Below are 106,739 nucleotides of genomic sequence, written 5' to 3' on the forward strand. Positions count from 1 at the left end.
GCCGGCTGGGTCATTGGCGGAGGAGGGGCGATCGTGCATCAGATGCAATAATCACTGCGTTACACGACATAATCTCCGTTATCGGCGTTGAAACAACGGGAGTAGAAGTAGCTGCGAGAACTACCGTCCCGCGATGTACCCAACGTTTGCGCAGGTCAGAACACGCATTGACGAGGAAGAAAGTGTTCTCGGCTCGGACTTGAATTTGCGCCCGGATCCCTTGCGCCTGTAGGTTTCCTGCATCTAATGCATGTTTCCATGGTTTAGAGGTCGTTGTGAGTGGTGCCGTTCCGGGTTTTGTCCCGCGGATGCTGGTGGATCCGGACATTGGGCTGTTCCGGGCTGATGAACGTGTTTTTACGGCCATGCTGGATGGCTGGCGGGCACAGATGCTTGCCCGTGGCCTCACGGCGGACACCATCAAGCAGCGTTGCCAGCTGCTGGAGCGTTTTCAGCGGTTCATGGGTGAATTTCCGTGGCAATGGCGCCCCGCGGACATCGATGATTTCCTGGCCGATCTTCTGCTTCGAGTGGAACAGGCCACGGCACACCACCGATGATGCCGTCCCGGCGAAGAAGCGGTCCTTCACCAAGGCGGAACTGCAGCGGCTTTTCGACTACATCGATGACCTTGTCGACCGTGAATACGCCGCCGGCAGCAAACGAGGGCCCGGATCTTTGGGCGATGAGGCTCTCAATCAAATCTAGCAAGTCAGTTCAGGCTACGCCCGGAGAATACCCCAGCCAGGTGTGAACATCCTTAGCTACCCATTACTCCCTGTCACATCCTCGCCCGGGCGCAACAGCGCTTCCGGTATGAGGGATACGCGCTTGATGGACGCCCTGAAACGATACTAATCAGGGCGTCCTGGAGCGGGTGACGGGCTAGTGCCGAGGAAGCAGACGACCGGATAGTGCATGCGTGTGCCTACCGTCATCCACTGTAATTATCCCGTTCACGAACACGTATCGGGCCGCCGTTGAGTATGTCGCTGGAAGGGCGAAAGTGTTTGTAGAGCGAAGCATGCCAGGGTCAAACACTGCGATATCAGCGTGCATCCCCTCCCGTATCTCTCCCCTGTCAGTGAGCTGGAAGTGATCGGCGACCATCTTGGTCATCTTGTGGACCGCCTCAGCGAAGGTGAGCACGTTGTTGCGCAGAACGTGATGCGACAAGTAATGCGTATGCCCATAAAAGAACAGTGGATGCCGCGTTCTTGCCTCCAAGGGACCGTCCTTTCGACTGGTGTAGGCATCGACACCGAGAAGGAACAGCGGATTGCTGATGGCTTCAGCTAGGTGATCATCGGTGAACAGTTCGCCGAGCAGTTGAACTTGATGCAGGTTCTCCCCGGCCGCGACAAGAATGTCGAAGTAGCAGTCCCATTCTGTTTTGCCGGTGAGTTCGGCGATCCGGGGAAAGGAAAGACCCTCGAGACGCGACGAACCCGGGCTTGATGCCAAGGTCACTCGCTCCCATTCGCCTGCGTGCACAAAACGCCAATACCTGTCGGAATCCGCCTCTATCTCGCGCCTGGCTTCCGGGTCCCTGAGCAAAGTCACAGTCGCGGCAGGTGACGTTGCCAAAGCCCAGCTTGGAAGCAAGCCGGTGGCCAGGCCGATACCGCTGGGAAACGGGGTCATGTCGGCGAGGACGTCCAGCCCCTTGCTGCGTTCGTCACTGAGTCGTCGGACCGCCTGGCGCCAAGCGCCTGGTGCTGTCCCTGTGCCGTGGCGGACGTTGAGGTGCGAGACCTGTGCCCTGTTACCACCGGCCCGGGCAATAGCGAAGAACTCATCTACCGCTTTGGACAGGTGCTTGTCGCGATTGCGGATGTGGCTTGCATAAATACCGTCATAGCTGCCGCAGACACGGTTGAGGCCCATGAGTTCGTCCGTTTGGGAGAAGCGGCCCGACCCATACTCGAGACCTGTTGAAAAGCCGATAGCCCCGGACTCCATAGCTTCTCGCAACAGTGCCTTCATCACTGTATCTGCGTCCTTGGCAGGGTCATCGGAGACAACATGGAATGCAGCCGTCCTGAGGGCGGTATGCCCGACCAACCAGGCCAGATTCTGCGAGGTCCCTTTACCGTGGACCGTTTCGAGCAGCTCTCCGAAAGACCTCCATGTAACAGTTCCGCGGTACCCGATGTTTGTCAGGTCACTTTCTGTCGCCGGCACGGATTGCTCAGTCAACGGACCATAGGTGACACCGCAGTTGCCTACCACCTCGGTGGTCACGCCTTGGTGCAGCGTGCTGAAGGCATATCGGTTTGCCAGGATGGACCAGTCGCTGTGGCTATGCGGATCGATGAGGCCGGGGGTCACGATGAGGCCACCAGCATCGATTGTTCGTTGGGCCGGTATTTCTATGTTTGGCGCAACCATAGCTATCTTGCCGTTGAGTACCCCAACATCGAAGAATGCACCTTCCGCGCCGGTCCCGTCGTAGAGAAGCCCTCCTTGGATCAGAACATCGAGCATTGCACCCCCCCTCTGCCGCTGATTTTCGAGGGGGGCGTCATCAATTTGTTGGTGGACCGTTCACTCATGCTCATAGAACCTTGCTCAGGAACTCGCGTGTCCGGGTGGCGCGCGGTGCGCCAAAGATTTCCCCCGGGCTGCCTTCTTCAACGATTACGCCCTGATCGACATAAATCACACGGTCAGCTACTTCCCGTGCGAAGCCCATTTCGTGCGTCACGACCACCATTGTCATGCCCTCTGCAGCCAGTTCCTTCATGACTGAAAGAACTTCCCCGACAATCTCGGGGTCAAGAGCTGATGTGGGTTCGTCGAAGAGCAAGACGCGCGGTCCCATGGCCAGGGCGCGCGCGATAGCGACACGTTGTGATTGCCCCCCGGAGAGTGCGCTCGGGTATGTGCCCGCCTTTTCAGCCAGGCCGACCTTTCTGAGTAAATTGCCGGCCTGTTCCTGGGCCTTTGATTTGCTGAGGCCCAGCACCTTTTGAGGGGCGAGGGCGACGTTTTCGAGTGCGGTGAGGTGGGGAAATAGGTTGAAGTGCTGAAATACCATCCCCACTTCTCGTCGGATAAGAGATATTTCCCGGCTTGTTTTAGTAGCGGTGAGGGTATGCCCATTGACTACTACACTTCCACCGGTGGGCTTTTCGAGCCCGTTAAGGCACCGCAGGAGGGTGCTCTTCCCCGAGCCTGAGGCACCTATGATGCAGACAACTTCTTGATCTCGGACTTGGCAGGAAATGCCCTTGAGGACTTCGAGGTGCCCAAAGCTGAGATGTAAATCGGTAACGGTGATCATCTGGTGTCTCCAAGCTTGAGGGTGAGGGCATCTGTTATCTGTACCTTGGGCGATTGAACATTCAATCGCCGTTCCAGGGCTCTACCGAGTGAAGAGAATAGATAGCAGATAACGAAGTAAAATGCCCCAACGATTAGATAGATGAGGATAGGGTCAGCTGTCAGCGAGCTGACGACGTTGCCAGCTCTGGTTAGTTCGACAAGTCCGATGACCGCGACCAGAGAGCTGTCCTTGATGAGGACGACCAGGAAGCCCACCCCCGGCGGCACCATGATTTTTGCAGCTTGGGGAAGCACAATGTGCTGATACCGTCGCCGGGCACTCATTCCCAAGGCATCAGCTGCCTCTGTCTGGCCTCGTGGAACCGCCAGAATGCTGCCACGAACTATCTCACCGATGTATGCGGCGGCGAAGATGGACAGGGCGAGCACCGCTGCCCAGTACTCCGGCAGGTATTGCCCCGGAAACAGCAATGGAATTCCAAAGAAGACAAAGAAGATAATGAGCAGCACGGGAATGCCGCGCACTATGGTTACGAATGTTGCGCTGACCAAACGGGCCCACCACGGTCCTCCTGTGCTCATCAAGCCAAGCGCGAAGCCGAGCGCCGTGCCAATCACAGTGGACAAGAGGCAGATTTGAACCGTGACCAGAAGGCCTTCGAAGATAAGGGGGAAGTGCTGCCAACCGAATGCTTCAAACATGACTATGCAACCCTCCACTTGATTACGCGCGTTTCAATGAACCGCGACCCTTGCGCCATGAAGAACGACACCGCAAGGTAGATTGCGCCGCCGACAACCAATGCCTCAATGGTGCGGAACGTCGTGGACGAAATTCCCATCATGACGTGTGTGAGGTCGGGTACGGCGATGATTGAGGTAATTGACGAAGCAAGAAACAGCAGGATCGTCTGGTTCGTCAAAGAAGGCAGAACGTTGCGGGTGGCGGGTGCCAGCAGGATATGACGAAAGGTGAGCATCCTCGACAGTCCGAGCGCACTGGCAGCTTCCTTCAGACCCTTTGGCACAGATTCGAAGCCCGCCCGATAAATTTCGGCGGTGTACGCGGCGTTGTTGAGACTCAACGCGATAAAGCCCGCCCAGAGCGGATCCAGGTTGACGCCCACATCAGGAAGCGCGAAGTAGATCAGATATAGCTGGAGGAGCAGAGGAGTGTTCCTGATGACCTCGATGTAGCTGCCGGCCACATGCCGTACCACGCCGGATCTGCTCATCTTCCCTGCACACAGGGCAACGCCGAAAGAACCACCAAACACCACGGCTCCGATAGTCAGGTAGACGCTGATCCAAAGCCCGTGGAAGAGATCTGGGGCGTAAGGGAACAAATCCCCGAAGTAGAGCTCCATCAGAGACTCCGTTGGCTGCGTTGGAGGACAGTTTGGGGCGAGGTCACTTGATCAGCTCCGGGATGTCAGTCCCGAGCCACCTGTTGTAAGACTCGTTCGCAGCATCGGTGATGTTGTAGTTGCGGATGAAGTTGTTGAGGTAGTTCAACCATTCCTGATCGCCCATCTTCACGCCGAAAGACACCAGCGAGGGGCTCAGTTGCGGCGCCTGGAGAACTTTGAACTCTTTGGCGCCGTTCCGAACGATCTCCGCAATCACGGAATTGCTTTCCATCAGCGCGTCGACTTTTCCGCTGCGCATGGCCTGAATTGAGTCGGCTACGGACTCGAAGAGGCTTGCTTTGGCTTCAGGGAATTGTTTTTCGAGGATCGTGGCCGGCACACTTCCCCGGGTAGCGGCGACAGAGCGGCCCTTCAAGTCCTCGTAGGAATCAATATCGCTTCCCTTCGGCACCAGAACCAGTTGGCCCTCCGATGCATAAGGACTGCTCATGGCTACTACTTGGGCCCGCTCGTCCAAATTGGTCAGAGCAGCGATGATGACGTCGACCTTGCCAGTTTCCAGCATGGGGATACGGCTGGCATTTGTTGTGCTGACGAACTCGATTTCGGCTCCGAGTGACGAAGCAAGCGCCTTCGCCTTATCAATGTCGAAGCCTTCGTACTGTCCCGAACTGGCCATCACGCCGTAAGGAGGTGCGTCTGAGAAGACTCCAACCTTGATCTTTTTTGATTTCAATACTTCTTGAAGCTTGCTCGGGGAACTGCCCTGGGCCGCTCCCGAGGACGTGCATCCCGAGAGTGCGAGCATCGCTGCCACGAACAGACCTAGAACTTTTACATGCCTAATGCGCATCGAATTCTCCTTGACGAACGGAGCGGCCCTAGTGATGGAGGCCACAAATAGCGAGCATAGATTATTTATAAACTACAATCAAGGCGCTGTTGGGGCTACCCCTTACACGGAAACGGCGCGCGTAGAATCACCAGACGGACCAAAGTGGCTAGGGCCGACCAACCGCGAAAAGAAGACATGAAGGTGATCGTGGAAGGGCATGTACGTGAGAATGGCGGCGCCCGCCGATCTTGCCTAGACTCGACCACGGCCCTGAAAATTTCGAAGTCTCTGCCCAGGCAGGACAACGCCATACGTCATCGCGAGCCGGATCGGGCTTGCCATGGAAACGCGGCTAAGTAAGCTTGGCGCTTCGCCAGAAGCTTGACCCACTTCCCGCAGTGTGGCGTCCTGTCTATGGTCGATTGCGGCAACCAGGCTCTGGCGGAGCCTAGGCTTGTCAGGCAAACGCGCGCTGGCACTCTTCCAGGAGACGCCCGCTGTCGCGATCGAGCATATCGACGCGGAAAACGGTCATCCCGGCGAGCCGCGCGGACTCTTCGCCAATACTGCTGTCTTCGATAGCCAAACAGACACCAGGCGCCGCCCCCAATTTGGCCGCAGTGAGCAAGAGAGGTCCGGCGCAGGCTTGGCGTGGAGCACTTCATCCAATGTGCTACTGAGATGCATCGGCAGCGAAGGTTTTACATGTGACAGCGCGCGATCAAGGCGCTCCCTGAGGCTTGGTGGCGATGCCGATAGGGATCCCCTCTCCCGCCAGCCAGTGCAGTGTCTGGCGGGCGTCGGGAAAGACGTCGACTCCTGTGGCCATCAACCTGTTCAGGAATGCCGTATAGGCGCGGTGAACGGTCTTCTCGGGCAGGAGCTTTCTTCCTTGGGCGAACTTCCGGTAACAGGTCGGAAATGTTCGCCCAGTCCCCCATGCAAGCTCCGAGGATGTTACGGGATATCCGTAAGAATTCAACGTTTTGGCCCAGGTTTCAGCGCATATCGGTTCTGTGTCCAGGATCGTGCCGTCGCAGTCAAATATCGCCACTTTTACCTTCTGCTGGGGCAGAGCAGAAGGCAGTCCGAGCCCACCGGCGCGGTTTCCTGTCGCTGGTCTTTTTCCGATGACGTATCAATCCCGCCTTTTGATGGTGCATTGGGGCCCCACAGTCAGAGCGATGGAGCGCCCACAGCAGCCACCAACTACAGCGCGAGGCCCCCGGCCGCCGCCTTTTCGCCCGCAGCAAGCAGCCTCTCGGCACTGCCGACGATATGGTCATGCACTTTCCTGCGGATTTCTTCTTCACTGCCCAAGCGGAAGGCATCAATAAGGACCTGATGTTCCTGGGGAATGGCCCGCATATCGGAGTGGCGCTCCGAGAGCCTGTAGATCTGCATTCTTATCCGCGGTTGCACATTGTTCCAAAGTTGCAGGGCGTGGCGTGACTTTGACGAACGGATGATGAGTTCGTGAAACTCTACGTCCAGGTCATTCGCCGCCTCCAGGTTGGCTGCCCCTGTAGCTAGGTGCATCTGGTCCACAATTGCCTGCAGTTGTTCCAGTGTCTCCTCTTGACCAGGAATGAGAGAGCTGCGTACGTTTCGATGGCAAGCCTGACAGGCAGAAGAACTCCTAAAGGGTCGGCTTCGGTAACGCTCTCGACGAAGACGCCTCGGTTAGGAATATCAGAGCGCATTGACGAGGAAGAATATGTTGTCGGCTCGGACTTGAATTTGCGCTCTACGGACGCCAGGACGTCTGGCTATTTTAGCTTGTCTCCCTCGGGCTCGTTTGCGAGCTACAGGGCAATCCCGACAACGCTCTTCTGTGAATAATCTATAATAGGGCGTCGCGCGAATTGTGCCAGCAGCCAGTGGGGGTGTAGCAGTCGGGGCCAGTGCGTCATCGTTCGACCCGGGACGCGGGGATCGGGTCCCGAACCGTTGCCAGTAAGTAATTGACAGGCTCACGGCGAGAGCCACGACTGTGAAGGTCGCCAAAGCTGACAAAATGATGACGAGCGCGCCGACAACGAAGACAGCTATGACCGCCAGGTACACCAGCAGCCGGGAATCAAACATCGTTCGTGGTCCTCATAGTTGCACCTTGGTCCTGACGGGAAGAGCAAGGACCAATGCCCTGCCGCGTAGATGACCCACGGCATACCGGTCGGGTTGGGTGGGATCGTTGTCTTCGATGACGTCAAGCTTGAAGCAGTTGCGCCAGACATTCTTGGTACCCGGCCATCACGTCATCGAACGAGAGTAGATGCAATCCTGAGTAGACGGCTACCGCCCCGTGCGGAACGGGCAAGTCATCCTTCACGGAGCACAGCAAAGGTTCGCAGCGATGCCCTTTGCTCTCTAGCGTGGCCAGACCCCATGGATGGGCGGCCGGTGAGGTCGCTATTCCGACGGATTCCAGCTTGTCGGCAAGGAGGTTGGGCGTGATGGCCCTCCAACACGCCAGGAACCGGCTAGCGAGAAGGTCGATCCTTTCCTCATCTTTGTCGTCGTAGGCGCATAACAACTCTTCGGACAGCGCGTCCCACGCGGCGGTGTCCCGGACGAGCAGGTGGGCATCTCGGACCCGGTCAGTAAGTGTCTCCAATGCGGGCATACAAGCTCCTTCGTAGTTGGCATGGTGTGCCCTGAAAAGTTGTTGGCTTGCCGGCCACTCACGGTCTAGCGGACAGCCACCTGGGTGCTCTATAGCGGGTGTAACGCTATAACCCCGCCACCCGGGCAGTTTTGCAGAAGCTGCCGCCGGATCAGGAGACCGTTCCTGACTACGTCCTTTCAAGGCCGTCCAGCCCGGCAACCGTGTTTTCAGAAGTTGCCGCAATGGGTGCGTCCTCAGCGAGGGCCGCGCGGGTCAGGTCCTTCTTCTCAAGGTACTTGTGCCACCAGCGCAGGGCGTGGTCCACCACGATGCCAAGAACCACTGCGAAGGCCACAGCAATTCCGACGCCGAGGAGCGGGTTGTGGTGCACCCATTGACCCGCGAGCAGGCCAATACCGATCGAGTAGCCCACCCACGTGATGCAGGCGAAAGCGTCCAGCCAGAAGAAGGTGCGATGGCCGAATCCGGTTTGTCCTGCCACGTAGTTCACCGCTACCCGACCCCACGGAATGTAGCGCGCCGTGAAAATCAGTACGGCGCCCCGCTTGTCCAACTCGTACTGCGCCCACGCAAACATTTTCTGGACCTTTGGACGCCGCATCCACCTCCACCGCGTCAAGCCGATCTTGCGTCCCAACATGTAAGCCATGTTGTCGCCCGCCATGGCACCTACCAAGGCAGTTGCACCCAGAATCCAAAGATTCGGTTCTCCGCTGTGAAGGGACAGCGCCGAGAGGCCCACGATAGCTGTTTCACTGGGGAGAATAGTGGCAAATCCGTCAATGAAAAAGAAGACAAGAAGTACCGGGTATATCCAGGGCTGCCCGGCTGCATGCTCGAGCATTTGATTCAAAAACTCCACGCGGGGGTAGCTCCTAGACGAAGATGATTCGATGCTGAGGCGGTTGCTTCACGGCCCCTTGGCTCTAGATCACACGGATAACTTGCTTGGGATTATGCGGTAAACGCTACCGGCGGGTGACCGTTTGCTCTTCCCCCGCCGGGCTGATCTTAGGGGGCCTTTGCTGTCATACCGTGGGTGGAGTCGGAGCGTCTTCCTCAGGGGTGTCTTTGCCGTCGAGAGGGTCAGATCCGCGGATTTTGCTGATGATGAGGTCGATGATGATTCCAAGGATCACGGCTACCACGATGGCTATGAGGGCACCCACGAGGTGGTTGTCCTCGAACCAGACACCGAAGAAGTAACCGAGGATCACCGAATACGTGGCCCACAGGATGGCTGACATGGCGGTGAGCGCTACAAATTTGCAGTGGTTGAAGTGCGTGGCGCCAGCCGTAAAGTTTACGGCCACCCTGCCGATGGGGATGAACCGGGCCACCATGATGAGCGAGGCTGAGCGGCGTCGAAGTTCCTTGCCAGCCCAACGGAAGGCGCCCTGCATTCGCTGGGTGCGCATCCACCGCCACCGTTGGATGCCGATGCGGTGGCCAATGATGTAGGCGACGTTGTCCCCGGAGAACGCCCCGATGGCTGCCACCAGGCCCAGCAGCCACACGCTTGGTGAGCCGCTGCTGCCGGAAACGGAGCTCAGGCCCACCACCACGGATTCGCTGGGGATGGGCGGGAAGAAACCATCTGTCACGCAGCAGGTCAGAACCACGAACAACACCCACGGCTGTTCCGCCGCAGTGAGGATGAAATCGTTGATGTCTTGCACAGCTCACTCCCATGGTTTGGTCGGCTATCCAAAGATGTCCGTTCAGAAGCGCTTGGGATCCGAAGGCGTGGCAGGTGCTCCGTAGGCCATGGTCTGTGGAAAAGGCCGTGCTAAATCCAGAGCGCCACCGGACCCGGCAACTGTGACAATCGAAACTGACAACTCTCGGGGATATGTGGAACGCGGTAGGACCTACAACTCGATTTCGATATCGGTCCGGCGAACTCCTAGCCGGATTGGCCGCCCAGATTACAGACAACTCAGTTGCATGACCGCCGCCATCAAATTGCACGTGTTGATACTCTTGATTAGGGCTTGACGCGTCGGGAACTCAGTTATACCTGCTGATTTCGCCCCTAAGTTATTCATCTTGAAAACAAGAATGGCCGGAGTCAGGTTCGCCGGTGGCTAGATGTACTAACCCGGTAGCTTGTTGACGCGGCTGGCTGGTGAGGCGCCTTTGAGCGCGGTGTGTGGCCTGGTGTGATTGTAGTGCTTGATGAAATCGGGGTAACAGGCCTGTCGTTCGGCTTCTGAGGTGTAGGGCCGGGCGTAAGCCCATTCTTCGAGAATGATGCGGTTGAAGCGTTCGACTTTGCCGTTGGTTTGGGGTCGGTAGGGTCTGGTGCGTTTGTGGCTGATGCCGGCGTCGGCCAGGACCTGGGCGAAGGCCTTGGATCGGTAGCAAGCGCCGTTATCGGTGAGCACGCGTTGGATCTTCACGCCGTGGGCGGCGAACGCGGCAATCGCGTTGGCCATGAAGGCCGAGGCGATCTCTTTGGTCTCGTCGGGCAGGATCTCGGAATAGACGTAGCGGGAGTGATCATCCACGGCGTGGTGAATGAACGTGTACCCACGAAGCATTCCCCGGTTCTCACGGGTTCCTTCAGCGAGATTCCGGGCGCGGGCATTGGCTTGCCCGGCCACCCGGCCCAAGCTGCGGTGGCCTCCACCATTGGGGATCCTGCCGAGCTTCTTCACATCGACGTGGATCATCTCCCCTGGCCAGGCGTACTCATAGCGGCGGGCGCGTTCCTGGCGGATCCTAATTCCCGTTGAACGGTCTGTGAAGCGCAGCGGCGGGCAGTGGTAGCGGTGGAGGATGCGGTGGACCGTGGAGATGTTCAGATGCAGGTGGTAGGCAATCCTGGCGGGCCCCCAACGTTTGGATGTCCGTAGACCAACAACTCTGCGCTCTGTCCGCGCCGCACTTCGGTGCGGACAGCTCAGTGGCCGGCTGGAACGGTCCTGCATGCCGGCTTCGCCGAGCTCGACATAGCGCTTGACCCAGCGGGCCGCCGTTGGTACCGAAACGTTGAACCGTTCGGCGGCCCGGCGCAAAGGCCAGTGGCCATCGACCACGCACCGGGCCAGCTTCAGACGACCGGCAGGGGCAAGGATCGCGTTAGAGTGGGACACGAGGACCTCCTGGTATGTGTGATTGCTCTCGACAAGCTCCACACAACACCCGGAGGTCCTCTTTATTGCGTCAATTCCAAACCCGTGTCACCAACCAACCGGGACAGTACAACTAGACCTCGAACGCGGCGACGACTACGGAGTAGCCATTCCCGCCCCTCTCCGATTAGACCTGAGTAAAGGTCCGTTCGGGTTGAGGCGTCGATTCTCGGTCGGCCGGACGTCGGGTCAGCTTGCTTCCTTCGATGTCGACGTCCGGGAGGATCCTAGGCATGGCGTGGTGGCGTTGCTGAATGGACGAGGACATGACGTTACAGCCGCAGTCGGCAACACAGGTGACCAGATGATGCTTTGGCCTTGGATCGCCGGGACGTCATCATTCGGGATAATCGGATGCCGCCCGAATTTAGGGATGAGGGAGTTCGTGCAGGCTTTGACCATCCGCACCCGGATTCCCGGTATGGGCTTGCTGTTGTTCGCCCAGTATGTGGAGACGCGCTACGCCACTTTGTTGCTCGCGGGCGACCCGACAGGAATCGGGTATCTCCTCAAGAACAGCGTTGTTGATATGCCGGCGTTTGTTGCCGCCTTGGAAGAGATTGCTTCGGGAAAGACCGTTCTCGGGCCGGAAGTCGCCACGCAATTGGTACGTGGCGCTTATGCCCACAAGGGCTTGGACCGGCTGAGTTCCCGCGAGGTTCAGGTCTTGGAGCAGATGGCTCAAGGGATGAGCAATGCTGGCATCGCGCAGAAGCTGCACCTGTCCATTGGTGGAGTCGAGAAGAACATCAGCTCCATCTCTTTATGAAGTTGGATCTATCCCAAAGCCAGATCGAGCACCGTCGCGTGCTGGCTGTCCTTCGGTTTCTCCAAAGCTGAGACGTGGAACGGCAGCAGAATAGGACGGCGTGAAATGGAGGACCCTCGCCTTCTGCCCAGGCTTCCTTACAGACGCGGCTTGACTATGTGCTCAAGGCGTTCGCCAGCTCGGGGATACCGTGCTCGGGAAGCTCCCATCGCAGGTCAGCTTCCTCCAGCAGAAAAAATCCGCAGATCGCGGATCTTTTACGGTTCTGAGTGGAGTTCAGCGTCGGGTGGTCCAAATTTTGCCCTTGTGAATGAGACCCGGAGGCCGGCACGTTCGGGAGAGCAGACGTACAGCCCGGCCTTGGTGGTTGGGCCTATTGTCATGGGGGCCACGCGCAGCATGCTCCAGGGGCTTTGGTCCTTTTTTGCCCTGATTGTGATCGCGCCATCCCGCCAGCTCGCGCGGATAGTGACTTCCTGGTCGGCCCAATCAGGGGTTGGGCTCAGAGACCAGTCAGATTGTCCACGGGTCACGACGGCGGCCGCGTGGGGGGCGCCGTCGTTGATTTCGATGCCGGCTTTTATCCACTCTGCCTCATCGTTTCGGATCATCAGTCCTGCTTGGTCGTAGAGGGTGCCAAAGGTTGTCTGGAAAGTTACTTCGAGAGAACCCTGCAGGTCGATGGGTGCAAGAAGGGCATGGCCTGAGTCACGCTTGAATCCATAGTGGGTTTCTTGCCAGAAATCACTTCCTTTGGCAGCTTCAATGTTCAGAAGCCGTCCGTCGAAGTGATTGGTGACGGGAACGGTTGTCCATTCGGCGATCTTTAGAAAATGTTGCATGGGTCCCTTCATTGAGGCAGCGGGTCGGATCTACTAGTCGGGGACGGCTGGACCTCGCTTTAGCTTCTGTCATTAGTAGAACGAAGTCATCCGGGGACTACCTGGTCTTCGATGGTGTGTCCTCTGGCAGGCGGGCGTGCGACGCTAGATGACTTCTTGCAATTCTATTTGGTTTATTTGCATCGCTTCAGGTGCAACTGGTCGTGCCCGATATTGGCATGGACAGGGGAATTGCTTGTCGCGTATCTGGGAACTTCGTATGAGATCGGTTCCTTCATCCTTGTGAACAAGTCTCCGCTCGCCCAGGCTGACAATAACCCAGACCATGTCCCCGTCAGTGGATGCTAGGTCAACTACACCGTGTTGGATTCCAAGTCCCTCTAGGGCTACTTCTACTCGGTCTCCTTTAATCACTTGGTCCCAGCGCCTAGGGGCCCTGGTCAGTCCACGACTTTGCACCAGGATCTCCTAGCTCATGACTTAGAGGGGTGTGGGCAGCTGCTGTGTTGACGATGAACTCTAAGGGGTCCCGGCTACGTCCCTTCAACCCGGCCACCGCGATACCATTTTGCCTGTTCTTTGGCAGTGCCCGCGGTCGGTCTTTCTCGTTCAGTGCTGCCAACGCCGAGTACCTGCGGCAGGAGATTGTCCCAACGATTGCGGAGTCATCTGAACATTTTTCAGATGGGGAATTATTGCGCCGGGCATTTGGATGACTTGTGCTGCAATGCGGTGGCCGGCGGCGGCGGCATGTTGAGGCGGGATGCCTCCCAGTCGTGCATTGATGTATCCGGCGTTGAATGCGTCACCCGCCCCTGTGGTGTCTACAACGTGTTGCACTGGCAGCGCGGGTTCATGAAAAATCTCATTTCCGAGACGGACGACGCAGTCGTCCCTGCCGTCCTTGACTACGATCTCGGGAACTCCCAGCCCATGGATTCGATGGGCTGTGGCCTCGGGGGACGAGTCGCCATATAGCTGGGCTTCGTCGATGTAAGTGGGAAGGGCAATGTCCGTACGCTTGAGCGTCTCTTCTATAGCGAATCGGGCTTCATCGGGGGTGGTCCAACCAGCGGACCTGTAGTTGGAGTCGAAGATAACAGAACCTCCCGCCGATCGGACCCTTTCCATAAGCGTCCATAGCCTCTGGCGTGCTCCCGGGGTCAGGATCTGTAGGGAAATCGCGGAGAGGTAGATTATGTCGTACCCGGCCAAGTGCTCGTCGAGCTCCGGGCCTTGATCTGGTCCGAAGAGACCTCGCGCGACAGAGCTTGAGCGGTAGTAGGTGAAGGTCCGCTCCCCTGCCGTGTCGGTTCGCACGAGATAAAGTCCCGCGTTCCCCGACTGCGTACGCACGATAAGGGAGGTATCTATTCCTTCCCCCTGGATTGCCGCTAGTAGTTCATCGCTGTACCAATCGCGTGCCACGCGGGTGACGTAATCGATCTGATGCAGATTTCCGGCAAGTCGGGAGAGATAGACTGCTGTGTTGAGGGTGTCGCCGGCGAAACCGAGTGTCAGTGTTCTCGGAGACTGGTGGGTTAGTTCGAGCATCGCCTCGCCGATGCTGGCAATTTTTAGGGTCACAATGATTCTCCGAAGGCTAAGAGCCGTTGAAGATTGATTTTCAGTTCGTGGCCGCTGGCCAATTCGCTGCCGATGCCCACAGCGAACGCTCCAGCTGCCAACCAATCTGGGACATCATCAATTGCAATCCCCCCGGTTGGGATGATCTTTGCATCAGGCAGGATGCTGCGGAGGGAACGCAGGTACTTTGGTCCCCCGAGATGTGCGGGGAACAGCTTGGCGACTCCCTGTGTACTAGCACTGGCTAGCTCTGCAGGGGTGAGGCCGCCCTCGATAAAGAGGACGTTGTGAGCTGCGGCCACAGCTGCCACATCCGGTGCGGGGCACGGGCTCACGAGGAAGTGGGCACCGGCCTTGAGGGCACGGAGGGCGTCATTCGCAGTGAACAGGGTGCCGACACCAACCAAGAGGTCCGGGAAGTCCCGGCGCGTACGGGATACAAGGTCGACCCAGGCGGGGGTGGTTGCTGTGAGTTCGGCAATGCCGAGACCGCATTGGGCAATCTCCTGGATTGTTTGGTAGGCCTGTGCTGGGTTGGAAGCGCGTATGACAGGCAGGACTTGAGCCGCGTTGATCAGCTGGAGGGCATGGTCAACCGAGGCCGGCGAGCCGAAGTTACTGGCGGAAGCGTGTTCTTTCGTTGACTTGAAGGTCTGGCTTTTGGACGAGCCGGGAATCATGAGTTACCTCCTGGGATATTTTCAAGATCGGAGGACATATCTTCGAGCGACTTACTGGCCGTTTCAGGCACGAACCTGTGCACAAAGATGAACGACAGGATTGCGAATGCTGTGTAAATGCCGTAGCTCATGGGCAGGGAGACATCCCGTAGGGAGGGAAATGTGAGATTGACGATGATCCCTGCGGCCCAGTTTGCTCCTGCTGCCGCGGAAGCTGCGAGGGCGCGGATGCGGTTCGGAAACATCTCACCGATGAGAACCCAAATGACAGGCCCCCAAGATATGGCAAAGAAGATGACGAACAAGTTGACGGCCACGAGAGTAAGAGGTCCCCATGTGTTCGTAAATTGCGGTGTGCCATCAACGATGGTTGCCTGAGTGAAGCCAATGGTTGTGAGAGCAAGACTCACCGCCATGCCGGCAGAGCCGATCTTCAATAGCCGGCGGCGTCCTACCTTGTCGACGAAGAAGATGGCAACGATTGTTGCGAGCACGTTAACCACCGATGTGAAGGTGGATAGGGCGAAGGCGTCGGATTCCTCGAAGCCGACCGACTGCCAGAGGGAGGTGGAGTAGTAGAAGATGACATCGATGCCGACCAGCGCTTGGAGTGCTGCGAGTCCAATGCCGACCCAGACGATGGGTAGGAAGCCGGTGCGGCGGCTGACGAGCTCACCGAACCGAGCCCGGTCCCCGGAGCCTGTTGTTCGGGCGATGGCCGCGGTCTGGTCGACAGCTTCTGTTGCCGAGATCTTATGAAGTGAGGCAAGAAGCGTAGTTGCCTTGGCCGTTTTTCCTCGACTGACCAGGTAGCGGGGTGATTCCGGGAGAAGGAGGGCCAGCGACCCGTATACGGCTGCCGGGAGTATTCCGGCCAGAAGCATCCAGCGCCATGCCGGTAGGTTGAGCCAGCCCGTTGCGTCGGCACCTCCGAGTGCATTGGCGATGGAGGCATTAGCGAGCAGAGCTGCGAATATGCCGAGAACAATGGACATTTGCTGGAATGATGTGAGGCGTCCTCGTACTGCTGAGGGCGAAATTTCGGCGATGTAGAGGGGGCCGATGACGGAGGCTATGCCTACAGCGATCCCGCCGATGAAGCGCCATATGGCCATCTCAGTGCCGCTGGTCGCCAGCCCGCTGCCCAAGGCGGAGCCAAAGAAGAAGACAGCGGCGATGAGCATTACTCGTGGGCGTCCCCACCAGTCGGCGAGGTAGCCACAGATGCTCGCTCCCACGGCGGCACCAAATAATGCGGCGGCAACGATCATGCCGAGCAGGAAGGTGGAGATCTCGAAGACTTCCTCGATCGCGCCTACGGCTCCGTTAATGACGGCGGTGTCGAAGCCGAAGAGGAATCCGCCGGCCGACGCGGCGATGGAATAGAAAAGAACTTTGCCTGTCATGGATGCTGATGCCGATCCGGTCGACAGGGCTGTAGGGGGGTGGTGCATGATGACCTCGTTGTCCTTGATGCGTAGGGGGAGGAATTTAAAGGGTGAAGATGTCCACGCCGTGGGTGTAGAACTTCACGGCCTCGGGATCGAGCGATGCGCCGAGCCCGGGTGACTCGGGGATAGTTAGGAGTCCGTTGGTGTCCAAGGCCCAGGGGGTGGTGACGATGTCATCCACGTACGGTGACCCGTCGACATACTCAATGAGGTCCGTCTCAGGGAGGGCGGACGCAAGTTGGAGGTCAGCGGCCAGCCCCAGCGCTGTGTTCCAGCCGTGTGGAATTAGCTTGATCCCGTGGTCCTGTGCCGCCCAACCAATCCGTCGCTGTTCGCTGAGCCCTCCAACTTTCGTGACGTCTGGTTGGACGATGTCGAACGCACCGCGGTCCAACCATTGAACGAACGTCTGTCGGCGAGTAAGTACTTCGCCCCCGGAGATCGCTACAGGGGCAGCCCTCCTAAGCGCAACGAAATCTTCGAGGGCGTCTGGCGGCAGCGGCTCTTCGAACCACTCGACGTTGTAGTGTTCGAGCATGTGCGAGGTCTTCAGCGCCCACTTGTACCCGTTACTCCAGGCGCTGTCGCTGGCTCCAGCGTCGACCATCAGCAGCGCGTCAGGTCCAACAGCTTCCCTGGCTGCAGCGACGATAGCCTCGTCAAGCTGAGCGCTGACGCGACCGAAGGGACCCCAGCCGATCTTGAAGGCCGTCCACCCTCTGCTTTTCAAATTGGTAAGGTGCTCGCTCAACTTGATAGGTTCCTGCATGAGCAATGAAGCGTAGGCACGCACCTTTTCCCGGTATCGTCCACCGAGGAGTCGACCGACAGGCTGTCCGGTAGCCTGGCCGAGAATGTCCCACAACGCGGTGTCAATCCCGCTAATGGTGTGGGTGACTGATCCTCCTCGTCCCATCCAGAAGGTTGTGCGGTGCAGTCGCTCGGCGACGCGCTCCGGTTCGAGGGCATTTTCCCCAATAAGGTATGGCGTTAGGAGTTCCAGCGCCGCCTTGACGAGCGCTTCGCTGGTGAAGACGCTGCCAACGCCAATTAGTCCGTCCTCGGTGTGGACGGAAATTAGTGTGTGGACGACGTCGTCGTTGGTAAGTTCTTCCTCCCAACCACCAGCTGGGGTGGCGCCTCGCAGTCCGGCCGCTTTGATTCCGACGATTTTCATAGGTGTTCCTTTGCAGGGGGGCCTGGGGTTAGGCGTTGTTAAGGGGGTAGGCAATAGTCGACATGAGGGCATTTTCGGCTTGTCGCGAGTCCAGACGGGTGTGCTGCACGACAATGGGAGCCGAAGAACGAATGACAAGGGAGTAGTCGGTTCCGCGGGGGATTTCTTCCGGCTCCGAGAGATCGTTCAGCCGCTGGTGATGGATGCGTTCGGCTCCAATTCCCAGCCTGAAGGGACCAGCTGGATCGCGGTCCTGGAAATATGCGTAGACCTCGATGTCCGCGTGCTGCTGGCTGGCGTTGAGGATGCAGATGCTGTCATGGCTGATCATCTCTGGTGCTGGACCCGTGCTTGTGGGCGGAATCCAACCATCGCCTACGGCCCAAACGGTTGAACCGATAGCCGGTACTTCACTAGTCATGTGGTTTCTTCTTTCATGTATCGGGGATCAGGGAGGCAAGAAGCCAGTGCGTGCTAGACACTGATCGAAGCCTTAGCGAGGACCCCGCCGTCACATACGAGATGGGACCCGGTGACGTAAGAGGAATCGCTGCCAAGGAGCCATAGCGCCGCGCGTGCGGGTTCGTCCGGGGATGCCATCCGTCCGAGAGGCACCTCTTGTGCAATTTGATTCCGCATTGCGGCGCGTTGGTCTTCGGGAACAGCGGCCCACATCAGATTCGTTTCCGTGGGACCGGGAACGATGGCATTTACTCGTATGCCGTACTGTGCATAGTCCACTGCGAGGCTGCGCACCATGGCCGAGATGCCGCCCTTTGAAGCGGAATAGGCAGTCGCGCCTCCGGCCGCGAATCCCACTGACGCGGCCGGAGAGGAGCACAGCACGATCGATCCCGGACGTTGTTCCTGTACGAGCCTCCCCAGGAGCTCTCGGCAGAAGAGGTAAGAGCCCGTCAGATTGATGTCCATAACGCGGCGCCAGTCCTCGACGGAAAGTTCGTGCGCCGCCCCGCCGATGTCTATTCCGGCCGCGGTAACCAATCCATCTATGTGGACGCCCTCCTCGTGCAGTCGTCGGAAGACCTCCTTGACCTCAGTCTCGTTGCTGACGTCGCAGGTCATGGGACGGACCTGTCTCCTGCCGGACGAAAGGTCTGCTGCGATCGCCGCAATCGCGTCGGCGTCGCGGTCCACCAGAACAACCGCGCCTCCCGCAGCAACTACTTGACGTGACACCGCCTCTCCAATCCCGTTAGCGGCGCCTGTCACCAAGATGGTCTTGCTGTTCATAAGTTCTCCTCGAAGGAAACGGAATAAAACCATAATTATAGATTATTTATAATCTGTCAACGGGTATCATGGAACAAAAGAGGGAAGCGGGGAGCATGTCTACTGAATCAGCTGAGGCGGAGGTCCGGAGTGGCCGGCCACGCCCGCAGGTGTCATCGCGCCGCCATCAGGTCGTCGACTATTTGCGTCAGGACATCATGAGCGGCCTGCTGGTACCGGGGGCACAGTTGAAGCAAGATCTTATCGGCCAGGAATTTGCTGTGAGCCCAGGGCCTGTGCGCGAAGCGCTTCGTCAACTCGAAAGCGAAGGTCTTGTGGTCCATATCCCGAACCGGGGGGTGTTCGTCGGCGAGGTAACCCCCGTTGACCTTTTGGGTGTTCTTCTTCCGGTACGCCTGGCGATTGAGACCTACGCCGCGGAGCAACTGGAAGGGCGGGAGGAAACACTGACAGTGTTACAGGGCATCGTTGACCAGATGCGCCGCGCTGCGAACGCCGGTGTCCTGCAAGACGTGAACGACCTTGACTTGAAATTTCACGAGACGCTGGTGCGTTCTGCGCAGTCCACCCATGCTCTGCAGATTTGGAACAACGTTCAGCCCAGGATCAGAATGCAGATCTACAAGCTTTCCGCACGCCACAGTGCCATACATGCCATCCCCCAGGAGCACCAGGAGCTCGTTGACGTCTTTCGCTCGAACGACAGGGACCTCATCAGGGATCGGGTGGAGGATCACATCGTCGGAAGCGCCCAGAGGCTTTTGTTGATGGAAGAACAAAACGTCACGGAAGACTAGATCCGGAGCTTCCTAACTGTCGCCGCCATAACCAGCGCAGCCTAGGAAGCCCTGGGAAGGAATCTGCCCGGTAATTGGTGCGTGTGGCCGCCGTTGTCAACGACGAGCTCACCGTTGACGGCCACCCACCGTGCCGCTTGGGCGTATGTTTCCGGCATGGTGAAGGTATCGGTGGCTCGCAGGATTTCGGGATCGAAAACAGCGATATCCGCGTAGAATCCAGGACGTATGAAGCCTCTGCCCTTTATATCGAAGTGTTCAGCTACACTGACGGTCATTTTGTGGATGGCTTCTGCGAAAGTCAGCGCCTTGCGCTCGAACACGTGGTGGGACAGGTAATGCATATGCCCGTGGAAGAAGAGAGGGTGCTGTGTTTTGCCCGCGAGAGGACCGGATTTGGTGCTGGTCTAGGCATCAACGCCTAGCAGGAAGAGCGGGTGGCTGATCGCCTCGGCGAGGTGCTTTTTGGTGAAGAGCTCGCCAGTGAACTGCACTTGGTCCATGGCAGAACCCGCCGCGCAGAGGATATCGAAGAAGACATCCCACTCGTCTATGCCGTCAATTCCGACAACTGTAGGAAGGATAGGCCTTCGAATGGGGCTGAGCCTGGTGCCGTGCCCAGAACAATACGGTGTCGCTGGCCCTTGTTGACGGACCGCCAGTACCGATCGGAGTCCTGCCTCACAATTTTCCGCACGGCTGGCTCCGCGAGTAGCCGAGCGGTCTCCCCCGGCGTGCCGGTGAGTACCCAGTCAGGAAGCAGGCCGGCGGCGAGACCGATGCCCGCGGAAATGGCATTATACCCACCAACGCAACAAAGCGCCGCTTCATATATTATAGATAAATTATAATCTATTTAATAGCGAATGATTAGGATGCACAAGGAGCGTTCCCTTATGAGAAACGGAGGGGTTGTGACAGGCTTCATCTTCGATTTGGACGGAACTCTGATCGATAGCGAACCGCTCTGCGAAGCAGCTTGGGCCAATACCCTTGCGTCCTTCGGTAGCCGTCTGACGACGCCGGAGGCGAGGTGGAGTGTTGGTAAGACTTCTCGAGAGTGCGCGCTTCACTTTGCTGCAACCAGGCCAGCGCTGCCTGAACCACAAGTACTGACGCGATGCTACATGGATGCCCTTTCGGCCGGCATGGCTAAGCATTTGCGAACCTTTCGTGATGCCCGCGTGACTGTCGAGTGGCTCCGCTTGCAAGGCATCCCTGTTGGGATTGCTACAAACAGTTCCAGGGCCAGAGTGAACAATTCTCTGATGTTGACCAATCCGCGCCTCCCGGAGCTACCCAGTACGGCAGCGGACGAGGTTGCTCGTCCTAAGCCGGCGCCGGATGTTTATCTGCGGACTGCCGAAAAGCTAGGAGTTCCGGCTCAATGTTGTATCGCAGTCGAGGATAGCGACGTTGGCCAACAGTCCGCAATCGCAGCAGGTATGCAGGTCATCCGAGTTGACCAATACGACAGAAACAGCGACACGCTGCTTCGACAGTGCCAGCAACTTGCCGTGCAGTGAAGTACTGGCAGACGCGACCTACGTGGACGAAGGGCGCGCGGCCCTAAATAGATCTGCTTCACATTGGTCCGATCTTTAGCTGCGCTATGGGGGCACGATGGCGGCAAGCTTCCTCCGGGACCTCTAGCAAAACCCTCGAAGCACCGAACGCCGATTTTTCTCCGCGTTAGTTCTGCCTGGCGTCAGGCATATCGGGTGAGTGAGTCGGTGAGGCTGCCCCATCGACGATCTAGGGCGCTGGTGCGCGGCGAATCGCCCTCGGGGGGTCTTGACGCCTCCAAGAAACGGTCACATAATGATTTAGGGACTAAATTTTCGTTCAAAATTAATTACAAACTGCATGTCTGTACCTGTGTACGTCTGGGTCGCCACGCCACCCCGCCAACCGCCGGAAAGGTTAGATGACCTTTGGACCCAAGACCAGCCGCCACCGATCCGCCTCCGAACGACCCAGCAGAGGAAGCCAGATGGGACGTGCTATGGGAACCAGCTGCCCGTCGCTTCCTGCCCAGCGAGCATCTCCCCGTCACAGCCTTTACAAAACACACTTCCCTGCTGAACCAAACTGAGGCCCGTTGAGCGAGACCACAATCGACTGAACCTCCGACGCACCTGCCGATAAGCGGCCCGTGTCAGACTTCCACACTGCGTACGCATGATTTCTCATCAAAGAGTGCCCATGGGATGTGCTTTGGCTTCCATCGGACTGAAATCGGGCTCTCCGCTTCAGCCTTGACCACGTCCGGCCGCGCAGAACCGGACCCCAAATGGGCGCGCCAGCATCGTCGGAATGACACTGGCAGCCCCCATCGACGAAGGAAAGACACCTCATGAAACCCGCCCTGCACCCTCAAGATCGCCCGATGGAACTACCACTGACAATCCCCACCGGTGGTGCCTTGCGTCCCTCTGCGCTTCGCTCCTTAATCCTCAAACGGGCATCCGTTGGCTTGAACAGGAAGCGGGAAGCGGAAAGCCCCCTCGTCGTCGCTGTCAATGGACGAAGTGCTAGTGGAAAGTCCACACTCGCCAAAGCGTTAGCTGACGAGCAGGGATGGGCTGCCGTAGCAACAGATGACGTGGCGTGGTGGCATTCGTTCTTTGGGTGGTCGGACCTCCTCATCGATGGCGTTCTGAGGCCAGCCCTGCGAGGAGAAGAAGTGTCCTACCGCCCGCCAGCCTGGGAGGAACGCAGCAGAACGGGAGCGATCCATGTTCCAAAGGGAACTGCCGTCCTTGTGATCGAAGGAGTGGGCGCTTCGCGTTTGGAGCTTATGCCCTTCATCGACTACTCAATCTGGTTGAAAACAGACCTTCCCCTCATAAACCGCCGGGAAGCGGAACGTGCCAAGCAGGGCGAAGTGACCCCTGAACTCCAGCAGGAATGGATGGCCGAAGAATTCCCGTTCCTCGACCACGACAAGCCTTGGGAACGAGCTGATCTCATTCTCACAGCCCATGCCGTCTCGCCAGCCTGCTATCAGGAACTACTGGACGAAGTCAGCCTTTAGGACCGCTGGAATCAGGGGAACTTCCGGTCCAAAGCACTGATGAACCAAAGACTCGTCACGGAATGAGTGTCACATGACTCGAAAACACGTTGTTGCGCTCTGCGGTCCCTCGTCGTGGAACCATCTCATCCTCCTTGACCATCTCCCTGAGCCGGTCGCCCACATGCAGTTCGCGCGCCGATCATGGCAGACCGTGGGCGGAACGTCGGCGGGCAAGGCTCTGCACCTTGCGGACCTTGGCGTCAGCGTGCGCTTGTGCTCCCCTCTGGGAGAGGACGATGAGGCCAGCCGGGTCCGCTACGCACTTGCCACAGCAGGGGTGACCGTCGAGGAGATATGGTCCGAGCACACTGAACGCCATGTCAACCTCATGACCGACGACGGCGAACGGGTATCCCTGTACGTTTCGGTCCCGTCGACGCCGACTCCAAAGGGGCTTCGAACGGCCGAAGCCGCGGTGGCAACGGCCGATGTTGCCGTGATTGACCTCAGCGAACTCGGGGCTCTGCTGTTGGAAAGCGGCGAGGTCCAGCGAACGCCTCTCTGGGTGGACCTCCACGACTACGATGGATCTTCGACATTCCACGAGCCATTCTTACGTGCTGCCCATGCCGTTTTCATGAATGACGACCGCACGGCGGATCCTTGGGAGCTCTTGAGCAGCTGCCTCGAAAGGGGTCCTCGCCTGGCGGTGTGCACCCGCGGCGCCGACGGCGCAATCGCCATGGAGGCGGATGGGACGCGGCATGAGGTCTCCGCAATGCCCGCAGAAGTGGTGGACACCAACGGCGCGGGGGACGCGTTCATGGCAGGCTTCCTGGCATCCACCTTGCACGGCGCTGCCGTTGCTGATGCGCTCACATTGGCGGCCGCCCAGGCCCGAATTGCCATTGAGAGCATGCACATGCACCCAGTACTTGGGGGCACCTATTCACCTTGGAGCTCAATCTCTAGAGTGGTCTCCTCCGCTAATCCATAGCTCTCTCTTTATGTCGCCTGTGCGGAAAATGGAGTCGCCCAATGGAAAGACAAGCAGTCATCAAGGAGCAGCCGTGAAAGCTCGGCTCAACAGCACACCTGCCGAATTTGCCAATCGCGCCGCAGCCGAACGCTAGCTCGGGACTGTAAAGGGTGGCAATTCTCCGATAGCCCGGGACGCTTGTCTGCCAGCCATTAGAGTGTGCCGAGGGCAAAGGCGTCACCCCTGCTGGACGGCCTTAAGGACGCGTTCCGCCTCAAACCCCCGTCTACTCACGGGCCTCATTCTGGCGTTCACGGCAAAGACTGCGTTGGTGGAGTCGCCCCTACTGAATTGCTATCCAGGCGACGCCCTGAGCCTCAAGCACAGCCGGCCCTTCGTTCACGCCCTCAATCGAACCATAGGACTATCCGTGCAACCGGAGAGGCTCCCAAAAATCATCGGGTTGACGGCAGCGTGCCGCCGTCAACCCGATGCGTTCACTAATGTGCCCTCCTCCACTGGGTGTCCCGTATCGGGAGAGGCATCTCTGTACTTTAGATGTCGCGTTTCTGGAGCAGCGCCAGGGCAAGGGCCACTGGGACCACAACCCAGGCACCCAGCACCAGGGCGGCTTGCCACGCCTCAAGTGTGTTCGGAACATGTTCGACGGCGGTTAGCGGGCCAATAGTGCTTGTGGGCAGGTACTTATTGGCTTCTTTGAAGAAACTTCCGGGGATGAGTTGGAAGGCGAGCGGTGCCACGAAGAATAGACCTACCAGGCTCATGATGCCGCCGGCCGAGTTGCGAACAATTGTTCCAAGTGACATGCCGATAGCTGCCACAACTGCTACATAGATGCTGTTGACGATCAAAAGCTTGACGGATTGCGAGCTGCTGAGGTCCAGCTTGAGATCGTAGTTGCCCAGGATGGGGAGTGCCACCAAGCCGGCGAGATAGCTGGAAATCACAGTCAGGAGAAAGGCGCTGACCATGACTACGATGAGCTTGGCCAGAAACGGCACCATGCGCTTGGGCGCGGCAGCAAATGTGGAGCGGGCCATGCCGGTGGTGAACTCGGAGCTCATGAGCAGGACGCCCAGAGAACCAAGGATGAGCTGGGCAAAGGCGATACCGGAGGTGGGAATGCCTACAGTAAGACTCGCGCCCTGGGCAGCTAGGGCTGCTGCGGTTTCAGGGTCGGCGGAAGCCTTCTCGGCGCCTGTTCCCCACGCTGTGAGAGCTGCGAAGCCCACCATGACGAGTGCGGTGGAGGCAAGGAGGATCAGCGTGGACATCAGGGTGCGGAACTTGATGAATTCCGAGTTCAGTACCCGGTGGAATGCCGGTCCAAGGCCGACGGAGTTTCGCTCCACGGTGGCGGTGCTCATGACTACTTCCTTCCGGCTTGGGCGGGAACCGAGGCCCCGGTGGTGACGCGCGAGTGGTATTCGACCTCGTCCTTTGTCAGTTCCATGTAAGCCTCTTCCAGGCTGGCGCGGTGTGGCGTCAACTCGTGGACCAGCACCTTGTTGTCAAGGGCTGTCCGGGCGATGCCGCGCGGATCCAGTCCGGAAACTTTGAGCAGGTCGCGCTCGTGGAATTCCACGGAAACGCCACTTCCGGCGAGCAGCTGCATGAGCCGTCCCGGCTGGTCCGTGCGGACGCTTGTCCGGGTCTCGCCGTTCCCCGAGATGATGTCGGCGATGGGTGCGTCGGCGATGATTCTGCCTCGGCCGATCACAATCAGGTGATCTGCCGTCAGTGCCATCTCGCTCATGAGATGGCTGGAAAGGAAGACCGTCCGGCCTTCGGAAGCCAGATGCTTGACCAGATTACGGACCCAGAGGACACCTTCGGGGTCCAAGCCGTTGACCGGCTCATCCAGGATGATGGTCTGCGGATCACCCAGCAGCGCGGCGGCTATTCCGAGGCGCTGGCCCATTCCGAGCGAGAAGCCTTTGACCTTCTTCTTGGCGACATCACCCAGGCCAGTCATTTCGATGACTTCACGGACCCGGCTCTTGGGGATGCTGTGCGTGGCCGCCATGGCTAGAAGGTGGTTGTACGCGGTGCGGCTCGTGTGGACAGCCTTGGCGTCCAGGAGGGCACCGATCTCGCGGAGCGGTGCCTTGTGCTGGGCGAACGGTTCGCCGTTCACGGTCACAGAGCCCGCTGTGGGAGCGTCCAGTCCCATGATCATGCGCATGGTGGTTGACTTGCCGGCACCGTTCGGGCCAAGGAAGCCCGTCACCCGACCAGCTTGGACGGTGAAACTGACGCCGCCTACGGCGGTCTTCTCGCCGTAGGCCTTTGTCAGGCCTTTTGCTTCGATCATGAATGAGTGTTCCCTTCTTGGAGCACAGGGGTGTGCCAAATGAAATCCTTGACTGCACCAACCACGCTAGCCACGAAAAGAACGTCAACCATCGGGCTTAGGGATGAACCTCATACAGCCCTCTAGTACCCCGGGATGATGCCAAAAGGCCTTGGACCAATCCCACGGGATGGGGTTGACCGAATCTACGCTAATTCTTTGTTAGGCCTGCACATTTCAGATATTTCGGATGAGAAAATGGATGCTGGGAAAGCCCTTCTTTATATCCATCCGATGGAAGGGGAGTACATTGAAGCTCCATTTTTCTCAATTTTTTCTCGGAGTGCTCAGGCGCAGGACTTTCGTGACCACGATGCCGGTTCTCTGCAACAGCCGGCTGCGCGGCTTCCGGCCCGAACCCATTGCCGATCGTCGAAAGGCCTAATACCGCATGAATGCCAGCAAGGACGACCGATTCAGGAACAATCCGGTTGGGGCTTTACTGAGGCGAGCCCCGGTTACGTCAACGCTCAGCGCATTCGTGTTGTTTCTGGCGGTCTCCACCGGTTCGCTGGCTAATGGCCCCTCTCCGGCATTGCTCGCCATGGTAGGCATCGTCGCTACGGATCCTGCCAGTAGTTGGTGGGCGCTGGTCACCAGTGCATTCTTTGCCACCTCGTGGCTGGATTACCTTATTCAAATCGTTGTCGTTGTCGTGGGTGTAGGTATCGCGGAGCACCTCATCGGACCATGGAAGGCCCTTCTCGCCTTCCTGGCCGGATGCGTACTCAGCTCGCTGGCCCTAATTGGTCTGTTTCTAGCGGGAACCTCCAGTGCTGACGAGTGGGTGGGCTACTTCAGTGGGGACTTTGTCGTTGGAGCGTATGGCGGGACGGCAGCGGCGTTGGGCGCCGCTACCGCCTCATTGAACATTTTGTGGCGGCGAAGACTCCGGACATGGTTGTTGGCTCTGGCAGTCATGTTCGCCCTCTACGTTGGGGTTGCCCAATCGCTGCAGTTGCTGGTCGGGGCGTTGGCGGGTGTCTTAGGTGGCAGGATGCTGGGAACAGGAGACCGGCAAACCACGAAAGCCGGGGTGTTCTCGTCTCCCCGGGAGAGCCGGTTTCTCATCGCAACCATTGTCGGCGTCTTCGCTGTAGGGCCACTGCTGACCCAGTTGACCAGTAGCTTCGCGATGGGGCCCCTGTCAACGGTGGGGGCGCTATCGCTACAGAACCCGCCCGATACCGATGAAATGAAGGAGCTGTGCGGCGGTGATTCCAGTTGTGTGGACCTACAGGACACGGTGGGCACCAACAGTGCAGGGGCCGTGATTTTGTCAATAATCCCGCTATTGCTGCTTCTGTTGTGCTCCGAAGGCCTGCGCCGCGGCCGCCGGCTTGCACTGTGGATCGCATTGGTGATCAACGTGATTTTCTCCGCCGTTGTCCTGATGCGACTCGTGGCGTTCCTAATCTCCTCCGGGCTTGAGAAGTCATCCGGGATTTTAATGCTTTACGTCCTGCCTGCGGCGCTGATTCCGGCAGCCATCGGTGCACTCCTGTTAATTACCCGGGGCCGATTCCGTGCCGGCTCTGGCCCGGAAGCCACACGGTCGATGTTCCAGGCAGTGGCTATCCTCACCGCAGCCGTCATCACCGCCTACACAATTTTTTGGTGCGCAGAAGGAAACCTGGAAAGGGGAACCCTCGGTGATCTTCTGCTTCAGCTTACACACGTAGTCATTCCCTTCCCGGTGCCGTTCCATGTCCAACTCCCCCTCGGATTCATGACGACACTGATCTACGGGTTCGGTGGCGCAGTGATCTGGATGGTCTTCGCGATTTTGGCGTTCCGCAACTTCATACTCTTCAACCTCGGTGGTCGGGGCGGTGACGAACAGAGGGGCCAGGTCAGGACCCTACTCAAGCGTGGCGGCGGATCCTTGTCCTGGATGGCCCTGTGGGGCAACAACAGGTATTGGTTCTCCCCGGACGGCCAGGCAGGGGTCGCGTACCAGCTCCACAACGGAGTCGCGCTTACCGTCGCCGGGCCGTTCGGAGCACCCGAGGCACAGATCGAGGCTACGCGCAGTTTCGTCGCCTATAGCCTGGAGCTGGGCCTTACTCCGTGTTTCTACTCCGCTTCATCAGATCTCGGTGTTTCCTTGGAGGGCATGGACTTCCACGCATTGGAGGTCGCCGAAGAAACCCTGCTGAATATCGAGAACATGTCCTTCAACGGTAGGGAATGGCAGAACGTACGCACGGCTCTGAACAGAGCAGACAAGCTCGGCATCAAAGACCAATGGCACCGCTACCCCACCATGCCCCCACGGTTGCGCGCCCAGTTAGCAGAAATCTCTGAGGAATGGATAGCCGATAAATCCCTGCCCGAGATGGGCTTCACCATGGGCGGTCTCGATGAACTCAAGGACGAAGATGTCCTATGTTGCGTCGCCGTCGACAGGGAAGGGCTAGTCCATGGCGTCACCAGCTGGCTGCCTGTCTACACCGAGGGGCACATTACAAGCTGGACATTGGACTTCATGCGCCGCAGAACCACAGGATTCAAGGGCGTCATGGAGTTCCTCATCGCATCGGCTGTCACGCACTTCAAAACCGACGTGCCCACGATTTCCCTTTCAGGGTCCCCGCTGGCCGACTTCGGCGATCCCACCGGGAGCAGCGAAGAAGACGCACCCGCGGTGGTTAAGATACTCGGGATGTTCCGGGACGCGCTGGAACCAATGTACGGTTTTAAGTCGCTCTCCAAGTTCAAGTCCCGCTTCCAGCCCGAGTACCGCACCCTATACATGTATTACCAGGACCCCCTCGCCCTTCCCTTCATCGGTCTGGCGATCACGGCGGCGTACTTGCCCGGCCTGTCGGCCAAGCAGGGCACCACAATTGTGAAGCAAATGATGGCCAAAGAACCTGTTGTCTAGCGTCCACGACTTCATCCCCTCTCATACGCCCTCAGCCTGCCACGGTAATCCCCCTGGGCAATCCCAGAACAAGTATCTGAAGTCGTCGCGCACATCACCGACGAACTAACAGCAGGAACACACCTGGTCGATCAGCTCGCCCCAATCGGAGTGACCTACCCCGGAATCGTCAGGCACGGAATATCCCGATCAGCCGCGAACATGGACAAAGCCTTCATCGACCTCGATATCAACACCCTCTTCACAGAACGCCTCAACCGCCCCGTCTCAGTCATCAACGACGCCGACGCCGCAGGCCTAGCAGAAGCCCGCTGCGGCGCAGGCAAAGGAACCAAAGGCACAGTCCTCGTCATCACCCTCGGCACAGGCATCGGATCCGCCCTCATCTTCGACGGACAACTGGTACCAAACGCCGAACTCGGCCACCTATCCATCAACGGATTCGACGCCGAAATCAAAGCCTCCGCCGTAGCCCGCGAACGCGAAGGACTCACCTGGAAGGAATACAGCGTCCGCCTCCAACGCTACTTCTCCGAACTCGAGTTCATCTTCTCCCCCGAACTGATCATCATCGGCGGCGGCATCTCCCAACGAACCAACGAATACCTTCCCCACCTCAACCTACGAACCCCCATCGTCCCAGCCACCCTAAGGAACGAAGCCGGAATCTACGGAGCCGCCATGCAAGCAGCAACAACCCACCCCCAACTGGCAGTTCCGGTCTAAGTCCCGCAGGCAAGGGCAAGAGGCCCAATCCGATGGCTGTTCCAACTCCCGGAACCGAATAAACGCTACATGGGCATTTGATCCACCTCATCGTCTTCTGTAGATGCAGAAACGAAGCTAACTACGCGACATATGGGCACTTGAATATGGCAGTTGGAGTGGAGACCGGTTAAGCAGTTGGAGTTGAGCCCACCTCAGGCGGTTTCACGGCTCGCCGGTTGATTAATCGCAGTTTCGTTTGAGCCCCCCACTGTTGGTCCATCAGAGTGCTTTTCCCAACAGTGGAAGGCCGTGATGGAGTTGAGAGTGGAGCTGTTCGCGAGCATCCGCCGGGAGGCGAGGGTTCGTGAGATGTCGATCCGGTCCCCGGCAAAAAGGCATGGGTTGCGCGATAAACGGTTCGTCAGGCATTGGCGGCCGCAGAGCCTCCCGAGAGGAAGACGCCGGCGCGTCGGGCACCGAAGCTTGGTCTTTGAATCCGGTCATTGATGCGATGTTGCTTGCTGATCTGGATGCTCCACGGAAACAGCGCCATACCGCACAACGGGTTTTTGACCGTCTGGTTGATGAACACCACGCGATCATTTCGTATTCATCGGTGCGCCAGTACGTCAAAGCCCGACGGGTGTCGATCGCGGGCGAGTCCGGGAGCTCGCCCGTGGAAGCGTTAGTGCCGCAGGAACACGCCCCGGGCGCAGAGGCCGAGGTTGATTTCGGTGATGTGTGGGTGGATTTGGACGGCATACGGACTCGTTGTTACATGTTCGCTTTCCGGCTCAGCCACTCCGGGAAGCCCGTCCATCGGATTTATCCGACCTGCGCTCAGGAAGCTCTCCTGGAAGGCCACATCGAAGCGTTCAACGCTATTGGCGGCGTCCCTGTCCGGCGTATCCGGTATGACAACCTCGGCGTTGACGAAGGTCGTCTGTGGTGCTGGTCGGCAACGCGTGGAGAACGAGCGCTGGGTGCTGTTCAAATCGCACTTTGGGTTCGATGCCCTCTACTGCGAACCAGAAATCGCTGGCGCTCATGAAAGGGCGGAATCGAAGGGGAAGTAGGCGGGTTCCACCGGAACTTCCTCACCCCCGTCCCGGTCGTGAAGACCCTGGCTGAGCTCAACGACAAATTCAGGGTCTGGGACGAGGAAGAAGACGCACGCAGGATCTCCCAACGCCTGAGAACCATCGGGCAGGACTTCGTCGTTGAACAGCCTTAGCTGTCACCCCTGCCGGCGGAAACCTTCGACCCGTAAGGGCATCAAACCAGGCAGCAATCGCTGCGGGCGGCTGGAAGTGACTCATGGCGGGTTCGTTGCACTCACCGGCGCGCTCTGGCTGGAGTTCCGGGCGGCCCCCGTATCCAGACAGATATTGCCTCTTTCATCGGCATTGACAAGGCATCGAGCTGTCCAGGCGGTCCGATCAGCCTGAGGGCTGGCTCCGGGACCCGCAACCGGTACTTGGGTATGACGTGCGTCTGACACAGGAATGGAAGGCTGAATGAATGCTGAATTCGACAACTCCACATCCTCACCATTCCGACGCCGTTCGGAGCCCGCGTCCTCATCGAAAGCTCTGGCGACGAGTACTGCACCGCGCAGGGTGGACGGCAGCGATCCTCTTGGCAATTGTTCTGGGAGTCAAAGTCGCTGACCTTGCGATGACGGCGCAAGAACGCTCGGCGATTCCTGCCCCCGGTGTTCTCGTCGATGTCGGCGACGGCATGATGCATGTCGCCTCATCTGGTAGCGGAGCGCAGACGATCGTTCTCATTCCAGGACTCGGGACGTCCAGCCCCTACTACGACTTCCAACCGCTGGTCGATTCACTGGCGAAGTCAGCCCGAGTGGTCGTCGTCGAGCCCTTCGGCTACGGTTGGAGCGACAGCAACGACCGGCCGATGACCCTAAGCAATGTTGCGCTCGACATTCATGACGCCCTGATCGGTGCCGGAGTGCCCGGACCGTACGTCATCGCAGCCCACTCGATCGGCGGCCTCTACGCGCAGCAGTTCGCCACAGATTTTCCAGCAGACACAGCAGCCGTGATCGGGTTGGACCCGACGCTGCCACGTGCCCAGGATTTCGCGCCGAAGACCAGTGACAGCACGATCGAAGCACCGATCCCGGCCTACCTCGGATGGGCTACAGCAATGGGGTGGGCGCGCCCGATCCAGCTCGCACTCGGTCAAGACCCCCAACTCACCTCCGGCGCTGCCAGCGCCGACGGCTATTCGAGGTCCAATCTCGCGGCACAGCAGATGTTCACGAACTGGACTGGGCTGAGCCGCAATGTGATGGATCAATCTGCCCGAGTCCCAGAATCCGTGCTAGACGCTGCAGAGCTCGAATTCCCCGCCGACACGCCGGTCCTCTTGTTCATTACCGCAGAGCACGGGGAGCCTCCCGCGTGGCTGCAGCGTGCTGCCGCCGACTATGTCGCCGCCTCAACTCTGACGCGCATCGTGCCGGTGAACGCGGGCCATTACCTTCACCACACGAAATCAACCGAGATCGCAGCCGAGATCCAATCCTTCCTCGCGGCTCACGGGCGCTGACGAACCGTTTCTGACCAACGTCCGGCGGGTCGCTGAAACAGCCCTCCAGTCGACCCATGCAGCCGAAGAAGTGACGCTCTCGTTGTGAACCGGGGAGATGCGCGCCAGACCTCATCGACCATTGTCGAAATTGGCACTGATTCTTACCGCCTCGCCAACACCCTCACTCAACAAACCGTCAGCTAGGGTGGGTCCTTTGATCCATCTCATCTGTCTTCTGTGGATGCAGAAACGAAGCTGGCTACGCGACATATGGGCACTTATCGGCGTTATCGGGGTGCAGCACCGGTGACGATGGTGGCTAAGGCCAATTGTCCAAAGTTCTTTGGACAATCTGGTTTGCCACTTGGCCATCAGCTTCTGCCGAACCTGGTTCGTTTTTCGGGTAGTGCCTAGCCGGGCTGCGGCTCTCCTTCGTCAAGTTCTGCCCACTCGAGGGCCGCGACGAGATGTCCTTCGTTGGGCAGGGCCTTTTGCTCTGCTGCCGGGAGTTTGTCGTAGGTGTAGGCCGCGACGGCCATGGGAGAGGTGGAGCGGCCAAGGCTGTACCTGACGCTTCGGTCATTTTTGGTGCCGCAGATCAGGATGCCAATGGTTTCGTTGTGGTGCTCACGGCGAAGCACGTCATCGACGAGGGCGACGTAGAAGTTCAGTTTGCCGGCGTACTCGGGCTGGAATTTTCCGGTTTTCAGTTCGATAACCACGTATCGGTTCTGGTCCATGTGGAAGAACAGCATGTCGACGTAGTAGTCGTCGCCGTCAACATCGAAGTGGACTTGTCGGCCGACGAATGAAAATCCGGGTCCGAGCTCACGCAGGGTTTCAGTGATCCGGCTGGTCAGCGCCAGTTCCAGGTCTCGTTCGGCAACCTCACCTGACAGGCCCAGAAATTCGAAATTATAGGGGTCCTTGGCGACCTGCTGGGCTAGCTCGGAATCTTGTCCAACAAGCCGTTGGACAAAGTTCGACGGCGCCGCGCCGGTCCTTTCCAGGGTCCGGTTCATGATCATGTTCAGCAGGACGTTGCGGGACCATCCGTGCTCAACTGCGGCGCCGGCGTACCAATCCCGGTCACGTCGATTGTCCAGTTTGTCCAGCAGCACCGTGATGTGTCCCCACGGCAATTGTCCAACAGCCTGTTGGACAATTGGCTCCGGCCAAGCTTCGGCGAAGCCCCGCATGTAAAAGAGGTTGGACCGTGACAGGCCTTTCATCTCGGGGAACTCTGCCCGGAGGTCCTCAGCCAGACGCCCAATGACCCCGCTCCCCCATTGCTCGACCTGCTGGCGCTCCAACACCGTTCTGCCGATGGACCAATACAATTCGATCAGCTGAGTATTGACCGTTCGAAGGGCCGTTGCGCGCGCGGACCGGACACGTTCCTTGAGCGAGGCCAAAAGATCGGTGTAGCCCGCGGGCAGGGCCAGGGCGCGTGCGTCAGTCATGCACTCCACCCTAATAGTTGCCACTGACGCTCAAGACTCAATTGTCCAGACAGCGTCTGGACAATTGATTTCGCCGACTATGTCTCTTCCACAGGCCATTTCTCCGTGGGAACAATGATGCGGTGGTGCGCGTTGCAGTGTCGTCTGAACCGAACACCAGAAAAGAGAATCACTTAATTGGCAACTGATTACGACGATCTCCGCTCCGACGTCAAGGAGTCTCAGGACAGCTCGCTGGAGGCGCTGAAGTCAGCCAACGCGCCTGATGCCCGCAGCGTGGTCACCGAATTGGACGAGGCAGATGCCCTCGATGAGGGTCTGACGCCCGGAGGAGAAATTGTCTCCGAAGAGCTCATCGTTCAGGTCATTCCCCAGGCAGAGGACGAGTTCACCTGTTATTCCTGCTTCTTGGTCCGGCACCGGTCCCAGCTGGCCCGTGAATCCAACGGCCACTCGTACTGCATCGAGTGCGAGGGCTAAAGCCGGGTACGACAGCGAGTTGAACGGCGTCGGAGAAATCGGGTCAGTGGTCGCTAGATCTCGGACATCGGGGTTTTCGTCTCGGGGTCCCGGACGGCCATGTAGTCTGTCGACTCAGTTTTCCTGCCCAAGTATTCGCCGTTGTCCCCCGCGGATTGGTGTCCGCCTCATGGTGCCCAGCAATTGGGCACGGCTTCTGTCACCAATCGTGGAGTGTATGTGTCTTGGCGGTTGAAGAAGCGGTGCTCTTCCCGGCACAGCTCGAACGGGCCGGTGGCTGAGAAGAGCGTCCTGGAGTGGGCGTCCCAGTGGTAGACGAACCAGCCGGAGAGGGTGTTTTCGGCTTCGGCCCGGACGTACTCCTCGTACAGGGCGCGGAGCCTGGTGACCGCTTCGGGGTGGTTCCACCACTGCGAGCACCAGTACCGGCTGTTCTCATCATCAGTAACGGCTTCAATGTCATGGATGAAGGCTTCAACCCAGTGCACGAAGTTATCGATGAGTTCCTGTTCGCTCAGTTCAGGGGTTTCTGCAGTTGTGTCGCTCATGCTGTGACCTGCTTTTCAGGAACGGGATCCGTGGCCGGCTGGGGTTCGCCCTTGGCCATGGCGGTCGCGGCCGCCATGCCGGCCTCAATGGTCTTGCTCAGTTCCTTGTTCTTGTGCCAGGGGGTGAGCCGGAGCAAGGTGGCCGGGGCAGCGCTGCTGCTGAGGATCCCGGAGAACTTTGGCAGGTCGGCGAAATCCTGCACACTGACCTTGGGCAGGCGTTCCTTCCGGTCGGAGCCTTGTTCCTTGCGTTGGTAGGTGCCGATCGCCTTGGACAGGCCTTCAGTCCAATCGGTTTCTTCGTTGCTGCCCACGAACCGGGTTCCGGACATTTGCCATAACGTCTGCATGCCTTTGGTGCCCCATTCGCCGCAGCCTTGGGACCAGCCCTGCAGGTAAAGGGTGAAGCAGAGGCCTCGGGAGCCGTAATGGCTGAAGTCCTGGGGCAGGGTAGGCCAGGGAACGATGTTGGCTACTTCGTCCAGCTCGCCGACCAGGGGGATGGTCAGCCGTGCTTCGCCGGGGGTTCCGCGGACGGCGGCGTTACAGATGGCTTTGATCATCGCGGTGAGAACAGCACCGGCACCGCCGGGGCCACGCTCGGACAGCAGGATCATGGTCTGGCGGCCTTCCATGAACTTGGCTGCGTCGAAGTTCCTGATGCCCGGGGTGGGAGTGGTCCACGCCAGGATGGCGTCGTGCACCAGGTCGCGGCACATGCGTTGTGTGGTGGCCACCAAGGATCCGCGTGTACGGTCGGGCCACTTGTCGAAGCCCCTCATCTCCGCAGCGGGGCGGGGGTAGTGGTCGGCGAGGATGTTGCTGACTTTCTCGAACGATCCTTTGGAGATCCATTCATGGACATCTCCCAGGGCCTTCCCGGTCAGGGCTGCAGCCAGCAGAGTCCACGCCAGGCAGGATTCACCGGCGGGGCCGAACTGGGCGTCCTCGGCCGCTTCGCTCTCGGTACGTGGGTTGTTCTTCACAGAAGCTGTGATGATCCACGACGCCAGGCGCATGGCATCCTCGGTGCCTTTCACTTCCGACAGAGGGTTGAAAATGAAGTCCGGTTTGTCGGACTGCCGGTAGATCTTGCCGGTATCCCACAACCAGACCGTTCCCAGCTGGTGGCGGGCGGCGATGACCTGTGCAACGCCGTCAACCTTATTCGAGGTCATCAGTGCAGCGCCGGGAGCTGCTGCCAGACGAGGAACCACGAAGCAGGATGTCTTACCGGAGCCAGGGCCCATGATGCAGACACCCAGATCCCGCCAGCCCTGATAGAGAACGGCAGCTTTCCCGGCAGCAGTCTGGCCCAACACTTGGCCAGGAGGCAGGCCCACGGCTTTCGGGTGCAACTGTGCGGCATCCTTCTTCCGCTCTTTCTCCATCAGAGGGGCGAGCTTGGCGCCGGTTGCGAGTCGGCTGCCCAACTCACGTTGCGCTGCACTGCCCGTACCGCCACGGCCGGCGGACAGGAGCGCTACACCGAAGAGAGCCATGAGCGCCAGGACGATCGCAATCCATGTCGCAGCCCCGGGCCAGGCGAAGGTGCCTTCCTTGAAGCGCGCCACCAACTCCGTGACGTTCGTCCACGGCATCCCCGTCGGGGTCAGGAACTCACCGAGGAAGGCCGCGACCCAAGCAATGGCCACCAGACCGGCAACGACGGCGGCGAGGCCCAGTTTCATCAGGGTGTCTGTTGAGGTTTGCTTGCTCATGCCCGGATGACCTCCATGGCGTCGTCGGTGCTGGATTCTTCGGTGAACGCAATGGTGGAGGTGGACTTCATGGCCCCGTCCGTGTCGGTCAGTTCGACTTCCAAAGGGCTGCGGACGTGGATGGCTTCGAAAGGATCGTATTGGTCGATTTTGAACAGGCACGTGCCCTTGACCAATTTCGTGATGACCTCGGCCGTCCCGACGGGGAGGGTGAACATCTCTTCGCAGGCCAGCGCGTCCGCGCTCTTTTGCTGCTTGTACAAAAGCACTGTGCCGCATTCCTTGAGCATGGAGATCGCAGGACTGTCTGCCGGGATGTCGGAGATGTGGTGGAACGCGAACTGGCACGAGAGGGAAAGTGCGCGGGAGAGCTTGGTGTTGCGGCGGGTCACCGTGGCCACCGAGCCTTGGACGGTGTGCCAAGCCTCTTCAATCAGCAGAATCGTGGGGACTGCTTCTTCCTGACGGTAGAGGGTGTTTGCCAGCCAGGTGTTGATGATCGTCATGACGATCGGCAGCGCCGGACCGTCCTCGGGCAGGAGCGAGACGTCAAAGACCGTCAGGCCGGCGTTGAGCTGAATGTCAGCGCTGGTTTCCCCGTCGATCAGGCCGGCGAGGTCATCTTCGATCATGCGTTCCAGCTCGAAGGCCGGGTCCTGGCCCCAGCCGCGCAGCTCTTCCACGGTCAGGTTCGTAGCCTTCGCGGCGGCCTCATTGGGCGCATAAAGGGCTCTGAGGACGTGCCCGATGTGCGCGACTTCCCCGGCCTTCTTCGCATCCGTCAACGCCTGTCGGTGTGCCATGCGGACTGCTTTGCCTTCCTTGGGCGTCATCGGCCGGCGGAGGGCTTCTTCCATCACGGCACGGACCAGCATCGACTGGCCGGCCGGGGTGCGGAACGCTTCGGCGCTGTCGTTGGTCTCTTCATTCAGTCGGGCAGCAATACGGGGATCCAGGATGTTGATCCGGGATCCTCCCCCACCAATGCTGAACCGGACCGGAGCGACGCCGAGCCTCCGTGCCAGTGGTGTGTACTCGCCGCCGCCGACGTCCTTCTGGTACTTCTTATCGATCACCACGACGCGGCGGCCGAGGATCAGCTGACGGAGCACGCCCCAGGTTTTCATGGCCGAGGACTTCCCCTGCCCGAGGTCACCGATGTAGCAGACGTTCGGGGATTCGAGGGTGTCACCGTAAGCGGTGAACGGGTCGTGGACGACCATCCACCCGGACCCGGCATCGACGCCGAACACCAGCCCGCGGTGCGACGTCGGCGGGGACGCAATCGCCATATGCGAGAACTCCATCTGCCGGGTCGAAGACGCCACACCTGGTGCGGCCGGGTCGTAGAACCCCAGCTTCGACGCGAACGCCCACTTGCGATCGTGATGCCAGCGTGTTGTGGCGTTCGCTTTGGCCTCGGCCAGCTCACGCTCTTTGGCTTCCTTCTTTTCGGCCTTCTGCACAGCCTTCTTTGTCAGCGGCTTCCTGCGGCTCAATCCTTCGGCCGTGGTGTCGGCTGCTGCTGCTTCGAGTTCCAGCTTCCCGGCGCGGGCCTGTGCCCTGATGGTCCGCTTGGATTTGCTGGCGGCAGCCCACGGCAGGCTCAAACGCTTGGTCTCGTTCGTGGTGCTCATCGGATTCCCCTCGTGAACGGCATGGTGGTGATCAGGGCAAGGTCGTTGCGGTGATCCAACCAATCAATGAACTCGATACCGGCATCGGAAGCTGCTGCCTCAACAATGTCGGTGGTGGACAGGATCTCGTTCGCGTCCTCCACCGCGAAAGAGATATACAGCCCGTAGGCCGCGCCGTGGTGGCCGGAGCCAGGCTTCAGATCCAGGAGGCGCTGGGTGGAGGCACCCATCAACACTTCTTCGGTGCCATCGGTGACGACACCGGACTTGGCCACCTCGTTGCTTGTGGCCCGGTCCATCGCTGCATCGGAGCGGGCCTTCGACCGGGCGCTGCGGGCATCTTCAAGCTCCATGACCATTGACACCGAGTGCACCACGGCTGGCTGGATGCCGCTGATGATCGCTTCCAACGCCTCAACCGGGATCGGTGCGGGACTGAACGCCGAGGCCGGGACATAGCCGGTGCGGATGTGCCAGTGGTCATTGACTACCAGGGAGACGGGAGAGGCTGCGCCGTCCAGGTGCTGCCAGCAGTCCATCAGGTTGGCGCCGTCGTAGTCGTCGATATCGAAGTCCGGGTCCTGCAGGTGACGCAGCAGAGCGGCCATGGCCTGGGGGCCAAGGGGCCGGGAGTTCGTGATGGAGCCCATCATGGACGCTTGGGCCATGACGGAGCGGATTTCCTGATAAATCGCCTGACCAATCCCTTCGTCCCCTGACCCGTAGGCTTCCGCACGCCGGTACAGGGCAGCGGAGCCGGGGATCCGGAACGTCTCATAGGTGCGGTGCTGTTCGGAGCGTGAACGGGTCGTCTCGCACAGGTCACCGTAGGACTCCAACAGGATCCGCGGAACGTTCTGCGCGACACGCTTTTTGACCCACAGCAGATGGTCTGCCGAGTCCATCGGCACCGCCCGGGCCAACGTCTGGATATGGGTGATGAGGGATTGGCGGCGAGCCAGCCGGGCGAGGTACTGGCCACGGGCAATATGTCCTGATTCCTTCCGGTATTCCTCCCGGATTCCGGAGGACGAGCCCATGACCTCCATCGTTGCCGTGTAGTAGGACTTCTTGATCTTGCCCTGGTGCCGGAAGATGACCAACGGCCCTTCCGGGGTTTCGATGGTGAAGTGGCGGACAGTGCCAACCATCAGCGGCGCGTTGTCCTTGTGCCGGATGGGCACCTCGATCATGCCGCTCTCGTCGGCGCGGTCACGGTCCTTCTTCCCGGCCTTGATCATCCGCGTCTGCGGGCGGTCCTTGACCGGAACGTAGACCAAGGACTTGTTCTTGGCGCGGACCCTCTTGTGCCGGACCTCGACGAAGAGAGCACCAAGAGAGCGGTGACCGGAGAACTTGTTGGGCGTGGTCAGGATGACCCCGGCCAGAACCAGCACCGAGGCGAGGATCAGTGCCACGACGCTGCTGCCGCCGACCAGGAGGACCAGCAGCGCGGTACCGATGGCGGCGGACAGGCCGATCCATTCCGGTGCCGTGCGGTTTCCCCCGAACAGGCCACGGCTCTGGACCTCACCGCCGACAACAACCATTCTTCCCATGACTACCTACTCCTTGCCGTACTTCTCTTACCGGCCACTGATGTGGTCGGTATCCGGTGCCATCGAACGGGCAGAGCGCTGGCCGCGCATGGAGGCCTGACGTGCAGCTTCCCGGCCCGCGAGCAGGAACGCCGTCGCGCCGCCGGCTGCGACCTTCACCGATCCCCGCCCCACTGCCCCGGCACCGGTCTTCAAAGCCTGTGCTGCTTTGGCGCCGCCGGTTCCGGCGCGATCGGCTTTCTGCAGCTCCCCGATCGTGCGAGTTTCCGGCTGTCCCTGTCCTTGGGCCTGACTGCCTTGGCGGTCCTGTCCGGAGAGAGAATCCTGTTCGTTGGGAACCCTGGAAGCTGCGCTGCGGCGGCCGGAGATACCGGGACCACTCGATCCAAGTCCTGAGCTGCCCTGGCCCTCTGATTGCGCTGTCATCGAAGAGGGGCCGTTCGTGGCAGGAGCACCGCCGTTAGGACGCCCGCTCCGCCCGCCGGTGGTGCCGGACTGAACCTGCGCGGTCCGTTTCTGTCGGATGGCCGAGGAGATTGCCGCGCCCGCCCCGGCGACTATGGCTGGTCCGGCGATGGACTGACGGCCCTCACCAAGGCTGCTTGAGGAGGACGGCAGGATCGGGATGTACTTGTAAAGCATCGGCAGAGCGAAAGCCAGAACACACATCGCGGCCGCGGCCAGGAACACTGACGTCGCGTTCACCATGCCATCGTCTACGCCCTCGCCGACGAACGCCGGACGCGAGGCGATGTAGCTGAACACTGCACCCATGAGCAGGAGCAGCAGCGGTTTCGACAGGGAGATCCCGAGCCACAGCGCGCCGACCTTGCCCACGCGTTCGCGGTACTTCGGGTGGATCAAGAAGCCGACCATGATCGCGATGCCCAGCCCAAGCAGGTACAGGGCGAGCGGCTGCAAGGCGAGCAACCCGAGCATGGCCCAGGCAGCAATGAACAACAACCCAAACAGCAGCACCGCAGCCAGGGGCCCGAACGCGCCGCTGGATTCATAGGAAGCGAACCGGGAAATAGCGACCCCGAAGTCCGTGACCCGGCTGGAAGTCCAGAACGTGATCCCTTCAGTGACACCGCTCATCCAACCGTTGATCACATAACCGATAGGAGGACCGAACAGCACCAAGACCATGGACAACGGCCCGTACCAAAGCAGCGACGTCCGCGCAGAATCCATATCGATCTCTTCGTTCGCGACGTCTTTCCAGAGCTTGAAATACACCAACCCCATGACCAGGATCCCGATCCCCGCGAACACCGCCCACGTGGCACGGAAGCCATCATCAACCTCGAACACTGAGACCTTCAACAGGTTGTTCAGCACCTCGTTGGTGGACTTCACACCCTCGGCCTTGACCGTGTTCGCGAACTTCTCAAACCCGTCCTTCGCGTTAGCGATGAACGCCACGGTATCGACCGTGCCCAGGACGACCTGGCCGCCCGGCATCGCCGAGATGACCGTCCGCATCACAACGCCAGCAACGGGAGCGAATTCATTAAACACGGACCCCTGGGCGCACCACGCCGTGGCTGATGCAGGCGCCCCAGCTCCCGACAGCGCAGCGCAGAACGGAACCGTGTTACTGCCGTCGTAATCCAAGGACTTCTCGGGCGTGGTCAAGAATGTGCCGAACGCATTGGCCGCAACGTTTTCACAGTTACTCCCACCCATGGCTCCGAAAAACAGCATGTCCGCGCAGGCTGACTTGCCCAGTTCCTGATTCAGACGGTCTTTGATCTTCGCTCTCTGATCCTCCGGCAGGCCTGCGAGGCGCTTGAGTTGGTCCGCGTTCAATTTCTCTGACTTGCTCACTTCGTCCGCTGCCTGTGCAGGACCGGCGGCGATTACCCCGAAGCCGAGAAACAACGCTAACAAGACTGCGACCAGGCGGATCGTCCTGCTAGCGCTTAGCGTTTGCATACTCAGCCCACCCCTCACGGCTGATGTCCTTGAAGAAGGCATTGACCAGATCGTCCCGCAGAACCGGTGTGACCTCGTCATCCATTTCGGTGCCCACGCTCATCGGCCCACCGTCTTTGACTCGTCCGCCGAAATCCTGGCCGTTGGCCACAATTGCGGCGTCGGAAATCTTCCAGTCCCCGTCCCACACGAGCTCAAACGTGACAGTCTGGAAGAAGGCTGCAGGGGCTTTGCTGACTCTGGCCGCAATTGCTCCAGTGAACACTTGGACAACGGATCTCTTCTTCTCATCGCAGCTGACAACGCGGTACAAGCCACCAGAGGCTACATCTGAGCGTGTAAACCAACCACCGTCAAAAGGCCCGTTGGGCAGATCCTTGGCGGTGGTTAGCAGATCCCCTTTGTAGCTGACTCTCTCCACCCAAGGGCCCTGCTTGCCTACCTCAGTGAGGGTCTTCTTTTGCTGCGCCCAGGTTGCAACGTTTACGTCCTCGATGAGGTGGGTGTAGTTGGCGGCTGCTTGGGCGGCTGAGTCGCAGCTGCCGTTGTAGCCGGTGATGGTCTTGCCGTCGCTGGCGGTTCTGGTCCCGCCTTCGCCGATCTTGATCCCGGAAACAGGGAACCCGAACTTCCCGGATGCCTGCAGGGAGCTGGGATCATCCGGTTTGGCCGCCGGTACTGGCGGGTTCAGCAGGACGACGGCAACAGCGATAACCAGGATCACTGCCCCCAAAGCTGTGAGGAGTTTCCAGTGTTTCCGCATGGGCTAGGCTCCTGCTGCGGTGGCAAGTGCCAGGATGCCGCCGAGGATCACACTGGCGCCAGCTGCGGCACCGAAGGCCATGCCGGTCTTCTTGGCCCCTGCTGCGCCTTCTTCGATATCGTCCGAGTGGCCGCGGTTGCGGGCGATGCCCCATTTCATGAGGTTCCAGATGAAATATCCTGCCAGGATGAGCAGGGCAAGAGCCCAGAGGCCGCCGAGAATCAGTTGGACAGCTCCTTCGAACTTCACGCCGAAAACGCTGATGCTGGGTGTTACGCCGTCAAGGGGGTTGTCGATGGTGGGCACTGCGGTCCGGATAATGATTCCGTTGCTGATGGTGCTGAACATGATTCTTGATTCCTTATCGGTTGGTGGTTTTGGTGGACGTGGCGCGGTCAACGGCCAGGAGGCCTTCAGCGATTTCCGCTGAGGCCCGTTCGAAGGCGCGGCGGGCCGGGTCACCGACGAGCTGCCAGTCGATGATGGAGCCGGTATCCAGTGCACCGTCATACGGGATGTCGATCAGGACCCGCACCGCGGAGGCAAGGTTCTCGCGTAGCTCAGCCTGCTCGGCTGCGGAGACCTTCGCCCCGCCGCCCTGGGTGACCAGGACGACGGCGTTGCTCACCAGCTCCTTGTAGTGAGGGTTGCCGGTGCGCTCGGACATGGATTCGAGCTGCTCGATCATCCGTAGGGCCGAGACGACGGCGTTGCGTTTCAACGTCGTGGGGATCACCAGCTGGTCGGTGACCTCGATCGAGGCGAGCCAGTTCGCTGAGCGGGTGTTGTTCCCGGTGTCCACGATGATGGTGTCGTAGAAGCGGCTGACCACGGTGTGGATGCGGTTGAACTCATCGGCACCAATGGACTTCATCCGGTCCGCGTCCTCGTCAGCGACCAGGACGGAGAACTGGTTATTGCCTTGGTGGCGGGTGTAGTAGGACAGTTCACCTTTACGGGCGGTGACGGTCTCGAAGGACTCCAAAACGTTCAACAGATCCCAGACGGTCCGGGTGGAGTCGTTCGCGTTGGTCCGGACGCCGGCGGTGCCCATCATCTCGTTGTTGTCCCACACCAGCGTCTGCTGGCCGGAGTGGATCCCGAACGTGGAGCCCAGCCCGACGCTGCACATCGTCTTGCCCACCCCGCCCAGGGGCTGGGCGACCATGATCTGCATCGGACGGGAGTACACCCGCTGGATCGCGGACAGATCCGCCCGGCGTGCCAGCTCGGCTGCGCCTACCTTGGGGCTGATCAGACCGAAGCTGACCGCGCGCAGGAATGCCTGCCAGCCGGTGGCCGGCGGCAGCTGGTCGTTCACGTTCTCCTTACGAAGCACGGCCGCGCTGCGGCGGCCACTGACCAAAGGTGCTTCGCGGTGGTCCACCACCGTCTCAGTTTTCGTCTCGGCCGCTGCCGGTTCGGCATCCGGTACTGCGTGGATGATCGTGGCCGGCTCAGTTGCGGTTTCTTCGGGTTCGGTGTCGGTCAGGCTGATGGGTCCGCGGTTCTTCCGTTCGCTCCCTTGCCAGTTCGTGCTCATCGGACGGTTCCTCTCGCTCGTTTCAGGTTCTGTCTAAAGGTTCATGACGTCGGGTCTTGCGGGGAGATGGCTGTTACCAGCCAGGGCTGCTGCTGTCCGGAACGGTGGAGCAGCATCTTCCAGCGGCCCGCATCGGTGGAGAACATCGCGGTGACCGTCATCGGGTTGCCGACGTCCCTGCTGATCGCAGGTCCGTCCGTGACTTTGCGGATGGGCACCCGTGCCGGGTCGATGTACTTCGCGTCCTCGGCGTATTCCGGTGCAAGATGCGGGGCGAGGTCAGCGAACCAGGTTGTTTCCGGAACGTCGGGACGGGCGAACAGGCCCATGACCTTGGCCGCGGTGTCCTTGACCGAGTTCTCCGATGCCGCGTCCCACGTCACCTCAGGAACGCCATAGTGCTCATCGGCCCCGTGATCGTGGCCGTCTTCGGCATGCTGGCTCTCCTGGCCGGCCTGTCCGGTGTTCACCATGGGGGTGGAATCGGGTGCTGGTTCGGTGCCCGCGTTTCCGGCGCAGGCACTCAAGGAGAGCGCGGCGGCCAGAGCGACTGTGAGTGCGACGTGCTTGTGCATCAGAGAATGCCTTTCTCTTTCAGGATCGGAAGCGGGTCGATGGTGGGATTTATCGGGACCATGGGGTTGGGCAGGGCACCGGCGAAGAACTCCATGTGGAGGTGGCGGCCGGTGACGTTGCCCGTTGCGCCTTCTGTGCCAAGGGGTGTCCCGGCGGCCACGGTGTCGCCTTCTTTGACCTTCACCGACCCGGCTTCCATGTGGTACATGCCGATCGTGAGCTTTCCGTCCACGGTCTGCCCGGTCACGCCGGTGCCGAACAGGCCATCGAGGTTGCGGACCTTAACGATCTTCATGTCCGTGATGGCCACGATCGTTCCCGGTCCTCCGGGGTGAACGAAGTCGATCCCGTAGTGGAAGTTGGCCAGCACTCCGCCGGCAGTGCCGGGAGGTGCAGGACGGGGCCCGTAACCGCTGCTGTTGATCGCCCCGTCCATGGGCTTGACCCACTTGCCGGCCAAGTCCCCCACAACCTGGTTGCCTTCAGCCGGGCACACACCGGACGAGTCCACAGATGCGCCGGACTCTCCACCCAAGGCTTTGAAGACTTCCGTGGCCTGAGCGCGGAACTTCGTGTAGTGGTTAGGGTCCGCGTTCCGCTGCGTCCGGTGGATGGCGATTGTCGGTTCGAGGGTTTCCCAGCCCTCCACTTTCTCGAGTGCCTTGAAGAAGTTCGTCGCCGAAATGGTGGGATCCATCCGGTCCCCATACGATCCCCACGCGCCATTGGCACGCTGCTGGAACAACCCACGCGAATCCGGACCGGCCCCGTCGCCGTAGTCGATGACGCGGAGCGTGGACTCACCGATCGCGGCTTGGATGCCGATCAGCTGCGCGGCGACCGGCAGCTTGAAGGACTTGGCCGCGTTCATAATCGCTTGGGCGTTCTTCATCTGCTCGGCATCAAACCCGGGCACTCCCCCGGCAGGGGCAGGACCTGCAGCTACACCGGCAGGAGCAGCACACGATGATGCTGCCTGCGCCGGATCGCTCTCGTCTAGGACAACAGTCACCAAGCCAAGCGTCAGCAGCGCAACGATCGACCCACTGGTGATGGCTTTCCGGGCGATCATTGCTTTGCCCCAGCACGGTGATTGTGACAGGTAGGCAGTGATGCGTTCACCGGCCGTTGTGTGCCGAACCGCAGCATGTTGTTCAAAACCCGTCCCTCCCCATGGGCTTCTCGGTGGTTTCATGGACCCCAACAGCAAGACCATCGCTAGGATCGCTCCGAGCAATAGGGCTGGAAAAGACTGGCTGCTAGGACAACCTGTGACCGACTCGCGGGTACGAAAGCATCTTTGACGAAGAAATTCCATCAGCCAGTAACCCACTCTATTGATTACTAATAGAGTGGGTTAACGACCAAGCGGCAGTTCGGCGCAAAGTCCGGCAAGATGGACCCATGCCGCGACTGATCCGCCCCAATCTGCCCTCCAGTGTTGAGGCCGCAATAAGTTTCATGGGCAGTCGGGCACAGGCGGACGTTTTGCGTCAGTTGGCCATACTGGGTCCTTCGACAATCGGCCAGTTGCAATATGTGTTGGAGATCAGTCGACCTAGCCTGAACCGACACCTGGAAGCCCTTGCTGCAACAGGATTGATCAAGACTGATCCGCCGCGAGGCATGCGCCAAGGTCGAGATGTCACTTACGAGCTGCAGCCCGCGAGGATTCAAGAACTGTCGCGGGCGTATGTCGATTACATTGAAGGCCGATGACGACGGTATGCGGGCGGCGATCCTGATGGGCATGGCTCAACCCTAACAGGAATGAAACATGTTTCGAACATGAATCAGTCCGCTTCGGTCTCGTTTCTTTCGAACTTTTCTACGTCGTCCAGTAGGGCGTTGATTGCATCGAGCGTCTTGATATCAATATCGCCAAGAGTTCGGGCGGCTATGTTCTTCAACTTGTTTCGCCGCATCGTCTTAAGGAGCTGTAGCTCTTTCTCGATGCGTTCCGGAAGGTCACCAGTTTCTTCAGTGAGGTACACAGGGTCAATTTCAAAGAACTTGGCTAGTGCAATCAATGCTTCCACCGGGACCACCTCGGGCGATTCCCCACTTCTGATACGCCACCAGCGGGTCCTGGACAGCTCGTATCCGTGCTGACGGACGCCGATCTGTATATCAGCGAACTCGTAGGATTTGCCGCCCTCCGCCACTACGACGTCCAACAACAAATTCACCTTGCGTGCAAGGGTCTCCGCCCGTGCAAGCCGATCTCGGGCAGTATCACCGCCAGCCATTATTCAACCCCATCTAAATGTCACCAGCCGTTTTCTCGGCTTTGCCCACAGTTGCGCTTGGCTGGAACAACCTTCCATACCAACGACGAACTGCCAAATCCCACCCTACCGGGTCCGAATTCCACTCCTGAGTGTGGCCCGAGCACTCAAACTCAACGAGTTCCACATGTTGCGCATGGGTTTCAGCAAATCGGGCTGAAGTCTCGAAGGGTACAGACCAATCATTTCTATTATGAAGAATCAGGATAGGTGTCTTGAGCGGACAGCCTAGCCTGGAGGCGTCTGCTTGCCTGATCTTCAGGGGCGTGCTGATCCCGGCCAGCCGGCTAAGCTCTTTAGATCCCAGCAGCGATACGACTTGCGACCCCAAATTAGGAGGCCAACCCTGGTGCCTTGCGTTAGCTCGGAGGACTGCCTCCCAGCTGAGTACAGGCGAGACCATCACAATGCCGCTGATCATGCCTGCGAGTCTGGAACGCTGAAGGGTGTTCATGGCGATGGTGGCACCGAGTGACCACCCGAATACGATGCATTTGGTCCCTCCTCGATCGGAAACGAACTGCAGCGCATCTTCCAAGTCGCGCCATTCCGACTCTCCGAGGTGGGATCGGCGGTCGGCTGATGCTGGAGCGTCACCATCGTTGCGATACGAAACGATTAGGGAGTTCAGGCCCATGGTCGTTGCACTGGCAACGCCACGCAAGGGCTGACGGCGGTCACTCCCCTGGCCATGCACATGGATCGCCCAGACATCGCTGCCTTTGTCCACAACCCATGCTGGGGCCAGCCCTACCGATGTAGGCAGCTGGATTTCACTGAACGGGCGTTCGGGAGTGGCAGCCACTATGCCACTCCACCTGCACCGTGAATCTGTTGATAGTGAGACTGGCCTGCGGATGAGGCTGCGCCTGACAGTATCGTCCGCCTTCGCAATAACGGGTCCGACAGCAGCCGGTTCATCCTCTCCGAAGATGTCGAGTCCGAAAATGCCCGGTAGATCCGTCCTTCTCGTGGCCCAGAGCTCAATCTCCTCATCAGTTACCGATAGAGGAACGATGTCGTATCGTTTCCGGGATGCGGGAGACAATGACTGCCTAGCAGCAGCGGCCGTAATAGCTGCTGCTCCACAACTGGCAACTGCTACAAGTGATGCGGCGACGCTTATTACCTTGAGCGCCACGGTCGGGTCTCCAGATGGCCTGTGGCCCGGGCCAGTTTAGACAGTCCGTCATCACCGATTCGTTCGCGAGCTTTAGGATCTCTAACGAGAGAATCCTGAATCTCGACAATCATGCGATGCAACTCGCGGCGGGGTCTGTGATCCCGGTAAGTCACTACTCGTGTATCCAGAGTTATACCTGAGTTTCCGATGACAGCCCTGCTCCATACGGGCTTTAAATCTGACAGCACGGCGTTCGTCCTATTGGAATCAAGGACTGTCAAGACCCTGCGGCTCGCGCGCGGCAGCGCGAGCCCAGTGCAGAGGAGGATGAAGGTCATAGAATTCAGCACAGCGTAGATGCCGCCGAGCGACGTCATGACTTCCTCATTGCCAAGAACATTCAGAAGATCCAGCAGTAGAACGTTGACCACCAACAGGACCGCGGACGCACATCCCAAGCCCACCAAACCGAATGCCAATGTGAAGACGCCCGTACTCCAGGAACTGCGAAACCGCAAGCATGTCCAACCCGCCGTGGCCATAACAGCACCGATGTACGCGTACTGTACCGCCGAATATAGGGCTGCAGCAGGCTGGTCCCCGTATTCTCGCATGAACATCGTAGATGTGTTTGGCGCGTCAATGAACGCAAATAAGGCGGTGGCTGCTGAGGCGGCGATGATGACGCCGGACTTGCCCAGGACTCGTGGTGACGCCACCCTTTCTGAAGCGGGGCTGGCTGCTCGGTGGATCGCGCGCGCCAGGAAGTAGACGCCAACCAACAACAGGAGATTGGCTCCCAAATCGACGTAGTTTCGTCCAGCTAACAGTCCATCTACGAACGTATATGCAGCGTTGATGTTTAGGGCCAATGAAATGCAAATAAGCACCGCCGCCCAGAGAATACTTGTGTCCTTTCCTGGGCGTCGGGTTGCTAGGACGATCAAAGTCAAGGCGGCCATCAGCGTTGCCGCAAGGATTTCCACTAGCCGAAGACCTCCTCAAATGCACCCGGCTCACCGGGGATCTCCCTGAGGGCCTCAGCCATGAGATCTGCAAGGTACTCGGCTGTTGCTTCCTCGACGCTTCCGAACTCCGTCCGCATGAGCGCTCTCCGCACCAGATCCGGGGGAAGACTCTGCAGCCCGTCATGAAGTAGGGCCCCTGCCCCGGGATGCGCGTCGTGCCCAAGGATCATATGCGCAAGCTCGTGGAGGATGAACTGCTGCCGCTGAAGTTCCCAAGGCGTAGGTGGGTGGAACACCCACTCCTGTCGCTTTCCAGGCAACCAAAGGCCACAAATGGAAGTGCCTATGAGGCGGTCTGTTGAACGGATTCGGATTCGGCGGCCACGGATTTCTTCGACGGCCCCGACAAGCAGTTCAAGGGTGATCCTGGTCGGTAACTTCAGCGCCGAGAAAGCTTCGGACGCGTCCCGGAACGCTCGTTCTGATGTGGTTATCGAAAGAGTAGGCAGACCTTGCGCCACCACTAATCTCCCCTTGCTAGCTATTGGGTTCGGCTAAGCTATGCTGAAACATGTTTCAGACATGTTCAGGCGGCGGATTTCTATCCAGCGCCTTGCCAAGCGACTGGGCCCCACCATACCAAGGGGGGCTCATAGAGCGCTTGTCACAAGTAGGAAAGGATGGCGTAGCGTGGATTCAATTGACAGCTGCCCCAAGCGCGCGAGCACGGCTGTAATGAGCCTTACCGCTTGCCCGGCCCTGCCTCGCCCAGGCTGGCTGACCATCGAGCACTTGGGCGCGAATAGACGATGCAGGCGCCTAGCAGACTCAGCGACGGAGCCGGCCCTACGCTTCACGAACGATGGGAGACGACACGCGGGGCCGTTTTCTGTAAACAAATCCCCTGATCAGACTCTGCGCGGTGCTAGGTTCGATTCAGTCGATAGCTGTAAACGGAACCCCGATCGACCGCATGTGGCACCAACAATGAACCAGCTACAACCCCTGGTTGTGCGAGATTCAAAGGACCTGACAATGAGCGCAGTAATCAATCGTGGAGGCGGGCGGCCCAGCAAGGGCCTCCGCAAATACATTGGCTTCCGCACGCCGGCCAAGACCGCGGAGGACGTTCACATGATCGCCGCCGCAAAAGGCATGACTGTCACCGACTATGTTGCCTCTGCAGTCGACCGGTCGTTGCGCGAAGATTTGGCCTTGCTGGATCAGTTCACTCAGCAGGATGAACTCCCGATTCGTATGGCCTCATAGATACAAGGAAGGCCCGCCATTAGCGGGCCTTCGAAGCTGAAGATTCACGATCCGAATAGCTTGCCGGCAGACAGATCGTAAATCGTATGGAAGTCCTTAACAGGCCTTCATTTGTGTTGCAAAACCGATCTGGCAGGATCGGCCCTTTCTCATTCCCTGAACAGGAACAAAATCATCGTACAACAGCACGCTCTCGTGCTGCCAGCAGCCGACGCTGCTGGCGTGTCTCAAGAGCCATCCCAGACTTCCAACGCCGCTCAGGTGTGGGCTGCCCTTACGCCTCTTCTCGCAGGTCAACCCCGGATCCGCCTCTCCCGGGACGGCGGTAAGACCTATCCCCAGAAGCACGAACGCGCCCTGACTGAGACCCTCCCCACTTATCCGGCGGCCGCCCGGATCTTCGGCAAGGATGGCAGCTGCTCGGCCATCTTCCTTGACTTCGACTCCTCGATTGCAGGCGTCGACTGGGTCGAGGCCGATGTGAAGTCCCTACAAACGTGGCTGCACCGCTGTGGGGCTCGGTGGATTGAAGACCACTCGCCCAATGGCGGACGACATGTCTACGTACCACTGGAAAAACGGATTGGCTTTACTGAAGCACGAGATGTTGTCGAGGCATTAGGCACCCGATACCGCACATTGGACAAGACGCCGCACCAGAACATGCGTCATGGTTGCATGCGTACTCCGGGATCTCCGCACAAGCGTGGCGGCTACCAGGAACTATCCATGAGTCTCAGCATGGCCTACGACGTTGCGAGACGCCCAAACAAGGAACAGATATGGGCAACAATTCGCGCAGATCTGAAAGAGGAAATCGCTGGCGTACGAGCGCTGAGACTGGAGCAGCCACTGTCGGCGGACGACGAAGCCTATGAATCACCGCAAGTGGCTGGGCGAATGTCCAGGTCCATGCAGCAGATGGCGCTATCAGGCCTGTACGACGCGAACCGGTACTCCTCCGATTCAGAAGCCCGTCAGGCGATCCTGACGGCGGCGGCCGCCGCTGGTATGAGTCTCATTGATATAGAACGACGAGTCCTCCAAGGTATTTGGCCTGGACTCGCATCGTTCTATGCCCGCTATGCCTCCCGTCACAGGATTCCCTCCCTGAAGCGGGACTGGAAAAACGCGGTCGCTTACCTGCAAAAACGCCGGGCCGTTGAGGCAGGAAATAACAATGCACGTAAATCCCCCACAAGCCAGCCCAATACACAGCCCCCACTTGGAACTGGACTCATGTCTGATGCGAGCAGCGAGCATCGCTACCTGCGGACCTGGCGGAATGCTCTATCTCTAAGAGAGCCTACGTACGCCAGCTCACGCACGGGTCTGGCGCGACGCATGGTTCTCAGGGCACTCGGAGCAGCGGCCCACATGACCGCGTCTCGTTTCGTCGAATTTGGTGATCGGTCAATTGCCGTGGCGACGGGACTTGACCACACAACTGTGGGCTCTCATTTGAGAGCCCTGCGTTCGGAAAAGGATCCTCTGGTGACTCTGGTTGAGCGTGGACGAGGGACTAAAGGGGATCTGTACATGCTCACTGTTCCTGAAGGCCTCCGTGCAGGGGCCGAGGAATTGTTATGGAAAGCAGGCAAGATTCACGCGCTCAGACCCGTTTTCCGGGAACTGGGCTTGCCGGCAGCGTTTGTTTACGAAGCTCTGGAACAAACTCCGGGTTTGACGACCACGGAGTTGGTCATCCGGACAAAGCTGTCCAGGACTGCTGTGAGCGAAAGTCTTGAGATCTTGGCCGCCTGGAACATGGTGTCGAGGAACCGTGGGCGGTTTTGGATGGTCGTCAGTTCGACCTCCCTCCAAGAACTTGCAGAATACTTTGGAGTGCTGGAGTCTGTAGTCGGCCAAATACAGAGGTACCGCATTGAACGGACTATCTGGCGTGAATGGCTTTCGAGAAACGTGAACACAGTAGCGGAACTCCTATCCCCCACGGACGACTACCCTTGGGAAGCCTATGAGGGGCCACCCGATGAATGGTCGCTCGCTGACATGGCGTTTACCCGGGCGAGGTGATCCATGCGCAGGTCTAGCATCTGCGTCCGTGATCGAATTCGTCGGCAGCAATGGTGTCCTCTGGCATAGGCAGGTAAGTATGCGGTTTGTTTCAAGAAGATCGCTCGCTCCCCAGTGACGGCTATTCTGGCTGGTTCCAACGCTGATGAGCCGCTTGGCGTGTCATTCCTGTCTCTGCACCTATGGCGGTCCAAGTCAGTCCAGAGCCACGTGCTGCGCTAACTGCCTCGTTTAGACGCACAGCGGCCCGCTCGTAACTGCCTGCAGCCATCTGCAGGACCCAAGCCTTTACATGCCTCTGCCATTCGTTCAGGATCGTCTCTTCGACTGCTACGGGAGGTGTAGCTGGGGATCCTATTAGTGCTTTTGCTCGGTACCTGGCCATGTCGGTTTTCCCCGGGCCTTGGACGCGCTGCCACTGTCTACCAGTCCAACCGCAGTCGCAGCTACCTTGCCAGCCAGTTGCCTCACTTTCCGGCACGAGTTCATAGCCAGGCAGCCGCGGGTCTCGTTTCCTTCTACCGGTGATTCCTTCGACGCGGATCACCTCGTTATCTTCATGATGCGAACCCAGCCGGCCATCGTTCATAAGGATCCCAAGTCGTCCGCGGTGGAATCCGTCTCCAAGATCCCATTCCATGAAGTGTCCTATCTGTCAGGTCTTCTTGACGTTTCTCCACTTTACGTGACGCTGCTCGACTGGACTCTCCTGGTCGAGCAGCGGAGCCCCTGAGGCAGTCCTTGACGATGGCGGAAGATGAAGTTAAATAATTATGTCCTGACAGAAATATTGATTGATTACCATTATTGGTCCCATATCTGTTTTGCCCCCTCCCCCACGGAAGTGATGGTGGGGGTGGCCATGCCTCCCAACGCTCAGGAGCCTTGTACGCTCTCCCGGAGCCCCGGATCTCATATAGGACGTGGAACTAACACCGACAAATAAATAATTATGTCATGACAGAAAGATTGATGGTTGGTTTGAAAGATGGCCAGACTGAAAGATAGATGGCAATAATGATTGAAAGATGGCCAGACTGAAAGATAGATGGCAATAATGATTGAAAGATGGCCAGACGTATTGATGGATAGCTAGATTGACTGATAGATTGATGGCTAGATAGAAAGACTGATGTATTGATGGGCATATCCCTATCGGTACCTAGCTAAATCCGGAGGATATCGATGAGAGTCACGGCCATAGGCAATCGCAAAGGTGGTGTGGGCAAGACTTCAGTTACGCTTGGCCTGGCTACCGGTTTGCGTCTAATCGGTAAGCGAGTGTTGATAATCGACCTCGACCCACAAGCCAATGTAACGGAAGCGCTTGAAGGGGCCGGAGAGTTCGACGTCTTCGATGTGTTGTATGGGGGAGAAGCCGGAACCCTCGGCCAAGCCATCACTCAGACGACATGGCCGGGGATCGATCTGATCCCCAGTTCTGAGTCTCTTGCCCGACTCGAGTCGGAAGCCCTACTAACACCCGAAATGCGACTCAAGACCGCAGCATGGGGCGCAGATGAGCTTGAGCAATACGACCACATCCTCATCGATCTTCCGCCGGCACTGGGACGACTGACACTGAACGGACTGATTTGGGCCGATCGGGTACTTGCGGTTACTGAACCAGCGGCCTTTTCAGTAAAGGGCGTAACAGAGTTCCTCGACACAGTGAAGAAGGTTAGATCGCTTCCGCATCTAAACCCTCAGCTGGAATTTTTGGGCATCATCATCAATAAGACGAGCTCACCTCTCACATCCGAACACTCCTTCCAAATCGGAGAGCTGGAGAGCACGTACGGGCCCGAAGTAAGAGAGCCTCATCTTCCGCTGAGGACAGCAATGCAGGACTCCGTCAGCACACGCTCGCCGCTTACCAAGCTCTCCGGCAGGGGAGCCGCAATCATGACTGAAAAATTCGTTGCGCATGCGCGATACCTGGATGAGGTGAACTAGTAATGGCTTTGGAACGCAAGTCGTCAATACGCAAAGCACCAGCTGCCGATGTTGTGGATGCTTTGACTTCCGCGGAGAAGCGAACGGAGGCACCGAAACAAGAGGAGGCTCCTCAGGTCGCCACGGTTCACACGGAGTCTGCGCCACCCGCCGACCTCGAACCCCAGCGTCCTGGGCCGGGAAGGCCGAGAGGAAAGCGCCGGATGGAACCCTTCTCATCCAAGATTGAGATAAGCCTTCGCGACGAGTTGGATGCGTACGCGATGAAGTACGGAATCACTATTACGGATCTTCTGGACGAGGCCTTACGGGAGAGGCTCAGACGCTAATAAATCTATCTGGACATAATTATTCTTTTGAAATCTGAAGTAAAGCTCGCGCCTGCAAACCAGGCGACTGATTTCTGCGGCAGATTATGCCGGGAATCATCGCTTGCGTGAGCCTCGATGCAGAAGACGCGCCATGGGGAGAGGTCCACGGTAGGCCGCAAGAGGCAGATTGATGCCCAGATGACGCCAGGGGCACAGGACCTGCCTCTGATCCCCGATGCGGCGGACGGGACCGTGCGACACAGATGACTCTAGATGCACCATCCGGCGGTCAGATCTTCGACAACAGTCATGATGCTACGGAAGCCCTTCGCGCATAGGCCGCACGGCAGGGGATACCCGTTGCCTTATGTGCTGGGCAGCGTGTCTCTGAATCCTAAAGATTAATGAGACGCGCCCAACCCATAGCACGAGTCACCCTAAGCTCTGGATTTTCATTAGTGAAAGTGTCTCGACAAGTCATCTCACCGAGAAACGTCTCCGTAACCCTGAAAGAGGAGATTATTTAGGCAGAATGACCCCTGTGAGGTTACTGGAGTACAGGGTACGAACGGTGACACACTCACCAGGACAGCAGTCTCGTTCTTCGGCCGTGGAGCAGGGTGTGAGCTGGGCTGCTAACGTGGGGTCGCTCCATGTCGTCAGCGTGTTCGGAAGGTAAGCCCCATGGCAATTGATCTCGTCGAGTGTTCCCATTGCCAGACTGACGAGCACGTCCGGCTGGTAGAGCTGCTGACGGGGACTCAGAAGAAGCTCATGTGTGAAAACTGCGGGCAGGCGTGGCTCCGTGGGGCGCCTGCCAGACAAAAGGTTCAGCTGCCGACTCTGGAGGAAATCAAGAAGAGGTTCCCTAAGCCAGGGGACGTAGACCCCCAAAAGCTCGCACGTGCGAATGTACTCAAGGTTGAGTTTCTCCGACGCGAGCCGGAACCTGTGCCTAACGTTGCCCCGTACTGGACGAGATACCAGCAGGTGTTCAGCGCTGAGGGCCTGCCAAAAGCGGACCCTCAGGATTTCAAGGACTTCGGCAACTCAAATGTCGGCGCGAACCCAGGAAACATGTCCGTTTTTAATGAAGCTTGGAATGAAATTGGTCCGGATGCCGGAGCGGCACGGGTCCGCGAGGTAGTGGAGTATTTGCTTCGGGGCGCATCGCCCGTCGATCTGGAGGACCGCCTCACCATTCTGATCCAAGACACCAAGTCCATCGGGATGAAGGGCTTCAAGGAATCGCTCCTCACTAAGGTTCTGTGCATCGTCTATCCCGACAGGTACCTGACAATCCTGAAGTACACGGGAGAAGCCGGAAAGCGCGAGATTGCACGATCCCTGTGGGGCCTCGAACTGCCTGACCCTGAGAGGGTCGACTGGACTATTGGACGTCTCATCCTGTGGAGCAATGACTTGCTACTGGCACTCCTCGGTGATGGTTTCCGACACCAGCAACATGCATCGGAATTCCTGTGGTGGGCCAAGGACAAGGCTTAGAAGGATATAAGAATTGAGAATATGAACTCTTTCTTGGCGGCATCATGTGATGACTTCGCGTCGCACCTGCGCCCGAAGCCGATCCCATAGATTGTTGGTACCCGGTGGCGTGCGGTATCAAGCCGCAGACTGATCGGCGCCATATGTGTTTCGACTACAAAGGGGTACTTATGACTTCCTACGAATTTGTAGGGGAAGACATCTCGAACTTGTGGAGTGTGGTCGGCGTGGGGGACTCCGATGACGGCACGATTAGCGTCCAGGCCCACTCGTGGGACGGAATTGCGACGGTCGAGCTGACAGCCGAACAGGCCAAGGTACTGGTCAGGATCATCGGGGCTCACTTCCGGGCGGCGAAATGATGAACTCGGATGCATCCTACGTTTGTGTCGGAGTTGACTATTACGAAGTGGGCGTGAGGCTTGGCCGAAATGGCGGAACACGGGTTCTAGTCCGCGAAGGCGCTATCTATGCCAGGGCCGACCTGACCGCAGAGCAGTCTAAGAAACTAATCCAGCTCTTCGAAGCTCACCTTCCAAGCACAGACAAAAACGACCGCATATGAGGTAGGACGGCGGCCTGGTGGCGGCCGCAAAATGGCGTAGAACCACGAGTGCAACGTAGAAGACCTTATGATCAGAAGCGTCGGTTCATGCCGGCTTCACCTGCTTCTCTTCTCGGGGGTTACTCTCTTGGCAACGACGTTCGATGTACTCCTGGATTCGTACCGTGATCTCGCGGACTCGGAGCGGATGAAGGGCAATTACTTCGAGCAGCTAGTCGGCCGGTATCTGGAGAAGGACGGGGTGCAGGCTCCCCAGTACCGGAATGTGTGGTTGTGGAGGGACTGGCCGGACCGCGACGGTAAGAAGGACAACGGCATCGATCTGGTGGCCGAGCGCCAGGACGGCGGTTTCACTGCCATCCAGTGCAAGTTCTACGCCGAGGGCCACCGCATCCAAAAGCAGGACGTCGACTCATTCATATCCGCGTCAGGGAAACCCCCGTTCACACACCGGCTCATCGTGGATACGACGGGCCGGGACTGGTCGGCGAACGCCGAGGAAATGCTGGACGACCAGCACATCCCTATCCAACGCATCGGGCTCACGGACTTCCGTAACTCCAATATCGACTGGGCGACATACGAGCTGACCGACCCCTCAAAGGCGCCCAAGCTGCATGACAAAAAGCAACTACGCACTCACCAGCATGAGGCGGTCAACGCCGCCATGAAGGGTTTCGAAACCCACCACCGCGGCAAGCTCATCATGGCCTGCGGCACCGGTAAGACCTTCACCGCGCTGAAGATTGCAGAGCGGTTCGCGGAGCAGGAAAGCCACGTTCGGGTCCTCTTCCTCGTTCCCTCCTTGGCATTGATGTCCCAGTCATTAAAAGAATGGTCGGATGAGACGACGCAGACGATGCACGCCTACGCCGTCTGTTCCGACACAAAGGTTGGCCGGCAGAAGAATTCCGACATCACTGATGTGGCAATCCATGATCTGCAGATCCCGGCCACCACGGATGGTGCCACGCTGCTTGAGGCAATGGGAACCAGAGAGCCGGATGAGGGAATGACGGTGGTGTTTTCCACCTACCAGTCCATCGATGCTGTAGCCCAAGCCCAGAAAGCCGGGCTGCCGGACTTTGATCTGATCATCTGCGACGAGGCCCACCGCACCACCGGGGCCACCCTTGCCGGCAGTGAGGACTCCCACTTCGTCAAGGTCCACCGCAACGACGTCGTCGCAGGCGCCAAGCGTCTGTACATGACGGCAACCCCGCGGCTATTTAACGACGACACCAAGAACAAGGCACTTGAGCGCGACGCAATTCTGTGCTCCATGGACGACGAGACCATGTACGGCCCGGTGTTCTACCGGATCGGCTTCGGTGAAGCTGTCACGAAGAAACTGCTTACCGACTACAAGGTCCTGGTTCTGGGTGTGGACGAAACGCAGGTGGTCTCCAGCTTCCAGGATCAACTGGCCGATTCAAACATGGAACTGCAGATCGACGATGTCGCTAAACTTATCGGCTGCTGGAACGGCCTGGCCAAACGACGGTCCGGTGCTCACGAGGTGTCCTTCGGTAACGACCTGGCACCAATGAAACGAGCCGTGGCGTTCAACCGCGACATCAAATCTTCAAGACTCGTCGAGTCTGAATTCGAAGAACTAGTCCGGGTGCACCTGACCAACCTGGACAACGACGACCCCACAGACGACTTGAAAGTCGAAGTCAAGCACGTAGACGGCGGCTTCAACGCCATCACCCGCGCAGAACGTCTGGACTGGCTCAAGGAAGACCTTGACACCCCCGAAGACCAGCCAGTCTGCAGGATCCTTACCAACGCCCGCTGCCTCACAGAGGGGGTGGATGTCCCATCCTTGGACGCCGTACTGTTCCTGAACCCACGCAACTCCATGGTCGATGTCATTCAGGCCGTCGGTCGAGTCATGCGCATCTCCAAGGGAAAACAATTCGGCTACATCATCCTGCCCATCGCCATCCCAGAAGGAATGTCGACCTCAGAGGCGCTTCGGGACAACAACCGCTATAAAGTCGTATGGCAGGTCCTTCAGGCGTTGCGTGCGCACGATGAGCGCATGGACGCGGCCATCAACCAGATCGAGCTCAACGCCAAAGCACCCGAATCCATCTTGGTCGACACTGTAGACCTTTCCCCCAAGAAAAAGGCGCGGACGAATGTGGGCCGGAATACCGGAGGGCGAGACCACAATGGCGGAGGAACTGGCGACGACCAAACCACCGGTCCGGAGTATGTTCAGCCTGAACTGCAGTTTCCCGTGGGGGAGTGGAAGGACTCTGTTTACGCCAAGATCGTGGACAAGTGTGGAAACCGCATGTATTGGGGAGACTGGTCCAAGGACATTGCGGATATCGCCAATAAGCACATTGTGCTGATCAACAACCTCCTGGCTGGTGCGAACCCGGAACACCGCAAGGCCTTCGATGACTTCATTGAGGGGCTGCAGGAGAACTTGAATCCGGAGATCGACCAGGCTCAGGCTGTCGAGATGCTCGCCCAGCACCTGGTGACGAAGCCGGTCTTTGATGCCATGTTCTCTGATTCCAACTTCACCGAACATAATCCGGTGTCGCTGGCGATGCAGAATATCCTGAACAAGTTGGATGAGAACTCGGCGTTTGAAAAAGAACGTGTCGGACTTGAGAAATTTTACGAATCGGTCCGCGCCCGGGTGAAGTCCATTGACAACGCCGCAGCGAAGCAGAAAATCATCCTTGAGCTGTACGACAACTTCTTCCGCAACGCCTTCCCTCGCGTGGCGGACCGGCTCGGCATCGTCTTCACCCCCGTCCCCGTGGTGGACTACATCCTGCGCTCAGCTGATGCAGCGCTGCGGCTGGAATTCGGGAAGTCCCTCTCCGATGAGGGCGTATCCATCTTGGAACCTTTCGTTGGCACGGGAACCTTCGTCACGCGACTGCTCCAGTCCGGGCTAATCAAGCCGAAGGATCTTCGTCGCAAATACGCCCAAGAACTCTTCGCCAACGAGATCGTCCTGCTCAGCTACTACATCGCCGCCATCAACATCGAAACCGTCTTCGCCGAAGAATCCACCAAACACGGCCTCGACCATGGCTACGTGCCCTTTGACGGCATCGCCTTGACGGATACTTTCCAGCTCAATGAGTCCGACGGTGCCTTCGACTCCGTCGTGTTCCCCGAGAACTCAGAGCGCGTTCAGCGGCAGAAGAACCAGGACATCCGTGTCATTATCATGAACCCGCCATACTCGGCCGGCCAAAGTAGCGCCAATGACAACAACCAAAACCAGAAGTACCCTGTCTTAGATTCGTCCATTGCAGAGACCTATGCCAAAGAGTCGACTGGGACGCTGAAGAACAAGCTCTACGATTCCTACATTCGCGGGATCCGCTGGGCATCCAACCGGATCAAGGACGACGGTGTTATAGCCTTCGTCTCCAACGGAAGCTTCATCGATAGTAATAACGCTGACGGCATACGCAAGACCTTCGCGAATGAGTTCAGCAGAATCTTTGTCTACAACCTTCGTGGGAATCAACGGACATCCGGGGAAACTTCGCGGAAGGAGGGGGGAAAGATATTCGGAAGTGGCTCTCGCACTCAAGTCGCCATCGCGGTCCTCATCAAGAACTCAACCCATGTTGGCCCAGCAGACATCCGATACCGTGACATCGGCGACTACCTTAGCCGGGATGAAAAGTTCGATCTTCTTGAGATCGAACAATCCCTCGAAGGAACCGAGTGGGAAACCGTCACGCCGAACGAGCAGGGCGACTGGATCAATCATCGTGATGAAGACTTTGAAGCCTTCCAGCCAATTGGGGACAAGGCATCCAAAGGCAAATCAACCACAACGGGAGTTTTCGAGAACTACTCAAATGGACTAACGACGAGTCGTGATGCGTGGGTTTTTAACTACTCGAGATCCAAGGCTGTTTCCAACGTCCAGTCCATGGTTGGAGTGTACGAGATGGACCGGCTCGCCCACTTCTCCATGGACCCGTCAGCTCGTCCCATGGTGATACAAACCAACGATGATCCGAAAGCAATATCTTGGAGCGCCGGGCTTAAGGAAAGTCTTCGACGCAACATCCAAATTGATGTTTCGAACCCAACGACCGTTCTCAGTACCTACCGGCCCTTTAGTGTTCAGCATGTGGTCTTCGAGCGACCGGTCATTGAGCGCGTCAATCAATGGCCAAAAATGATGCCCCCCGGAACGCTGGACAACATGTCCATCATGATGCCGCAGGGCGCCTCGGCTGCTGCATTCTCTGCTCTCGCGGTTCGGCACATACCTGCATTGACACCTAATGGCGGGAACCAAGCCTTCAGCCTCTACTCGTACGAGCAGGTCCTCAGTGAGGAGCAGGACGGCCTCTTCGCGGCTTCCGACGACATCGTCGTCGACGGTTACCGCCGCAAGGACAACATCACAGATGCGACCCTCGCGACGTATAGAGGCTTCTACGAGGATTCGCAGATCGACAAGGAAAGCATCTTCTTCTACGTTTACGGTCTCCTCCACAGCCCGGAATACAAGGAACGGTATAAGCAAGATCTGATGAAGATGCTGCCGCGGATCCCGAAGGTCAAAGACTTTTGGGGCTATAGCCAAGCTGGAGGAGCCCTCGCCAAACTGCACCTCGACTATGAAACAGTGACGCCGTACCCCCTGGAGGAGATCACCAAGGGAGCCCCCGGTGGCGATGAGTACGACTTCTACCGGGTCAACAAGCTGTCGTTCGGGGCCAGGAAGGACCGCTCAAACATCGTCTACAACCAGCGGATCACTCTTGGTGGAATCCCGGACGAAGCCTACGATTACCAGGTCAACGGAAAGTCTGCGCTCGAATGGATCATTGACCGGTATCAGGTCACCACCCACAAGGACTCGCACATCATCAACGATCCCAACGACTACTGCCGTGAGGTAGGCGACCCTCGTTACATTCTGGATCTCATCAAACGCATCGTTACCGTTTCCGTAGAAACGGGGAAGATTGTGGCTCAGCTGCCCGCTTTGGAGGTAGCGGAATGACCCTGAACTAGTGCTCTGCCGCCCGGGGACATCGTTTGAGTGCAGTCCGGTTCAGTTCGCCGCGTTTCAGCCTGGATGTCATAGGGGCTCGTAGTATCGCGTTAGTGTCTTCCGTTGGCGAAGGGCAAGCAACCGTGGGCTAGCTCAAAGAGTCCCAACAGTTTGTCCTCCAGTAGCTTGCCGGGGATGCCAGGGGTTTGTTTCCAAGTGACTGTGAGGTCTTTGACATCCTCCAATTGCCATATGCGGTTCCCGCCTTCATGCGAGACGCCGTTTTGGCCGTGGCCGTAGCGTTGATAGGCGCTAAGTCGGCCTCTTAAAGTTGTCTTATTCTCCGAGGTGAGTCCCGCTGCTCCTATGTACATGATGGGAGTTTCGTTTACCCACCGGTGGTATAGGTGCGAGCTCGGACTAGTCGTCGGATCTTTCCTGTACGTTCCGCCCGTGCTGTGTTCGAGAAACGATGGTGAGCCGCTAGCTGGCCGGAGGATGACATAAACACCGAACTCTTTAGGCGGCTCTTTGCGGTTCATGGTCCAAAAGTTTCTGGGTACCCCGAAGTCCATCGCTTCAAGAACGGTCAGATCAAGCATGGGTTCAGTGTTGCAGGTATAAGAGCCGTGCATCCACTCCGCTGAACATGCGAACGAGGTGCTCGAGGGCGCACCTCAAAAACGACCGTTTATGCCCGCCTGTCGGTTTCCCATCACAGTACACTTGCACTACTCGACTGCGAAAACTCATAACTCAACTGCGTAAAGTTCTATAGTCAAAAGGTCGGGGAGGACGTTTTTGACGTGACTTTGAGGAGAAACCATGACGGCGGATGACTGGGCAAGGATCATCACTGCGATCGCTGGCGTTTTCGGCTTGCTGGTCAGCGTCGTCGCGGCGGTGCGTACAGCTACCAATCGCGAGACGGTCGCGCAGCGTCGCGCGTCCGAGTCGTTGGCCCTGCTGAAATCCTGGGAAGAAACCCAGCTCAATGATGAAAATCAAAGAGACGTTCGGGCAAGGGAAGCCCTGCGTCAAGAATTGTTAGACCGAGCCCTTCATTTCACCCAGATATACGTTGCCTCGACGAGGCCTGTCTACACGAGCTATTGGCAGCCGATTGGGTTCGGGGTGTTCGGGCTCTTGTGGGTCTGGGGAGTAGCCCAAAGTCCACTCGGCCCATCCGCTTCGTCATCCTGGCTGGTTCTGGTTTATCTCATGCTAGGTGTTTTTGTCGGTGGGTTCGCTGTGTTCATGTACGTCCGAGTTTCCCGGCACAAAGAAGAGGTGAGAGCTCGCCGCAAAGCAGGAAGCCGCGCTGCCACTAAGCCTCGGGAGCGGTCAAAGCCTAAGAATCGACCAGCATCCTTTGAGCCAGCTTCAGATGTGGGACCAAACCAAGAACCGGCGCAAACTCCGGTGGCCAAACAAATGGAAGGGCGATGATGTGGTGACCCTGCTGGGGTACTCGCGGGTTAGTACAACCGATCAGAATGTGGATCTGCAGCACGATGCCTTGAAAGAGGCCGGTGTATACCGAATCTGGACGGATTACGCCTCCGGCGCGACAGCCGACCGCCCACAATGGCAAGACTGCTTGGATCATCTGCAACCGGGAAATGTGCTGGTGGTTAATGACTTATCGCGGCTTGGAAGGAATACCGCCGACCTAGCCGGCATCGTGAAGACACTGGCAGAAAGGAACGTTGGCCTGAGGTCGTTGACGGAAACGTGGCTGGACACTACGAATTCCCAAGGGCTGCTGATGTTCCACTTCTTTTCAGCCATTGCAGAGTACGAACGGAACAGACTGAGAGAGCGGACCTTGGCCGGCCTGGCAGCTGCGAAGGCTCGGGGGAGGGTCGGAGGCCGCCCTACGAAAATGACTGCCGACAAATCCTCTATCGCACGCGATATGCGGTCTAAGGGCAGGACCATCAAGGATATCGCTAGAACTATTGATGTCAGCGAGGCAACCGTCGTCAGGGATCTTGCCCGCCAACGAAAGGTCCAACAGCTCTAGACCCGCGGGAGGTTCAGAGAGACTTCCTGCCAGGAATCCCTGGATGGAAGGTGTGGGAGGTGCTTGAGCCCCGGGGAAAAGCGTCGGCGGCCGAAACGTCAGGATGCATCGGAGGCCTCGTCGTCCAGATGATCCCAGGGATCTTCGACAATCCATTCAGCCCATTCGAGCAGTTCTGCGGCCGTTGTTCCGTGCAAGGTCGCAACTTCCACGGCGCAGGCGTATCCGCCGTTCTGTGGGAGGGAAGATCGAAGCTGGCCGTTCAGCCGTTTAACGGCTGCTGTGATCGCTGATTCGTTGAAAGCCGCGGCGTTGTTGTCCCAAAGTCCGCAGGCTTTGGCCGACGCCTCTGTGAGCATGGGGATGTAGACGACTCTCTTGTCGTTTCCGCCCAAATACCAGTTGCGCGCTGCGGCTACGAGCCGGACTTCGGGGTCCGAGGTTTCTCCTTGCATGTATTTCTTGGCCAGCTTCCTTATGACAGTCGCCGCCTTAGGGAGAACATCCTTCTCGAGTTTGTCCGGGTGTGGAACCCGTGCATACCGCGCGCCGGCCCATCGCCCAAAACTCGCCCGCTGCGGGGCTGACAATGGATGCAGTACCTCAACTGTCGGATGCAACAGGGCGGTCTTGTCTACGCTGGTGACGAAACGCAGATCGGCAACCGGAAGTTTTCCATCCATGACCGGAAGTTTGTTTCCGTTCGGAAAAGGAAAGTAACGGGGGGAGCGTGGTCCTGAGGTGAGCTTCTGCCATTCATCTTTGGCGACGTACTTCACCGGACACACAACCAGGCAGGGTTCGGTCGCAGGTTCCCTGACAATGTCACAGTCCTGCGTAACGACGACGTACCAGCCGACGTCACTCTCGATGCTCAGGGACCATACCTCTTCGCCGGGCTCCCGCGAAGGGGAACCCTCATGCTCGGCTTTGGAATGCCACGCAGCGCTTGCACCAACTCCGACGATATTGACCGCTCCCAGGGAGATGACGTCTCCCTGGGAGATGTTCTGGAGGATCGCCTCGACCTTTCGCGGGTCAAGCGATGGTTGTGCGGCGTTCGTGGTCAATCTTCTACTCTCTCGTAACAGGACCGGGCCTTCGTCTAGGCGGACGCTACCAGAACCCGCTTGGCGTGGCCCAGAACCTCATCAAAAGCAGAACCGGGATTACGGGATTCAGATCCCCCGCTCTCCGGAAGCGTTGCCTTCTCGGTGGTTCTCACGCTCCTCAGCTGCTCACGTAGCGCGGACTGTGGGCTGGGGACAATGTCAGGTCCTGCCACGAGGCGGTTCCTCCGCCCCGGAGGCGGGCCTTGAAGCCGGTTCCGGGGAGTCAGTTCCGAAGCCAGTGCGGCTTGGGTTTCATCGATGTTATAGCGACGGTGGCCCTTGGGTGTGGTGTCAAAGGGGATCAGTCCTTCGCGGGCGTATCTACCTACGGTGTCTACGGAGATGCCCAAGGCGCTTGCAACTTCCTTCGGAAGATGGGTGCGGGAAATCGCGGCATTCATGGTGTGTGTCCTTCAGCTGACATGCGCGGTGTCGTAGGGTCGGTGTATCGTTTAGCGCTTTATGCAGGGTTTACAGCTTTTACGGGTTCTGCACGGTTTGCAGGGTTTGCAGGTTTTCATCATGTGCGTGTATGAATTCAATGTCAACCCAATGTCAGGAACGTCATCTTTTCGAGACCTGCTCCCAGCCAACCGACGCTGACCGCGAGACAGACCGCCCCCCGATCCCGGGTGATTCGAAACCGTGTCCGCTTTGACCGTTTGACCCAGAGGGTACCGATCGTGGCCGAACGCCTGGACGAGGGCACCCCTGACCGGCATCTGCTGATAGCCCGTTGGGGTTTGGCGCCGTCCTGGGTAAAAGACACCAAGATGGGCTCCAAACTTCTCTGCACTAACTGATACGTTCGCGCATGTTGACACGCGTACTGTACCGAAGATTGCATCCGCAACAGGCAGTTCTTGCAAGACTTTTGGGACTACATACGGGACGGTTATGTCTCGGGGATTCAGATGGGTGGGGGGATCCCATAGAGGGTGTCCCACTTCTAAGGAAGTGGGGCACTGCTCTTCGTCTGAGCCTGACTGCAGTTGCGTGCTAGTCGTCCTGCAGGTCTTCGACGGCCCAGGTCAGGAGGGTGAGCTCGAAAGGATGCGGCCTGAGGGCTTCGTGCACGTAGGCGTCCAGTTCCAAGGCGTTGGCGTTTCCTCCCTCCGCCCAGTATTTGATCCATAGCTGCTCCAGCGTGAAGCCATCCTGCTCAAGCAGGTTGCGTGCTGTCTGCCTCGGGTCGCTCATTCCTGAATTCCCAGCGCTCTTTACGGGCCTCCTACGCACTGACTAAATCATCAGTCTGCTTACTAATTAACGTACAGGGGCTCGCTTTTCGGAACAACCAGGCCGTGATGCGGGCAGAAGCCATGTCCCCAAAAACCCGTGGATCCTCGAAGGCGGGACACCCAGGGGGGCGCCGCTGCCCACTTCAGCAACCTCCGGCACTTCAGGCGGCGCTGAGCGCCGGATCTTTTGTGGGGGCGTCGGCCGCGAAACACGCATCCTAATACCCGCCCGGGGTATCAAGCATGTGAGACGATGCATTATTGACACCCATACCCCCTATGGGTATACCCTGCATCTAGTCGGTATCTCCGGCAGTTCTCAGGAGGAAGATAAATGTCTACCCATCCACCCCTATCGCCGGCGAAGCGCTGGCTGGGCCTGGTGCTGATCGCTACGGCGCAGTTCGTCGTCATTATGGACACCTCGATCATTGGTGTCGCTCTGCCCGATATTCAAAAGGACCTTGGATTCACGCCGGAATCGCTGTCATGGGTCTTCAATGCCTACGTAGTGGCCTTCGGCGGGCTGCTCTTGTTGGGAGGTCGTCTCTCGGATGTCTTCGGCGCCCGGAAGATCTTTGCGTTGGGTTGGATCATCCTCATCGCGGGCTCGTTGCTGGCCGGGGCGGCCAACAGTGTCGGCTTGGAGATCGCGGGCCGTGCTATCCAAGGTGCCGGGTCTGCGCTGATTGCGCCTGCGGCCCTTACTCTGCTGATGATGCTGTTCGGCGGTACGTCCGACCTTCCGAAAGCATTTGCTGTCTACGGCGCAGCGGCGCCCATTGGAGGCACTGCGGGGGTTTTCCTCGGTGGAGTGCTGACGGAGTACGCCAGCTGGCCTTGGGTGTTCTACGTAACCATCCCGATCGCTGTCTTCGTTCTCGCATTCACGGCAACGTCGCTTCCCCGGACCGTGAAAAAGGCGTCCGGATCCATCGACGTCGCCGGGGCGCTCACCGTCACTGGCGGACTGGCCGCGGTTGTCTACGCCGTTGTTAATGCACCTGAAGTTGGTTGGCTCACCGTGCCCACCCTCAGCATCCTGGCTGGCGGTCTTGTCCTGCTGGTGATCTTCTTCATCATCCAGGCACGAAGCCGTAATCCTTTGATGCGTCTGGGCTTGCTCCGCGCACCCCTGCTGGGGGCTGCCAACGGTGCACAGCTGCTTCTGGGTGCCGCATGGGTGTCCATGTGGTTCTTCCTGAACCTGTACCTGCAGCAGGTCCTGGGCGCGACTGCCTTCGCGGCCGGCGCCGCGCTCCTGCCGATGACCGGTCTTGTGGTTCTCGTCATGATCGCGTGGGCTCCCCGGCTCCAGGGCAGGTTCGGTGCGAAATCGCTGATTGTTAGCGGCTTGCTCTTGTTGGCTGCAGGACTCGTGTGGCTTTCCTTCGTCCGCCCGGACGGTAACTATGCTGTCGACGTTCTTCCCGCATCGCTCCTTGCTGCCCTCGGAATGTCACTGGCGTTCGTCCCCTCCCTGGGCACTGCCATTAACGCGGCCCCGCCTGCTGAAACCGGCGTTGCTTCGGGGCTGGTGAGCACCAGTTACCAGATCGGGTCCGCACTTGGACTCGCAGTTCTCACGGCAATCGTTTACGGCATCTCCGGCACCGAGCCCTCCCGGGTAGAGCTGACCCAAGGGTATTCCGCAGCCTTCGTTGGCGCCGGAATCCTCGCCCTGGTCGGAGCCGTGATCACAGGTTTTGCAATGAAAAAGCCTCGGTCATCCACGCCGGCAGCTGACGAATCGATCTCGGTGTAACGGGCGGGAGAGTTCAGGAACCTGCGCTCCGCCGGCTGCAGGCACGGCTCCACAACAGAGGTCTCTGGGCGCAAGTGGGCTCAGCCATCAATGACTAGAGAGGAAACGCAAATGCTTACTCCAAAACTGCTCATCGCCTACGACGGGTCCCCTAACGCGCAGAGCGCAATGCAGACAGTCGCAAGCCTATTTCCAGGCGCTACAGCGGTGCTGCTCTATGCCCGCCAACCGCTGGAGGGCTTCGCCGCGCATCTGGAAGGCCATCCGGCGCTGGAGGAATTACAGGAACTCGACGCTGCAGCGCTCGATGTTTCAGAACGAATTGCCGCTGAAGGCGCAGAATTGGCCCGCAGCCTCGGCTTGATCGCCGAACCGTTGATCGCTTCGACGATGGCCACGGCGTCCGAAACCATCGTGGAAACCGCCGAGGAGTTGGATGTTGATCTGATCGTTCTTGGTTCCCGGGGGTTGCGTGGATTCAAAGCAACGTTGCTGGGAAGCACCTCGGCCAACGTCCTTCACCACGCCACAAGGCCAACACTGGTGATTCCCTCCGAAGCGGTGGCATCGGCTCGCCGGAGCAGCCGCATGATGGCGGGCACGAACTAGGCCGAACCTAAAGTGGCCGCCCCGCATGTGCAGGGCGGCCACTTCATTTGCGCCCGATCTGGGCTATCACCGTGACAGCCACCAGTGCGATAAGGGCGGCACTTAGCCCGTCGAACCCGATGTATGCGAGGACGGGTCCCGCGGCTGCGCCGCCTGCCGCTCCTGCCAAGTTCATGAGTGAATCAGAAACACCCTGCAGCCGTGGTCGATGAACGGACCCAACCGCTTGGCTGACCATAGCGGAGCCGGCGAGAGTGGAGGCCGACCAGCCCAAGCCCAGCAAGCCCAAGCTCACGGTGACCAGGACGTCATTGTTGGACCCCAGCATGGCCAACACCAGGGCACCAAGAAGTATGGCCTGCCCTGCCAGGACAACTGCCCGGGCGCCAAAGCGGTCCGTAAGGTAACCAAGGGCCGGGGAGAATGCGAACATGCCAACCACATGCAGGCTGATCGTCAGCCCAACCGTGGTGAGCGAGGCGCCATGTCCGGTTAAATGCACGGGGGTCATGGCCATAAGTGCCACCATGACGGCGTGGCTTGAAGCCAGGGTGAGCACCGCACGTTTCGCGCCCGGTGAAGAGCGCAGCAAGCGGAAACCGCCTACTGAAGTTCCGGTCCGGGGCTGGATGCCTCCCACGGCATCTCGGGCTTGAGTTGCGATGAGCAGCGGATCCGGCCGCAGGCCAACGAGATAGACGGCGGCTCCGAGCAGCTGCGCGATGCCGCCAATAATGAACCCTCCGGTAAACGGCGGCATCCCCATGATCTCGCCCAGGCTTTCTCCGGGTCCAAAGAGATTCGGCCCGACGACTGCCCCGATGGTTGTGGACCAAACAACCCGGGATAGATCCCGACCCCGGGTTGCCTCGGCCGCGAGGTCGGTGGCTGCGAAGCGGGCCTGCAGGTTCAGAGCCGAACCCGAGCCCATGAGCACCATGCCAAGCAAGAGCAGCGGCAAACTTCTCACGCCCGCCGCGATGATCACGACCACGCCACCGAGCACAGCGATCCAGGCTCCTGTACTTAGCGAAATGCGTCGGCCCCTGGTCTGGGCCAGGCGGGCGAGGGGAACTGCCAGCAGCGCAGCGCCCAGAGCCCCCATTGTCATGGCCATACCCGACCATGCTGCGGAGCCGGAGACGTCAGTGACCAACATTGCCCCGAGGCTCATGGTGGCGCCGGTGCCGATTCCTCCCAGGATCTGGGCCAGTGCCAGTACGCGGACAATTTTTCGCTGTACGGTGCGGGAGCGATTGGTCTCTGGAAAGGTGTCGGCGGACATGGTCACCTTCGGGTGGGGTTCGCGTGAAGGGTGACGGGCGAGCTTTTGGCTACGATCGTCATTATCTTGAGCCGGGCTCGTGTCATTACATGACCTTTCTGGCTGATCCCGTGGCGCTGGCCATCCTTTGGTCAGTGCGGGAGGCGAGTGGATTTAGGACTGACTCCTGCCGGCTCCTGCACTGCCGGACCGATCGGGAGGGTAGTTAGTGGCCACCCTGGTCTGCGCGTAGCTTCGACATGTCGAGATTCCTGACGCCCGCGATGACTTTTTCCAAGTCCCCGGCGGGTAGGGCTCCGGGTTGGGAGAAAACCAGAACCCCTTCCCTGAAGGCCATCAGTGTGGGGATGGACGTGATCCCAGCCGACGTGGCCAGTGCTTGTTCGGCCTCAGTGTCGACCTTGGCGAAGACGATATCGGCGTGCCTTGCGGAGGCTGCTTCGTAAGTAGGCGCGAACATCCGGCAGGGCCCGCACCAGCTGGCCCAGAAGTCAACGAGGACGATGTTGTTGTCCTCGATGGTGCGGCTGAAATCTTGTTCGGTGAGGTTGACGGTGGACATGGAGTTCTCCTTTGGTGGTTTGATGGCCGGCACGTTTTTGGAGGCCTAAGGGAAGGTGATTTTGCTGCGTGCAGCGAGCAATTCGGTGAAGGCATTCAGCCCTGCCACCGCGGTGATACCGCCCCCGGGATGGTGGAAGCTGGTCAGTATTGCTTTGGGATCCTCCGTTCCCAGGTGACGTTGGTGGCTGCCGGGTACCACTGCGCCGTACGCGGCTGCGGAGTGCCGGTAGACGGTAAGAGTGAATCCGGTGTCCGGGGTGTACGGACCCGGATCGGGTGCCCCGGTCAGATCATGCAGAGCGGCACGGGCCGCGTGGGCGCCTTGGGCAACGGCGGCATCCCAATGGTCGATGCGGTAAAGCTGACCGTCCCTGGTTGGGTGAAGTGCAAGGCTGCCCGCTGCATAGACAGCCTGGTAATCCCGGGCGCGCATACGGGTATCGACGGCAATGCCCTGATCGGCACCGGTGAGCCAGGCAGAGCTTGGCATGGTGCCGTGGGCGATGACCACAAGATCTGACTCCAGGATCTGACCATCGCTCAACGTGATGGTGACAGAGGCGGGACCGGCGGTGAGAGTGGTGACGTCCTGGCCGAAGTAGGCGTGGACGTTGTGTCGGTGAAGTTCGGCGATGTGCTCCGCGATTCGACTGCCCAAGGCAGAGGCCAGTGGTGTGGCAGATCGGGAAAGGAGGTGAACCCGGGCACCGGCATCGGCGAGGAAGCTGGCGGTTTCAGCGCCGATGAACCCCGCACCGAGAACCGCGACAGTCTTGCTTGCCGCGTTCTGCCCCAGTCGGGCGCGCAGCCGCGCGGCGTCGTCTGCTGTGTGGAGGTGGAAGACCCGGTCGGGGGCGCCTGTCATGCGGTCGTTCGGGCGTGGGGAGCTCCCGGCGGCGGCGATCAGCGCGGCGTATGGCATAGTGCGGCCGTCCGCCAAGGTGAGGACTGAACGCTCCGTGTCCACAGCGGCAGCGCGGGCCTGGAGGAGATCGCCCTCAAGTGCGCTGACTCCGGGCTGGGTGATCTGCTCTGCAGTGAGCAGGCCTGGCAGGATTCCCTTGTTGACCAGTGTCCGGTTGTAGGGCTGATGGGGCTCCCCATTTATCAGAGTCAGCGGCCCTTCGAAGCCTTCGGCCCGTACCGTAGCTGCTGCGCTCAAACCCGCAGCCCCCGCACCAACAATGACGATTCCCTGCTGCCGATCCATTCCGGTCTCCTACCCGTTTAGCCCGTTTGACATTGATACCCCCCGTGGGTACCTTAGCAACTATACACATACCCCCTAGGGGTACAATGAAAGGGTAGAGCGACCATGAACACCACTGAATTCCAAGTCACCGGAATGACCTGCGGACACTGCGAAATGTCCATCCGCGAAGAGGTCCTGGAAGTGCCCGGTGTCGAGTCCGTGGACGTCAGCCATCAGAGCGGCAGGCTCGTGGTCACCGGCACCGGGCCGGTCGAGGACGCGGCTGTCCTGGCCGCCGTGCAGGCTGCCGGCTACCAGGGGGTGCGGTCGGCGTGAACGCAGCCGGACGACTGGGTGCTTACGCCGCGGGGCTTGCGGTGATTTTCACCGGTGCCTTCGCGGGCGCGGCGGCCCTTGTGCCGGAACAAGCCGTAGCGGCCTGGACGCACTCGGAAGCTTCCATGGACGGGCACGCCGGGGCGGGACACGCAGAACAACCCGCGCCTGATGCTTCCACCACGGCCGGCTCTCCGGTTCAGGGCGTAACCTCGGAACGAGGCGGTTACCTGCTGGGGAACATTACCGCACCCACGGCCGTGGGCACGGACGGGGAACTGGCGTTTACCATTACCGGCAAGGACGCCTCCCCGGTCACCGGGTTCGAGGCTTCGCATGAGAAACGGGCCCACCTGATCGTGGTGCGTTCGGACGGGACGCAGTACCGTCACGTACACCCTGTCATGGACGACGCCGGGCGTTGGTCCCTGCCGTGGCGGTGGGAGGCCGCTGGTACGTATCGGATTTACGCCGACGTCGTCCCGACCGGCTCGGACGCGAATGTGACGCTGACCCGGACTGTGGATGTAGCCGGTTCACTCGAGCCGGCGGCACCGGAAGTCTCCTCCAGCGATGAGGTCCAAGGGTTCCAGGTCTCTCTTCAGGGCGACCTGCAGGCAGGATCACCGTCGGATCTGACGGTCAGCGTTAACCGCAGCGGGCAGCCGGTCACAAACCTGCAGCCCTACCTGGGGGCTTATGGCCACCTTGTGGCCCTGCGGGCAGGCGACATGGCCTACTTGCATACCCACCCTGAAGGTGCCGGGCCGGGGCAGGGCGGGGTCTCCGGGCCCGAGGTGAAATTTGCGACCACACCCCCGACGCCGGGCCGCTATTACCTCTACTTCGATTTTCAGGTGGACGGAAAGGTTCACACCGCCCAGTTCACCGTCGACACCACCGGCTCACCCCGAGCTGCGACCGCACCTACCCCCGATCAGGCACCCACCGACGCCGGCACAGCCGACGACGGACACGGCGGGCACTGACCCATCCCACTAGCCCCCACGGAGCGTGACCCTGACAGGTCGGGCTCCGTACCGGGAGAAAGTAGTACCCATGTCTGCATCAGCAGCCAGGCAACCTGCGCCAGAACTCGACATTGAGCTCGAGATCGGCGGGATGACCTGCGCCTCGTGCGCCAACCGGATCGAACGCAAACTCAACAAACTCGATGGCGTCATCGCTTCCGTAAACTACGCCACCGAAAAAGCCCGTATCACCGCTCCTGCCGGATACGATCCTCAGGCCTTGGTCGCCGAGGTCGAAAAGACCGGATACTCTGCCGCCCTGCCCAGCGCCCGGAAGGAGCAGCAGAACGACGAGGACGACAACCGTCCCGACACTGAACTGCGGTCGCTGAAACACCGGCTTATCGGCAGTGCCGTGCTCGCGATCCCCGTCATCGCCATGGCGATGATCCCTGCCCTGCAATTCAATTACTGGCAATGGCTTTCCTTGGCGATGGCCGCCCCGGTGATCCTCTGGGCGGGCTGGCCCTTCCACAAAGCCGCGTACACCAACCTGCGCCACGGCGCCGCGACCATGGACACCCTGATCTCCATGGGCACCACTGCTGCGTTCCTGTGGTCCCTTTATGCACTGTTCTTCGGCACCGCCGGGACGCCGGGGATGACGCACCCCTTCGAACTGACCGTAGCTCCCACTGATGGTGCGGGCAACATCTACCTGGAAGTCGGCGCCGGGGTAATCCTGTTTATCCTGGCAGGCCGCTACTTTGAGAAGCGTTCCAAGCGCCAGGCCGGGGCAGCGCTGCGCGCCTTACTGGAGTTGGGCGCCAAGGACGTGGCCGTGCTGCGCGACGGTGACGAGATTCGCATCCCCACCGATCAGCTGTCTGTCGGCGAGGAGTTCATCGTCCGTCCGGGCGAGAAGATTGCTACCGATGGCGTGGTCGTCAGCGGCCGCAGCGCAGTCGATGAGTCAATGCTCACTGGCGAATCAGTCCCTGTGGAAGTAGGCACAGGGGACACGGTGACCGGCGCCACCGTCAATTCCGGTGGCCGGCTGGTCATCCGCGCCACACGCGTAGGTTCGGACACCCAGCTCGCGCAAATGGCGCAACTGGTGGAGAACGCCCAGTCCGGCAAGGCCGAGGTCCAGCGTCTGGCTGACCGGATCTCGGGTGTATTCGTGCCCATCGTAATAGCAATCGCTGTTGGCACACTGGCCGCGTGGCTCGGCGCAGGCTTCCCGGTAACGGCGGCATTCACCGCGGCCGTGGCCGTTCTCATCATCGCCTGCCCGTGCGCCCTGGGATTGGCCACGCCAACGGCACTGTTGGTCGGCACCGGCCGGGGAGCGCAGCTGGGCATCCTGATCAAGGGCCCCGAAGTGCTCGAATCAACCCGCAAGGTCGACACCATCCTGCTCGATAAGACCGGTACTGTCACCACCGGCAAGATGACCTTGCGGGGCGTGCACAGCGCGCCCGGCACCAACCCTGACGAACTGCTCCGCATCGCCGGAGCCTTGGAGGATTCCTCGGAACATCCCATCGCCCAGGCGATAGCACGCGGTGCCACCGAACGCGTCGGGGACCTGCCAACCCCGGAAAACTTCGCGAATGTCGAAGGACGCGGCGTTCAAGGCGTGGTCGATGGGCACCTGGTGATCGTGGGACGTGAATCCATGCTCGCTGACTGGTCGCTGACGATGCCGGCCGAGCTTGCCCGGGCCAAGGCTGAGGCCGAAGCAGCCCGCGAGACGGCAGTAGTCGTAGCCTGGGACGGGCAGGTCCGCGGTGTGATCACCGTTGCCGACGCAATCAAGGACACCAGCGCCGAAGCCATCGCGCAATTCCGGGCCCTTGGTCTGACGCCGGTGCTGCTCACCGGCGACAATCGTGTCGTCGCCGAACAGGTCGCCGCCCAGGTGGGGATCGAACAGGTCATCGCAGAAGTCCTGCCCCAAGACAAAGTCCGCGTTGTCACAGACCTGCAGAAGCAGGGCAAGGTCGTGGCCATGGTCGGCGACGGCGTCAACGACGCCGCGGCACTGGCCCAGGCGGATCTGGGCCTGGCCATGGGAACCGGGACGGACGTGGCCATCGAAGCGGCGGACCTCACCTTGGTCCGAGGAGATCTACGTGCTGCCGCCGACGCGATCCGGCTTGCCCGTAAAACCCTGGGCACGATTAAAACCAACCTGTTCTGGGCCTTCGCCTACAACGTAGCCGCGATACCACTGGCCGCCCTCGGGCTGCTCAACCCCATGCTGGCCGGAGCCGCCATGGCATTCAGCAGCATCTTCGTCGTCACCAACAGCCTCCGCTTGCGCTCCTTCAAAAGCCACGCGGTAAACCAGTCACCGACCGCAGCCCGCTCCCGCGCGCTGCAGCCGGTCGACGCCTAACCCACCCCGAAAGGAAAACCACCATGGGAAGCTGCTGCAGCCCCTCCGCCAAGGACACTTCGACAGAGGACCTGACTCTCACCCAACGTCCCCCACAAGACAATGACGCAATCGCCCACTGCCCGGTCATGGCCGGCACGCCCGTAGTCAAGGCCGCAGCCGAGGCCAGCGGCCTCTACCGTGACTTCGAAGGAACGCGCTACTGGTTCTGCTGCGCAGGCTGCGGACCGGCCTTCGACGCCGACCCGGCCAAATACGCTCACGCCGGCTGACGCTCCCACAGCAAAACGCATTCTGGGCGCGGTGACCTTGAGTCACCGCGCCCAAGGCCTACCACCGGGCATCAGGAGACAGCTATGTACCCGAACGCATCCACGGCCAGACCGGCGGGCCATCTGTGCGGCGGCAGCCCGCAGGACACCGGCAACAAGGCCCGCTACGTTGCCCGCCTCAGACGAATGGAGGGCCAGGCTCAAGGAATCGCCCGGATGTTCAACAGAGAGCAGTATTGCCTCGACATCCTTACCCAGGTCTCCGCCCTGAGCGCAGCATTGCGCAGTCTCGGTCTCGGACTGGTCGATGACCACATGAAATACTGCGTCCTAGGCGCCGTGCGCCAAGACCCCCGGACTGCCGAGACCCTCCTTCGAGAAGTGTCCGAAGCCATTGCCCGCTTACGTTGCGGCTAGACCGAACGGCGCGAATCTTCGTCCCGGCGCCCGACCCCTCCCCGCAGCGGGGAACTCATCTGCCGCCCCGAAACGGCTCCGGCACTGGTAGCTAACCGTTGAGAATCTCAGCAGTGAATGCAGGACGGCGGAACCTCCAACCGCAGGACGCAACGGGAACCGCACTTCAGGTCCAGGCAGTGGCGAGGCGTCTCATGGCAAGAAGCCCCCATCTACGGGACCACAAACTTCCTGAACCCCATTGGAGCACGCGCCCCATGCCCGGTACCCCTTCTGCCTCAGCAGCAGAACAGTGCTGCCGCCAATGTAGCCGACCGGCAACGAATTCCATGCCGTCAGCAAGGGCGCTGAAGGCTCTGTGGACGGTGGTACAGAACCCTCAGCACCTTCGATAGACGAACCGTCATTGTGACGATGCCGGGCACCGGAACCCGCAAGGGTCCCGGTACCCGGCTCTAGTTACGTCGGAAACCGACGTTTTCTTCGTTCAGGAAATACGTACACAAGAGCACTGTCCAGCGGCCAGCGTGCCCTCTGCCACCCCGGTTTCTGCGACCGTCTTTACGTGACTTGTCGCAGCATGGGGGTGGACCGGGGCCGGAATCACGTCGTCGTGGTGTCCATCATGGCGCGGCCACAGGTAGAGGGCAGCTGCTGCTCCTATGACGGTGAGGATTGCCAGCGCAGACCACGTGAGGGTTAGGCCGGCGTTTGTTCCGAGCCAGCCGGCAATGGGATAGGTAATCAGCCAAGCAAGGTGAGAGAGCGAGAATTGGGCTGCGAAGACCTCCGGTATCCGGTTCGGTTCACCCGCAGCACGGAGAACTCTTCCCGTCGGGGTGACGATCATCGCCATCCCGGCTCCGATGACCACCCAGATGATCGCTGTGCCAGCCCAGGTAGGGACCCCGGCCGCACTGAATGTGAGCGCCGCTGCGGTACCGCCCACGAGAACGGCGGCACCGGTCATCATCACAGTGCGCTCGGTGACCCGGTCCAGTACACGGGGGAGTGCCAGCGCGGCCATCAGAGTTCCACCACCAGAGGCTGCCATCATCCAGGCCACGTCGGACTGGGATCCGCCCAGTTCATCGCGGACGTAGTTGACGGTGTTGACGATCACGATCGATCCGGCCGCTGCGACAACAAGGTTAAGCGCCATGATGCCGCGCAACCGCGGTGTCCTGACGAATGTTCTGATTCCTGCCGCAGCCCTGTCCCAGGCCTTGGTGTGGGCGCTGGGTTGGGCGTTGGGGATGCGTGCGGACATCACGAGAAACGCGGAGACGACGAATCCAACCGAGGTGCCCAGGAAAAGCCAATTGAAGCTCATGAAGCTCAGCGCGACTGCGGCAAGCACGGGACTGAGCAGGCTCTCCATGGTGTAGGCGACCTGGGAAGCGGACAGGGCACGAGTGTAGGCGGCTTTGTCGGTCACGATATCGGGAATCACCGCTTGGAACGTCGGCGTGAACGCCGCTGACGCTGACTGCAGGAGGCCGATCAGGAGGTAAATATGCCAAACCTCGGTGACAAAGGGCAGCGCAAGGACCACTGCAGCTCGAACCACATCAAGAGTGATGAGGAACGCCCGGCGGGGCAACCGGTCAACATATGCGGCAGCCAGCGGTGCGATGATCACGTACAGGACCATCTTGATGGTCAGTGCGGTTCCGAGAACCTCGCCCGCGCGCGGGCCAGCGAACTCGTAAGCGAGCAGGCCAAGGGCGACCGTCGCCAGGCCGGTGCCGAACAGCGCGATGACTTGGGCGCTGAAAAGATGGCGGTAGTCGCGGATTGCGAACAAACGCATGGTTTTCCTTTCATCCATGCAGGGGACAGGCCCTCAAGAGGCCGCCCGCGAAAGTGAGGCTTCAGACTCCTACGAGGCTGGATTGGGTTCTGGTCTCAAGCCGGCGACCAGGTTGAAGGCGCCGGTGAGGATGTTCAGAGCCACGATGCCGACGACATCGACGATTTCCCGGTCGCTGTAGCCGTGGTCCCGCAACCCGAGGATCTGCTCATCGGTGATTCCCTGCGGGTCGCGGTAGATACGGAGGCCCAGGGCGATGATCGCTGCAATCGCCGGGTCGGCCGAGGTGCCCGCGCGGGCGAGGCCAATTTCGTCCTCCTCGATTCCAGCGGCGCGGGCTGCGTCAACATGTGAGTCGAGGCAAAGGCCGCAGCCTTGCTGGACCTGGACAGCAATGGAAATACGCTCGCTGATCTTGCGGTTCAGTTTTGCGCGTTTCATCGACCGGCTGAGCTGAAGATAGCCGCCCAATACAGCTGGGGAATGCGCCATCGTCGAGACCATGTCACCAACTCGGCCATGGCGGGAGACCAGGTCCGAGAGCAGATCGCGGGACGTGCCCACCGCTGTAGCGGGGGTTAGTTGGGTAAGTCGAGACATGAGAGTCCTTCAGGAGGTGTGCGGCGATTGGATTAGTTGATGCCTTCGATGGTTGGCTTCATAACGTCACCGGTGGAGGTCAGGGGTGGTGATGCGACCCGTGGTTGCCATGGGATTCCTCGCCGGGTTTGCCCGGTCGTGTTCCGGGCTCTGCGGCCAACCCCTCGGCGACGGTAGATGTGGCCCGGGCCGTGAACTGCGCGGTAATTATGGCGCCCTCATGCTGGAAATCCAGATGCAGCCGGTACAAACCAGCTGAAGGTGCGACGGCCATGAATGAGACTTCCGGGCCCGGCGGGGTTGTTCCGTCACCAGGTTCTCCCTCGGGATGGACATGAAGATAGGCCAGGTCTTCAGCGCGAAGTGCCACCAAATGCCCAAAGGCGCCAAGATATGGCTGCAGATCCGTCACCGGTTGTCCGTTCCTGGTGACACTGAAGGTAAGTTCGCTCGCCTCTCCGGGAAGGAGCCCGCCCTCAAGCGTTACGGTGTAGCCATCGACTTCCACGCTCTGCCCAATACCGGGAAGCGGTTGGGGGATGTACTCACCGGAAACGGAGGCGTAGGTACTCAAAGTCATGGGCCCATCGTGTCCGGTCGGGTGGAAGTCCGTGAAAATCCGCCAGGGTCCAGGAGTGAGTTCCAGATCGGTGGTCCACGTCCCCGACTGGTCCCTGATCGGGTGGACATGCTGGAAGCCAGTCATGTCACGGCGGATGGCGATCAGGTGCAATTCTTTCTCATGCGTGGGTATGAACCCGTTCACCGGCTGTCCGTCCGGGCCAACAATCCGGAAAGTTATCGTCTGCGTTCCGCGGCCGAGTGGACGGGAATCGAAATCCAGGGTGTATCCATGCTCCGAGAGCATCAGGCCGCCAGCTCCTTCAACGCCGTGGCTGCTGTGGCTGCTGGTAGTCATATCGTCTCCTCTGTTCTGCATTTGACGCTTGCTAGGGCATTAGGTTCTGGACGTAATTCACGAGGGGCTGGCAACGTTGCTTCGAACCTGCCAGCACAGCACGCGGATGCTCGTCCCGCCTGCCGGGAGCTTTGGCCACAACATTCGCGACCCAAATCCCACTGCCATTCGTCCGTGCCCTCGTACTGCTGATCTGCCGTCACCACTGACTCATATACCCCCCAGGGGTATCCAGTAGGCCTACCATACCCCATAGGGGTATAATTGACAAGGTGAGAGAGTGGGTTGGATCGAGCGCCGACTGGCCCGCGCAAGGGAGTGATCTTGAGTTTACCCACGGAGGGTTATACCCTTAGGGGGTACCTGTAGCGAAGAGGGAAAGCGAATGAACCGGCCCAACAACGTGACTGTAAGCGCCATCTGGGTCTCCCCCAAGCCCGGCGCGAAGGTCGCTGCGCTGGCCAATCCGAAGTATCGGCCCTGGCGTGGCATGATCTCCGTATTCACCCCACTTAAGGGCGGGGCGGATGCATCGTCCACACCCTGCGCCGGCACCCTGCAGGAATCCGGAAGCGAGAACGTCGCAAGAATCGTGAGTAAGGTGATTCGTTGGGCGTCGGCCTGTCTATTCCGGTGCGTGGTCGATCTGACAGTGAAATCCCTGGAAAATAGATCATCCGGCGGCACGGGATCCTCGCACCCAGTACCATCTACGGCTACACCATAAGGAATAAGATGACCACGAAACAGCTGCCTCCAAGCCCTGAAGCAGGGGCCGAGGACCATGCAAACCACGGCTATATCACCGACAAAGAGCGGTACTTGGCCCGCCTCAAGCGGATCGAGGGTCAGGCGCGGGGGATCGCGCGGATGGTCGACGAGGAACAGTACTGCATTGATATCCTCACCCAAGTTTCAGCGCTGACCTCCGCGCTGCGCGGCGTGGCTTTGGGGTTGCTCGATGACCACATGAAGCACTGTGTTCTCGATGCCGCCCAACTCGGCGGAGACGCAGCTGAAGCCAAGATGCAGGAAGCCTCCGAGGCCATCGCTCGCTTCGTACGCTCCTAACCGCCTTGCTGCCGCCTAGCGCTGCGGTTCATCTCAGGCGCCGGGCCCGTGATCATGTGCCTCGGGGGCATCGTCGTGTTCATCCCGGCTGTTTCTGATCGGCGTGGGCGGCTGGCATGGCTACACCCTTGTGCTTGGGCTCACCTTGGCCGACAGGACGCCTCAATGAGGGGATGACGGGGCCATGGGATCAGCCGGGTTCGGCAGAGAATTAGGCGACGCGGGTGGACCCCTGACGTAGGCCATTCCCTAATCCGCGGAGTTTTTCACCCAGTACTTTGGCGGTGTTGCGTGCCCAGCGGTAGGAGTCGACCCCGGATCCGCCGCTCCATGATATGGCCCACGATGCGCGGAGCACGTTTTCGGTGTCGGGTCCAGACCGGGAGGGCCCACCGATCGACCAGCGAGATGGAGGCCCGATCGCGGCGCGCGACCCATAAAAAAATATACCCCGATATAAGGGATTCTTTATATTGCTTCATAGTCTTGTATAGACTTCCCATGTGGACTCCGATATGAACCCCTTCGCTCCTGGATCAGGCCTTAAGCCGCCGGCACTGGAGGGACGCGAAGCCGAGATAGACGCCTTTGACCGTCTGATTGTCAGGACCAAGCGGCAGGCGGCAGAGCGGGGCATACTGCTTTCCGGGCTGCGCGGAGTCGGCAAGACGGTTCTTTTGAACAATTTTGCCGCCCAAGCTGAGCGGCATGACTGGTTCGTGGTTCAGATTGAGGCCCAGCCGACCCCGGAGGGCAGGAAAGCGACACGGCAAAAGTTGGCCCGGGCCATTGAGGCCGGTGCGAGAAGGTTGCGTGCCAAGTCGGCTTGGGGGTACGTGAAGGACGTTCTGGGCAGCATTGGTTCGTTCAATGTCACCTTGGGGTTCACCGGGGTGTCGGCTACCTTGGGCACCACCGCCGGGCGGGCGGATTCCGGAAACCTGGACATCGATCTGGAAGAACTCGTCGAAGACCTCGCAACCGCTATGGCGAAGAGCAAAGCCGGGTTCGGGATTTTCATTGACGAAATGCAGGACCTCGACGACGAGCTGCTCGGCGCCCTGATCTCCGTTCAGCACCTGGCCGGACAGAAAGGCTGGCCTTTCTTCATCATCGGTGCCGGGCTGCCTAACCTCCCGGGAAAACTGAGCGCCACCAGGTCATACTCCGAGCGGCTCTTTGACTACCGCACCATCGGGGCGCTTGACCATGCCTCGGCGGCCGACGCTATCAGCCTGCCGATGAACAAGCTCGGCGCACGGTTGGATGCGGATGCGCTCCGCACGCTTGTTACTGCTGCGGACGGATACCCCTTCTTTCTCCAGGCGTATGGCAAAGCAGCCTGGGATGTGTCCTCAAGCAAAACGGTCAACTTGGACGACGCCCGGCTGGCCGTCGAAATTGGTACAGAACAGCTCGACGCAGGATTCTTCCGCTCACGCTGGCAGCGGGCAACACCGGCAGAACGCCAATACTTGCGCGCCATGGCCGAAGACCGTGACGAAGCAGCCTCCACAGCCCAGGTTGCTTCCCGGCTGAACAGGGCCGCGAGCCAATTAACGGTGGCGCGCTCAAGCCTGATCGCAAAAGGGCTCATTTATGCCCCTGACCATGGAGCGGTCCGCTTCACAGTACCGGGGATGTCCGGGTTTATCAGCCGCCAATATGAGGGGTAACCGATCCGACACGGCACGTGCCGGTAACACACGCACGACGCGCCGTTACATAAATGTGACACTTCTGGTCGTCTGAAGTAAGGTCAACATCGTGCCGGTTTCTCCGAATGCGGCACTCCCGGAGCAAATTGCCTAACTCTGCCGTTGCCCGGGATCCGTTCGCAAATTCGTCCGGCAGAGACGGGGAACCCAACAGCGGCCTGCTTCGGCAGGCCTTGGGGTGAAGTCGTGCTTCAGCACGACCGGGTGTCTCCCATCCGAACCCGACAGCTAACCTCGCAGGCAGTGGGAGAGGCCCTTTCATGCCCATTCGTAAAGCACACGGCCGCCACCGCGCCGTACCCGCCCAGACCAACGCCCTCACGGTCCTGTCCAGATCTGCCGCCGGCAATGCCGGTACTGTAGGCCGCCAAGCTGCCGTCATCGCAGCGGCGTCCGGCCTCGTCTTGACTAGCGGCATTGCCGCCCAGGCAGCAGATGCCCCTGCTCAGCGCGAGACAGAGCCGGCTTCGACCATGGAGATCGCCAGTCAAGTACAGGCGCCACTGAGCGTCGATGCCACTGTCCAGATAGCCTTCGAGCGACCCGTCGTCGTGACGACCCCGGCCCCTGTCGTGGAACCACCGAAGCCCGTCGCTGCCAAAGCGCCAAAGGTGGCTGCTCCGACGACGACCACCGCGCCGAAAGTGGCTGCGCCGGCAAAGGCTCAGGTCACCGTCGCCCCGGCTCCTGCTGCACCGCCGGCCGCCCCGGCAGCAGGCGGAATCAACGCCATCATGGTTTCCTCCGCGTACGCCCAGATCGGCATGATCCAGGACTGCACGCGACTGGTGGAAAATGCCCTGAACGCTGCCGGTATCCCCGTCGGAGACCTTGGCCCGATGCAGTTCATGAACTACGGCACCGTCGTCACCGACCCCCAGCCCGGTGACATGGTGATGCAACCGGGCCACGTGGGAATCTACGTCGGAAACGGCCAAGTACTCAGCTCCGGCCTGAACGGTAAGAACGAAACGGCCGTCCACCCCCTGACATGGATGACAGCCAAGGGCGCCGTCACGTTCGTCCGCGCTGGAAAGTAACCTTGGAGACCGGTGATTCAGCGCCTCGAGGGCTCTGAATCACCGGACCGCCCTTCAAACTCACGCAGGCCGGTGATCTTCCCGACCCGCCGCCAGCGGCCGCGGCAGGAAAGACCGCAGGCCTTCCTGAGTAACCACGCGAGCAGAAACACCTGAGGCACGCTCAACACCGGGGCCTGGCTGATTCCGAACAGCAGCGCTCCCAGACGACCAACGGCGGTCTGCTGACGGGCCTTGGCCATGGGCATCAACCAACCAGCACCGGGAGGATTGGACTTGATGACGACGGCGTAAAGATCCAGCATCGTTATGCACCTTGTGCATAACGATGTGTTCCCCAGAGGCAATGGAAAAGGCCCCAATCAGCACACGCTGTCTACGCTGAAGCATGCGCAGAAGTTGGCTCGCCGCCGTCCTGCTGGTTCCGGCATGTGCGGCCCCGGTAAAGGATTGCCCCGCAATTGCCCAGGCACCGGTTGTCACAGTGACGATCCTGGGCAGCTACGTACCAGCGGTGAACACCGTCCACCTGAAAGCGTGTCAGTCCGGAATCTGCAAAGAGGGTGACCTGAAGCTTGCGCCCGGCCAGACGCCCGTGGACCAGAGCTGCGAAGAAAACCCCGATTCCGTGTGCTCTGCGACTGCGTCCCGTGACGGGACACTTTACGGCCACCTTTGGCTGGATCTGATCACAGAGAATCCGATTGAGGCCACAGTGTCGGGCACCGGGACCGACAGTTCACCACTGCCCGTCCGAACCATCACATTCACGCCCACGCTGACGGAGTGCCCAAAATTCATCACTGCGAGCCTGCTTCTGGATGCCGACGGCATCCGCCAGGGCTGAGTGGATGCGCTGATCTTCCGATCGGTTGAACACCAGGGCCACCTGATCTGACCCTCCAAGGCATTCTCTCAGGATGGCCTGCAAGGCCTGGCCCGAAGCCTGGAATACCCACGCCAGCCCCTTGTCCGCCCGGCAAGACGCCCCATCGGCATCAGACCGGAGCCGCCGGGCGCAGACCACCGCCTCGCAGGCATTGCCGGTGCCGGCCGGAAGGGACCACTGGCTCCAAGTGGAATTCCCCCCTCAACATGGGAATTAGGACAGCCGTATGGGTAAAACGCAGTAACGGCAGGAGGGGCGGAGAGAGGCGGTTGAGGTTGATACCGCCGGATGGTCATGTCACTTGCTTCACATCTGCCTGGCGGCGCTTCTTTTGTCCGTAGCGCGTCATGCCACGGGGCTTGTAGATGGCCAGGATGGTCGCAAGCAGGAGTACCACGAGGGCTCCGCCGGTATGTAGCAGCGCGGAGGGCATCTGCATGCCGGCCATGACAGGATCCTCAGCGATCTCCGCCAATGGACCGATCGTGTGGGTGTACAGGACGAGGACGACTGTGGCGACCAGGGTGAGTGCGAGTTTCATAAGGACCCAGTAGTGGCGGACGAGCCCCCATTTTGTGCCCAGCGCCAGGGCGATTCCGGTCACCAGAGACCCGAGGGCCAAAGGGGCCAGCAATGTCCAGACGGTGGCCTGCAGGCCCAGCCATAGCAACCGACTCAGCTCGGGCTGGTTTCCGGTCAGAGCCGCGATGTCGAGAACGACGAACACGGCCACTGCACCGGCCCATCCCAGGGAGCAGGTGACGTGCAACGTCAACAGAAACTTCCGCGCCCCAGCACTGAGAACCAATGGATTCACTCTTGGCCGCTGAAGACCGTGGGCTGTCCGCTGCCGGGGGCCGACGCCGTGATGCTGCCGTCCGGAGCACCGAGCCCGAAGCCGTGCCGGCCCGGCCCGTGCTCACCACCGCTGAGGATCATGACCGCCGCGATCACCAGGAGAAGGACGCCGGCAGCGAGGGCAGAGATTTTGACCCACCGCGGCGGTCCGGTGAAAGTGTCCCGATCCGGGTGCTTGCTGCCCTCGGCCATTCCCGGTTTTCCACTCATAACGTTCCTGTCAGTTGGTTCTCGGTCAAAACATCTTTACGAGACAGTATGTCTTGGATGCTTCAGCATGTCTAAGGGATGACGAAGCGTATGATCGGGGCATGCCGAAGTTGTGGAACGAAACCATAGAGGAACACCGCGGGGCCGTTCGTTCTGCCATTCTGGACGCAGTCGCCGGTCTGGTATCAGGCCGCGACCTATCGTCGGTCACCATGTCGCGGATCGCTCAGGACGCGGGGATTGGACGGGCGACGCTGTATAAGTACTTTCCTGATGTGGACACGGTCCTGGACGCTTGGCATGAGCGCCACCTCAATACCCATCTGGAGCAGCTCGTGCACACCAGCGAAAATACCCGGGGGGACACCTGGCACAGGCTGGAAGAGGTCCTGCGCGCCTACGCAGTGATCGCCCACTCCGGCCACGGCGGGGAACAAGCAATACGGCTGCACTCCCGGCCCCACGTCGGAGATGCCGAACGGCATCTGAACGCGTTCCTGGCGGCCCTGCTCGCCGAGGGCTCAGAAGAAGGTGCTATCCGGAACGACATTGCACCGGAGGTGTTGGCCGGCTACTGCCTCCACGCCCTGGGCGCCGCGGCAGGGCTGACCCAGGACGCCGCGCGGCGGCTCGTTGGAATCACCATGGCAGGATTGCGGCCCGAAACCCGGCACCCGGGTACCTGAGACAGGACAGAGAGGGCTGTTTCCTCGCTCCGGGGGCTGGCTCTTTTAGGTGAGGGTGGCCAGGAGCGCCGCGCAGGCATCCTCGCAGCGCCGGCAGGCCTCCGCGCAGATCCTGCAGTGTTCGTGCATGTGTGCGTGCTGTTCGCACTCGCGGGCGCAGACCCCACACGCAGTCCGGCAAGCCTCAAGCATCGCGCGGAAGATGTCGGTGTTTGTGCCGGTTTGTCGGCTAAGGATGGTGCCGGTTGCCGCGCAGATGTCGGAGCAGTCCAGATCCGTACGGATGCACGTGGTGAGTTCTGCGACCATCTCCTCACCCAGGCACGCGTCGGCACAGGCAGTGCATACCTGGGCGCATTCGAAGCAGGCAGTAATACACTCAGCCAGCTTCTCTTTGTCCAGGCCCTCTGACGGTTGCGGGTGGGAATTGATCATCGTGCTGATGTGGTGGGTCATGGTTCTGCTCCTGACATTGATCACGAAGCGGCCGGCCTGCCCGGCCGTTTAACCCACCCTAGACCTCGAACGGGCGAAGCCGAAGGAGCAGCATGAACTCCCACCGATCAGAACCCCCGAAGGGTCCACCAGTCATGTCGGGCGAAGCGGGCACGTCCGAAGCGGGTTGACGTTGAGATGGAAGCGTCCGTGGTCAGGCCGGTGGCGGTGTGGTGAGGATGACGTCGACGAGGTAGCTGGCGGTGGAGCGTGAGCCGGGGAAGTCTCCGCTGTAGGTGTAGGCGCCGGCGTCCGGGCCGGTGCGCAGCGGTCCGACACTCATGCCGGTACCGAACCCGGAGGAGGTGACCGGGTTGCACGGTCCCGCGTCAACGGCTCCCATTGAACCGGGGGGAAGGAAGCCACCATGGCGATGGCCACAAGCACCCGCCACCCGTTGCCGAGCCGCTGTCGTCTCTCGGCTGGACGACCGGTCATCATGACTCCTGGAGTGGTACGCCAATAGCAAATGCAGGCCCGCGCAACGCGCGGACCGGTTGCCGCTCCCCAGCGAGGCCAAACCGATCTTCAGGTATAGAACAACCCAAGGGTCGCCAGACGTCCTTGAGCAGTCGTTCCGGACAAACGGGACCAAATCCAACTCAGCCGCGCACAGGACTCCGTAACCAAAGGTGGATCACCGGAATGACTTCACCCAAGCAACCCTTGGGAGGGAGTGTAGACATGCGGCTGTTACACGGCAAGATCTTTCCGGCGTGACCGGTGGCCGCGGCCGTCGTGATCGAGGGAACTTCAAGGCCCCCGTGCTTCGTTGGAAAGCTGCAGGGACCACAGCACTGCGCCAGCCCGGTACCCTTAAACCAGAACCAGCCCCGTGGGGGGCACGCCCGCCGGAAGGAGGAACACGATGACCGCTGCCATTGGACGGCCTCTGACGGCGTTCCTGCGGCGGTCGGTGATCCTGGCCGGCATATTGGCCCTCATCGCCGGGATTTTCGGTATGCATATGCTTTCCGGCGCCCACGGGCTGCACGCGACGGCGACCTCACCAACAGCCGTAACGCAGCTCGACGGGTATCCTGCCGCGGTGGGGGAAACGGCCCCAAGGCAACTGACGGCCGTAGGGGCTGAACCGGCTGCTTCCTTCTCCGAAGCGTCCTCCTCCTGCTCGGACCCGGTCACCTGCCCGACCATGTCCACAACGGCGCAGGAGTGTATCCCGGCACCGGCCAATACCTCCCTGGAGGCCCCGGTGCCCGGGGCGGCACTGCCGGCACCACGTCTGGATACTTCCGGCGGGCCGCGTCTTTGCCATGCACCTTTGACATCGAGCCCATCGCCAATGACCTTGGGCATCAGCAGGACATAGAGCATCCCTGATGCGCGGGACGTCTCTTCCTGCGCCAAGCTCTTTCACCTCGACGCACCGCGTTAGGCCATACCCGTGCCTGAAAGCGGTCCCGTCGCCACCTGCGCGCCCCCGCGCTCCCGATGTCTTGAAGGACCCCGATTTTCATGAACAACTCTCTGAACCCTTCCACCGCTGTCGCCGACACGGGGCAGGGCACGCCCCGAAATCTGCCTCCGGCAGGAGAGGCATTGCAGCCGGGCAGCGAGCACAACACCCCAGCCGCTGAGGCAAACAACACCAACCCGCCCTCCGAGCTGACACCTCCGTCACAGATGGATCAGCTCCGCGGTCTTCCGTCCTTTGGGTTCGAGATGGTCGCCGAAGAACCCCGGACCGAAGCGACAGGATGCTAAGTGCCATGATGAAGCGTGACAGAGCTCAGCCCTCTACGGAGGGCTGAGCCATGGACCTTGGTGGCTTTTTCGCCTCCACGGTAACTTCCGGCGCGCTGCTCATCGCGATCCCCCTGGCGATGGCGGCCGGGTTGGTCTCCTTTCTGTCCCCGTGCATCCTTCCCTTGGTGCCCGGGTACCTGGGTTACGTCTCCGGGCTGACAGACCCGGGCCAGCCGCGCAACCGGCGCCGGGTGCTGGCCGGGGTCGGGTTGTTCGTGCTGGGCTTCGCCGCGGTCTTTACTCTCTACGGCGCTGCGTTCGGGGCCATCGGATCCTGGCTGGTGCGCTGGCAGGACGCGCTTATGCGCGGGCTGGGTGTTGTGGTGATCCTGATGGGCGCCGCTCTGCTCGGTCTGGTGCCGTGGTTACAGCAGACCCGAAAAATCCATGTCGGGCGGCGGGGCGGCCTTGCGGGGGCTCCGCTGCTTGGTGTCGTCTTCGGGCTCGGCTGGACACCTTGCATGGGGCCGACCCTAAGCGCGGTGCTCTCCTTGAGCGTCACGACCGGCAGCGCAGGCCGCGGGGCCCTCCTGGCCTTCGCCTACTGCCTCGGGCTTGGCATTCCCTTCGTTGCGGCCGCCTTGGGCCTGGGATGGGTCAGTTCAGCCTTGGCTTTGGTGCGCCGTCACATCAGGATCGTGAACATTGCAGGAGCGTCCATGCTCGTCCTCCTCGGTGTCCTCATGGTCACCGGCGTGTGGGTGCAGTGGATCTATCAGCTGCAGAACCTCTCCGGAACCTATCTCACCCCCATTTGACCTCCTGCGGTGCCCTGGCCCGCAGACCAAAGGACCTCTCATGCACGGCAATCAATCGAACAGCCATCATTCGTTCGGGCTCTCCACTAAATGAGGAGGCTAATGCAACCCCCTGCAATGCCGGATCTCTTCATCCCCTCTCCCACGGTCAGCGCCTTCGAGCTGGGGCCGCTGACCATCCGCTTCTACGCGCTCTGCATCCTGGCCGGCATCATCGTTGGCACCTGGCTGACAGCGCGCAGACTCCGCGCCCGCGGAGGCACGACAGCCCAGGCCCTGGACACCGTGATGTGGGCTGTGCCCTTTGGGATCGTCGGAGGCCGCATTTATCACGTCATCACCGACAACCAGTTGTACTTCGGACCCGGGAAGGATCCGTGGGCTGCCCTGCGGATCTGGGAGGGCGGGCTGGGGATCTGGGGTGCGGTCGCCTTGGGCCTAGTGGGCGCGGCCATAGGGGCCCGCCGTTCAGGGGTGACCTTGGCAGTGTTCGCCGACGCGGCCGCCCCCGGGCTGCTCATCGCCCAAGGCCTGGGCCGGTGGGGAAACTGGTTCAACAACGAACTCTACGGCGGCCCCACGGACCTGCCATGGAAATTGCAGATCCACAACATGAATGCGGCCACCGGGCAGGCCGTGACCGCAGCGGACGGAACACCGGAAGTACTGGGCTACTTCCATCCAACTTTCCTCTATGAATCACTTTGGTGCCTGGCCGCGGCGGCGCTGCTGATGTTCCTGGACCGCAAGTACCACTTCGGGGCAGGAGCGGTGTTCGCGGCCTACGTCGTCCTCTACACCAGTGGCCGGTTTGCCTTCGAATTGATGCGCGCGGACCCGGCCAACATCATCCTGGGCCTGCGGGTGAACACCTGGGTCTCCGCGATGCTGCTGCTCACCGGCATCATTTTGTTTCTGATCCTGCGCCCGGGCCCCCGGTCCTTTGTTCTGGACCAAGGCCGAACCCCTGTCACGGCTCCGTCATCCAACCGCCGAGGAGATACCCCATGAGCAACGCCAGCAAACGCCGCGCCGAAGCCCAAGCCATCCTGACGGCCCTCCGGGCAGAGCAAAAAGCCAAACAGCGGAAAAGGAACATTTTCATCTACGGCAGTTTCGGGTTGGTCCTGGCCGCCATTGTCACCGCCGTGGCACTGGTGATCACCGGATCGATCCAGGAAAAGAACGCCGCCCTCGAGGCAGCCAGGAAACCCATCGAGGGCATCCAGACGTACTCCGGGCTCTCCAGCAACCACGTCCAGACCCAGGTCTCCTACCCCCAGGAGCCCGGCGTCGGAGGGGACCATGCCCCCGCCTGGACCAATTGCGGCGTATACACCGAACCTGTCAGTGAAGAACGGGCCGTGCACTCCCTGGAACACGGTGCCGTGTGGCTGAGCTACAAGCCTGACCTGCCCGCGGAGGAAATCAGCAAACTCGCTGCCCTGGCCAAAACCGACCCCTACGTCCTACTCAGCCCCAACAAGAACCAGACCGAACCGGTCACCGCCACGGCCTGGGGGGCCCGCCTGAGTGTGCCGAACGCCGATGACTCCCGCGTCCCCACGTTCATCAACGCCTATGCCCAATCCCCCAACGCGCCCGAACCCGGGGCCTCGTGCACCGGCGGAAGCAACGACTAGACCGGACAGGCCGGACCCCGCAAAGGACACCATCGTGATGCAGGAGAACCACAGGAAGACCCCGTGGCGCGGCACCGCCGATACCTTCGGCGGGTGCGACCGGGGGCGTCCGGTCATGGCTGTACGGGTTGGTCGTGCGGATCCTGCATCCGGCATACGCCGGGCGTCAGCGGGCCGGCCCGCCCATGGGCCGCACAAAGGGCACCTTGCCGCCGGTCAGCTGTCGCTGACCGGAGCCGGGAACTGTTGAGGATGCCCGTCCATGCCAGGGCCTTGGGTTCGCGGCCCGGTCCCGAACCGGCCGCTCAGATGAACGACGCAGGGTCCACTGTCTTGTCGTTCACCATGACCTCGAAATGGAGGTGGCATCCGGTGGAATTGCCTGTTGTTCCTACCCCGGCGATCTGGACACCCTTGGCGAGAACCTGTCCGACTGAGACTCCGATGCTGGCTAGGTGGTTATACGTGGTTTTCAGTCCGTTGCCGTGGTCAACAACGATCCTGTTTCCCCCGCCGTACTGGCTCCAGCCCGCCTCCACGACAGTTCCGGCGCCGGCAGCAAAAACCGGGGTACTGCATGCCCCGGTCAGATCCATCCCGGTGTGCCATTCCCCGGTCGCCCCCGTCAGCGGATTGACTCTCAGACCGAAAGGTGAGCTGACGTTGACCGACGCCATAGGCGCCCGAAGACCTGGAGCGGTTTCAACCGGCGGGGCCGGAGCGGCAACGGGCGGGGCCTGCACAGCGCCTGCCGCGGCTGCTTCGACCTTTGCCGGCGGGGCGGCCACCACAACGGGTGCCGCCTGGGAACTGACGGCCGGACGGTCAAAGGAAAGGGAGGCCGCCGCTTCGGCACTGATCATTGGCTGCACGACCGAGGCCGGTGAGGCAGCCGGGACAACTTCCCGGGCGGTGCCCGACTGTTCAGGTGCTGCTTGGGCGGCGGACAGGACGGAGACGGCGATCAGGCCGGTAGCTGCCGCCGCGGCACCGAACCGTGGGCCACGGTTCAGCAGCGAAGACAGAGGAACGGCGGTCAGACGGCGGCTGATGGGAGCTGACGTGGGGGCGGCGCGACGGCGCCCGTGCTGGGAACGGGAAGGCAAGGCGGGGGTCCTCTCAACGCCGGCGAAGTTAGCTGTCGGATTCGGACGAGTGGACTGTCCGGCCAGCCCCGCTTCACCGCCCATGGGCGGACAATCGCAAGGCCAGCTTCACCCCAAGGTGCTGCATGCACCGCTGTTGGGTCCTCCGCCCCCGCCTGGAACTGGAAATTCATGGACCGCCGACGGGGTTTGGCGAAACGGGCCAGCATACCCATGGCGGGTATGTACAAAGGCAACACTAACCAAAAAGATCCAAAAGTTACAATTTCGTTACCTGGGGGTTGTCATGTTGACCAAGAGTCACGGGCACGTCCCCACGCTGAGCCAAGGGGTCTGAAGATGGCATTGAACGTCGGGAAAAATGCGCAGCAGCCGGGAAACGGGACCGGTGATGGGGGCAGTACCGTTGCTGAAGACCTGGTTGCCGCGATTCTGGGCCTCGTGATCGTTACGGCCGTCTATTTCGATGGGCGCGCCCATATCCTGGGCCTTCCGGACTCCTTTTTTACTCCATGGCACGCGTTCCTGTACGGAGGGCTGCTGCTGCTGGGGACATGGTTGCTGATTATCAGCCGCGCGGCTGCACGACGACACCGTCTTGGTCGTGTGGGACGGATTCCCGGCGGCTATGGGGCGGCCGTGGTGGGTGCCGGGCTGTTTCTGGCTGGCGGCGCCGTTGATTTGCTCTGGCATCAGGTCCTTGGTGTGGAATCGGGAATCGATGCTCTGCTGAGCCCCCCTCATCTTTTGTTGTTCGTCGGCGGTGCCCTCCTGCTGTCAGGCCCGGTTGGTGCTTCCAGGCTTCGGGGCGGCCCCGGGTCGATCGCTGAGCGGGTCCCGCCGACATTGGGTGCGGTGGGCATCGCCGGGATTGCGGCGTTCGCCCTGAGTTTCCTGTCAGGGTTTATTACTGACTTCGCGACCGTTGCCGTCGGTCATGCCCCGGAAGGTACCGACGAGCACAACGTGGCAGAAGCTCTGGCCTCGGCCGGCCTGGCCAGTTATCTGCTCACCTCGCTCATCATGGTCGTTCCCCTGGTGTTTCTTGTTCGGTCCCGGGCCTCCGGGCTGGGGACTGTAACGGGTGTCGTTGGCCTCCTTGCCCTGTTGGCCGCCGTCCTGGTCAATTTCCGCACCATGGGGATTGTCCTCGCAGCAGTCGCTGCGGCCGTGCTGGTCGACGTTCTTCTTCATTTCCTGCGACGGCTCAACGCATCGTTGCGGGTGCAGGAACTCGTGCTCGCCGCGGCGCTGCCCCTGCTGGTTTGGCCCGGTCAACTCCTGGCAACGAATGAGGTCAAAGGCGTTCAGTGGTCAGCGGAAATGCTGACAGGGATAACCATCCTGTCTGCGCTGATTTCGTTTGGCACGGTTTTCGCGCTCGGCTCCACCCCGCAGGCCGCCAACCGGCGGGACACCGCGGCACAGCTGGGCTGAACGCTACGAACCAGCCTACGCCGGCCAACACCCCGCTGGCCGGATCATCCAGACCATTGGAGCCATCAATGCACAACACTTCCCTCAAGTCTTTCCGCAGGAAGCGGGCCCTCGGCTGCGGCCTCGCCCTCTCAGCGACGACACTGGCCGCGGCGCTGATCCTGCACCCCGCCAGCTCTTCGCAGACCGGGGAAGGCGGCACTAGGACCGCACTCGAGCGCGCAGGGGAACAGACGCCTGACATCAACGTCATTGACATGACCTCCGATGCCGGGACGACAGTCACCGACAACATGTCCATCTCCAACGGCGACGAACTTCACGCTGCTGCCGGCGATACTGCCAGCGGAATCATTGTCCTCCACAAGCAGCCGACCGTCTTCGCTTACTCTCCCGGGGATGGCAACCCCATCACCGCCCCCGAACCCATCCCGAGGGCCACGGATACGGGACGCCCCACGGAGATGGAGTCCACAGTCTCTCCGCCGCCCGCCGCCCCAACACCGAACCCCGGCCCGGACGACAGCAACGCGCCCTTGGTCGCCGTAGTCGCTGCAGGGATCCTTGCCCTGGTCGGCGGGGCCTTCCTCCTCTCCCAGAGGTCACTTCGGAACAAGCCCTGAACCGACGAGGCGATCCTACCGGGCAGCGAAGCCCCGCCGATGGCACGGCTAAAGCTGCAGTCTTCAGGTGCTGTTGGGGGTGCTTGGTAGGGAAACTTGCGGCAATCCAGGCGGTAACGAGACCAAGCCACAGTTTTAGGAAAATGGGCATATTGGTCGGGGGAATCCGACGGAGACCTCTTTGGGGAGGCCTCCGTCGGATCAACCCCTCTGTCAGGCGGCGTCTGCGGGCCGGAAACTGGCGCCGCCGTCGGTGGAGACAACGATTCCGTCCGGCGTTGCTGCCCAGATCCAGGGTTTCCCGTCGGCGCCTTTGACCGCCGCTATGGCCAGCACTTCACCGTCGACCCTGCCCTTCTTGGTCCATGTGGCGCCGGCGTCTGCTGAGTAATACGTGGTCCCGTCAGGGGCAACGCCTGCCGCTTCGACCGGGTTGGCGAAGGCGGCGTACTGGATCACCGGTCCGCCCTGGAGCAAGTCCCACGTTGTTCCACCATCGGTCGAGCGCTGGATTCCCTCGGTGGTGGTGCCCAGCACAGTGTCACTGTCGGGGTGCCCGGCCAGGACTGCCGGGGCGAACATTGCTGCCACGGTGTTCCAGGTTTTCCCGTCGGGGCTGCTTCGCAGCTGCCCGTCGAAGGCAACGATCCCGGATTTGGTGGTGGTCAGGGCATGGAAGTCGGACTCGCCCTGCCGTGAGAGTTTCTCCCAAGTCTGTCCTCCGTCGGTGGATTTGATCAGCCCGAGGGGATTAGGCAAGTCGGAACCCGGGCCGGGATGCCCGGAGGCGTAGAAGACGCCGTCTTGGCCGGCAGTAAAACCCATCAGATCGTTGGTGCCGCCGATCTTGCTGGCGGGCTGTTTCGTGACGTCGAACAGCCCGTCATGGGTGGCCAAAAGCACCTGGCTGGTCTCGCCGTTCACGCTCAGACCGTGGACGTGGCTGCTGGGCAGGGCCTTGTCGCTCAACTCAATGGACGGAGCAGTGGATGCCGGTGGACTGGCCGGCGCGCAGGCTGCCATGGCAAGGACGAGCGCCGCGGCCGAAAGCAGGACGCCGCGTCGCCGCGCCGCAGGGGTGAAGGAGTGCATGGGAAAGCTCCAAGGGGTGGAAGGGAAGGCGGAGAGAGGCCGGCCCCGCGCAATTGGCGGCGGGGCCGGCCCGTTAGGGGGCCTAGAGGCTGGCCAGCAGTGTCTGCATTTCCTTGATCTCGGCTTCCTGGGCGCTGACGATGTCCTTGCTCAGTTGGACAGCTGCGGGGTCTTTGCCGTCCGTGGTTTCGGTTTTGGCCATGGTCACTGCGCCCTCGTGGTGGGCGATCATCTGGGTCAGGAACAGTTTCGCGGCTTCCACACCCTGGGCGGCTTCAAGCTTGGTCATGTCTTCGGCGCCCATCATGCCGTCCATGCTGTGCCCGGTGGCCATCTGCGTCGACTCACCCCAACTCTGCAACCAGCCGGTCATCTTCTCGATCTCCGGTCCTTGCGCGTCCTTGATGCGGGTGGCCAGGGCCGTTACCTCGGCAGGAATGTCCTGCTTTTTCAGGATCATGTCGCTCATCTCCATCGCCTGGGCGTGGTGCGGAATCATCATCTGGGCGAACATCACGTCAGCGGAGTTATGAGCCCCGGCCGCGGCCGGGCTTGAAGCGCTGGAAGAGCTGCCGTGGTCCATTCCCGGCATGGACGTCCCGGAGGAACCGGAACCGCCGGACGCGCCGCAACCGGCCAGAGCGATCACTGCAGCGACAGCTGTTACGGCAACAGGCAAGAATTTTTTCGTATTCATGAAAATCAGGTCCTTCATAAAGAATTTAGGGGCGCAAAGACGCCCGCCTTAAAGGTGGTAATTTCATCAGCTACGCAACGGTCATCCCTGAAAAGGGGTGACCGGCGTCTGGAAGAACAGTCCCGGGGCGGGCCCGGGCAGACGGGACGGCTACGTTCTGCTGATGGACAACTCACCCGGTGAAGGACTGCCGGGACGGTAGGACCATGGGGCAAGAGCCGTGCTGGTTGAGGCCGCGGACTGCCCTGTAATGGAGAGCGCTTCAGTCGGCGCAGGCGCTGCCAGGCCCCCCGTCGCGACCGAGGGTATGCAGGCGACGTTTACTGAGTGTTGGCTTGAGCAGTTCCCGGAACAGGAGCACTGGGCAAAGGAAGCTGCACCACTGCTAGGGGGCAGCTCCTGCAATGCATCCTCCCTCGACGCGGCCAGATGGGCGCCGTGACCGGATGCTTGGCTCCCGGAGCCGGACAGGGCCTGCCCGGCCGTATCCGGCATGCCCGCCGAAGCCGTCACACTTGAGTGTGCCGAATGGGTGCCGGCCAGGACATGCATGCCCAGGATTCCGGCGATGATGGCAAGGACAGCGGTCAGAAGCGCGGTCGTGAGCAGGGCGGACCCGGCCATGGTGCGTTGCGTGGCCATGCTGGTCCTCCTCCCTGCGTACTTGCTGTTTCTAGGCTACCGGCACCGGCGCCCCTATTCGGCGGGACGACGGTGCCGGTTCACTGATGGCTCAACGAACCTGGGAGGGGTTCAGTTTCACCCGGCGGAGCAGCTGGGCGTTGAGGGCGACCACGATCGTTGAAAGCGACATCAGAACCGCGCCCGCAGCCGGGGACAGGACGATGCCCGCGAAGGCCAACACGCCCGCTGCCAGAGGCACGGCGATGACGTTGTACCCCGTCGCCCACACGAGGTTCTGCCACATCTTGGTGTAACTCGCCCTCGACAAATCAACCATGGACAGCACAGCCCGGGGGTCATTGCCGGCCAGGATCACCCCCGCTGACTCCATGGCCACATCGGTGCCGGCACCGATGGCGATCCCGACTTCGGCCCGGGCCAGGGCCGGAGAGTCGTTGACCCCGTCACCGACCATGGCCACTTTCAGGCCGCGGGCCTGCAACTGGGCGACCTTCTTGTCCTTATCCACGGGAAGGACTTCAGCAAAGACCTCATCGATGTTCAGTTCCGCGCCCACCGCTTTGGCCACCTGCTGCGCGTCGCCGGTGATCATGGCGACCTTGACGCCCCTGCTTTGAAGGGCGGCCACTGCCTGCCGGGATTCCGGACGGATCGCGTCCTCCAAACTGACCGCACCCAGGATCCGGTCCCCGTCGATGACGTGCAGCACGGCAGCTCCTCGGCCCATCCATTCCCGCGTGGACCTGGCCAAGGCCTCGGGTTCGGTAAGTCCCAGTTCGCGCAGCAGTGCCGGGCCGCCGACCTGGACGGTACGGCCGTCGACCGTGGCGCGTACGCCCCGGCCGGTCATGGACGTGAAACCGGTCGCCTGTGGGAGGGGCAGGCCTTTGTAGTGTGCTGCCCGGACGATGGCACGCGCCACGGGGTGTTCGCTGTCGGACTCCACCGTCGCGGCGAGGGCCAGGAGTTCATCGGTAGAACCGCCGTCGATAGTTGCGGTGTTCCTGACTTCAGGTTCGCCCTTGGTTAGGGTGCCGGTTTTGTCGAACAGGACGACGTCGATGGTGCGCATCCGCTCCAGGGCGATCCGGTTCTTGATCAGTACCCCGGCCTTGGCGGCCTGTTCCGTGGAGATCGCTATCACCAGTGGAATGGCGAGTCCGAGCGCGTGCGGGCAGGCGATCACCAGAACTGTGACGGTGCGCGTCACGGCTTCGGGCAAGCTTCCCAGGAGGACCCACGCGATGAACGTGATCACGCCGGCGATGGTGGCGAAGTAGAACAGGAACGCCGCTGCCCGATCCGCCAGGGCCTGGGCCTTGGACGAGGAGGCCTGGGCTTCGGCTACGAGCCGTTGGATGCCGGCCAACGCCGTGTCATCCCCGACGGCCGTTACACTGACCCGGACGGTATTGTCCGTGGCTACGGTTCCGGCTACTACCGGATCACCCGTAGTGCGCAGCACTGTTTTGGATTCACCGGTGATCATGGATTCATCGAACTCGGCGCGTCCGTCAACGACGGTGCCGTCGGCGGGCATCCGGGCCCCGGACCGGACCAGGACGATGTCCCCTTGCCGTAGTTCTGACACCGGGACAGTTTCGACGCCGGCGTCGGTGACGCGTTCGGCCTCATCAGGCAGCAGAGCTGCCAAAGCGTCCAAAGCACCTTGGGCCGAACCCAGCGCCCGCATTTCAATCCAGTGTCCGAGCAGCATGATGGCAACCAGCAGCGCCAGTTCCCACCAGAAGTCGAGATCGAAATTCCCGATTCTCAGGCTTGTGGCCCAGGACGCCGCGAACGCGACGGTGATGGCCATCGCGATCAGGAGCATCATCCCGGGCTGCCGGGATTTCAGTTCATTGACCCCGCCCTTGAGGAACGGCATACCTCCATAGACGAAGATCACCGTGCCCAGGACCGGAGGGATCCAGGACGAGCCCGGGAACTCCAGGGGCATGTAGCCCAAAAGGTGCCCGAACATCGGGCTGAAATACACAACCGGGACCGACAATGCCAAGGTCAGCCAGAACCTGTCTTTGAACATGGCCGTGCTGTGTCCGGCGTGTTGGCCGTGGTTGTGTACCGCGTGATCATCCCGGGCATCATGCCCGTGGGGGTGGTGCGCAGGTTCATTTTTTGCCCCGCCGGAGTGAACGGGAGTCGTTGCCTCAGGGTCAGCTTCGCCGACCTGTGACGGGTGGTGATGGTGATGGTCGTGCTCTGCCATGATGAGCTCCTCCAGGTATGGCCGCGGTTTCGTCCGGAGCGGCGCGAGCCATGTGTTTTGAACTAGCTGGTCACCTTGTATCCGGCCGAGGTGACGGCGTCCCGGACCGCGATAGCCGTGGCCGAGCCGGAAACGATCAGACGGGAGATCCCGCCGGGAACGAGGTCAACGGTCGCCGATTCAACTCCGGCCACAGCGTTCACTGCCTTTTCCACGGTGGCTTTGCAGCCACCGCAGGTCAGGCCTTCCAGGGAAAACCCGGTGCCCACGGCGGTTTGTGGTGCCGGGGCGGCTTCAGTGGAGCAGCAGCCGCAACCCGTTGAGGAGGTAGGAGTCACGGGCAGTTCGGTGCGTGATGGTGTTTGCATGTCAGTTCCATTCATTGCGGAAGATGCGATGGGTGCTGTGGTTGAACGGTTGTAAAGAGGGACCAGTCGGCCCTCCGCGACATACCACTCACTGACAACACCCAAAATATACCCCCTAGGGGTATGTTTGGCAACCCGCGTTGTAGTGGTCTTCAACACGGAGCGCTGAAGGTATTGAACCGCGGACCGGAGGAGAGCCATCCTTGAGGAAGCGCGGAACACGAAAGGAAACTCGCTGTGGATCATTCAGACCGAGGCCGAGAAACGCCGCCGTCAGTGTCCGGAGTGCTCGCGGCCCTGACGCATATCGACACCGTAGGTTTTCATGGCATCGCCACGACACTCACCGGGCCAGAGCCGGCAATCGACCGGAACTGGGCGCCCTTAATCGACAACGCGCGCACTGCTGTAGCCGTTACGGCCTGGCCCGAAGACATCCGGACCGCGGCCGATAGATTTACTGCGGCCGCCGCGGCGCTGGTCACCGTTCTGAAAAGGCGTGACATATCCGCAGTCGCGGATCCTGCGAAGGAGCTCCATATCGCCTACCATGCACTCAGTGACGCAGGCTGGAATCATCTTGCATCAACAGCAGGGATTTCCGGTGGCAGCGACCATCACGACGCCGGACATCACCACTGATTCTGCCGTTCCAGGCAGGGAGGAGACCCCGTTTTGTTTATCGGGGACAGAGGCGAGAACATGATGCGGCTGCCTGCACGCCCTGCACCAGTGAGTGTCCGCGACACCCGACCACGGGCTGGCTCACTAGCCGGCGGTTCTCATGACGGCCGCCCTTCCTTCGCGCGCTGCTCGCTTCGGGCAGGGTTTGCAGCGGTCAGGGCACGGTTATGTCCTTTGGAGTAGCAGGCTGGACGGGTTTACGGATGCCGGTTGCCTTGACAACCAACACGGCGAGAAGAGTTGTGACAGGGATGGCTAGTACCAGTCCTACGGAGCCGACCAGGGTCCGAACCACTTCCTCTGACATTTCCGCGCTTGTCAGCGCTTCTCCCAGGGGCCGGTTGTGGAGCATCACTAGAATCATGATCGGTAAAGCGGTTCCCGCGTAAGCGAACGCGATCGTGTAGACCGTGGAGGCGATGTGGTCGCGGCCGATACGCATGGCAGATGTGAAGAGGTTGCGCGCGGAAGTTCCCGGAGCGAGCTCATGGAGTTCCCACACCGAAGAGGATTGTGCGATGGTGACGTCGTTCAGCACGCCGAGTCCGGAAATGATGAGCCCGCACAGGATGATGTCTGAGATGGAGATGTTGCCCGAAATGTTGGACAGGGTCGAAGCTTCAGAGCTCCCTGCGCCCCAAAGATTTGCGGCATCCGTTGACCACGCTGCCAGTGCCGCCGTGATGGCAAGTCCGAACATGGTGCCCAGCAGGGCAGTGGATGTGCGGGCGGAAAATCCGTGGGCGAAGTACAGCATGCCGATCATGATCACCGTGGATCCCACGAGTGCCAGTAGCAGCGGGGGTTTTCCCTCCACCAACCCCGGAAGAACGAACCCGGCCAGCACGGCAAAGGCGCCTACCAGTCCGATAAGTGCCCGGAGCCCGCGCCAGCGGGCAACAGCAATCACCACCAAGGAATACAGGACGGCCAGCAGTAAGATCGGCAGCGTACGGACGAAATCAACGAAGATGTATCGGGGCGTCGCCGGGCTGTCTGCAACGCCCGAGGACGACGTCAAATCCAAGTAACTGATTTTGTCTCCGGCTCGTACACCATGGGACTTCACTACGTCCGGGTTGATGATCACCTTGACCGGGCTGCCGCCTTTATCCGGTTCGGTGAACGCAAACGTACAGTTGGAGCCCCCAGGGCTCTGGGTGTTCTGGCTCGTCCCCTGCGTACAGCTTTCCTGAATTACGCTTTGAATCTTTCCGCTCTCAAAGGTCGCACCGGGGGCACCAGAGTAGGGGCTGGTAAGGGTGATGCCTTCCCTGCTGCCCGAGGGCCACATCAGGACCATGGTGGCCAACGTCAGCAGAGTCAGAGGTACGAGGACCGCCAAGAGCAACCGATTTGCGCGCCGCCGCAGGGCCTTCGCTCGGGGCGATGGATCCGGCTCCGCATGGGAGTGGCCATGTCCAGCGCCCATCAAAAGTTCAACCTCACCCGTTGAACTTTACTGTGCAAGGCTCCCAGATACTGACCCGGCCGTTGTACCCGGGCCCCGATGATGAACGAGCATGAACAAGAACGTCCCGGAGGTGGCCGGGGAAGATGGGCGGGCAGGAGTGGTCGGTTCACCGGCTCCGTCGCTGTCTGGTGACGGCGATGATGAACGAGCATGAACAAGAACGTCCCGGAGGTGGCCGGGGAAGATGGGCGGGCAGGAGTGGTCGGTTCACCGGCTCCGTCGCTGTCTGGTGACGGCGATGAGGACGGGTCCCGCGCAGCATAGGATCATGCGTTCATGTGCGGGTCTCCGGTGCTCAGGGTCAGAGTGTTCGGGTGTCAGAGTGCGCAGCAGTCGTGCGGTGCGTCGGGGGACGGAGTCTCAGTGGTCGTGTCCGACAGCATGGAGGCTGCGATGGCCGCGCCGGCCCGGTGTGCTGCGTCGATGTCCAGGACTTCGCTGCCGGGGTGGGTTTCCAGCCAAGTACGGGCGTCCTCGCGGGAGGCGAAGTAGTGGACCTGGTTGCAGAACGAGGACCGGACCGGCCCTGTACCTTCGGGATTGACGAGGGACACGACGGCGGTGGCCGGCTGCACGGAGGTGACGGTGCCATCGGCACCCGTCGTGACCCGGATAGGGGTTCCGCTGCGCGGGGAGCTCGACTCTATGGTCGCCGCTTTCCCGATGAGGGCTGGGAAGATGAGGGTGTCCAGGGCGCACCAGGTGTAGAGCTGCTCGCCGGCCACGGTGTAGGGGTGCGGGGTGGGACGCAGTGTGAGGCCCAGGCCGAGGATGCACCCGTCGTCGTCATACTCGGTGTCCGGGACGGCGGCTAGCCCCTGCCGGACCGCGTCTTCGCTCCGTCCGCTGGCGGTGGCCAGTTCGGCGACCGTGACGGGCTCGCCTTCGGCCAGGAGCCGCAGCAACGGCACGAACAATTCAGGTTCGATCCCGGACCGTGAAGGGGACAGCAGGTAGGTGAGGGCCGGGTGGTCGGTGGTTGTCATGGGATTGGCTTTGTTGATGTTCGGGGCCCGCGCTTTCAGGCGCAGCAGGAGAGTTTGGAGACGTCGGTGGTGAAGGCTTTGCAGGCGAGTTTGATGCCCTCGGCCATGGTCAGGTACGGGCTCCACATGGCGGCGACCTGGGCGGTGGTCATGCCCGCCTCGAGGACGTAGACGCCGGCGGCAGCGAGTTCCCCGGCGTCCTTGGCCACGGCGGTGAGGCCCAGGATCCTGCCGGTGTCACGGTTGGTGACGACCTTGATGAAGCCGCGGGTGTCGCGGTTGACCAGCGCCCTCGGGACATTTTGCAGGGGCAGGATCCTGCAGTCACAGCGGATCCCGGCATCGACCGCGTCCTTCTCAGTCATTCCGACGGCGCCCACAGCCGGGCTGGTGAACGTCACCCGGGGCAGGTGCCGGTAGTCGACCTCGGCCACGGCGTCGGTGAAGGCGTTCTCCACGGCCAATGTGCCGTGAGCCGCGGCGACGTACACGAACTCCCTATGTCCGGTCACGTCCCCGGCGGCCCAGATCCGCGGGTTGGAACTGGCCAAACGCGCATCGACCACAATCTCGCCGGACGTGCCGGTCTTTACACCGACGGACCCAAGGTTCAGGCCGTCGGTGACGGGCCGGCGGCCCATGGCCACGAGCAGCCGGGCGGCCCGGAAGACTTCGTGGCCTCCGGCCACGGATGCGGTGGCGACGGCCTCGCCCGTTGACTCGTCCATGGTCACGGAATCCACAATGGCCCGCCGGACCACCCGGATCCCCTCGTCCGCGAAGACTGCGGCCAACGCCTTGGATACTTCCGGTTCCTCCTGCGAGGTCAACCGGGAGCGGACCAGCATGGTGACCCGGGTGCCGAGCCGGGAGAAGAGCTGTGCCTGCTCCAAGGCAACATAGCCCCCGCCCAGGATGAGCATTGATTCCGGGACCTGGTCCAGTTCCATCGCCGTCGTCGAGGTCAGGTAGCCGGTCTCGGCCAGTCCCGGAACGGGCGGTGCCCATGGTGCGGAGCCGGTGGCCACGAGGTAGTGTCCGGCCTCGATCGTTGTCACGGCACCGCTCGGTGAGGTGACCTGGAGCAGCGGCGCTTCCTGGCTTCCAGTGAACGCGGCGTCCCCTTCGACCATGGCCCAGTCATAGTCCGCGGCCAGATCGATGTACTTCTCCGTCCGCATGCTTTCAACAAGCGCGGCCTTGCCCCCGATGAGGGCCGGAATGTCCACGGGGCCTGTCGTGGCCATGATGCCGGGGAAACGGGCCGAGTCCAACGCCGCGTGACGGGCATCCGCGGCAGCCAGAAGCGCCTTCGACGGCACGCACCCGGTGTTCACGCACGTCCCGCCCACGGTCCCGCGCTCCACCATCACTACCCGCTTGCCCAGCCCCGTGGCACGGATCGCGGCCGCAAACGCCGCTCCACCGGACCCAATGATCGCAAGATCGAACCCCTCGTTGCCCATCCCGTCTTCCTTCCCCGTGGCTTGAAAGTTCCTATGGCACCATCATGAACCTTCCAGTACAGTGGAAGGTCAAGTCGGGCGGCCACTGAAAGAATCAGCGCACATGAGAATCGGACAGCTTGCGGAAGCAACCGGGACCACGACCAAGACCCTGCGGTTTTACGAGGAATCGGGTCTGCTCCCGCCCGCGGAGCGCATGGCCTCCGGGTACCGGGACTACACCGACGATGCTGTGGGACGGGTCGGGTTCATCCACCGCGGCCAGGCCGCCGGGCTCACCCTCGCCCAGATCGGGCAGATCCTGAGGATCCGCGAGCACGGCCAGCCGCCGTGCTCGCACGTCCGGGACCTGCTAGGCGAGCGTCTGCGGGAACTCGATGCCCAGATCGCCGAGCTCCTTGCCCTCAGGGAAACCATCTCCCAACTGCACGCCCAGGCCGCTGAACCGGAACCGGACACGTGCTCCGCTGACGAGGTCTGCCGCTACATCTAAGATCAGCAAAATCCAGGCGTCAGGAGCGCAAGGCACGGCATGGAACCAACAAAGACGGAAATCCTGGCCGGCTACATCCGTGCCAGCCATGACCTCGATGCCTGGCTGAAGAACGCCGGGGACGCGGATCTTCGGAGACGCAGCAACGGAACCCGTTGGACCAACGAGGAACTGCTCTTCCACATGGTTTTCGGCTACATGGTCGTCCGCGCCCTGCTTCCGCTGGTCCATGTCATCAGCAGGCTCCCCGAACCAGCCGGCAAAGCTTTTGCCGCGGTCCTGAATGCCGGGACACAGCCCTTCGATGTCGTGAACTACTGGGGCTCCCGCGCTGCTGCCCTCGTCTACAACAAACAGCGAATGCGCCGCAAACTAGACAAGACCATAAGCGCAATTTCCCGCAGACTCGAACGCGAGAGTTTCAAGTCCTTGGCAAGAACGATGCCATTCCCGGATCGGTGGGATCCTTTCTTCATGCCGACAATGACACTCACCGACGTCTACGCGTACCCGACACTCCACTTCGACTTCCACGCCCGGCAACTGTCCCTAAGCCAGCCTCCCCAGATAAGCCATCAAAAGCCGGACTCTGACAAGCCACCGGGACCTCCGGTTACATGACGTGAGGCGCTATGAAAACAAAACTGCTGCATTCGTTGACTGCCCCAGAGACTGAACTCGTATGCCGGATCTACCCCGTGGCAAGCGGCATGGCCGGCGTTCCGACCGTCGATCGGGTACTGGAAGCGCTGAGAAACCGTGGACTCTGACAGCCCGAACCGGTGCTCCTGTTGCGGACGGCAAATGAAGCGCCACAAACTTCACGCGCTCGGCCATGAACCCGCCTATATTTGCCGGCGATGCGCGCTGTGGATCGCCCTGCGCCCCGGACATGACTCCAAGCCAGGCACCTGAGGTCCTATTCCAGGCCTGGAGGAAACTTTCAGCTCAATGTCTCGAAACCTTTTCGTCTCAAAACACTCGGGATCCGAGATGATCGTGGCAATACAGGACTTCGAGGTTGGATGAAGGCCGAGTAGTGCCCTCACTAATGGACTAGCTGGGCGATAAGTGACGACACCTGTCGCGCACAATTAACTGACCTTTGACATGGGAAAAGTCACCCCGGGTCGTGCTGAAGCCGAGCAGAATATCTCGTCAGCGCCTTGCCCTGACGTGACCATAGGCTCCACCGTCTTCTGCTCGGAGATCATGATCCGGTACCCAGCTAACTTCGGTTCAAAAAGCGTCACACCGGGCGAGGCAGACGTCGCAAGGATGCCCTTCACGGCCTTCGGTGGCATACCCCAGGGACAGGCTCACTCATCGCGTCACGGTCCGGAATGACTTGACGAAGTCCAGTGAATGTACCCGTCCCACTTGGGCTCCGCCCAAATCCCGCCCGGAAGGGCAGCAGGGCCGGGGAAAGTCTTGACGAGCCTCGCCAAGGCAACAGCAACCGGTGGTTGCAGTGCCCGCGGAATGGACTCGTCCATGCGCCCAGCCTAAAGGACCAACGATGAGACCTGCCGCTGAGCTACCAGGTCACCGGTTGCTCAACAGCGAAACGCACGGGGGATTCGCTGTTGACCAGGTTCGCTGGTTCAGGGCTCATGACGGACATGGTGATCTGATCGATGAAGTCTTCGATGTCCGCTTCGGGAGCGCCTTCACGGGGCTCCATGGGGCCGGGCCGGCCAACTTCGAATCCGGTGATCTCTTCGTTCTCGTCCTTGCACACCAGCAAAGTTTCGTGAACTTCGTTCGCGAAACCTTCGGCAGTCTCCTGATCCGGGAAGCCCTGGATCTCCAGCTCGGCGCTCTTGTCTTCTTTCTGGACGTTCACTTTGAAACCAAGCATGCTGCTCCTTTGAGTGTTGCTGTGTCTAGTAGCGCTGCGGGTCCGGGCGTCGCATAATCTGAGCCGCGTTTCCTACGCAGACCACGCCGGAAACCATCAGGATCACGGCAGAGGCAATGAGATACCAAGTGCCGCCGGTCGTCAGGGCGCAGTAGAGGCCGTACACAAGGAAGCCAGTCCCCAAAAGCGCCCAGGTCAGCGCTGCTTTCTTCTTGTCCATGGCCTCAGCCTAAAGGACTAAGACCAGAACGGGCGTCCGCTCCGCGGCCGACTGCAAAAGCCTCTTTTTGCCTTACATGTGGCTGGGTTGTTCTCCGTACAAGGCCACTGATCGTAGCCGTCCGGGGGCCCGACCCGTCAACCCACGCAACCGGGCAATCCCGCGCGGTCGCTGCACTCCCTTATTTCGCGGGATTCCCCGGTCACTCTTCGGGGTTGACGGCCCACCCTCGACCGGCTGGACCAGTGGGGGCCTCGCACGGCGGGGCAGGAAGGAGGTGGCTACATGAGCATCGACGAAGCAATCAAGCTCGCGACTTCGGTCGTGAGCTTGATGACAGCTGTCATCGCTCTACTCTCCATGCGGAACGCGCGCTTAAAGAGCAAACGCTCCCGAGCGGCAACTCGGAAGCGGAAGCGTAAAGCGAGGAGGTAGTAGTCACACAATCCGGTGGTCGTGACCGCTTGGTTGCGGCCACCGGGCTCCTTTCTCAGGATATGGCCAACTCACCGATAAGGAAACCTCATGGATCCACTGACCATCGTGAACTTCGTTCTCTCGCTCACAGCACTGGGAGCGGCGATCCTGGCGTACCGCGCCAACACCAAAGTCCCCAAGGAAGACGGAAGCTAGACCGGACCGGGGTGGGCCTGCCAGACGGCGGGCCCGCCCCTTACTGGGCCAGGGCGCCCAGACCTGCCCACACGAACCACACCAGCAGCCCCAGAAACGATAAGACGGCGAAGATAAGCCCGCGACGTTTCCGACGGAGGTTTAGATCAGGACCGTAGTTATTCCTGTCTCTGCCACCGTGCCGGTACTTCGGCAAATCGCTCATGCATCCTCCAGCTGCCCAGTAAGAGCGCTTCGAGCCGTCCGGTTTAGGACCCACAGTCAGTCTCACCTTCTGACATCTTCACCGTACCAACCAACCCAGCCTGACAAGAGTCAGGAGAGAGCATGCTCGCAGGGCTCGCACCCCTTTGGGCGTCCACTCCGCTTCGCTCCGTGGCCGGCCGTTGGGCCCGGTCCCGACGTCGCAGAGCTCCGCCGTGCCCGGTCCTGTGTGTCTACGACGTTTTTTGGCTGCTGTCCTTCGGATTC

105 protein-coding genes, 2 pseudogenes and 2 riboswitches are annotated in these 106,739 nt (G+C 60.4%); of the genes and pseudogenes, 41 read left to right on the forward strand and 66 right to left on the reverse strand.

Features of this window, described 5'->3' with window-relative positions:
• Positions 1–263 precede the first annotated feature (263 nt).
• The 13 genes from A477_RS23245 to A477_RS0104640 all read right to left on the reverse strand — a co-directional run bounded on the left by A477_RS23245 (position 264) and on the right by A477_RS0104640 (position 11,220).
• Entirely contained in the window at positions 264–593 is a 330-nt protein-coding gene (locus A477_RS23245) for a hypothetical protein (RefSeq protein WP_157367035.1), read from the reverse strand.
• Positions 594–885: 292 nt separating this feature from the next.
• The gene (locus A477_RS0104585) at positions 886–2,487 is read right to left on the reverse strand and encodes an N-acyl-D-amino-acid deacylase family protein (RefSeq protein WP_017197845.1); all 1,602 of its coding nucleotides are present in this window, start codon (positions 2,485–2,487) and stop codon (positions 886–888) included.
• Positions 2,488–2,557: 70 nt separating this feature from the next.
• Complete coding sequence (locus A477_RS0104590) at positions 2,558–3,286, reverse strand: amino acid ABC transporter ATP-binding protein (protein ID WP_017197846.1); 729 nt, start codon at positions 3,284–3,286, stop codon at positions 2,558–2,560.
• On the reverse strand, positions 3,283–3,990 hold the full coding sequence (locus A477_RS0104595; protein ID WP_020372792.1) for an amino acid ABC transporter permease: 708 nt from the start codon (positions 3,988–3,990) through the stop codon (positions 3,283–3,285). The genes A477_RS0104590 and A477_RS0104595 overlap by 4 nt, the downstream gene beginning before the upstream one ends.
• 2 nt (positions 3,991–3,992) lie before the next feature.
• On the reverse strand, positions 3,993–4,655 hold the full coding sequence (locus tag A477_RS0104600; RefSeq protein WP_017197848.1) for an amino acid ABC transporter permease: 663 nt from the start codon (positions 4,653–4,655) through the stop codon (positions 3,993–3,995).
• Positions 4,656–4,698: 43 nt separating this feature from the next.
• Positions 4,699–5,511, reverse strand: coding sequence for a transporter substrate-binding domain-containing protein (locus tag A477_RS0104605; RefSeq protein WP_017197849.1), 813 nt, complete (start codon positions 5,509–5,511; stop codon positions 4,699–4,701).
• Between the two features lie 439 nt (positions 5,512–5,950).
• Positions 5,951–6,079 carry a hypothetical protein gene (locus A477_RS23835; RefSeq protein ID WP_286130194.1) on the reverse strand — a complete coding sequence of 43 codons (129 nt, stop codon included), beginning with the start codon at positions 6,077–6,079 and terminating at the stop codon, positions 5,951–5,953.
• Between the two features lie 135 nt (positions 6,080–6,214).
• Entirely contained in the window at positions 6,215–6,547 is a 333-nt protein-coding gene (locus A477_RS23950) for an HAD family hydrolase (RefSeq protein ID WP_017197851.1), read from the reverse strand.
• A gap of 155 nt (positions 6,548–6,702) precedes the next feature.
• A complete protein-coding gene (locus A477_RS0104620; RefSeq protein WP_237715721.1) occupies positions 6,703–7,032 on the reverse strand; it encodes an FCD domain-containing protein in 330 nt (109 codons plus the stop codon).
• 670 nt (positions 7,033–7,702) lie between these two features.
• Complete coding sequence (locus A477_RS0104625) at positions 7,703–8,119, reverse strand: hypothetical protein (RefSeq protein ID WP_017197853.1); 417 nt, start codon at positions 8,117–8,119, stop codon at positions 7,703–7,705.
• Positions 8,120–8,288: 169 nt separating this feature from the next.
• Complete coding sequence (locus A477_RS0104630; RefSeq protein ID WP_017197854.1) at positions 8,289–8,966, reverse strand: VTT domain-containing protein; 678 nt, start codon at positions 8,964–8,966, stop codon at positions 8,289–8,291.
• 184 nt (positions 8,967–9,150) lie between these two features.
• Positions 9,151–9,801, reverse strand: a complete 651-nt coding sequence (locus tag A477_RS0104635) for a DedA family protein (protein WP_017197855.1) — start codon at positions 9,799–9,801, stop codon at positions 9,151–9,153.
• 417 nt (positions 9,802–10,218) lie between these two features.
• A complete protein-coding gene (locus A477_RS0104640; RefSeq protein WP_026005356.1) occupies positions 10,219–11,220 on the reverse strand; it encodes an IS481 family transposase in 1,002 nt (333 codons plus the stop codon).
• A gap of 412 nt (positions 11,221–11,632) precedes the next feature.
• Here A477_RS0104640 and A477_RS23655 point away from each other — a divergent pair, with 412 nt between their 5' ends.
• The gene (locus A477_RS23655) at positions 11,633–12,028 is read left to right on the forward strand and encodes a LuxR C-terminal-related transcriptional regulator (RefSeq protein WP_017197857.1); all 396 of its coding nucleotides are present in this window, start codon (positions 11,633–11,635) and stop codon (positions 12,026–12,028) included.
• 257 nt (positions 12,029–12,285) lie between these two features.
• Here the strand turns inward: A477_RS23655 and A477_RS0104650 are convergent, their stop codons facing one another.
• The 7 genes from A477_RS0104650 to A477_RS0104680 all read right to left on the reverse strand — a co-directional run bounded on the left by A477_RS0104650 (position 12,286) and on the right by A477_RS0104680 (position 19,016).
• Positions 12,286–12,870, reverse strand: a complete 585-nt coding sequence (locus tag A477_RS0104650) for a DUF1349 domain-containing protein (RefSeq protein ID WP_017197858.1) — start codon at positions 12,868–12,870, stop codon at positions 12,286–12,288.
• A 609-nt stretch (positions 12,871–13,479) separates the two neighbouring features.
• Positions 13,480–14,457 (reverse strand): sugar kinase, encoded by a 978-nt coding sequence (locus A477_RS0104655; protein ID WP_017197859.1) that lies wholly within the window; start codon positions 14,455–14,457, stop codon positions 13,480–13,482.
• Entirely contained in the window at positions 14,454–15,137 is a 684-nt protein-coding gene (locus A477_RS21995) for a bifunctional 4-hydroxy-2-oxoglutarate aldolase/2-dehydro-3-deoxy-phosphogluconate aldolase (RefSeq protein WP_017197860.1), read from the reverse strand. The genes A477_RS0104655 and A477_RS21995 overlap by 4 nt, the downstream gene beginning before the upstream one ends.
• Positions 15,134–16,591 carry a sugar porter family MFS transporter gene (locus tag A477_RS0104665; RefSeq protein ID WP_017197861.1) on the reverse strand — a complete coding sequence of 486 codons (1,458 nt, stop codon included), beginning with the start codon at positions 16,589–16,591 and terminating at the stop codon, positions 15,134–15,136. The genes A477_RS21995 and A477_RS0104665 overlap by 4 nt, the downstream gene beginning before the upstream one ends.
• A gap of 37 nt (positions 16,592–16,628) precedes the next feature.
• Positions 16,629–17,765 (reverse strand): mandelate racemase/muconate lactonizing enzyme family protein, encoded by a 1,137-nt coding sequence (locus tag A477_RS0104670; RefSeq protein WP_017197862.1) that lies wholly within the window; start codon positions 17,763–17,765, stop codon positions 16,629–16,631.
• Between the two features lie 28 nt (positions 17,766–17,793).
• Positions 17,794–18,186 carry a sensory rhodopsin transducer gene (locus A477_RS0104675; protein WP_020372794.1) on the reverse strand — a complete coding sequence of 131 codons (393 nt, stop codon included), beginning with the start codon at positions 18,184–18,186 and terminating at the stop codon, positions 17,794–17,796.
• Between the two features lie 53 nt (positions 18,187–18,239).
• A complete protein-coding gene (locus tag A477_RS0104680) occupies positions 18,240–19,016 on the reverse strand; it encodes an SDR family NAD(P)-dependent oxidoreductase (protein WP_017197864.1) in 777 nt (258 codons plus the stop codon).
• Positions 19,017–19,111: 95 nt separating this feature from the next.
• Here A477_RS0104680 and A477_RS0104685 point away from each other — a divergent pair, with 95 nt between their 5' ends.
• Entirely contained in the window at positions 19,112–19,813 is a 702-nt protein-coding gene (locus A477_RS0104685; protein WP_017197865.1) for a GntR family transcriptional regulator, read from the forward strand.
• Positions 19,814–19,854: 41 nt separating this feature from the next.
• Here A477_RS0104685 and A477_RS22695 read toward each other — a convergent pair whose 3' ends face one another.
• On the reverse strand, positions 19,855–20,157 hold the full coding sequence (locus A477_RS22695; RefSeq protein WP_017197866.1) for an amidohydrolase family protein: 303 nt from the start codon (positions 20,155–20,157) through the stop codon (positions 19,855–19,857).
• A 552-nt stretch (positions 20,158–20,709) separates the two neighbouring features.
• Here A477_RS22695 and A477_RS23955 point away from each other — a divergent pair.
• The 3 genes from A477_RS23955 (at position 20,710) to A477_RS0104710 (ending at position 23,829) form a co-directional block, all read left to right on the forward strand.
• Positions 20,710–21,339, forward strand: coding sequence for an HAD family hydrolase (locus tag A477_RS23955; RefSeq protein ID WP_017197867.1), 630 nt, complete (start codon positions 20,710–20,712; stop codon positions 21,337–21,339).
• Positions 21,340–22,202: 863 nt separating this feature from the next.
• Positions 22,203–22,850, forward strand: coding sequence for a uridine kinase family protein (locus tag A477_RS0104705; protein WP_202801617.1), 648 nt, complete (start codon positions 22,203–22,205; stop codon positions 22,848–22,850).
• A gap of 73 nt (positions 22,851–22,923) precedes the next feature.
• On the forward strand, positions 22,924–23,829 hold the full coding sequence (locus A477_RS0104710; protein ID WP_017197869.1) for a carbohydrate kinase family protein: 906 nt from the start codon (positions 22,924–22,926) through the stop codon (positions 23,827–23,829).
• Between the two features lie 536 nt (positions 23,830–24,365).
• Here the strand turns inward: A477_RS0104710 and A477_RS0104715 are convergent.
• Positions 24,366–25,199 (reverse strand): ABC transporter permease, encoded by an 834-nt coding sequence (locus tag A477_RS0104715; protein WP_017197870.1) that lies wholly within the window; start codon positions 25,197–25,199, stop codon positions 24,366–24,368.
• A 2-nt stretch (positions 25,200–25,201) separates the two neighbouring features.
• The gene (locus tag A477_RS0104720; RefSeq protein WP_017197871.1) at positions 25,202–26,146 is read right to left on the reverse strand and encodes an ABC transporter ATP-binding protein; all 945 of its coding nucleotides are present in this window, start codon (positions 26,144–26,146) and stop codon (positions 25,202–25,204) included.
• Positions 26,147–26,666: 520 nt separating this feature from the next.
• Between A477_RS0104720 and A477_RS0104725 the strand changes: the two genes are divergently transcribed.
• From A477_RS0104725 to A477_RS0104750, 4 genes and pseudogenes are all read left to right on the forward strand, one after another.
• The gene (locus tag A477_RS0104725) at positions 26,667–29,072 is read left to right on the forward strand and encodes a bifunctional lysylphosphatidylglycerol flippase/synthetase MprF (protein WP_237715724.1); all 2,406 of its coding nucleotides are present in this window, start codon (positions 26,667–26,669) and stop codon (positions 29,070–29,072) included.
• 57 nt (positions 29,073–29,129) lie between these two features.
• Positions 29,130–29,798 (forward strand): annotated as a pseudogene (gene ppgK, locus A477_RS22010) (polyphosphate--glucose phosphotransferase); the annotation flags it as partial.
• 294 nt (positions 29,799–30,092) lie between these two features.
• Positions 30,093–31,011 (forward strand): annotated as a pseudogene (gene istA, locus A477_RS23660) (IS21 family transposase); the annotation flags it as partial.
• A gap of 290 nt (positions 31,012–31,301) precedes the next feature.
• On the forward strand, positions 31,302–32,354 hold the full coding sequence (locus A477_RS0104750; RefSeq protein ID WP_083848013.1) for an alpha/beta fold hydrolase: 1,053 nt from the start codon (positions 31,302–31,304) through the stop codon (positions 32,352–32,354).
• Positions 32,355–32,746: 392 nt separating this feature from the next.
• Here A477_RS0104750 and A477_RS0104755 read toward each other — a convergent pair whose 3' ends face one another.
• The gene (locus tag A477_RS0104755; protein WP_017197878.1) at positions 32,747–33,799 is read right to left on the reverse strand and encodes a PDDEXK nuclease domain-containing protein; all 1,053 of its coding nucleotides are present in this window, start codon (positions 33,797–33,799) and stop codon (positions 32,747–32,749) included.
• Between the two features lie 177 nt (positions 33,800–33,976).
• Between A477_RS0104755 and A477_RS0104760 the strand changes: the two genes are divergently transcribed.
• Positions 33,977–34,279, forward strand: a complete 303-nt coding sequence (locus tag A477_RS0104760) for a DUF4193 domain-containing protein (protein WP_017197879.1) — start codon at positions 33,977–33,979, stop codon at positions 34,277–34,279.
• Positions 34,280–34,446: 167 nt separating this feature from the next.
• Here A477_RS0104760 and A477_RS0104765 read toward each other — a convergent pair whose 3' ends face one another.
• The 10 genes from A477_RS0104765 to A477_RS0104810 all read right to left on the reverse strand — a co-directional run bounded on the left by A477_RS0104765 (position 34,447) and on the right by A477_RS0104810 (position 45,636).
• Complete coding sequence (locus A477_RS0104765) at positions 34,447–34,827, reverse strand: DUF4913 domain-containing protein (protein ID WP_017197880.1); 381 nt, start codon at positions 34,825–34,827, stop codon at positions 34,447–34,449.
• On the reverse strand, positions 34,824–36,548 hold the full coding sequence (locus A477_RS0104770; RefSeq protein ID WP_017197881.1) for a TraM recognition domain-containing protein: 1,725 nt from the start codon (positions 36,546–36,548) through the stop codon (positions 34,824–34,826). Before A477_RS0104770 ends, A477_RS0104765 begins: the two co-directional genes overlap by 4 nt.
• Positions 36,545–38,185 (reverse strand): putative type IV secretion/conjugal transfer ATPase, encoded by a 1,641-nt coding sequence (locus tag A477_RS0104775; RefSeq protein ID WP_017197882.1) that lies wholly within the window; start codon positions 38,183–38,185, stop codon positions 36,545–36,547. Before A477_RS0104775 ends, A477_RS0104770 begins: the two co-directional genes overlap by 4 nt.
• Positions 38,182–39,744: a hypothetical protein gene (locus A477_RS0104780; protein WP_026005357.1), complete on the reverse strand. Its 1,563-nt coding sequence runs from the start codon at positions 39,742–39,744 to the stop codon at positions 38,182–38,184. Before A477_RS0104780 ends, A477_RS0104775 begins: the two co-directional genes overlap by 4 nt.
• A 27-nt stretch (positions 39,745–39,771) precedes the next feature.
• Entirely contained in the window at positions 39,772–41,574 is a 1,803-nt protein-coding gene (locus A477_RS0104785; RefSeq protein ID WP_237715725.1) for a hypothetical protein, read from the reverse strand.
• 88 nt (positions 41,575–41,662) lie between these two features.
• Positions 41,663–42,445, reverse strand: a complete 783-nt coding sequence (locus A477_RS0104790) for a hypothetical protein (protein WP_017197885.1) — start codon at positions 42,443–42,445, stop codon at positions 41,663–41,665.
• A gap of 3 nt (positions 42,446–42,448) precedes the next feature.
• The gene (locus tag A477_RS0104795; protein ID WP_017197886.1) at positions 42,449–42,793 is read right to left on the reverse strand and encodes a hypothetical protein; all 345 of its coding nucleotides are present in this window, start codon (positions 42,791–42,793) and stop codon (positions 42,449–42,451) included.
• Between the two features lie 13 nt (positions 42,794–42,806).
• Positions 42,807–43,988: a MinD/ParA family ATP-binding protein gene (locus A477_RS0104800; RefSeq protein ID WP_017197887.1), complete on the reverse strand. Its 1,182-nt coding sequence runs from the start codon at positions 43,986–43,988 to the stop codon at positions 42,807–42,809.
• Between the two features lie 41 nt (positions 43,989–44,029).
• Positions 44,030–44,563: a hypothetical protein gene (locus tag A477_RS0104805; RefSeq protein WP_017197888.1), complete on the reverse strand. Its 534-nt coding sequence runs from the start codon at positions 44,561–44,563 to the stop codon at positions 44,030–44,032.
• Positions 44,563–45,636, reverse strand: a complete 1,074-nt coding sequence (locus A477_RS0104810; protein WP_017197889.1) for a M23 family metallopeptidase — start codon at positions 45,634–45,636, stop codon at positions 44,563–44,565. Before A477_RS0104810 ends, A477_RS0104805 begins: the two co-directional genes overlap by 1 nt.
• A gap of 389 nt (positions 45,637–46,025) precedes the next feature.
• On the opposite strand from A477_RS0104810, the gene A477_RS23960 reads away from it, so the two are divergent.
• Entirely contained in the window at positions 46,026–46,283 is a 258-nt protein-coding gene (locus A477_RS23960; protein ID WP_353579760.1) for an ArsR/SmtB family transcription factor, read from the forward strand.
• A gap of 74 nt (positions 46,284–46,357) precedes the next feature.
• On the opposite strand, the gene A477_RS23665 is transcribed toward A477_RS23960, so the two are convergent.
• Genes A477_RS23665 through A477_RS23255 form a run of 4 tightly spaced genes read right to left on the reverse strand, consistent with a single transcriptional unit; the run spans position 46,358 to position 49,239 of the window.
• On the reverse strand, positions 46,358–46,813 hold the full coding sequence (locus A477_RS23665) for a hypothetical protein (protein ID WP_017197891.1): 456 nt from the start codon (positions 46,811–46,813) through the stop codon (positions 46,358–46,360).
• Positions 46,814–46,826: 13 nt separating this feature from the next.
• Positions 46,827–47,993 (reverse strand): alpha/beta hydrolase family protein, encoded by a 1,167-nt coding sequence (locus tag A477_RS24065; RefSeq protein ID WP_502685498.1) that lies wholly within the window; start codon positions 47,991–47,993, stop codon positions 46,827–46,829.
• Positions 47,978–48,961: a hypothetical protein gene (locus A477_RS0104830; protein WP_017197893.1), complete on the reverse strand. Its 984-nt coding sequence runs from the start codon at positions 48,959–48,961 to the stop codon at positions 47,978–47,980. The genes A477_RS24065 and A477_RS0104830 overlap by 16 nt, the downstream gene beginning before the upstream one ends.
• A complete protein-coding gene (locus A477_RS23255) occupies positions 48,961–49,239 on the reverse strand; it encodes a hypothetical protein (protein WP_157367040.1) in 279 nt (92 codons plus the stop codon). Before A477_RS23255 ends, A477_RS0104830 begins: the two co-directional genes overlap by 1 nt.
• 739 nt (positions 49,240–49,978) lie before the next feature.
• Between A477_RS23255 and A477_RS0104840 the strand changes: the two genes are divergently transcribed.
• The 7 genes from A477_RS0104840 to A477_RS0104885 all read left to right on the forward strand — a co-directional run bounded on the left by A477_RS0104840 (position 49,979) and on the right by A477_RS0104885 (position 61,601).
• The gene (locus A477_RS0104840; protein WP_017197895.1) at positions 49,979–50,212 is read left to right on the forward strand and encodes a hypothetical protein; all 234 of its coding nucleotides are present in this window, start codon (positions 49,979–49,981) and stop codon (positions 50,210–50,212) included.
• Between the two features lie 222 nt (positions 50,213–50,434).
• Positions 50,435–52,249 carry a MarR family transcriptional regulator gene (locus A477_RS0104845; protein ID WP_237715726.1) on the forward strand — a complete coding sequence of 605 codons (1,815 nt, stop codon included), beginning with the start codon at positions 50,435–50,437 and terminating at the stop codon, positions 52,247–52,249.
• 1,185 nt (positions 52,250–53,434) lie between these two features.
• A complete protein-coding gene (locus A477_RS0104855) occupies positions 53,435–54,205 on the forward strand; it encodes a ParA family protein (protein WP_017197898.1) in 771 nt (256 codons plus the stop codon).
• Positions 54,206–54,408: 203 nt separating this feature from the next.
• Positions 54,409–54,534 (forward strand): hypothetical protein, encoded by a 126-nt coding sequence (locus tag A477_RS23840; RefSeq protein WP_279586750.1) that lies wholly within the window; start codon positions 54,409–54,411, stop codon positions 54,532–54,534.
• Positions 54,535–55,200: 666 nt separating this feature from the next.
• Positions 55,201–56,022 (forward strand): hypothetical protein, encoded by an 822-nt coding sequence (locus A477_RS0104865; RefSeq protein ID WP_017197900.1) that lies wholly within the window; start codon positions 55,201–55,203, stop codon positions 56,020–56,022.
• A gap of 170 nt (positions 56,023–56,192) precedes the next feature.
• A complete protein-coding gene (locus A477_RS0104875) occupies positions 56,193–56,384 on the forward strand; it encodes a hypothetical protein (RefSeq protein ID WP_157367041.1) in 192 nt (63 codons plus the stop codon).
• A gap of 270 nt (positions 56,385–56,654) precedes the next feature.
• Positions 56,655–61,601: a DEAD/DEAH box helicase gene (locus A477_RS0104885; protein ID WP_017197904.1), complete on the forward strand. Its 4,947-nt coding sequence runs from the start codon at positions 56,655–56,657 to the stop codon at positions 61,599–61,601.
• A gap of 101 nt (positions 61,602–61,702) precedes the next feature.
• Here A477_RS0104885 and A477_RS22025 read toward each other — a convergent pair whose 3' ends face one another.
• On the reverse strand, positions 61,703–62,194 hold the full coding sequence (locus A477_RS22025) for a hypothetical protein (protein ID WP_017197905.1): 492 nt from the start codon (positions 62,192–62,194) through the stop codon (positions 61,703–61,705).
• A gap of 223 nt (positions 62,195–62,417) precedes the next feature.
• Here A477_RS22025 and A477_RS22715 point away from each other — a divergent pair, with 223 nt between their 5' ends.
• The gene (locus A477_RS22715; protein WP_017197906.1) at positions 62,418–63,041 is read left to right on the forward strand and encodes a hypothetical protein; all 624 of its coding nucleotides are present in this window, start codon (positions 62,418–62,420) and stop codon (positions 63,039–63,041) included.
• Between the two features lies 1 nt (position 63,042).
• Positions 63,043–63,618: a recombinase family protein gene (locus tag A477_RS0104900; protein WP_017197907.1), complete on the forward strand. Its 576-nt coding sequence runs from the start codon at positions 63,043–63,045 to the stop codon at positions 63,616–63,618.
• A 98-nt stretch (positions 63,619–63,716) separates the two neighbouring features.
• Here the strand turns inward: A477_RS0104900 and A477_RS0104905 are convergent, their stop codons facing one another.
• The 3 genes from A477_RS0104905 to A477_RS0104915 form a co-directional block, all read right to left on the reverse strand.
• The gene (locus A477_RS0104905) at positions 63,717–64,688 is read right to left on the reverse strand and encodes a hypothetical protein (RefSeq protein WP_017197908.1); all 972 of its coding nucleotides are present in this window, start codon (positions 64,686–64,688) and stop codon (positions 63,717–63,719) included.
• A 35-nt stretch (positions 64,689–64,723) separates the two neighbouring features.
• Positions 64,724–65,131 (reverse strand): MerR family DNA-binding transcriptional regulator, encoded by a 408-nt coding sequence (locus tag A477_RS22035; protein WP_017197909.1) that lies wholly within the window; start codon positions 65,129–65,131, stop codon positions 64,724–64,726.
• Between the two features lie 598 nt (positions 65,132–65,729).
• The gene (locus A477_RS0104915; protein WP_017197910.1) at positions 65,730–65,930 is read right to left on the reverse strand and encodes a hypothetical protein; all 201 of its coding nucleotides are present in this window, start codon (positions 65,928–65,930) and stop codon (positions 65,730–65,732) included.
• Positions 65,931–66,305: 375 nt separating this feature from the next.
• Here A477_RS0104915 and A477_RS0104920 point away from each other — a divergent pair, with 375 nt between their 5' ends.
• Together A477_RS0104920 and A477_RS0104925 are read left to right on the forward strand one after the other, a co-directional pair.
• Positions 66,306–67,736 carry an MFS transporter gene (locus A477_RS0104920; RefSeq protein ID WP_017197911.1) on the forward strand — a complete coding sequence of 477 codons (1,431 nt, stop codon included), beginning with the start codon at positions 66,306–66,308 and terminating at the stop codon, positions 67,734–67,736.
• A gap of 111 nt (positions 67,737–67,847) precedes the next feature.
• Positions 67,848–68,345 carry a universal stress protein gene (locus tag A477_RS0104925; protein WP_017197912.1) on the forward strand — a complete coding sequence of 166 codons (498 nt, stop codon included), beginning with the start codon at positions 67,848–67,850 and terminating at the stop codon, positions 68,343–68,345.
• 43 nt (positions 68,346–68,388) lie between these two features.
• Here A477_RS0104925 and A477_RS0104930 read toward each other — a convergent pair whose 3' ends face one another.
• The 3 genes from A477_RS0104930 to A477_RS22040 form a co-directional block, all read right to left on the reverse strand.
• Positions 68,389–69,630 carry an MFS transporter gene (locus A477_RS0104930; RefSeq protein WP_017197913.1) on the reverse strand — a complete coding sequence of 414 codons (1,242 nt, stop codon included), beginning with the start codon at positions 69,628–69,630 and terminating at the stop codon, positions 68,389–68,391.
• Between the two features lie 205 nt (positions 69,631–69,835).
• Positions 69,836–70,192 (reverse strand): thioredoxin, encoded by a 357-nt coding sequence (trxA, locus tag A477_RS0104935; protein ID WP_017197914.1) that lies wholly within the window; start codon positions 70,190–70,192, stop codon positions 69,836–69,838.
• A 45-nt stretch (positions 70,193–70,237) separates the two neighbouring features.
• Positions 70,238–71,404 carry an FAD-dependent oxidoreductase gene (locus tag A477_RS22040; protein WP_017197915.1) on the reverse strand — a complete coding sequence of 389 codons (1,167 nt, stop codon included), beginning with the start codon at positions 71,402–71,404 and terminating at the stop codon, positions 70,238–70,240.
• A gap of 105 nt (positions 71,405–71,509) precedes the next feature.
• Here A477_RS22040 and A477_RS0104945 point away from each other — a divergent pair, with 105 nt between their 5' ends.
• The 5 genes from A477_RS0104945 to A477_RS0104965 all read left to right on the forward strand — a co-directional run bounded on the left by A477_RS0104945 (position 71,510) and on the right by A477_RS0104965 (position 75,786).
• Complete coding sequence (locus tag A477_RS0104945) at positions 71,510–71,722, forward strand: heavy-metal-associated domain-containing protein (protein WP_017197916.1); 213 nt, start codon at positions 71,510–71,512, stop codon at positions 71,720–71,722.
• Positions 71,719–72,711 carry a DUF8832 domain-containing protein gene (locus A477_RS0104950; protein WP_017197917.1) on the forward strand — a complete coding sequence of 331 codons (993 nt, stop codon included), beginning with the start codon at positions 71,719–71,721 and terminating at the stop codon, positions 72,709–72,711. Before A477_RS0104945 ends, A477_RS0104950 begins: the two co-directional genes overlap by 4 nt.
• Before the next feature lie 70 nt (positions 72,712–72,781).
• Positions 72,782–75,097, forward strand: a complete 2,316-nt coding sequence (locus A477_RS0104955; RefSeq protein WP_017197918.1) for a heavy metal translocating P-type ATPase — start codon at positions 72,782–72,784, stop codon at positions 75,095–75,097.
• 23 nt (positions 75,098–75,120) lie between these two features.
• On the forward strand, positions 75,121–75,369 hold the full coding sequence (locus A477_RS0104960) for a YHS domain-containing protein (RefSeq protein WP_017197919.1): 249 nt from the start codon (positions 75,121–75,123) through the stop codon (positions 75,367–75,369).
• A gap of 84 nt (positions 75,370–75,453) precedes the next feature.
• Positions 75,454–75,786 carry a metal-sensitive transcriptional regulator gene (locus A477_RS0104965; protein ID WP_017197920.1) on the forward strand — a complete coding sequence of 111 codons (333 nt, stop codon included), beginning with the start codon at positions 75,454–75,456 and terminating at the stop codon, positions 75,784–75,786.
• A gap of 487 nt (positions 75,787–76,273) precedes the next feature.
• On the opposite strand, the gene A477_RS0104970 is transcribed toward A477_RS0104965, so the two are convergent.
• From A477_RS0104970 to A477_RS0104980, 3 genes are all read right to left on the reverse strand, one after another.
• Positions 76,274–77,599: an MFS transporter gene (locus A477_RS0104970; protein WP_017197921.1), complete on the reverse strand. Its 1,326-nt coding sequence runs from the start codon at positions 77,597–77,599 to the stop codon at positions 76,274–76,276.
• Positions 77,600–77,668: 69 nt separating this feature from the next.
• A complete protein-coding gene (locus tag A477_RS0104975; RefSeq protein ID WP_017197922.1) occupies positions 77,669–78,199 on the reverse strand; it encodes a carboxymuconolactone decarboxylase family protein in 531 nt (176 codons plus the stop codon).
• A 79-nt stretch (positions 78,200–78,278) separates the two neighbouring features.
• On the reverse strand, positions 78,279–79,118 hold the full coding sequence (locus A477_RS0104980; protein WP_017197923.1) for a DUF8832 domain-containing protein: 840 nt from the start codon (positions 79,116–79,118) through the stop codon (positions 78,279–78,281).
• 735 nt (positions 79,119–79,853) lie between these two features.
• Here A477_RS0104980 and A477_RS0104990 point away from each other — a divergent pair.
• The 3 genes from A477_RS0104990 to A477_RS0105000 all read left to right on the forward strand — a co-directional run bounded on the left by A477_RS0104990 (position 79,854) and on the right by A477_RS0105000 (position 82,947).
• The gene (locus tag A477_RS0104990; protein ID WP_017197925.1) at positions 79,854–80,189 is read left to right on the forward strand and encodes a metal-sensitive transcriptional regulator; all 336 of its coding nucleotides are present in this window, start codon (positions 79,854–79,856) and stop codon (positions 80,187–80,189) included.
• 503 nt (positions 80,190–80,692) lie between these two features.
• A complete protein-coding gene (locus A477_RS0104995) occupies positions 80,693–81,865 on the forward strand; it encodes an ATP-binding protein (protein WP_017197926.1) in 1,173 nt (390 codons plus the stop codon).
• A gap of 119 nt (positions 81,866–81,984) precedes the next feature.
• Positions 81,985–82,164, forward strand: a riboswitch (cyclic di-AMP (ydaO/yuaA leader).
• 3 nt (positions 82,165–82,167) lie between these two features.
• Positions 82,168–82,947, forward strand: a complete 780-nt coding sequence (locus tag A477_RS0105000; protein WP_017197927.1) for an NlpC/P60 family protein — start codon at positions 82,168–82,170, stop codon at positions 82,945–82,947.
• Positions 82,948–82,964: 17 nt separating this feature from the next.
• On the opposite strand, the gene A477_RS0105005 is transcribed toward A477_RS0105000, so the two are convergent.
• Positions 82,965–83,252 carry a hypothetical protein gene (locus A477_RS0105005; RefSeq protein ID WP_017197928.1) on the reverse strand — a complete coding sequence of 96 codons (288 nt, stop codon included), beginning with the start codon at positions 83,250–83,252 and terminating at the stop codon, positions 82,965–82,967.
• 83 nt (positions 83,253–83,335) lie between these two features.
• Between A477_RS0105005 and A477_RS0105010 the strand changes: the two genes are divergently transcribed.
• Positions 83,336–83,794: a hypothetical protein gene (locus A477_RS0105010; RefSeq protein WP_026005359.1), complete on the forward strand. Its 459-nt coding sequence runs from the start codon at positions 83,336–83,338 to the stop codon at positions 83,792–83,794.
• A gap of 334 nt (positions 83,795–84,128) precedes the next feature.
• On the opposite strand, the gene A477_RS0105015 is transcribed toward A477_RS0105010, so the two are convergent.
• A complete protein-coding gene (locus tag A477_RS0105015) occupies positions 84,129–84,611 on the reverse strand; it encodes a hypothetical protein (protein ID WP_017197930.1) in 483 nt (160 codons plus the stop codon).
• A 38-nt stretch (positions 84,612–84,649) separates the two neighbouring features.
• On the reverse strand, positions 84,650–84,904 hold the full coding sequence (locus A477_RS0105020) for a hypothetical protein (protein WP_017197931.1): 255 nt from the start codon (positions 84,902–84,904) through the stop codon (positions 84,650–84,652).
• Positions 84,905–85,005: 101 nt separating this feature from the next.
• Here A477_RS0105020 and A477_RS0105025 point away from each other — a divergent pair, with 101 nt between their 5' ends.
• On the forward strand, positions 85,006–85,590 hold the full coding sequence (locus A477_RS0105025; RefSeq protein ID WP_017197932.1) for a TetR/AcrR family transcriptional regulator: 585 nt from the start codon (positions 85,006–85,008) through the stop codon (positions 85,588–85,590).
• Between the two features lie 45 nt (positions 85,591–85,635).
• Here A477_RS0105025 and A477_RS0105030 read toward each other — a convergent pair whose 3' ends face one another.
• The 3 genes from A477_RS0105030 to A477_RS0105040 form a co-directional block, all read right to left on the reverse strand.
• The gene (locus A477_RS0105030; RefSeq protein ID WP_017197933.1) at positions 85,636–86,046 is read right to left on the reverse strand and encodes a four-helix bundle copper-binding protein; all 411 of its coding nucleotides are present in this window, start codon (positions 86,044–86,046) and stop codon (positions 85,636–85,638) included.
• A 193-nt stretch (positions 86,047–86,239) separates the two neighbouring features.
• A complete protein-coding gene (locus A477_RS23845; protein ID WP_286130195.1) occupies positions 86,240–86,368 on the reverse strand; it encodes a hypothetical protein in 129 nt (42 codons plus the stop codon).
• 533 nt (positions 86,369–86,901) lie between these two features.
• Positions 86,902–87,453 (reverse strand): hypothetical protein, encoded by a 552-nt coding sequence (locus A477_RS0105040; protein WP_157367042.1) that lies wholly within the window; start codon positions 87,451–87,453, stop codon positions 86,902–86,904.
• 108 nt (positions 87,454–87,561) lie between these two features.
• On the opposite strand from A477_RS0105040, the gene A477_RS0105045 reads away from it, so the two are divergent.
• The 4 genes from A477_RS0105045 (at position 87,562) to A477_RS0105060 (ending at position 90,253) form a co-directional block, all read left to right on the forward strand.
• A complete protein-coding gene (locus A477_RS0105045) occupies positions 87,562–87,810 on the forward strand; it encodes a hypothetical protein (RefSeq protein ID WP_017197936.1) in 249 nt (82 codons plus the stop codon).
• A 50-nt stretch (positions 87,811–87,860) separates the two neighbouring features.
• Positions 87,861–88,610 (forward strand): cytochrome c biogenesis CcdA family protein, encoded by a 750-nt coding sequence (locus A477_RS0105050; protein WP_017197937.1) that lies wholly within the window; start codon positions 87,861–87,863, stop codon positions 88,608–88,610.
• A gap of 102 nt (positions 88,611–88,712) precedes the next feature.
• Entirely contained in the window at positions 88,713–89,621 is a 909-nt protein-coding gene (gene lgt / locus A477_RS22045) for a prolipoprotein diacylglyceryl transferase (RefSeq protein ID WP_017197938.1), read from the forward strand.
• On the forward strand, positions 89,618–90,253 hold the full coding sequence (locus A477_RS0105060) for a thioredoxin-like domain-containing protein (RefSeq protein ID WP_017197939.1): 636 nt from the start codon (positions 89,618–89,620) through the stop codon (positions 90,251–90,253). Before lgt ends, A477_RS0105060 begins: the two co-directional genes overlap by 4 nt.
• Before the next feature lie 305 nt (positions 90,254–90,558).
• Here the strand turns inward: A477_RS0105060 and A477_RS22905 are convergent, their stop codons facing one another.
• Positions 90,559–91,359 carry a M23 family metallopeptidase gene (locus A477_RS22905; RefSeq protein ID WP_237715728.1) on the reverse strand — a complete coding sequence of 267 codons (801 nt, stop codon included), beginning with the start codon at positions 91,357–91,359 and terminating at the stop codon, positions 90,559–90,561.
• A gap of 5 nt (positions 91,360–91,364) precedes the next feature.
• Positions 91,365–91,536, reverse strand: a riboswitch (cyclic di-AMP (ydaO/yuaA leader).
• 162 nt (positions 91,537–91,698) lie between these two features.
• Between A477_RS22905 and A477_RS22720 the strand changes: the two genes are divergently transcribed.
• Complete coding sequence (locus A477_RS22720; protein ID WP_017197941.1) at positions 91,699–92,796, forward strand: hypothetical protein; 1,098 nt, start codon at positions 91,699–91,701, stop codon at positions 92,794–92,796.
• Positions 92,797–92,864: 68 nt separating this feature from the next.
• Positions 92,865–93,419: a hypothetical protein gene (locus A477_RS0105075; RefSeq protein ID WP_017197942.1), complete on the forward strand. Its 555-nt coding sequence runs from the start codon at positions 92,865–92,867 to the stop codon at positions 93,417–93,419.
• A 213-nt stretch (positions 93,420–93,632) separates the two neighbouring features.
• Here A477_RS0105075 and A477_RS0105080 read toward each other — a convergent pair whose 3' ends face one another.
• The 5 genes from A477_RS0105080 to A477_RS0105100 form a co-directional block, all read right to left on the reverse strand.
• Positions 93,633–94,511: a F510_1955 family glycosylhydrolase gene (locus A477_RS0105080; protein ID WP_017197943.1), complete on the reverse strand. Its 879-nt coding sequence runs from the start codon at positions 94,509–94,511 to the stop codon at positions 93,633–93,635.
• An 82-nt stretch (positions 94,512–94,593) separates the two neighbouring features.
• Positions 94,594–95,208, reverse strand: a complete 615-nt coding sequence (locus A477_RS0105085) for a DUF305 domain-containing protein (RefSeq protein ID WP_192811977.1) — start codon at positions 95,206–95,208, stop codon at positions 94,594–94,596.
• 150 nt (positions 95,209–95,358) lie between these two features.
• Positions 95,359–95,850: a DUF6153 family protein gene (locus tag A477_RS0105090; protein ID WP_017197945.1), complete on the reverse strand. Its 492-nt coding sequence runs from the start codon at positions 95,848–95,850 to the stop codon at positions 95,359–95,361.
• Between the two features lie 91 nt (positions 95,851–95,941).
• Positions 95,942–98,083 (reverse strand): copper-translocating P-type ATPase, encoded by a 2,142-nt coding sequence (locus tag A477_RS0105095; RefSeq protein ID WP_017197946.1) that lies wholly within the window; start codon positions 98,081–98,083, stop codon positions 95,942–95,944.
• A 62-nt stretch (positions 98,084–98,145) separates the two neighbouring features.
• On the reverse strand, positions 98,146–98,451 hold the full coding sequence (locus tag A477_RS0105100; protein ID WP_017197947.1) for a heavy-metal-associated domain-containing protein: 306 nt from the start codon (positions 98,449–98,451) through the stop codon (positions 98,146–98,148).
• Between the two features lie 237 nt (positions 98,452–98,688).
• Here A477_RS0105100 and A477_RS0105105 point away from each other — a divergent pair, with 237 nt between their 5' ends.
• Entirely contained in the window at positions 98,689–99,093 is a 405-nt protein-coding gene (locus A477_RS0105105) for a hypothetical protein (RefSeq protein ID WP_017197948.1), read from the forward strand.
• A gap of 196 nt (positions 99,094–99,289) precedes the next feature.
• Here the strand turns inward: A477_RS0105105 and A477_RS0105110 are convergent, their stop codons facing one another.
• The 3 genes from A477_RS0105110 to merA all read right to left on the reverse strand — a co-directional run bounded on the left by A477_RS0105110 (position 99,290) and on the right by merA (position 103,061).
• Positions 99,290–100,567: a YibE/F family protein gene (locus tag A477_RS0105110; protein ID WP_017197949.1), complete on the reverse strand. Its 1,278-nt coding sequence runs from the start codon at positions 100,565–100,567 to the stop codon at positions 99,290–99,292.
• A gap of 359 nt (positions 100,568–100,926) precedes the next feature.
• Positions 100,927–101,595 carry an organomercurial lyase MerB gene (gene merB, locus A477_RS0105125; RefSeq protein ID WP_017197952.1) on the reverse strand — a complete coding sequence of 223 codons (669 nt, stop codon included), beginning with the start codon at positions 101,593–101,595 and terminating at the stop codon, positions 100,927–100,929.
• A 35-nt stretch (positions 101,596–101,630) separates the two neighbouring features.
• Complete coding sequence (merA, locus tag A477_RS0105130) at positions 101,631–103,061, reverse strand: mercury(II) reductase (RefSeq protein WP_017197953.1); 1,431 nt, start codon at positions 103,059–103,061, stop codon at positions 101,631–101,633.
• Positions 103,062–103,164: 103 nt separating this feature from the next.
• Between merA and A477_RS0105135 the strand changes: the two genes are divergently transcribed.
• Together A477_RS0105135 and A477_RS22060 are read left to right on the forward strand one after the other, a co-directional pair.
• Positions 103,165–103,554, forward strand: a complete 390-nt coding sequence (locus tag A477_RS0105135) for a heavy metal-responsive transcriptional regulator (RefSeq protein ID WP_017197954.1) — start codon at positions 103,165–103,167, stop codon at positions 103,552–103,554.
• Positions 103,555–103,593: 39 nt separating this feature from the next.
• A complete protein-coding gene (locus tag A477_RS22060; RefSeq protein WP_017197955.1) occupies positions 103,594–104,175 on the forward strand; it encodes a DinB family protein in 582 nt (193 codons plus the stop codon).
• Positions 104,176–105,091: 916 nt separating this feature from the next.
• Here A477_RS22060 and A477_RS0105150 read toward each other — a convergent pair.
• From A477_RS0105150 to A477_RS23260, 3 genes are all read right to left on the reverse strand, one after another.
• On the reverse strand, positions 105,092–105,415 hold the full coding sequence (locus A477_RS0105150) for a hypothetical protein (RefSeq protein WP_017197957.1): 324 nt from the start codon (positions 105,413–105,415) through the stop codon (positions 105,092–105,094).
• A gap of 25 nt (positions 105,416–105,440) precedes the next feature.
• On the reverse strand, positions 105,441–105,635 hold the full coding sequence (locus A477_RS0105155) for a hypothetical protein (RefSeq protein WP_017197958.1): 195 nt from the start codon (positions 105,633–105,635) through the stop codon (positions 105,441–105,443).
• Between the two features lie 673 nt (positions 105,636–106,308).
• On the reverse strand, positions 106,309–106,473 hold the full coding sequence (locus tag A477_RS23260; RefSeq protein WP_017197961.1) for a hypothetical protein: 165 nt from the start codon (positions 106,471–106,473) through the stop codon (positions 106,309–106,311).
• Between the last annotated feature and the right edge of the window lie 266 nt (positions 106,474–106,739).

It is taken from the genome of Arthrobacter sp. M2012083, from assembly GCF_000281065.1.
In the GTDB taxonomy this organism is placed as follows: Bacteria; Actinomycetota; Actinomycetes; order Actinomycetales; family Micrococcaceae; genus Arthrobacter.

Bases quoted from the DNA above. Each gene is read 5' to 3' on its own strand.
- A477_RS0104595 (WP_020372792.1), bottom strand. From the start codon at position 3,990: ATGTTTGAAGCATTCGGTTGGCAGCACTTCCCCCTTATCTTCGAAGGC.
- A477_RS0104705 (WP_202801617.1), top strand. From the start codon at position 22,203: ATGGAACTACCACTGACAATCCCCACCGGTGGTGCCTTGCGTCCCTCT.
- trxA (WP_017197914.1), bottom strand. From the start codon at position 70,192: ATGTCCACCGTCAACCTCACCGAACAAGATTTCAGCCGCACCATCGAG.
- A477_RS0104795 (WP_017197886.1), bottom strand. From the start codon at position 42,793: ATGTTCAGCACCATCAGCAACGGAATCATTATCCGGACCGCAGTGCCC.
- A477_RS0104805 (WP_017197888.1), bottom strand. From the start codon at position 44,563: ATGCACAAGCACGTCGCACTCACAGTCGCTCTGGCCGCCGCGCTCTCC.
- A477_RS0105100 (WP_017197947.1), bottom strand. From the start codon at position 98,451: ATGCAAACACCATCACGCACCGAACTGCCCGTGACTCCTACCTCCTCA.
- A477_RS0105090 (WP_017197945.1), bottom strand. From the start codon at position 95,850: ATGGCCACGCAACGCACCATGGCCGGGTCCGCCCTGCTCACGACCGCG.
- A477_RS0104600 (WP_017197848.1), bottom strand. From the start codon at position 4,655: ATGGAGCTCTACTTCGGGGATTTGTTCCCTTACGCCCCAGATCTCTTC.
- A477_RS0104800 (WP_017197887.1), bottom strand. From the start codon at position 43,988: ATGAGCACGAACTGGCAAGGGAGCGAACGGAAGAACCGCGGACCCATC.
- A477_RS0105075 (WP_017197942.1), top strand. From the start codon at position 92,865: ATGCACAACACTTCCCTCAAGTCTTTCCGCAGGAAGCGGGCCCTCGGC.
- A477_RS0104675 (WP_020372794.1), bottom strand. From the start codon at position 18,186: ATGACTAGTGAAGTACCGGCTATCGGTTCAACCGTTTGGGCCGTAGGC.
- A477_RS0104855 (WP_017197898.1), top strand. From the start codon at position 53,435: ATGAGAGTCACGGCCATAGGCAATCGCAAAGGTGGTGTGGGCAAGACT.
- A477_RS0104955 (WP_017197918.1), top strand. From the start codon at position 72,782: ATGTCTGCATCAGCAGCCAGGCAACCTGCGCCAGAACTCGACATTGAG.
- A477_RS0104920 (WP_017197911.1), top strand. From the start codon at position 66,306: ATGTCTACCCATCCACCCCTATCGCCGGCGAAGCGCTGGCTGGGCCTG.
- A477_RS0104960 (WP_017197919.1), top strand. From the start codon at position 75,121: ATGGGAAGCTGCTGCAGCCCCTCCGCCAAGGACACTTCGACAGAGGAC.
- A477_RS0104590 (WP_017197846.1), bottom strand. From the start codon at position 3,286: ATGATCACCGTTACCGATTTACATCTCAGCTTTGGGCACCTCGAAGTC.
- A477_RS22695 (WP_017197866.1), bottom strand. From the start codon at position 20,157: ATGCATTACCTGTCCCACCACGTGTTCGAGCGCAAGGCGCTGACTTTC.
- A477_RS0104710 (WP_017197869.1), top strand. From the start codon at position 22,924: ATGACTCGAAAACACGTTGTTGCGCTCTGCGGTCCCTCGTCGTGGAAC.
- A477_RS0104720 (WP_017197871.1), bottom strand. From the start codon at position 26,146: ATGATCGAAGCAAAAGGCCTGACAAAGGCCTACGGCGAGAAGACCGCC.
- A477_RS0105150 (WP_017197957.1), bottom strand. From the start codon at position 105,415: ATGCTTGGTTTCAAAGTGAACGTCCAGAAAGAAGACAAGAGCGCCGAG.
- A477_RS0104650 (WP_017197858.1), bottom strand. From the start codon at position 12,870: ATGCAACATTTTCTAAAGATCGCCGAATGGACAACCGTTCCCGTCACC.
- A477_RS0105030 (WP_017197933.1), bottom strand. From the start codon at position 86,046: ATGACCCACCACATCAGCACGATGATCAATTCCCACCCGCAACCGTCA.
- A477_RS0104670 (WP_017197862.1), bottom strand. From the start codon at position 17,765: ATGAAAATCGTCGGAATCAAAGCGGCCGGACTGCGAGGCGCCACCCCA.
- A477_RS0104925 (WP_017197912.1), top strand. From the start codon at position 67,848: ATGCTTACTCCAAAACTGCTCATCGCCTACGACGGGTCCCCTAACGCG.
- A477_RS0105135 (WP_017197954.1), top strand. From the start codon at position 103,165: ATGAGAATCGGACAGCTTGCGGAAGCAACCGGGACCACGACCAAGACC.
- A477_RS0104965 (WP_017197920.1), top strand. From the start codon at position 75,454: ATGTACCCGAACGCATCCACGGCCAGACCGGCGGGCCATCTGTGCGGC.
- A477_RS23845 (WP_286130195.1), bottom strand. From the start codon at position 86,368: ATGAGTGTCGGACCGCTGCGCACCGGCCCGGACGCCGGCGCCTACACC.
- A477_RS23960 (WP_353579760.1), top strand. From the start codon at position 46,026: ATGGGCAGTCGGGCACAGGCGGACGTTTTGCGTCAGTTGGCCATACTG.
- A477_RS0104885 (WP_017197904.1), top strand. From the start codon at position 56,655: ATGATCAGAAGCGTCGGTTCATGCCGGCTTCACCTGCTTCTCTTCTCG.
- A477_RS0104680 (WP_017197864.1), bottom strand. From the start codon at position 19,016: ATGAACAGCAAGACCATCTTGGTGACAGGCGCCGCTAACGGGATTGGA.
- merB (WP_017197952.1), bottom strand. From the start codon at position 101,595: ATGACAACCACCGACCACCCGGCCCTCACCTACCTGCTGTCCCCTTCA.
- A477_RS0104915 (WP_017197910.1), bottom strand. From the start codon at position 65,930: ATGAGCGACCCGAGGCAGACAGCACGCAACCTGCTTGAGCAGGATGGC.
- A477_RS0104715 (WP_017197870.1), bottom strand. From the start codon at position 25,199: ATGAGCACCGCCACCGTGGAGCGAAACTCCGTCGGCCTTGGACCGGCA.
- A477_RS0104625 (WP_017197853.1), bottom strand. From the start codon at position 8,119: ATGCCCGCATTGGAGACACTTACTGACCGGGTCCGAGATGCCCACCTG.
- A477_RS0104990 (WP_017197925.1), top strand. From the start codon at position 79,854: ATGACCACGAAACAGCTGCCTCCAAGCCCTGAAGCAGGGGCCGAGGAC.
- A477_RS0104780 (WP_026005357.1), bottom strand. From the start codon at position 39,744: ATGGGAAGAATGGTTGTTGTCGGCGGTGAGGTCCAGAGCCGTGGCCTG.
- A477_RS22040 (WP_017197915.1), bottom strand. From the start codon at position 71,404: ATGGATCGGCAGCAGGGAATCGTCATTGTTGGTGCGGGGGCTGCGGGT.
- A477_RS0105010 (WP_026005359.1), top strand. From the start codon at position 83,336: ATGCGCAGAAGTTGGCTCGCCGCCGTCCTGCTGGTTCCGGCATGTGCG.
- lgt (WP_017197938.1), top strand. From the start codon at position 88,713: ATGCAACCCCCTGCAATGCCGGATCTCTTCATCCCCTCTCCCACGGTC.
- A477_RS0104665 (WP_017197861.1), bottom strand. From the start codon at position 16,591: ATGCACCACCCCCCTACAGCCCTGTCGACCGGATCGGCATCAGCATCC.
- A477_RS0105060 (WP_017197939.1), top strand. From the start codon at position 89,618: ATGAGCAACGCCAGCAAACGCCGCGCCGAAGCCCAAGCCATCCTGACG.
- A477_RS22720 (WP_017197941.1), top strand. From the start codon at position 91,699: ATGGCATTGAACGTCGGGAAAAATGCGCAGCAGCCGGGAAACGGGACC.
- A477_RS0105005 (WP_017197928.1), bottom strand. From the start codon at position 83,252: ATGCTGGATCTTTACGCCGTCGTCATCAAGTCCAATCCTCCCGGTGCT.
- A477_RS22060 (WP_017197955.1), top strand. From the start codon at position 103,594: ATGGAACCAACAAAGACGGAAATCCTGGCCGGCTACATCCGTGCCAGC.
- A477_RS0104810 (WP_017197889.1), bottom strand. From the start codon at position 45,636: ATGATCGCCCGGAAAGCCATCACCAGTGGGTCGATCGTTGCGCTGCTG.
- A477_RS0104750 (WP_083848013.1), top strand. From the start codon at position 31,302: ATGCTGAATTCGACAACTCCACATCCTCACCATTCCGACGCCGTTCGG.
- A477_RS23840 (WP_279586750.1), top strand. From the start codon at position 54,409: ATGGAACCCTTCTCATCCAAGATTGAGATAAGCCTTCGCGACGAGTTG.
- A477_RS0104775 (WP_017197882.1), bottom strand. From the start codon at position 38,185: ATGAGCACCACGAACGAGACCAAGCGTTTGAGCCTGCCGTGGGCTGCC.
- A477_RS0105085 (WP_192811977.1), bottom strand. From the start codon at position 95,208: ATGAATACGAAAAAATTCTTGCCTGTTGCCGTAACAGCTGTCGCTGCA.
- A477_RS0104790 (WP_017197885.1), bottom strand. From the start codon at position 42,445: ATGCGGAAACACTGGAAACTCCTCACAGCTTTGGGGGCAGTGATCCTG.
- A477_RS0104980 (WP_017197923.1), bottom strand. From the start codon at position 79,118: ATGACTACCAGCAGCCACAGCAGCCACGGCGTTGAAGGAGCTGGCGGC.
- A477_RS21995 (WP_017197860.1), bottom strand. From the start codon at position 15,137: ATGATTCCCGGCTCGTCCAAAAGCCAGACCTTCAAGTCAACGAAAGAA.
- A477_RS0105080 (WP_017197943.1), bottom strand. From the start codon at position 94,511: ATGCACTCCTTCACCCCTGCGGCGCGGCGACGCGGCGTCCTGCTTTCG.
- A477_RS0104630 (WP_017197854.1), bottom strand. From the start codon at position 8,966: ATGCTCGAGCATGCAGCCGGGCAGCCCTGGATATACCCGGTACTTCTT.
- A477_RS0104840 (WP_017197895.1), top strand. From the start codon at position 49,979: ATGAGCGCAGTAATCAATCGTGGAGGCGGGCGGCCCAGCAAGGGCCTC.
- A477_RS0104945 (WP_017197916.1), top strand. From the start codon at position 71,510: ATGAACACCACTGAATTCCAAGTCACCGGAATGACCTGCGGACACTGC.
- A477_RS22715 (WP_017197906.1), top strand. From the start codon at position 62,418: ATGACGGCGGATGACTGGGCAAGGATCATCACTGCGATCGCTGGCGTT.
- A477_RS0104685 (WP_017197865.1), top strand. From the start codon at position 19,112: ATGTCTACTGAATCAGCTGAGGCGGAGGTCCGGAGTGGCCGGCCACGC.
- A477_RS0104605 (WP_017197849.1), bottom strand. From the start codon at position 5,511: ATGCGCATTAGGCATGTAAAAGTTCTAGGTCTGTTCGTGGCAGCGATG.
- A477_RS0104865 (WP_017197900.1), top strand. From the start codon at position 55,201: ATGGCAATTGATCTCGTCGAGTGTTCCCATTGCCAGACTGACGAGCAC.
- A477_RS0105095 (WP_017197946.1), bottom strand. From the start codon at position 98,083: ATGGCAGAGCACGACCATCACCATCACCACCCGTCACAGGTCGGCGAA.
- A477_RS0105155 (WP_017197958.1), bottom strand. From the start codon at position 105,635: ATGGACAAGAAGAAAGCAGCGCTGACCTGGGCGCTTTTGGGGACTGGC.
- A477_RS0104970 (WP_017197921.1), bottom strand. From the start codon at position 77,599: ATGCGTTTGTTCGCAATCCGCGACTACCGCCATCTTTTCAGCGCCCAA.
- A477_RS23665 (WP_017197891.1), bottom strand. From the start codon at position 46,813: ATGGCTGGCGGTGATACTGCCCGAGATCGGCTTGCACGGGCGGAGACC.
- A477_RS22035 (WP_017197909.1), bottom strand. From the start codon at position 65,131: ATGAATGCCGCGATTTCCCGCACCCATCTTCCGAAGGAAGTTGCAAGC.
- A477_RS0105000 (WP_017197927.1), top strand. From the start codon at position 82,168: ATGCCCATTCGTAAAGCACACGGCCGCCACCGCGCCGTACCCGCCCAG.
- A477_RS0105050 (WP_017197937.1), top strand. From the start codon at position 87,861: ATGGACCTTGGTGGCTTTTTCGCCTCCACGGTAACTTCCGGCGCGCTG.
- merA (WP_017197953.1), bottom strand. From the start codon at position 103,061: ATGGGCAACGAGGGGTTCGATCTTGCGATCATTGGGTCCGGTGGAGCG.
- A477_RS0104975 (WP_017197922.1), bottom strand. From the start codon at position 78,199: ATGTCTCGACTTACCCAACTAACCCCCGCTACAGCGGTGGGCACGTCC.
- A477_RS22025 (WP_017197905.1), bottom strand. From the start codon at position 62,194: ATGCTTGATCTGACCGTTCTTGAAGCGATGGACTTCGGGGTACCCAGA.
- A477_RS0105020 (WP_017197931.1), bottom strand. From the start codon at position 84,904: ATGAGTGGAAAACCGGGAATGGCCGAGGGCAGCAAGCACCCGGATCGG.
- A477_RS0105025 (WP_017197932.1), top strand. From the start codon at position 85,006: ATGCCGAAGTTGTGGAACGAAACCATAGAGGAACACCGCGGGGCCGTT.
- A477_RS0104755 (WP_017197878.1), bottom strand. From the start codon at position 33,799: ATGACTGACGCACGCGCCCTGGCCCTGCCCGCGGGCTACACCGATCTT.
- A477_RS0105045 (WP_017197936.1), top strand. From the start codon at position 87,562: ATGAACAACTCTCTGAACCCTTCCACCGCTGTCGCCGACACGGGGCAG.
- A477_RS0104620 (WP_237715721.1), bottom strand. From the start codon at position 7,032: ATGCACCTAGCTACAGGGGCAGCCAACCTGGAGGCGGCGAATGACCTG.
- A477_RS0105110 (WP_017197949.1), bottom strand. From the start codon at position 100,567: ATGGGCGCTGGACATGGCCACTCCCATGCGGAGCCGGATCCATCGCCC.
- A477_RS0104875 (WP_157367041.1), top strand. From the start codon at position 56,193: ATGACTTCCTACGAATTTGTAGGGGAAGACATCTCGAACTTGTGGAGT.
- A477_RS23655 (WP_017197857.1), top strand. From the start codon at position 11,633: ATGAGGGAGTTCGTGCAGGCTTTGACCATCCGCACCCGGATTCCCGGT.
- A477_RS23260 (WP_017197961.1), bottom strand. From the start codon at position 106,473: ATGAGCGATTTGCCGAAGTACCGGCACGGTGGCAGAGACAGGAATAAC.
- A477_RS0104765 (WP_017197880.1), bottom strand. From the start codon at position 34,827: ATGAGCGACACAACTGCAGAAACCCCTGAACTGAGCGAACAGGAACTC.
- A477_RS23955 (WP_017197867.1), top strand. From the start codon at position 20,710: ATGAGAAACGGAGGGGTTGTGACAGGCTTCATCTTCGATTTGGACGGA.
- A477_RS0104930 (WP_017197913.1), bottom strand. From the start codon at position 69,630: ATGTCCGCCGACACCTTTCCAGAGACCAATCGCTCCCGCACCGTACAG.
- A477_RS0104585 (WP_017197845.1), bottom strand. From the start codon at position 2,487: ATGCTCGATGTTCTGATCCAAGGAGGGCTTCTCTACGACGGGACCGGC.
- A477_RS0104770 (WP_017197881.1), bottom strand. From the start codon at position 36,548: ATGAGCAAGCAAACCTCAACAGACACCCTGATGAAACTGGGCCTCGCC.